Origin of the sequence: Arthrobacter sp. N1 (assembly GCF_048288285.1) — a bacterium.
Taxonomy (GTDB): Bacteria; Actinomycetota; Actinomycetes; order Actinomycetales; family Micrococcaceae; genus Arthrobacter_D.
Genome location: NZ_CP102608.1, coordinates 2105976 through 2220776 on the forward strand (window position 1 = coordinate 2105976; position 114801 = coordinate 2220776).

99 protein-coding genes and 4 tRNA genes (2 of these 103 running past the window's edge) are annotated in these 114801 nt (G+C 71.0%); 35 read left to right on the plus strand and 68 right to left on the minus strand.

Features of this window, described 5'->3' with window-relative positions; translation table 11 throughout:
• From NVV32_RS09600 to NVV32_RS09645, 10 genes are all read right to left on the minus strand, one after another.
• Window positions 1–1809: the 5' portion of a glycosyltransferase family protein gene (locus NVV32_RS09600; RefSeq protein ID WP_422390001.1), read on the minus strand. Its footprint begins 114 nt before the window's first position; only the first 1809 of its 1923 coding nucleotides appear in the window; the start codon lies at window positions 1807–1809; the stop codon falls past the left edge of the window.
• The gene (locus NVV32_RS09605; RefSeq protein ID WP_422390002.1) at window positions 1806–2696 is read right to left on the minus strand and encodes an ABC transporter ATP-binding protein; all 891 of its coding nucleotides are present in this window, start codon (window positions 2694–2696) and stop codon (window positions 1806–1808) included. The genes NVV32_RS09600 and NVV32_RS09605 overlap by 4 nt, the downstream gene beginning before the upstream one ends.
• Entirely contained in the window at window positions 2683–3579 is an 897-nt protein-coding gene (locus NVV32_RS09610; protein WP_422390003.1) for an ABC transporter permease, read from the minus strand. Before NVV32_RS09610 ends, NVV32_RS09605 begins: the two co-directional genes overlap by 14 nt.
• Window positions 3579–5321: a glycosyltransferase family 4 protein gene (locus NVV32_RS09615; protein ID WP_422392030.1), complete on the minus strand. Its 1743-nt coding sequence runs from the start codon at window positions 5319–5321 to the stop codon at window positions 3579–3581. Before NVV32_RS09615 ends, NVV32_RS09610 begins: the two co-directional genes overlap by 1 nt.
• A 2-nt stretch (window positions 5322–5323) precedes the next feature.
• A complete protein-coding gene (locus tag NVV32_RS09620) occupies window positions 5324–6451 on the minus strand; it encodes a glycosyltransferase family 4 protein (RefSeq protein ID WP_422390004.1) in 1128 nt (375 codons plus the stop codon).
• 146 nt (window positions 6452–6597) lie between these two features.
• Entirely contained in the window at window positions 6598–7380 is a 783-nt protein-coding gene (locus tag NVV32_RS09625; RefSeq protein ID WP_422390005.1) for a hypothetical protein, read from the minus strand.
• Entirely contained in the window at window positions 7377–8423 is a 1047-nt protein-coding gene (locus tag NVV32_RS09630; protein ID WP_422390006.1) for an LCP family protein, read from the minus strand. The genes NVV32_RS09625 and NVV32_RS09630 overlap by 4 nt, the downstream gene beginning before the upstream one ends.
• 93 nt (window positions 8424–8516) lie before the next feature.
• On the minus strand, window positions 8517–9935 hold the full coding sequence (locus tag NVV32_RS09635) for a sugar nucleotide-binding protein (protein WP_422390007.1): 1419 nt from the start codon (window positions 9933–9935) through the stop codon (window positions 8517–8519).
• Window positions 9936–9938: 3 nt separating this feature from the next.
• A complete protein-coding gene (gene rfbB, locus NVV32_RS09640; RefSeq protein WP_422390008.1) occupies window positions 9939–10937 on the minus strand; it encodes a dTDP-glucose 4,6-dehydratase in 999 nt (332 codons plus the stop codon).
• Between the two features lie 61 nt (window positions 10938–10998).
• The gene (locus tag NVV32_RS09645) at window positions 10999–11778 is read right to left on the minus strand and encodes a hypothetical protein (protein ID WP_422390009.1); all 780 of its coding nucleotides are present in this window, start codon (window positions 11776–11778) and stop codon (window positions 10999–11001) included.
• A 248-nt stretch (window positions 11779–12026) separates the two neighbouring features.
• Between NVV32_RS09645 and NVV32_RS09650 the strand changes: the two genes are divergently transcribed.
• Together NVV32_RS09650 and NVV32_RS09655 are read left to right on the plus strand one after the other, a co-directional pair.
• Window positions 12027–12515, plus strand: coding sequence for a DUF3515 family protein (locus NVV32_RS09650; protein WP_422390010.1), 489 nt, complete (start codon window positions 12027–12029; stop codon window positions 12513–12515).
• 42 nt (window positions 12516–12557) lie between these two features.
• A complete protein-coding gene (locus NVV32_RS09655; RefSeq protein WP_422390011.1) occupies window positions 12558–13415 on the plus strand; it encodes an SMP-30/gluconolactonase/LRE family protein in 858 nt (285 codons plus the stop codon).
• Window positions 13416–13569: 154 nt separating this feature from the next.
• On the opposite strand, the gene NVV32_RS09660 is transcribed toward NVV32_RS09655, so the two are convergent.
• The gene (locus NVV32_RS09660) at window positions 13570–14409 is read right to left on the minus strand and encodes an SDR family oxidoreductase (RefSeq protein WP_422390012.1); all 840 of its coding nucleotides are present in this window, start codon (window positions 14407–14409) and stop codon (window positions 13570–13572) included.
• A gap of 236 nt (window positions 14410–14645) precedes the next feature.
• Between NVV32_RS09660 and NVV32_RS09665 the strand changes: the two genes are divergently transcribed.
• On the plus strand, window positions 14646–15236 hold the full coding sequence (locus tag NVV32_RS09665) for a hypothetical protein (protein ID WP_422390013.1): 591 nt from the start codon (window positions 14646–14648) through the stop codon (window positions 15234–15236).
• Here NVV32_RS09665 and NVV32_RS09670 read toward each other — a convergent pair.
• Window positions 15233–15679 (minus strand): SRPBCC family protein, encoded by a 447-nt coding sequence (locus tag NVV32_RS09670; protein WP_055770602.1) that lies wholly within the window; start codon window positions 15677–15679, stop codon window positions 15233–15235. The genes NVV32_RS09665 and NVV32_RS09670 overlap by 4 nt on opposite strands.
• 74 nt (window positions 15680–15753) lie before the next feature.
• On the opposite strand from NVV32_RS09670, the gene NVV32_RS09675 reads away from it, so the two are divergent.
• Window positions 15754–15984: a DUF3072 domain-containing protein gene (locus NVV32_RS09675; RefSeq protein ID WP_157365852.1), complete on the plus strand. Its 231-nt coding sequence runs from the start codon at window positions 15754–15756 to the stop codon at window positions 15982–15984.
• A 96-nt stretch (window positions 15985–16080) separates the two neighbouring features.
• Here the strand turns inward: NVV32_RS09675 and ribA are convergent, their stop codons facing one another.
• Window positions 16081–17490: a GTP cyclohydrolase II gene (gene ribA, locus NVV32_RS09680; protein WP_422390014.1), complete on the minus strand. Its 1410-nt coding sequence runs from the start codon at window positions 17488–17490 to the stop codon at window positions 16081–16083.
• A 72-nt stretch (window positions 17491–17562) separates the two neighbouring features.
• On the minus strand, window positions 17563–18483 hold the full coding sequence (locus NVV32_RS09685) for a LysR substrate-binding domain-containing protein (protein ID WP_422390015.1): 921 nt from the start codon (window positions 18481–18483) through the stop codon (window positions 17563–17565).
• A gap of 165 nt (window positions 18484–18648) precedes the next feature.
• On the opposite strand from NVV32_RS09685, the gene NVV32_RS09690 reads away from it, so the two are divergent.
• Together NVV32_RS09690 and NVV32_RS09695 are read left to right on the plus strand one after the other, a co-directional pair.
• Window positions 18649–22209, plus strand: a complete 3561-nt coding sequence (locus NVV32_RS09690; protein WP_422390016.1) for a bifunctional proline dehydrogenase/L-glutamate gamma-semialdehyde dehydrogenase — start codon at window positions 18649–18651, stop codon at window positions 22207–22209.
• A 70-nt stretch (window positions 22210–22279) separates the two neighbouring features.
• A complete protein-coding gene (locus NVV32_RS09695) occupies window positions 22280–23395 on the plus strand; it encodes a YeiH family protein (RefSeq protein ID WP_422390017.1) in 1116 nt (371 codons plus the stop codon).
• Window positions 23396–23440: 45 nt separating this feature from the next.
• Here the strand turns inward: NVV32_RS09695 and NVV32_RS09700 are convergent, their stop codons facing one another.
• From NVV32_RS09700 to leuC, 6 genes are all read right to left on the minus strand, one after another.
• Window positions 23441–24577 (minus strand): D-alanine--D-alanine ligase family protein, encoded by a 1137-nt coding sequence (locus NVV32_RS09700; RefSeq protein ID WP_422390018.1) that lies wholly within the window; start codon window positions 24575–24577, stop codon window positions 23441–23443.
• Window positions 24574–25581: an NAD(P)H-dependent glycerol-3-phosphate dehydrogenase gene (locus NVV32_RS09705; protein ID WP_235498918.1), complete on the minus strand. Its 1008-nt coding sequence runs from the start codon at window positions 25579–25581 to the stop codon at window positions 24574–24576. Before NVV32_RS09705 ends, NVV32_RS09700 begins: the two co-directional genes overlap by 4 nt.
• Window positions 25582–25655: 74 nt before the next feature.
• Window positions 25656–26450: a lysophospholipid acyltransferase family protein gene (locus NVV32_RS09710; protein ID WP_422390019.1), complete on the minus strand. Its 795-nt coding sequence runs from the start codon at window positions 26448–26450 to the stop codon at window positions 25656–25658.
• Window positions 26451–26463: 13 nt separating this feature from the next.
• Window positions 26464–27813 (minus strand): UDP-N-acetylglucosamine 1-carboxyvinyltransferase, encoded by a 1350-nt coding sequence (gene murA, locus NVV32_RS09715; protein WP_055770578.1) that lies wholly within the window; start codon window positions 27811–27813, stop codon window positions 26464–26466.
• A gap of 256 nt (window positions 27814–28069) precedes the next feature.
• Complete coding sequence (gene leuD / locus NVV32_RS09720) at window positions 28070–28669, minus strand: 3-isopropylmalate dehydratase small subunit (RefSeq protein ID WP_422390020.1); 600 nt, start codon at window positions 28667–28669, stop codon at window positions 28070–28072.
• 10 nt (window positions 28670–28679) lie between these two features.
• A complete protein-coding gene (gene leuC, locus NVV32_RS09725; RefSeq protein ID WP_422390021.1) occupies window positions 28680–30152 on the minus strand; it encodes a 3-isopropylmalate dehydratase large subunit in 1473 nt (490 codons plus the stop codon).
• Between the two features lie 158 nt (window positions 30153–30310).
• Here leuC and NVV32_RS09730 point away from each other — a divergent pair, with 158 nt between their 5' ends.
• From NVV32_RS09730 to NVV32_RS09740, 3 genes are all read left to right on the plus strand, one after another.
• Complete coding sequence (locus tag NVV32_RS09730; protein WP_422390022.1) at window positions 30311–31030, plus strand: IclR family transcriptional regulator; 720 nt, start codon at window positions 30311–30313, stop codon at window positions 31028–31030.
• A 1-nt stretch (window position 31031) separates the two neighbouring features.
• On the plus strand, window positions 31032–31724 hold the full coding sequence (locus tag NVV32_RS09735) for a DUF1697 domain-containing protein (protein ID WP_422390023.1): 693 nt from the start codon (window positions 31032–31034) through the stop codon (window positions 31722–31724).
• 142 nt (window positions 31725–31866) lie between these two features.
• Window positions 31867–32508, plus strand: coding sequence for an MBL fold metallo-hydrolase (locus NVV32_RS09740; protein WP_422390024.1), 642 nt, complete (start codon window positions 31867–31869; stop codon window positions 32506–32508).
• Between the two features lie 202 nt (window positions 32509–32710).
• Here NVV32_RS09740 and NVV32_RS09745 read toward each other — a convergent pair whose 3' ends face one another.
• The 8 genes from NVV32_RS09745 to NVV32_RS09780 all read right to left on the minus strand — a co-directional run bounded on the left by NVV32_RS09745 (window position 32711) and on the right by NVV32_RS09780 (window position 40367).
• A complete protein-coding gene (locus tag NVV32_RS09745) occupies window positions 32711–34618 on the minus strand; it encodes a GTPase (protein ID WP_422390025.1) in 1908 nt (635 codons plus the stop codon).
• A complete protein-coding gene (locus NVV32_RS09750) occupies window positions 34615–36411 on the minus strand; it encodes a dynamin family protein (RefSeq protein ID WP_422390026.1) in 1797 nt (598 codons plus the stop codon). The genes NVV32_RS09745 and NVV32_RS09750 overlap by 4 nt, the downstream gene beginning before the upstream one ends.
• A 162-nt stretch (window positions 36412–36573) precedes the next feature.
• A tRNA-Glu gene (locus NVV32_RS09755) sits at window positions 36574–36646 on the minus strand.
• Window positions 36647–36713: 67 nt separating this feature from the next.
• Window positions 36714–36785 (minus strand) — tRNA-Gln (locus tag NVV32_RS09760).
• Between the two features lie 69 nt (window positions 36786–36854).
• Complete coding sequence (locus tag NVV32_RS09765; protein ID WP_422390027.1) at window positions 36855–37628, minus strand: HAD family hydrolase; 774 nt, start codon at window positions 37626–37628, stop codon at window positions 36855–36857.
• Window positions 37625–39139, minus strand: coding sequence for a glutamate--tRNA ligase (gltX, locus tag NVV32_RS09770; RefSeq protein ID WP_422390028.1), 1515 nt, complete (start codon window positions 39137–39139; stop codon window positions 37625–37627). Before gltX ends, NVV32_RS09765 begins: the two co-directional genes overlap by 4 nt.
• Window positions 39140–39213: 74 nt before the next feature.
• Complete coding sequence (locus tag NVV32_RS09775) at window positions 39214–39987, minus strand: fumarylacetoacetate hydrolase family protein (protein ID WP_422390029.1); 774 nt, start codon at window positions 39985–39987, stop codon at window positions 39214–39216.
• A 239-nt stretch (window positions 39988–40226) separates the two neighbouring features.
• Window positions 40227–40367, minus strand: coding sequence for a hypothetical protein (locus NVV32_RS09780; protein ID WP_157365851.1), 141 nt, complete (start codon window positions 40365–40367; stop codon window positions 40227–40229).
• Window positions 40368–40606: 239 nt separating this feature from the next.
• Between NVV32_RS09780 and NVV32_RS09785 the strand changes: the two genes are divergently transcribed.
• Both NVV32_RS09785 and NVV32_RS09790 read left to right on the plus strand, forming a co-directional pair.
• Window positions 40607–41614, plus strand: coding sequence for a hypothetical protein (locus NVV32_RS09785; RefSeq protein WP_055770547.1), 1008 nt, complete (start codon window positions 40607–40609; stop codon window positions 41612–41614).
• Window positions 41615–42143: 529 nt separating this feature from the next.
• Window positions 42144–43718, plus strand: a complete 1575-nt coding sequence (locus NVV32_RS09790) for a putative bifunctional diguanylate cyclase/phosphodiesterase (RefSeq protein ID WP_422390030.1) — start codon at window positions 42144–42146, stop codon at window positions 43716–43718.
• Between the two features lie 57 nt (window positions 43719–43775).
• Here the strand turns inward: NVV32_RS09790 and NVV32_RS09795 are convergent, their stop codons facing one another.
• Both NVV32_RS09795 and NVV32_RS09800 read right to left on the minus strand, forming a co-directional pair.
• Window positions 43776–44882, minus strand: a complete 1107-nt coding sequence (locus NVV32_RS09795; RefSeq protein ID WP_422390031.1) for a branched-chain amino acid aminotransferase — start codon at window positions 44880–44882, stop codon at window positions 43776–43778.
• A gap of 95 nt (window positions 44883–44977) precedes the next feature.
• On the minus strand, window positions 44978–46030 hold the full coding sequence (locus NVV32_RS09800) for a 3-isopropylmalate dehydrogenase (protein ID WP_055770538.1): 1053 nt from the start codon (window positions 46028–46030) through the stop codon (window positions 44978–44980).
• Between the two features lie 110 nt (window positions 46031–46140).
• Between NVV32_RS09800 and NVV32_RS09805 the strand changes: the two genes are divergently transcribed.
• From NVV32_RS09805 to NVV32_RS09820, 4 genes are all read left to right on the plus strand, one after another.
• Window positions 46141–47346 carry a sensor histidine kinase gene (locus tag NVV32_RS09805; protein WP_055770536.1) on the plus strand — a complete coding sequence of 402 codons (1206 nt, stop codon included), beginning with the start codon at window positions 46141–46143 and terminating at the stop codon, window positions 47344–47346.
• Between the two features lie 35 nt (window positions 47347–47381).
• On the plus strand, window positions 47382–48128 hold the full coding sequence (locus tag NVV32_RS09810) for a response regulator (protein WP_200914807.1): 747 nt from the start codon (window positions 47382–47384) through the stop codon (window positions 48126–48128).
• Window positions 48129–48304: 176 nt separating this feature from the next.
• Window positions 48305–50191 (plus strand): ATP-binding protein, encoded by a 1887-nt coding sequence (locus NVV32_RS09815; RefSeq protein ID WP_422390032.1) that lies wholly within the window; start codon window positions 48305–48307, stop codon window positions 50189–50191.
• A 31-nt stretch (window positions 50192–50222) separates the two neighbouring features.
• Window positions 50223–50759, plus strand: a complete 537-nt coding sequence (locus NVV32_RS09820) for a hypothetical protein (RefSeq protein WP_055770531.1) — start codon at window positions 50223–50225, stop codon at window positions 50757–50759.
• 20 nt (window positions 50760–50779) lie between these two features.
• Here NVV32_RS09820 and metG read toward each other — a convergent pair whose 3' ends face one another.
• From metG to ilvD, 7 genes are all read right to left on the minus strand, one after another.
• Window positions 50780–52354, minus strand: coding sequence for a methionine--tRNA ligase (gene metG / locus NVV32_RS09825; RefSeq protein WP_055770528.1), 1575 nt, complete (start codon window positions 52352–52354; stop codon window positions 50780–50782).
• 46 nt (window positions 52355–52400) lie between these two features.
• Window positions 52401–53330: an acetamidase/formamidase family protein gene (locus NVV32_RS09830; RefSeq protein ID WP_055770525.1), complete on the minus strand. Its 930-nt coding sequence runs from the start codon at window positions 53328–53330 to the stop codon at window positions 52401–52403.
• 59 nt (window positions 53331–53389) lie between these two features.
• Window positions 53390–54982: a phosphoglycerate dehydrogenase gene (gene serA / locus NVV32_RS09835; protein ID WP_414826623.1), complete on the minus strand. Its 1593-nt coding sequence runs from the start codon at window positions 54980–54982 to the stop codon at window positions 53390–53392.
• Between the two features lie 108 nt (window positions 54983–55090).
• Entirely contained in the window at window positions 55091–56116 is a 1026-nt protein-coding gene (gene ilvC / locus NVV32_RS09840) for a ketol-acid reductoisomerase (protein ID WP_055770519.1), read from the minus strand.
• Between the two features lie 69 nt (window positions 56117–56185).
• Complete coding sequence (gene ilvN, locus NVV32_RS09845) at window positions 56186–56698, minus strand: acetolactate synthase small subunit (protein WP_055770516.1); 513 nt, start codon at window positions 56696–56698, stop codon at window positions 56186–56188.
• 2 nt (window positions 56699–56700) lie between these two features.
• A complete protein-coding gene (locus NVV32_RS09850) occupies window positions 56701–58581 on the minus strand; it encodes an acetolactate synthase large subunit (RefSeq protein WP_055770513.1) in 1881 nt (626 codons plus the stop codon).
• A gap of 346 nt (window positions 58582–58927) precedes the next feature.
• Entirely contained in the window at window positions 58928–60655 is a 1728-nt protein-coding gene (ilvD, locus tag NVV32_RS09855) for a dihydroxy-acid dehydratase (protein ID WP_055770510.1), read from the minus strand.
• A 236-nt stretch (window positions 60656–60891) separates the two neighbouring features.
• Here ilvD and NVV32_RS09860 point away from each other — a divergent pair, with 236 nt between their 5' ends.
• A complete protein-coding gene (locus NVV32_RS09860; RefSeq protein WP_422390033.1) occupies window positions 60892–61386 on the plus strand; it encodes a hypothetical protein in 495 nt (164 codons plus the stop codon).
• A gap of 37 nt (window positions 61387–61423) precedes the next feature.
• Here the strand turns inward: NVV32_RS09860 and NVV32_RS09865 are convergent, their stop codons facing one another.
• Window positions 61424–62413: a 2-hydroxyacid dehydrogenase gene (locus tag NVV32_RS09865; protein WP_422390034.1), complete on the minus strand. Its 990-nt coding sequence runs from the start codon at window positions 62411–62413 to the stop codon at window positions 61424–61426.
• Between the two features lie 294 nt (window positions 62414–62707).
• On the opposite strand from NVV32_RS09865, the gene NVV32_RS09870 reads away from it, so the two are divergent.
• The 5 genes from NVV32_RS09870 to NVV32_RS09890 all read left to right on the plus strand — a co-directional run bounded on the left by NVV32_RS09870 (window position 62708) and on the right by NVV32_RS09890 (window position 65586).
• The gene (locus NVV32_RS09870) at window positions 62708–63619 is read left to right on the plus strand and encodes a PQQ-dependent sugar dehydrogenase (RefSeq protein WP_422390035.1); all 912 of its coding nucleotides are present in this window, start codon (window positions 62708–62710) and stop codon (window positions 63617–63619) included.
• 93 nt (window positions 63620–63712) lie between these two features.
• Window positions 63713–63785, plus strand: a tRNA-Lys gene (locus tag NVV32_RS09875).
• A gap of 200 nt (window positions 63786–63985) precedes the next feature.
• The gene (locus NVV32_RS09880; RefSeq protein ID WP_055770503.1) at window positions 63986–64228 is read left to right on the plus strand and encodes a hypothetical protein; all 243 of its coding nucleotides are present in this window, start codon (window positions 63986–63988) and stop codon (window positions 64226–64228) included.
• An 86-nt stretch (window positions 64229–64314) separates the two neighbouring features.
• Complete coding sequence (locus NVV32_RS09885; RefSeq protein ID WP_082471442.1) at window positions 64315–65037, plus strand: hypothetical protein; 723 nt, start codon at window positions 64315–64317, stop codon at window positions 65035–65037.
• A 90-nt stretch (window positions 65038–65127) separates the two neighbouring features.
• Window positions 65128–65586 (plus strand): VOC family protein, encoded by a 459-nt coding sequence (locus NVV32_RS09890; RefSeq protein ID WP_055770500.1) that lies wholly within the window; start codon window positions 65128–65130, stop codon window positions 65584–65586.
• A 69-nt stretch (window positions 65587–65655) separates the two neighbouring features.
• On the opposite strand, the gene NVV32_RS09895 is transcribed toward NVV32_RS09890, so the two are convergent.
• From NVV32_RS09895 to NVV32_RS09915, 5 genes are all read right to left on the minus strand, one after another.
• Window positions 65656–66669: a cation diffusion facilitator family transporter gene (locus tag NVV32_RS09895; protein ID WP_422390036.1), complete on the minus strand. Its 1014-nt coding sequence runs from the start codon at window positions 66667–66669 to the stop codon at window positions 65656–65658.
• A 67-nt stretch (window positions 66670–66736) separates the two neighbouring features.
• Window positions 66737–66925, minus strand: coding sequence for a DUF2795 domain-containing protein (locus NVV32_RS09900; protein WP_422390037.1), 189 nt, complete (start codon window positions 66923–66925; stop codon window positions 66737–66739).
• 58 nt (window positions 66926–66983) lie between these two features.
• Window positions 66984–67847 carry a glycosyltransferase family 2 protein gene (locus tag NVV32_RS09905; RefSeq protein WP_055770490.1) on the minus strand — a complete coding sequence of 288 codons (864 nt, stop codon included), beginning with the start codon at window positions 67845–67847 and terminating at the stop codon, window positions 66984–66986.
• Window positions 67844–69379, minus strand: a complete 1536-nt coding sequence (locus NVV32_RS09910; RefSeq protein ID WP_422390038.1) for a PfkB family carbohydrate kinase — start codon at window positions 69377–69379, stop codon at window positions 67844–67846. The genes NVV32_RS09905 and NVV32_RS09910 overlap by 4 nt, the downstream gene beginning before the upstream one ends.
• Complete coding sequence (locus tag NVV32_RS09915; protein WP_422390039.1) at window positions 69379–70791, minus strand: aldehyde dehydrogenase family protein; 1413 nt, start codon at window positions 70789–70791, stop codon at window positions 69379–69381. Before NVV32_RS09915 ends, NVV32_RS09910 begins: the two co-directional genes overlap by 1 nt.
• Window positions 70792–71166: 375 nt before the next feature.
• On the opposite strand from NVV32_RS09915, the gene NVV32_RS09920 reads away from it, so the two are divergent.
• Entirely contained in the window at window positions 71167–72372 is a 1206-nt protein-coding gene (locus NVV32_RS09920; RefSeq protein ID WP_055770482.1) for a glycosyltransferase family 9 protein, read from the plus strand.
• Here NVV32_RS09920 and NVV32_RS09925 read toward each other — a convergent pair.
• From NVV32_RS09925 to NVV32_RS09960, 8 genes are all read right to left on the minus strand, one after another.
• On the minus strand, window positions 72338–73075 hold the full coding sequence (locus tag NVV32_RS09925; protein ID WP_235498806.1) for an SDR family oxidoreductase: 738 nt from the start codon (window positions 73073–73075) through the stop codon (window positions 72338–72340). The two genes, NVV32_RS09920 and NVV32_RS09925, sit on opposite strands and share 35 nt — an antisense overlap.
• 63 nt (window positions 73076–73138) lie before the next feature.
• On the minus strand, window positions 73139–74506 hold the full coding sequence (locus NVV32_RS09930; protein ID WP_055770479.1) for a PfkB family carbohydrate kinase: 1368 nt from the start codon (window positions 74504–74506) through the stop codon (window positions 73139–73141).
• Window positions 74503–75072, minus strand: a complete 570-nt coding sequence (locus NVV32_RS09935; protein ID WP_055770859.1) for a D-sedoheptulose-7-phosphate isomerase — start codon at window positions 75070–75072, stop codon at window positions 74503–74505. Before NVV32_RS09935 ends, NVV32_RS09930 begins: the two co-directional genes overlap by 4 nt.
• A gap of 140 nt (window positions 75073–75212) precedes the next feature.
• Window positions 75213–76505 carry a glycosyltransferase gene (locus tag NVV32_RS09940; protein WP_055770476.1) on the minus strand — a complete coding sequence of 431 codons (1293 nt, stop codon included), beginning with the start codon at window positions 76503–76505 and terminating at the stop codon, window positions 75213–75215.
• The gene (locus NVV32_RS09945; RefSeq protein ID WP_422390040.1) at window positions 76502–77503 is read right to left on the minus strand and encodes a glycosyltransferase; all 1002 of its coding nucleotides are present in this window, start codon (window positions 77501–77503) and stop codon (window positions 76502–76504) included. The genes NVV32_RS09940 and NVV32_RS09945 overlap by 4 nt, the downstream gene beginning before the upstream one ends.
• Window positions 77500–78600, minus strand: coding sequence for a glycosyltransferase family 9 protein (locus NVV32_RS09950; RefSeq protein ID WP_422390041.1), 1101 nt, complete (start codon window positions 78598–78600; stop codon window positions 77500–77502). The genes NVV32_RS09945 and NVV32_RS09950 overlap by 4 nt, the downstream gene beginning before the upstream one ends.
• Entirely contained in the window at window positions 78597–79145 is a 549-nt protein-coding gene (locus NVV32_RS09955) for a D-glycero-alpha-D-manno-heptose-1,7-bisphosphate 7-phosphatase (protein ID WP_422390042.1), read from the minus strand. The genes NVV32_RS09950 and NVV32_RS09955 overlap by 4 nt, the downstream gene beginning before the upstream one ends.
• Window positions 79146–79151: 6 nt before the next feature.
• Window positions 79152–79328, minus strand: coding sequence for a hypothetical protein (locus NVV32_RS09960; RefSeq protein ID WP_422390043.1), 177 nt, complete (start codon window positions 79326–79328; stop codon window positions 79152–79154).
• On the opposite strand from NVV32_RS09960, the gene NVV32_RS09965 reads away from it, so the two are divergent.
• Window positions 79327–80343, plus strand: coding sequence for a glycosyltransferase family 9 protein (locus NVV32_RS09965; RefSeq protein ID WP_082471441.1), 1017 nt, complete (start codon window positions 79327–79329; stop codon window positions 80341–80343). The genes NVV32_RS09960 and NVV32_RS09965 overlap by 2 nt on opposite strands.
• Window positions 80344–80411: 68 nt before the next feature.
• Here NVV32_RS09965 and NVV32_RS09970 read toward each other — a convergent pair whose 3' ends face one another.
• Together NVV32_RS09970 and NVV32_RS09975 are read right to left on the minus strand one after the other, a co-directional pair.
• Window positions 80412–81242, minus strand: coding sequence for a sigma-70 family RNA polymerase sigma factor (locus tag NVV32_RS09970; RefSeq protein WP_422390044.1), 831 nt, complete (start codon window positions 81240–81242; stop codon window positions 80412–80414).
• A gap of 234 nt (window positions 81243–81476) precedes the next feature.
• Entirely contained in the window at window positions 81477–81980 is a 504-nt protein-coding gene (locus tag NVV32_RS09975; protein ID WP_082471440.1) for a MarR family winged helix-turn-helix transcriptional regulator, read from the minus strand.
• A 164-nt stretch (window positions 81981–82144) separates the two neighbouring features.
• Here NVV32_RS09975 and bcp point away from each other — a divergent pair, with 164 nt between their 5' ends.
• From bcp to NVV32_RS10010, 7 genes are all read left to right on the plus strand, one after another.
• On the plus strand, window positions 82145–82618 hold the full coding sequence (gene bcp / locus NVV32_RS09980) for a thioredoxin-dependent thiol peroxidase (RefSeq protein ID WP_055770462.1): 474 nt from the start codon (window positions 82145–82147) through the stop codon (window positions 82616–82618).
• 83 nt (window positions 82619–82701) lie between these two features.
• Window positions 82702–82783: transfer RNA gene (locus NVV32_RS09985), tRNA-Leu, on the plus strand.
• A 426-nt stretch (window positions 82784–83209) separates the two neighbouring features.
• On the plus strand, window positions 83210–83929 hold the full coding sequence (locus NVV32_RS09990) for a fasciclin domain-containing protein (protein ID WP_422390045.1): 720 nt from the start codon (window positions 83210–83212) through the stop codon (window positions 83927–83929).
• Between the two features lie 239 nt (window positions 83930–84168).
• Window positions 84169–85899, plus strand: coding sequence for an ABC transporter substrate-binding protein (locus tag NVV32_RS09995; protein ID WP_235499018.1), 1731 nt, complete (start codon window positions 84169–84171; stop codon window positions 85897–85899).
• Between the two features lie 128 nt (window positions 85900–86027).
• On the plus strand, window positions 86028–87512 hold the full coding sequence (locus NVV32_RS10000) for a malate:quinone oxidoreductase (RefSeq protein ID WP_422392031.1): 1485 nt from the start codon (window positions 86028–86030) through the stop codon (window positions 87510–87512).
• Between the two features lie 52 nt (window positions 87513–87564).
• Window positions 87565–91068 carry an efflux RND transporter permease subunit gene (locus tag NVV32_RS10005; RefSeq protein WP_055772866.1) on the plus strand — a complete coding sequence of 1168 codons (3504 nt, stop codon included), beginning with the start codon at window positions 87565–87567 and terminating at the stop codon, window positions 91066–91068.
• Between the two features lie 86 nt (window positions 91069–91154).
• Complete coding sequence (locus NVV32_RS10010) at window positions 91155–91655, plus strand: MarR family winged helix-turn-helix transcriptional regulator (protein WP_235499019.1); 501 nt, start codon at window positions 91155–91157, stop codon at window positions 91653–91655.
• A gap of 59 nt (window positions 91656–91714) precedes the next feature.
• On the opposite strand, the gene NVV32_RS10015 is transcribed toward NVV32_RS10010, so the two are convergent.
• Window positions 91715–92518 (minus strand): transglutaminase-like domain-containing protein, encoded by an 804-nt coding sequence (locus NVV32_RS10015; protein WP_055772869.1) that lies wholly within the window; start codon window positions 92516–92518, stop codon window positions 91715–91717.
• Window positions 92519–92635: 117 nt separating this feature from the next.
• Between NVV32_RS10015 and NVV32_RS10020 the strand changes: the two genes are divergently transcribed.
• Entirely contained in the window at window positions 92636–93556 is a 921-nt protein-coding gene (locus NVV32_RS10020) for an oxidoreductase (protein WP_422390046.1), read from the plus strand.
• Window positions 93557–93578: 22 nt separating this feature from the next.
• Here the strand turns inward: NVV32_RS10020 and NVV32_RS10025 are convergent, their stop codons facing one another.
• From NVV32_RS10025 to NVV32_RS10050, 6 genes are all read right to left on the minus strand, one after another.
• Window positions 93579–94358 carry a hypothetical protein gene (locus tag NVV32_RS10025; protein ID WP_422390047.1) on the minus strand — a complete coding sequence of 260 codons (780 nt, stop codon included), beginning with the start codon at window positions 94356–94358 and terminating at the stop codon, window positions 93579–93581.
• Between the two features lie 36 nt (window positions 94359–94394).
• Window positions 94395–95567: a cysteine desulfurase family protein gene (locus tag NVV32_RS10030; RefSeq protein ID WP_422390048.1), complete on the minus strand. Its 1173-nt coding sequence runs from the start codon at window positions 95565–95567 to the stop codon at window positions 94395–94397.
• Complete coding sequence (gene nadC / locus NVV32_RS10035) at window positions 95564–96481, minus strand: carboxylating nicotinate-nucleotide diphosphorylase (RefSeq protein ID WP_422392032.1); 918 nt, start codon at window positions 96479–96481, stop codon at window positions 95564–95566. The genes NVV32_RS10030 and nadC overlap by 4 nt, the downstream gene beginning before the upstream one ends.
• Before the next feature lie 151 nt (window positions 96482–96632).
• Complete coding sequence (locus NVV32_RS10040; protein WP_422390049.1) at window positions 96633–98477, minus strand: L-aspartate oxidase; 1845 nt, start codon at window positions 98475–98477, stop codon at window positions 96633–96635.
• Complete coding sequence (gene nadA, locus NVV32_RS10045) at window positions 98474–99757, minus strand: quinolinate synthase NadA (RefSeq protein ID WP_055772884.1); 1284 nt, start codon at window positions 99755–99757, stop codon at window positions 98474–98476. The genes NVV32_RS10040 and nadA overlap by 4 nt, the downstream gene beginning before the upstream one ends.
• A gap of 121 nt (window positions 99758–99878) precedes the next feature.
• The gene (locus NVV32_RS10050; protein ID WP_082471613.1) at window positions 99879–100688 is read right to left on the minus strand and encodes an NUDIX hydrolase; all 810 of its coding nucleotides are present in this window, start codon (window positions 100686–100688) and stop codon (window positions 99879–99881) included.
• Between the two features lie 227 nt (window positions 100689–100915).
• On the opposite strand from NVV32_RS10050, the gene NVV32_RS10055 reads away from it, so the two are divergent.
• Both NVV32_RS10055 and NVV32_RS10060 read left to right on the plus strand, forming a co-directional pair.
• Complete coding sequence (locus NVV32_RS10055) at window positions 100916–101713, plus strand: alpha/beta fold hydrolase (RefSeq protein WP_422390050.1); 798 nt, start codon at window positions 100916–100918, stop codon at window positions 101711–101713.
• 141 nt (window positions 101714–101854) lie between these two features.
• Complete coding sequence (locus tag NVV32_RS10060; RefSeq protein ID WP_422390051.1) at window positions 101855–102889, plus strand: serine/threonine-protein kinase; 1035 nt, start codon at window positions 101855–101857, stop codon at window positions 102887–102889.
• 177 nt (window positions 102890–103066) lie between these two features.
• Here NVV32_RS10060 and NVV32_RS10065 read toward each other — a convergent pair whose 3' ends face one another.
• The 5 genes from NVV32_RS10065 to NVV32_RS10085 all read right to left on the minus strand — a co-directional run bounded on the left by NVV32_RS10065 (window position 103067) and on the right by NVV32_RS10085 (window position 110169).
• Window positions 103067–103228 carry a hypothetical protein gene (locus NVV32_RS10065; RefSeq protein ID WP_200914847.1) on the minus strand — a complete coding sequence of 54 codons (162 nt, stop codon included), beginning with the start codon at window positions 103226–103228 and terminating at the stop codon, window positions 103067–103069.
• Between the two features lie 105 nt (window positions 103229–103333).
• A complete protein-coding gene (locus NVV32_RS10070; protein WP_422390052.1) occupies window positions 103334–104749 on the minus strand; it encodes an MFS transporter in 1416 nt (471 codons plus the stop codon).
• 53 nt (window positions 104750–104802) lie between these two features.
• Complete coding sequence (locus NVV32_RS10075; RefSeq protein WP_055772896.1) at window positions 104803–107877, minus strand: AAA family ATPase; 3075 nt, start codon at window positions 107875–107877, stop codon at window positions 104803–104805.
• Window positions 107878–107886: 9 nt separating this feature from the next.
• Window positions 107887–109050: an exonuclease SbcCD subunit D gene (locus NVV32_RS10080; RefSeq protein WP_422390053.1), complete on the minus strand. Its 1164-nt coding sequence runs from the start codon at window positions 109048–109050 to the stop codon at window positions 107887–107889.
• Between the two features lie 66 nt (window positions 109051–109116).
• The gene (locus tag NVV32_RS10085) at window positions 109117–110169 is read right to left on the minus strand and encodes an aquaporin (protein WP_422390054.1); all 1053 of its coding nucleotides are present in this window, start codon (window positions 110167–110169) and stop codon (window positions 109117–109119) included.
• A 151-nt stretch (window positions 110170–110320) separates the two neighbouring features.
• On the opposite strand from NVV32_RS10085, the gene NVV32_RS10090 reads away from it, so the two are divergent.
• Window positions 110321–111541 (plus strand): ADP-ribosylglycohydrolase family protein, encoded by a 1221-nt coding sequence (locus NVV32_RS10090; protein ID WP_422390055.1) that lies wholly within the window; start codon window positions 110321–110323, stop codon window positions 111539–111541.
• Window positions 111542–111686: 145 nt separating this feature from the next.
• Window positions 111687–112601 (plus strand): SDR family NAD(P)-dependent oxidoreductase, encoded by a 915-nt coding sequence (locus NVV32_RS10095; RefSeq protein WP_422390056.1) that lies wholly within the window; start codon window positions 111687–111689, stop codon window positions 112599–112601.
• A 42-nt stretch (window positions 112602–112643) separates the two neighbouring features.
• On the opposite strand, the gene NVV32_RS10100 is transcribed toward NVV32_RS10095, so the two are convergent.
• The 3 genes from NVV32_RS10100 to NVV32_RS10110 all read right to left on the minus strand — a co-directional run.
• Window positions 112644–113636: an exonuclease domain-containing protein gene (locus tag NVV32_RS10100; RefSeq protein WP_055773185.1), complete on the minus strand. Its 993-nt coding sequence runs from the start codon at window positions 113634–113636 to the stop codon at window positions 112644–112646.
• 258 nt (window positions 113637–113894) lie between these two features.
• Window positions 113895–114584 carry a GNAT family N-acetyltransferase gene (locus NVV32_RS10105; protein WP_055772913.1) on the minus strand — a complete coding sequence of 230 codons (690 nt, stop codon included), beginning with the start codon at window positions 114582–114584 and terminating at the stop codon, window positions 113895–113897.
• Window positions 114581–114801 carry the final stretch of a DedA family protein gene (locus tag NVV32_RS10110; protein ID WP_235499023.1) on the minus strand. 466 nt of this gene lie beyond the right edge of the window, so only the last 221 of its 687 coding nucleotides appear in the window; the start codon falls outside the window, past its right edge; its stop codon occupies window positions 114581–114583. Before NVV32_RS10110 ends, NVV32_RS10105 begins: the two co-directional genes overlap by 4 nt.

The following is a 114801-nucleotide window of genomic DNA, read 5'->3' on the forward strand; positions in this document are numbered from 1 at the left end:
GTTGAACCGGTCTGCGGAGTAGATGGTCCCGCCGCTCGTCGACACCTTCCGCAGGAACTCCGTGTCCTCGCCGCTCCTGAGGTCGGGGAACCGCTCGGCCCTGAGGAACTCGGCACGCGCGACGATGGTGGGGCCCATGACGAAGTCGGTGAAGCGGTGCTCCCGTTCCCCCGATCTCAGGATCACCGCGTCCGACGAGGTGAGATGCATGTAGTGGGCCTGCTTGCCCACCACGTCCGCACCGGAGTACTCGAGCGCGAACAGCTGGTCGCTCAGGTACTGCGGCCCGTAGTGGTCGTCGTCGTCCATCTTGGCGAGCACCTGACCGTCCGCAGCGTCGGCGCAGCGGTTGAGGCAGGCACCGAGAGTGGTGCCCGGCACCTCGGACAGGAACACGACGTCGTGGATCCCGTGGGCGAGGGCGGTGGCGCGGACCTCCCGCTCCAGGAGCGGTATCCCGTGGGCGAGGAGCACGAGCTGCGCCTGGACGCCCGCTTGTCCGCCGAGGGTGCGGCAGATGTGATCCAGTTGCCCCGCGCGGATGGTGGGGACGAGGGCCGAGACCGTGGGGCGGGTGACGGGGTCCCGGTGGTCAGGCAGCACGGCCTCGACGACGCGTTCGGCCCTGTGCGCGTAGGTATGCCCGGCCCAGATCCGACGCTGCGCGCGATGGGCGGTGCGGTCGTTGAACTCGGGATTGCGCACGAGGGCGCGGACGAGGTGGGCCGTCTCGGCGCGCGTCGCCGCGACCGGGACTTCGTCCACGGTGAAGAATTCCGGGATGGCCGCGCTCGGGGCGGAGACTACCGGTGTCCCGCTGGCCGAGATCTCGAAGATGCGCCGTGCGCACATACTGGGTGAGTCGACGACGGAATTGGCGTTCAGGAACACCTTGAAGGCCTTGTAGGCGGTCAGCATCTGGTCGTACCGGAGGCTTCCGACGACGCGGGCGTCCAGTGGCGCGGGAAACTGGTACTCGGGATCGCCGCCGAGCATGCGGGAGAAGATCTCGAGCCCGAACCTCATCCCGGTACTGGCGTCCATCGCGCCGCCGAGGAGCATCTGGAGCTGCTCCCGACGCTCGGGGTACTTGTGGGCGAAGTACATGCCGGCGAAGGCGACGTCCCTCGAATGCCGGCCGTGCGGAGGGCGGACGGGATTGTGGAGGGCGGGCTGGGCAGCGAAGGGAAGCACTGCGACACGGTCGTGCCCCAGATCCTCCCGGTAGGACGGCAGGCGGCCCTCGTCGGAGGTGAACACCCAGTCTGCGAGCCCTGCCGCCTGGAGGAAGTCCCGGTAGTGGGGCGGATCCTCCTTGTTCCAGAACGCTGTAGGCACGCCATGCCCCGTGCACCAGCCCATGAGGTCACGGAACTCGGGTGAGGGACCCTCCGGTCCGCCGACCTTCCCTCGCCACAGACGGTTGTTCCCGGACCAGGCGGACTCGACGAAGACGAAATCGAGACGCTCCCCCTCGCACTGCTCCAGCCAGCGGCGGGGATCGAGCGGGATGATGGTCCACTCGAAGGCGAAGGCGGCAGAGGAGAACTCGTCGAGGATGACACCCACACGCAGCTCACTCCGGCGGGCCGTCCGCGCCACGGAAGAGGTGGGAGCGAAGGTCAGGTGCCTGCGGCGGCCATGGCCGAGCCACGCTCCCTCGGCTCCCCGCACGCCCCCCGGGACGAGATGACGCTGCTGGGCGCGCTCCCTGCGGCTCCAGGCTTGTAGCTGCCGGACACCACCGCGGCGCAGGTGCCAGAATCCGCGCCTCAGGCGCACCAGCGAACCCGTAGCACCGCTGATCATGCCTTCCTGCGTCCCGGTGCCTGGGCCTCGATCTCGGTGACGACCAGCGTGCTGCGTGCTTCCTCGCGAAGCGCGGCGGCGCTGTCGAGATTGCCCTTGGTGAGATGGCGCGTGTAGTCCAGGTACGCCGCAGTGACCGCCGCCGGGTCCCCGTCCATCAGGAGGTCACCCTCGTCCAGCCAGAGCGCTCGCGTGCACATCTCCCTGATGGTGCCCAGGCTGTGGCTGACCAGGAAGACGGAGCCGGCGCTCGCCCGGAGCTCGTTCATCCGCTCCTTGCTGCGTTCCCGGAACTGGGCATCGCCCGTGTTGAGCGCCTCGTCGATGAGGAGGATCTCGGGATCGACACTGGCGGCGATCGCGAAGCGGAGCCGGGACGACATCCCGGACGAGTAGGACCGCATGGGGAGGTGGATCGCCTTACCCAGCCCGGACAGGTCGACGATCGATGCGAACTTCTCGTCGATCTCCGGCCGGGTCATGCCCATGGCGAGGCATCCCAGGATGATGTTGTGGTCGCCGGACAGTTCAGGGACCAGCGCGGCATTGACGCCCAGCATCACGGGGACGCTGGAGGCGTAGACCGCTCCGGCGGTCGGATTGCTCTGACCGCTGATGAGCCGCATGAGGGTGCTCTTCCCCGATCCGTTCCGCCCCACGATCCCGATCGCCTCGCCGTGTTCCGCCACGAGGGACAACGGGTTCAGTGCGTCCACGGGAACGAGCGGAGGGCGACCGAGCAACCTGCGGACCAGCCCGCCGACTCCGGCGGGCACCTCCGCCCTCCGCGCGTCGGTCGAAGGGACGTGGTATCGCATGCTGACCCCGCTGACGACCACCGTGGGCAGGACTCCCCCGCCGCCGTCGTCCTGCCTATTCGCGGACATACGATTCCTCGGCCTTCCAGAAGAACACCATGCCGAGGATCAGCGAGCCGAACGCCCAGGCGGAGAGGACACCCCAGGAGCCCCAGGACGGCAGCGTCGCATAGAGCACGCAGTCCCGCACGATATCGAGCACGTTGAAGAGGGGATTGAGCTGGACGATGGTCAACAGCACCTCGTGGTCGATGAATCGCTCGTACGAGAAGAACACGGCGGAGGCGTACATCCAGACCCGTAGCGCGAAGCTCAGGAGATGGGTGATGTCGTTGATGCGCGAGATCATCCGGGCGAGGATCAGCCCGACGCCGAGGTTGAAGACCGCCTGGAGGAAGAGGGCCGGGAGGATCAGGAACCAGCGCCAGGTGATGTCCTCCACCGGCGGGAAGATCAGGATGAGGATCAGCATGGTGATGAGCACCGGCACGGAGGCCAGGATCTCCCGCACGTTCACCGAGATGGGAAGCGTGGCGCGAGGGAAGTTGAACGCCTGGATGACCGCCTTGTTCGCCTGGACCGAGCGTGCTCCGTTGGTGATGGCCCGAGCACTGATCTGGAAGAGGAACACTCCGATGACGAGGTAGCCGATGAAGTTCGAGATACCGCGGCTGGTGTTCAGCAGCAGGCCGAAGATGAGGTAGAACGTGAGCCCGTTGAGGACCGGGTTGAGGATCATCCAGGCGCTGCCCAGTCGATCCCTCCGGTTGCCGCTGCTGACCCGCGCTCGCGCATCGTAGACGATGAAGGCGCGATGGTCCCAGATCTGCTTCAGGTAGTCGAGGAATCCGGGCCGCGCACCGATCCGGAGCAATCCGCGCGTGGAGACGGGGATCACCCTGACTCCGGCCGACTCCCGGGTTTCCTGCTCCTCCTGGCCGTCGTCAGCCATCAGGAGGTGGCTTCCAGGAGCCGGTAGGCATCGGAGAGCTCGGCGGCATTGTGCGACCAGACGCGGGTCGCCAGTGCCTGCGCCCGGCCGTGAGTGCCGAGGCCGGAACGCTCCGACGGGTCGTCCAGGAGACGCGCGATGGCTTTCGCGAGCGCGTCGGGGCTCTCGGGCTCGACCAGGAGACCGGTGACGCCGTCCGTGACGATCTCCCGCAGCGCCGGCAGGTCGCTGGCGACGACGGCGCGGCCGCAGGCCATGGCCTCCACCGGTTTGAGCGGCGTGACGGCGCTCGTCACGTCGAGGTCCCTGCGCGGCACCACGAAGATGTCGAGGGCCTGGTGGTAGGACCGTGCCTGGTTCCGGGGGACCCGGCCGGTGAACGTCACGCGCGAGGCGATGCCCAGTTCGAGGGCCAGCGACGTGAGGGAGGCAGCTGCGGCACCGTCGCCCACGATCAGGCAGTGCAGGTCCGGTCGGACCGGGGCCAGGAGGGCGACGGCTCGGAGGAGGGTGTCCAGACCCTCGTAGTCGACGAGGCTGCTGACCGTGCCGACGAAGACACCGGTCCCGGGCAGCCCCAGGGAACGGCGAGCTTCCGCCGGCGGGAGGGGATCGTCGAGATACTCGTCGCCGACCGCGTTCGGGCTCAGCAGGATCTTGTCCTCCGGGACTCCGTTGCGCACAATTCCCTGTCTCATAGCCTCACCTAACGTCACCACGAGGCTGGCATTGCGCATCACCTGTGCTTCACGATCAGTGAAGAGCCTATAGCGTTCGCTCGCCTTCACGTATGCCGGGCGGGTCGAGGCCCAGGTGTCCGCGAGTTGACCGCGGGCCTCGTACACCCACGGGATGCCCAGGGCGCGCCCCACCTGCTCCACGACGATCCCGTTCGTGAAGGGCGTCGTCGCATGCAGGACGGAGGGCTCGAGGTCCAGAGCGAGTCGGAGCAACTCGTCGGCCTGCTGCTGCAGGCGCTCATCGAATCCCCGGGGCATGGGGACCGGAAGCAGTCGATGGTAGGTGACGCCGTCGATCACATCGACGTCAGCCGCGAAGAGCTTCCCCACCTGGACGGGGTAGCCGATCCTCGTCGCGGCGTGGACCGTCCACCCGGCCTCCGCCTGGGCCTTGAGGAGCGAATGGGTGCGCTGCGCGTAGCCGCTTCCCGTGTGCGGCAGCGAGTTGGTCAGCAGGTGCAGGACGGTTCTCCCCCGTGGCGCGTAGCCCGAGACCCCGGGGACGGACGGCGTCCAGCCCTCGTAGATCCGCACCTCCCCGGCAAGCCGCTCTGCGTGGTGATGCCGGCCCGCCTCGCGAAGCACCCCGACCGCGCCGGTCATGTCGCCGTCGTACCACCGACGGCGTGCCCGCTGCCCCGCCGTCCCGGCTCCGGAACCGGCCCGGGCCAGCAAGGCGTCGGCCTCGTCGAGCATGCCCGCCGCCAGGGCGACGTCGGCCAACCGGCGTGCGGAGCGCGCGCTGATCCCGGCGTCCAGGGCGCTGCGGAGGATCGATTCGACGCCGGACGCTCGCCCGAGCAGATGGGCCGCGAGCGCCCGGACCACCGGGAGGCGGCTCCCCCGGTCCCCCGCCGACGATCCGATGGTGCCTGCCAGTCGACGGACGAGACCGGGCGGCAGCCTGCGGCTCACCTGGATGGCGAGGATGACCGGATCGTCCTTCACATGGGTGCGGGCCGTGGCCCCGGCGAGCCGGAGGTTGCCGAGCAGGCGGAGCATCCTCACCGGCGCGGTCGTCCCGCTACCTCGGTGATGAGGTCGATGTAGGTGCGGCCCAGCGCGTGCACATTGGCATTGTTCCGGACCCAGGTCCGTCCCTGCTCGCCGATCCTCAGCAGGTGCCGGTTGTCCGCCAGGGTGTTCCAGAGCTCAGCGACCGCCGTCGCCTCCGAGGGCACGATGTGCCCTGCCTCGGCTTCCTCCAGGATGCTGCGGGCCTCTCCGCGGACGATGCCCGTGACATGTCGTCCCACCGAGAGCACCTCATAGGTCTTCGACGGGATGGTGGTGTCGAACGACTTCCAGTCGTCCCGCAGCGTCACGATGCAGGTGTCGGCACGCTCGTAGTAGTCCATGATCTCCGGTCCGTGGACCGGGGGGTGGAATTCGACGGGCGCGTCGAGCCGTCGGGCGAGAGCCATGAGCTCGTTCCGCTCCACCCCATGTCCCACGAGCGTCAGTCTCATCTTCGGTCCGACGAGCGCAGCGGCGCGGATCGGCACGTCGAGGCGCTGGCTCTCGCCGTGGTTGCCCAGGTAGAGGACCTCGAGGCGGTCCTGCCGACCGGCCGGGGGCGACATGTCCCGGATGGAGGCCATGTCGATACCGTTGGTGACCGTCGCGACGTTCTTCAGTCCCCTCTCGCGCAGTGTGTGGGCGAAACCATAGGTCACCGTCACCACGAGATCCGCGCGGTCCTGGATCGCGATGATGATCCGCTCCGCGAGGCTCTTCGCGTTCCCCTGGACGATGCGCGCATCGCGGGCGATGTCCGGCCAGGCATCGCGCATGTCGACCACCAGTGGCCTCCTCAGCATGCGCGAGACCACGAATCCCGCGCCGAGGATGGGCAGGCTCGGCACGGTCACGACGACGACATCCGGGCGGGGGGCGAAGGCCGAGGCAGGGATGCTCATGGCGGCGGAGAACAGGTGGTTGATCAGGCGTCCGCTGCGCGTGGTCCGGTGCCACAGGAACGGGACACGGCGGATCTGTTCGCCGGATGCACCGCGGTCCGTCCGGAACACGCGGCCCGCCTGATGACTGGTCAGGGTCCTGCGGCCGTAGGGCGCGTGCGCCACCGGGGTCACCACGTCGACGTCCCAGCCCTCTGCCCTGAAGGATCGCACGAGCTGCGTCCATCTGCGCTGGGGCGGGCTGTGCTCAGGGGAATAGGAGTGCGTGAGGAGCATGACGCGCAACGGGACCACCCCCCAGCGGAGCTTGCGACCTGATCATTCCGCCCATCGTAGCGTCAAGCTGCATGGACGCGTCATTAGACGGTCCGGCCCGTGCGCAGCCGCCGGTAGTACAGCACCCCGAGCCCGAGGAGCAGGACGATGACGAGCACCCGCGTCGCCGGATGCGTGCCGATCGATCGGCTGGACGCCTGGTCCATGTCTGCCGAGCCGGAGACCGCTTCGTCCATTGCAGGCGCTGTAGGTGTCGCGGACGGACGGGCGGAGGCTGTCGTGGTCGGCCTCTCCGCCGTCGGCTTCGCGGTCGGCTGTGCAGTCGGCTGTGCGGTCGACGTCGTCCTCGGCTCGGTCGACGGCGAGGCGGACGGAGACGGCAACTCCTCCTCCCGCAGGTCCTCGACGAGATCGGTCAGCGGATCCCAGCGGAAGGACGAGTAGGCGAGCGATCCGGGGATCACCAGCAGATTCGTCCCCGGTTCGATGAGGTACCCCGTCGGAGGGTGGACGAGCCACCCGGTCCCGGGGTCGATCAGGAAGCCTGTCCCCGGATCGACGCCCGGAGCGGGGACTTCCGCAGGAGGCTCCGCGGCCGGCGAGGGCTCCGGAGCCGGTGCGGGCGGAACGGGTGCGGGCTCCAGGACCGCGGGCCCCGGGTCGGGGGATGTGGGGGCCGGCTCCGGAGCGGGACTGAGCGACGGAGCAGGTGCCAGGGTCGCAGCAGCCGGCGGCGGCGTCACGACGGGTGTGGGGCCCGGTGTCTCCACGGCAACCCCCGGACCGGCGATGACGCCGAGCGTGAGGACGGCACCCGCGACGGCGGCAGGAGCGGTCAGCCGCACGGATCTGCGCTTCCCGCTCACGATCCACCGTTCGGCGCCGACGACACGTAGTCGCGCAGGGTGTCGGTCTGCAAAGCCTCGGCGATCCGGGCGATGGCGGCTTCATCCTTGACGACGATCGACTGTCCGTCCGCCGAGGTCCCGGTACCCGACGTGGGAAGGGTGAAGAAGTCGATGTCACCGGAGCGGACCCCGCGCAGCGAGACGGCCAGCGATCCCAGGGTGGCTGAGTCGAAACCGGAGTCCACCGCCACGAAGGGGGACGTCCGATCGACCACGCCGTAGACCTTCCAAGGATCGGTGAGGGTGTCCGCGGTCAGCAGCTTGCCCATCACGGCCTTGACGAACAGCTGCTGGTTCTTAACCCGCTGGTAGTCGCCGTCGCTGAACGCATAGCGTTCGCGCACGAACTTGAGCGCCGATTCCCCCTGCAGGGTGATCGGTCCGGCACCGAAGGACTCCCCCTTACTGCCCCGCGACTGGAACGCGACCGGGTTGTCCACCTGCACGCCGCCGAGTGCGTCCGTCAGGCCCTTGAACCCCTCGAAGTCGATGCTCGCCACGTGGTCGATGCGCGTGCCGAACAGGCCTTCGACGGTCTGCACCACGAGCGGGACGCCGCCGAGCGCCATGGCCGCGTTGACCTTGGCCTCGCCATGTCCCGGGATGTCCGTCCACGTGTCACGCATGATCGACATGACCTGGATGTCCTGGCGGTCCGCAGGGACGTGCATCAGCATCATGGTGTCCGCGCGACTGTCCACAGGATCAGTGGAGGCGGTATCGCCCAGCTCTTCCGGCGTCGCCCGGGAATCGGTGCCGAGCAGGAGGATGTTGACCGCCCCTTCGGCCTCGGGCGCCACCGCGGGGCGCGATTCCTCTGCAGGGAAGGCTGTCTCGATCGTCTCGGAGCCGGCATCGAAGGACCGCGCGAGCGAGAACAGGTAGCCGCCGGCCACGAGGGCGGCGACGACGACGAGCGCACCGAAGACCAGCAGGGTGGTGCGCACGGGATGGCGCTGGCGCCTCCGTGTCACGCGCGCGTCGGTATCGTTCAGTGCCATCGGGGTCCCCCGTCGAGGAGCTGTGGTCGGGTCGGATTCGGACCAATGATACGGGGCCCACCCGGGAGGGCCGCCCAGGCGAACCGGGAACCCCTAGGGGACGAGCGCTCGGACGTAGGCGGCGAGGCGGTCTGCCGCCAGCGCCGGCGTGAAGCCCGCCGCCTTGAGCTTCGCCAGGTCGAGTGTGCTCTGCAGCGGGCGCGGGGCCGCCTCCTTGCCCGCGAAGTACTCCTCCGTGCTGACGCCCGTGACGTCCTCCCGCTCCCGGCCGGAGAGGGCGAACACCTCCGCAGCGATCTCCGCCCAGCTCTGTGCGTCGCCGTCGTTCGTGACGTTGTAGGTGCCGTACGGTGCGCCGGTGCCGACAAGGTGCAGGATGGCCCCGGCGATGTCCTCGGTGAACGTGAGGCGGCCGATCTGGTCGTCCACCACGCTCGGCGAGATGCCGCGGCCCGCGAGGCTCGCCATGGTGCGCACGAAGTTCCCGCCCTCACCGATGACCCAGCTGGTGCGCACGATGTAGTGGCGCGGCACGGTCGCGACGATCGCGTCACCTGCGGCCTTGGTCTGCCCGTAGACACCGAGGGGACTGAAGGCCTCGTCCTCGTCATGCAGTTCCCGCGATCCGTCGAAGACGTAATCGCTGGAGACCTGCACGAGGGTGATGCGGTGCGCGGTGGCCACACGCGCCAGGGCCGCGACGCCCGAGACGTTGACCGCCCAGGCCGCCGCGCGGCCCTCCGGGGTCTCCGCGGTATCGACGGCGGTGTAGGCCGCCGCATTGATGATGGTCTCGTAGCCCGTCCACGCTCGGGCGTCGTCGAGCCCGCCGCCGAGCAGGTCCAGCTCGGCGCGGCCGGCGAACTCCACCGACGGGTGCCCGGCGAGGGCCGTGCGCAGCGCCCGTCCCAGCTGTCCGTCGGCGCCGACGACGAGCGTGCGGCGCGGCGCGAGCGGTGTGACGTCGGCGAGCCGCGGGTGCTTCCGGTCCTTGTCGGACAGCTCGGCGTCCGCGAGCGGGATGGGCCAGTCGATCGCCGCCGTCTCGTCCGCGAGATTGAGGAACACGTACTGGTCCTGCGCGTCGGCCGACCAGTGGTCGTTGACGAGGTAGGTGTAGGCCGTGCCGTCCTCCAGGGTCTGGAAGGCATTGCCCACGCCGCGGGGGATGAAGATGGCGGTGGAGGGGTCCAGCTCGGCCGTGAAGACCGCACCGAACGAGGGTCCCTCGCGCAGGTCCACCCAGGCACCGAAGACGCGCCCTGTCGCCACCGAGATGAACTTGTCCCAGGGTTCGGCGTGGATGCCGCGGGTCGTGCCGGCGGTTTCGTTGAAGGAGATGTTGTTCTGCACGGGTCCGAAGTCGGCGAGGCCGGCGGCCGTCATCTTGGCCCGCTGCCAGTTCTCCTTGAACCAGCCGCGGTTGTCACCGTGGACCGGGAGGTCGAAGAGCACGACGCCGGGGATGGGCGTCCCGCGCGAGCCGAGGGGCTTCGAGAAGGTGGGGCCCACGGGCTACTGCCCCAGTTCGACGTACTTGGACTCGGTCACGGCCTTCTGCGGCCGCCACCAGGCCTCGTTGTCGCGGTACCAGGCGATGGTGTCGCGCAGGCCCTGCTCGAAGTGGTGGAACTCCGGCGCCCAGCCGAGCTCGGTCCGGAGCTTGGTGGAGTCGATCGCGTACCGCAGGTCATGGCCCGCCCGGTCCACCACGTGGTCGTAGGCATCGGCAGCCTGTCCCATCTCGGTGAGGATGAGTTCGACGACGTCCTTGTTGTTCCGCTCCCCGTCGGCACCGATCAGGTAGGTCTGGCCGATCTCGCCCTTGTCGAGGATGGTCCACACAGCGGAGGAGTGGTCGTTCGCATGAATCCAGTCGCGGACGTTCAGCCCCTCACCGTAGAGCTTGGGCCGGACACCGTCGATGACGTTGGTGATCTGGCGCGGGATGAACTTCTCGACGTGCTGGTAGGGGCCGTAGTTGTTCGAGCAGTTGCTGATGGTCGCCTCGACGCCGAAGGACCGGGCCCACGCCCGCACGAGGAGGTCGGAGCCGGCCTTCGTCGACGAATAGGGACTCGACGGGTTGTAGGGCGTCTCCTCGGTGAACCGTGCGGGATCGTCGAGGTCCAGATCGCCGTAGACCTCGTCGGTGCTGATGTGGTGGAAGCGCGTGCCGTGGCGGCGGGCGGCCTCGAGCAGGGTGTAGGTCCCGATGATGTTGGTGTCCAGGAAGGGCCGCGGGTCGTGCAGGGAGTTGTCGTTGTGCGACTCCGCGGCGTAGTGCACCACGGCGTCGGCGCGCTGTATCAGCGGATCGACGACGGCGGCATCGGCGATGTCACCGACCACGAGTTCGAAGCGGTCGGCGGGCAGTCCCTCGAGGGAGGCGTGGTTGCCCGCGTACGTCATCTTGTCGAGGACCGTGACGGAGACGTCCGTCTGCTCCATCAGGTAGTGCACGAAATTGGACCCTATAAAGCCGGCTCCGCCGGTCACCAGGAGATTCTTCACGTCCTGCACTGTACCCGGGGCGCGCCCCGGCCTCCGCGGGCGCGCCCTCCCGTCGCGTCACTCACGACTGGTGGCGGCCCCTCCTGCGGAGGGCGACGACCACCACGACGGCCACGACGGCGGCGACGAGACCCGCGCCGATCCAGACCGCGGGAGCGAGCGAGGAGGTGCGCTCCTCCTCGACCGCCACCGTGCTGCCGCTGGGCGAAGGGGTCGGCGAGGTGGTCGTCCGCGGCGTTGCGGTGACCGTCGCTTCCGGGGTGGCGGAGGGCAGGGTCGCAGGCGGGACGACGGCAGGAGGCGCGGACGACGGCGGGGCTGCTGTCACGGAGGCGGTGGCCGTCGCACTCGGGGTGGCCGTCGCCGTGGGTTGCGCGGCGGTCGGCGACGGCACGGGCCCCTCGTCCTCGATCGGTACCACCTGGTCGGTTGCGGCGTCGTACCGCTCGTTGGTGTAGATCAGCGTGTCCGCGAAGAGCAGGTACCCGGTGTCGGGTTCGATCAGGTGGCCGGTCCCCGGATGCACGAGGAAGCCTGTCCGGGCGTTGATCGCGAATCCCGTAGCGGGGTCGATCCCCGCCGTGGCGGTGGGATCCGGCACGGGCGGTGCGGGTTCACCGAACGTCGCGTCCGGCTGCGGCTGCTCGAGGACGTTCGGCCGCGGCTGCTCGACGACGTCGGGCTGCTGCTGGGCGACGACCGCAGGACGGGGCGCGACGGCGACGGCCGGCGCGGACGGGACGGCCACCGCGACCGCCGCGGCCACGACGAGGAGTGCACCCGCGGCGGCGACCCGCGAACGGACGGTGGGACGGGGGTCAGGGGGGTAGGGCGCTGTCATTCGTCCTCGGCTCGATCTGCGCCGGGATGCTGGGGAAGCGCACCGGTCACGCGTGGGACCGTCAGCCTGAGCGCTGCGGCTCTCGAATCCTACTGGCGGCCGGCTCGTCGGCGCGGTCGGCCGGGTCCGACGGCGGCCGCGTGTCGCAGCGGGCGGGCCGGGGATCGGATCGGAGGCTGCGGCCGCAAGCCGATGAAGCCCCGACCGCGCGGCGCGGGAAGGCCGGGGGCACGCACTAGGCTGGCTCCATGCGTGCTCTCCCCCGTGCCGTGGCCCTCCTGGCGGCCGCCGCGACCCTGCTGGTCGTACTGCCCGGCTGCACGTCCGTCGTCGACGTCGACCCCGCGGCGGACGCCGCGAATGCCGCCTGCGCGGACGTGATGATCGCCCTGCCGCCGCTGGTCGCCGAGAACGAGCAGCGGGACACGAACAGCCAGGCGACGTCGGCCTGGGGCGATCCGTCCCGGGTGGTGCTGCGCTGCGGCGTCGTCGTCCCCGGGCCGACCACCGATCCCTGCGTGACTGTGAACGACGTCGACTGGGTGGTCCGAGAGGGTGATCCTGCGTGGACCGCGACCACCTACGGGCGGGATCCCGCCGTCGAGGTCCTGTTCGATCCGGAGGAGGTGGCCTCCAGCACGGTCCTCGTGGAGCTGGGCGACGCCGTCTCGCGGGTCGAGCAGACACGGGCCTGCGTGGGCCTGTCCGAGGCCACCCCCGCACCCACCGGCGGCTGACGCCGGACCGACCGCACCAGCCGCGAACCGCCAGGAGGCACAGTGAAAGCCGAACAGATCTCCGATGTCTGCACCTTCCACGGCGAGGGACCCTACTGGGATCCGCGGCGGGGTGAACTGCTCCTCGTCGACATGATGGAGGGCGACGTCCTCGTGCGCCACGAGGACGGCAGCATCGACCGGCACGACGTGCATCCCCGCCTCGCCGGGGTGATCCGCGGCCGCGCTTCGGGCGGCTACGTCATCGGCGTGGAGCGTGGTTTCGTGTTCGCGGACGAGTCGCTCTCCGATCTGGTGCAGGGGCCGGAGGCCTTCGACGACCCCGCCGTCCGCATGAACGACGGCGGCTGCGACACGGCCGGCAGGTTCCTCTGCGGCTCCATGGGCTGGGAGGGTGGCTTCGGCGCCGGCACGCTGTACTCGCTGGACGGCGACCACTCCGTCTCGACGGTGCTCGGCGGGATCACCGTGTCGAACGGCCTGCACTTCTCCCCCGACGGCGCCACCGTCTTCTTCAGCGACACCCCGACGGGCCGCATCGACGCGCTCGGGTACGACGTCGAGGCGGGGAGGTTCACGGACCGCCGCACCTTCGCCGTCGTCGAGCCGGCGCTCGGTATGCCGGACGGCATGGCGATCGACGCGGAGGGCGGTATCTGGACCGCGCTCTACGGTGGCGGCGCCGTGGCGCGCTTCGATGCGTCGGGCAGGTTGTCGGAACACATCCCGCTGCCCGTCACCAACGTGACGGCGTGTGCCTTCGGTGGGGCGGACCTCTCAACCCTGTTCATCACGACCACGCAGGAGAACATCCCGGCCGGGTCGGAGCCACTGGCGGGCGCCCTCTTCGCGGTGACGCCTGGTGTGGCAGGAGCACCGCTGCCGATGTTCCGGGGCTGAGTCCCCGGTCCGGTCCGCCTCCGGAGCGGTGCTGCGTGGGGAGGACAGCCTCCCGCGGACGACCACTGTTATGCGTCCGAGGGAGGCTTGTCCCCCACATGTTCGTGTCCGCTCCGGCCGTGGATGGGTGCGTCCCGGACGGAGCGGACGGACGCTACAGGATGGGTTGTCCGCCCGTCACGGCGATGCGTGCACCGGAGACGTAGCTCGCTTCGTCCGAGGCCAGCAGCACATACACCGGGGCGAGCTCCGCCGGCTGGCCTGCGCGCTGCATCGGGACCTGCTGCCCGAAGCTCTCCACCTGGTCCTCGGGCATGGTCGCCGGGATGAGCGGTGTCCAGATCGGTCCGGGCGCCACCGAATTGGCGCGGATGCCGCGCTCGGCGAGGAGCTGCGCCATGGCGGCCGTCATGTTCGCGATGCCGGCCTTGGTGGCCGAATAGGGCATGAGGGTGGGGACGGGGTTGTCCGAGTTCACTGAACTGGAGCCGATGATCGAGCCTCCCGGGCCCATGTGCGGGAGGACCGCCTTCGTCAGGTGGAAGAACGCGCTGAGGTTGATGGCCAGGGTGCGGTCCCACTCCTCGTCCGGAATCTCCTCGATGCTCTCGTGCGTCATCTGGAAGGCGGCGTTGCTGACGAGGATGTCCACGCGCCCGAACTCCTGCACCGCCGTGTCGATCACGCCCCTGCACGTCGCCGGATCGGCCAGATCGCCGGGGAAGAGGACAGCGGTCCTGCCTGCCTCCTCGACCCAGCGCGCGGTCTCGCGGGCGTCGTCGTCCTCGTCCAGATAGCTGATGAGGACGTCCGCGCCCTCCCTCGCATACGCGATGGCGACCGCGCGACCGATGCCGCTGTCACCGCCGGTGATGACCGCCTTCTTGCCGGCGAGGCGGCCCGAACCGCGGTAGGACTGTTCGCCGTGATCGGGCGCGGGCTCCATCGCATCGGTGGTTCCGGGTGGGTCCTGCTGCTGCACTGGCTGGCTCACTGTTCCTCCTGGTGTCTGCTGGGTTTCTCCCGCGGGCACTTCTCACCATAAGCAGCCTTAGTAGTTGAGGAGAAGCGGATATCAGGTCCGGGAACCCGTTGCGCAGGAGGACCCGCAGCAGCCATGCACCAGCCGGCCGAGTACATCCTGCCGCTGAGGTGGACCGACGGGGGCCCCCGATGAGCTGGCCCGCTACCTGTCCCGGCTGGTGCGGTGGGTCGACGTCACGGTGGTCGATGGATCCCCCGACGCGTCCTTCCGGCGTCACGCCCGGTGGGTACAGTACCGACGCCCTGTTCGAGGACCTCGAACTGGTCCGGACCATCCGTGCTGCCGGCGGGAGGGAGGCCCGGGCGGACGATCTCTTCGTGCGTCGTCTTCCCTGTACTGCCGCAGCACGTCTGCGGCAGCGCGTGCGGCAGGCCTATGACAGCGTGGCGCAGCCGGCGCGCCTTCTGGCGGAACTCGGCGTCCTGCCCGCGCTGGTCCTCATCCGCCCCGACGGATTGCAGCTTGCCGGGCTGGCCTGCGGCGTCGCCGCCCTGGCGGAGCTGGGCCGGCGACGGCGGAGTGGGCGGGAGGTGCATCCACCCGCTGCTGCGCTGTGGGCACCGCTGTGGCTCGCGCAGCGGTCCGTGTGCAGCTGGCTCGCCGTCCTGAGCAGGGCGCGCGGTGGGGTGCGGTACACCAGCGGACGGATGCGGCTGGCAGCGCACTCCGAGCGCCAGGTGCGCAGACGCGTCCCGGCGATCCGCCGGCCGGACGGACCACAGGAGCCCCCACCCGTCGGGCGGTGGATCGCCGACGTGGGCCCGGAACCGCGCTAGCCGGCCAGGCTGTCGAGCTTCCCCTTCATCCCGTTCAACGCCGGATCACGCAGCGCGTCGAACGCCGGCCGAAGGAGGGGCTGTGCGATCTTCAGCATCCCCTTCAGGTCGAATTCCGCGGTGTAGGTGACATCGCTGCCGCCCGGGATGGACGTCGAGGGGACCACGTCCATCGCATCGGAGGCGACGAGAGTCTTATTCTCCCCGCGCAACCGGATGTGCCCGGGCCGCAGCTCGATGATCTCGTACTCGATCGGCCGGCGCTTGCCACGGAACTCGGCCTCGGCATGGTAGCGGTGCCCCACGGCAGCCGGTCCGTCGGACCGCTTCCCGACGACGGGAGTCCCGGGATCCCAGGTGCTCGTGTTCTCGAACTCGGAGAGGAAGGCGAAGGCCCGCTCGGGAGGAAGGACGGTGCTGATGGATCCTCTGACGGTGATCATGGCACCACCCTACAAGGGTGTCGGTGACGGTAAGTAGACTGATGGCTCACGCCCCACGACGAAGAGGAACACACATGGCAGACACACTGGGAAGCCCGACCTCCGAGCCCGACGGCGGTTTCGAGCGCGATCCCTCCGACTGGGTCACCGGCGACGAGCCCATGACCGCGGCTCAGCGCAGCTACCTCGACACCCTCGCCCGCGAGGCCGGCGAGGAGATCCCCGCAGACATCAACAAGGCCGAGGCGTCCGAGCACATCGACAGGCTCCAGGGCAAGAGCAAGAGGCTCGACGAGGGATCCTGATCTCCCGGCACGCCTCGGTACCGATCGGGTCCCACGGTGCAGCGGCTTCCAGCCGCGGCGCCGTGGGATTCGTTCGTCCGGCGTCCGTCACCCTCGTCAGCGCACCGCGGCGAAGTTGAACTCCGTGCAGATGTCCTGTCCGAACACGAAGCGCCGCACGGGGGCGCTGCGGGCCTCGTCGAGGGCATCCGAGCCGCTGAACCGGATGCCCGGCACGCCGTCGCCCACGAGGACGGGCGCGGTGGTGAGGTAGAGCCTGTCGAGCAGCCCGGCGTCGAGGAAACGGGACACCGTCTTCCCGCCCCCCTCGATCAGCACCTTCCGCAGCCCCCGCGCCTGCAGGATGTCGAGGACGCGCCGGGGAGCGAAATCGTCCTCCGCGAGCCGGACCACCTCGACGGACGCGGGCAGGCCCGTCGGGACCACCGCTCCGAATCCCGTGATCCACAGGGTCGGGACGCCGTCGTCGGCGAGGACGCGTGCCTGCACACCGACCTTCGCGCCGGCGTCGAGCACCACGCGCACGGGGCTCGTGCCGGAGACGTCCTCGACAGCGAGCGAGCAGTCCTCCGCGAGGACGGTCGACGCCCCGACCACGACGGCGTCCACGAGAGCCCGCAGGCGCTGCAGGTGGCCGTGATCGCCCCGGTCCTCGTGCAGCCCGGCGTCACCCGTCCGCGAGGCGATGAACCCGTCGAGGCTCTGCCGCAGCTGCCCGATGACGAGCTGCCCGGTGGCACCGGCCACGTAGCCGTAGCGGTGGGCCAGCTCCTCGGCCTCACCGGGCGGCGGTGCAGCGGGCACGATGCCGTCCAGCAGCAGGTCCCAGGCGTCGGCGACCGGCGCGGCGTCATGGCGCATCCGGGCCCGCTTCGTCGCCAGGTAGCGTGCGTTCTCCGAGCGCTCGGACACCACGAGCCCCCGCCGCTCGACGACACGGATCCCCAGGTCCGCCAGGGCCTCCTCCTTGGCGGGATTCCCGGAGAGGAGGCGCACGGCCCTGATCCCGAGGTCCTGCAGGATCTCGGCGGCCTGGTCGTACCGGCGCGCGTCGACCGGCAGACCGAGCGCGGTGTTCGCATCCACGGTGTCGATCCCCTGGTCCTGGAGTGCGTACGCCTTGAGCTTCGCGAGCAGGCCGATCCCGCGACCCTCGTGTCCACGGACGTACACCACGGCGCCACGACCCTCGCGGGCGATCTCCGCGAGCGCAGCGTCGAGCTGCTCCCCGCAGTCGCAGCGCCATGATCCGAGGGCATCCCCGGTCAGGCACTCGCTGTGGACCCGCACGAGCGGCGGCGCCGCGGACATGTCGGTCGCGTCGTCGTCGATCCCCTGCGCGAGCACCACGTGCTCCGTCCCGCCGCCGTCGCGGTACCCGACCAGCCGGAAGGTCCCGTGCCGCGTGGGCAGCACGGTCTCCGCGACCCGCTCCACGCTGGCGGAAACGGACGGGGACCCGGACGGGAACGCGGACGGGAAGGAGCGGACGGGCTGGGCGGGCATGCAACAACCTTAGGAGCGGTGCGGAACAGGGCGAAAACGTGCGTCATGCTTTGAACGGGATCGGCGGACGGTTTATTGCTCCTGCGCGGGCCGCCGCGCGCCGGCCGCGGCTCGTCCGAGGACGTCGCGGAGGGCGAGCACGGCGGGTCTGCGCGCGCCGGCCCGGCGTGCCGAGGTGAAGATGGATCGCCGCGGGTCCTCGTCGAGGTCGAGGAGCCGGACGGGGACGCTCCGCCCGGTCCACACGAGATCCGGCATGAGCGCGACGGCGTTGCCGGACTCGATGAGCCGGATCTGGGCCTGGAGATCGGCGGTCTCGTAGCGCACGTCCGGTTCGAACCCGGCACGGCGGCATGCCTGCTCCGCCCAGTGGCGGGACGCGGCACCCCTCGGTTCCATCACCCAGGCCGCGTCCGCGGCATCCGCCACCGTGGTGATGGCCGTGACGGCGCGTTCCCCTGCCCGCGGGACGGCGAGGCGGATCGCGTCCTGGGTGAGCGGTACGTGGTCCAGTTCCGCATGGCGCGGGGCGGCGTGCCCGGGGTACTGCTCGGCGATGACGAGATCGAAGTCGCGGGCGAAGGTCTCGTACAGCGCCCTCTCCGGTTCGCGCTGCACCATCTCCACCCGGACCTCGGGGTAGTCCCGGTTCATGGCCGTCAGGGCGTCGGGCATCAGCGCGAGCGCCGCGGACTGGAACACGGCGACCCGCACGGTCCCCGAGACCGTGGTCAGCGACGCCGCGAGGTCGGCCTCGGCCCGCTCCAGGGTTTCGAGCAGTTCCGCCGTGTGCGCGACGAGCACCTCGGCCTGCGGCGTCAGGACCACGCGCCGTCCGGTCTTCCGCAGGAGTTCGACGCCCACTTCCTTCTCCAGCAGGGCCAGTTGCTGCGACACGGAGGACGGGCTGTAGCTGAGGGCCGCGGCGACGTCGGCGAGCGTGCCGCGGATCTTGAGCTCCCTGAGCAGGCGCAGTCTCCGCAGGTCCAGCACCGTGCCTCCAGGGGTCGTTCCCGCGGTCCCGGTTCTTCGGTTCCGCTGACGAATACCCTTCGGTATTCATCGCTTTTCCCCATCCTACGGCCGGTCGATACTGGGACGTGAAGTAGCTGCTTCATCCTGTGCCCGGCGTGAGCCGACCGACCGAGAGCCGTTGCCATGACAACCCAGATCCCGCCCCTCGAGGGCTTCGCCGCCACAGCGGCCACCCCCGACCCGTCCGTCGACACCCACCCGGTGAACGACGGCGGCCCCACCCGCTTCCTCGCCGTGCCCGGCGGGACCACCGAGATCTCGGCGACGCTGCCCGAGGAATCCGTCGCGCTCGTGCGGCGCTGGCTCACCGAGGCGTCGAAGGTGCCCGTGGACGCCTCCGCACAGCAACTGGCAGGCGTCCTGAAGGATCCGAACGGACTGGCCTTCACGGTCGGCTTCGTGGACGGCGTCATCCGTCCGGAGGACCTCTCGGTCGCGGCGCGCAACCTCGGCGCCATCGCGCCCATGGTGCCCGGCTTCCTCCCCTGGTACATGCGCGCCGCCGTGAAGATCGGCGCCGGCGTCGCCCCCGTCCTCCCCCAGGTGGTCATCCCGATCGCGCGGCGCGTGCTGCGCGAGATGGTGGGACACCTCATCATCGACGCCTCGGAGGCGAAGCTCGGCCGCTCGATCGCGAAGATCCGGCGCGAGGGAGTCCGCCTGAACGTCAACCTCCTCGGTGAGGCCGTGCTGGGCGACCGTGAGGCCGAGCGCCGCCTCGAGGGGACCGTCCGCCTGCTCGAGCGCCCGGATGTCGACTACGTGTCCATCAAGGTGTCCTCCACCGTGGCTCCGCACCCCGCGTGGGCGTTCGAGGAGGCCGTGGAGCACGTGGCCGAGAAGCTGACGCCCCTCTACACCCTGGCCGCACGGTCCGGGTCGAGGAAGTTCATCAACCTCGACATGGAGGAGTACAAAGACCTCGACCTGACGATCGCGGTCTTCACCAAGATCCTGGACCGTCCCGAGTTCCTCGACCTGGAAGCCGGGATCGTGCTGCAGGCCTACCTGCCGGATTCGCTCGCAGCGATGATCCGCCTCCAGGAGTGGTCCGCCGCCCGGCGGGCGCGCGGTGGAGCGGGCATCAAGGTGCGCGTCGTCAAGGGCGCGAACCTGCCCATGGAGACCGTGGAAGCCTCGCTGCACGACTGGCCGCTCGCCACCTGGGGCTCCAAGCAGCAGTCCGACACCCACTACAAGCGCGTCCTCAACTACGCACTGCAGCCCGGCCGGGTGGAGAACGTCCGGATCGGCGTGGCCGGCCACAACCTCTTCGACCTCGCCTTCGCCTGGCTCCTCGCCGGCGACCGGGGCGTGCGGCACGGGATCGAGTTCGAGATGCTCCTCGGCATGGCCCAGGGGCAGGCCGAGGCGGTCAAGCGCGATGTGGGCTCCCTCCTGCTCTACACACCCGTGGTGCACCCGAGCGAGTTCGACGTCGCCATCGCCTACCTGATCCGCCGTCTGGAGGAGGGCGCGAGCCAGGACAACTTCATGTCCGCCGTCTTCGAGCTCACCGAGAACGAGGCCCTGTTCGAGCGCGAGAAGAACCGGTTCCTCGCCTCGCTGGGCGATCTCGACGACACCGTTCCGGCGCCGAACCGCCGGCAGGATCGCACCCGTCCCGAGCCTGCCCACCCGGGCACCGGCTTCGTGAACACCCCGGACACCGATCCCTCGCTCCCCGCAAACCGCGCCTGGGGCCGGGCCATCCTGGATCGCGTCCCCACCTCGCAGCTCGGGAACGACCTCGTGGCAGCGACGACGCTCACCCGCGCCGAGGACCTCGAGGACGCCGTCGCCGGTGCCGTCGCGGCGTCGGGTGAATGGGGCTCCCTGACCGGTGCCGAGCGGGCCGTGATCCTGCACCGGGCCGGCGACGCCCTCGAGGCCCGGCGTGCCGAGCTCATGGAGGTCATGGCCGCCGAGACCGGCAAGACGCTGGACCAGGCCGACCCGGAGATCTCCGAGGCCGTCGACTTCGCCCACTACTACGCGGAGCGTGCCCGCGACCTCGACGACGTCGACGGTGCCGCCTTCTCCCCGGTACGGCTCACCGTCGTCACCCCGCCGTGGAACTTCCCCGTCGCGATCCCGGCCGGCTCCACCCTCGCCGCCCTCGCCGCCGGCTCGGCGGTCATCATCAAGCCCGCCTCCCAGGCCCGCCGCTCCGGTTCGGTCATGGTGGACGCCCTCTGGGCGGCCGGTGTGCCGCGCGAGGTCCTGCGCCTCGTGCAGCTCGAGGAGAACGAGCTCGGCCGCCGGCTCATCGCCGACCCGCGCGTGGACCGGGTGATCCTCACCGGTGGATACGAGACCGCGGAACTCTTCCGCTCCTTCCGGACGGACCTTCCGCTGCTCGCCGAGACCTCGGGCAAGAACGCGGTGATCGTGACGCCAAGTGCCGACCTCGACCTCGCGGCGAAGGACGTGGCGCAGTCGGCCTTCGGGCACGCAGGGCAGAAGTGCTCGGCGGCGTCGCTCGTGATCCTCGTGGGAAGCGCCGCCACATCGCACCGCTTCCGCAATCAGCTGCTGGACGCCGTCGCCTCCCTCACCGTGGGCTACCCCGAGGACCCCACCACGCAGATGGGGCCCGTCATCGAACCGGCCGCGGGCAAGCTCCTCGACGGGTTGACGACCCTCGGCGAGGGTGAGTCCTGGCTGATCGAACCGCAGAAGCTCGATGCCGGCGGTCGGCTCTGGAGCCCCGGCGTCCGTGACGGCGTGAAGCGCGGGTCCACCTACCACCTCACGGAGTACTTCGGGCCGATCCTCGGCATCATGACGGCCGCCACCCTCGAGGAGGCCATCGCGCTGCAGAACGACATCGACTACGGCCTCACCTCGGGCATCCACTCCCTCGACAGCAAGGAGATCGCCATCTGGCTGGCCGGTGTCCAGGCCGGGAACCTGTACGTCAACCGCGGGATCACCGGCGCGATCGTGCAGCGGCAGCCGTTCGGCGGGTGGAAGAAGTCGGCGGTCGGCGCAGGGACGAAGGCCGGAGGCCCCAACTACCTCGCGGGTCTCGGCTCCTGGTCGGCCAGGGAGTCCACCGCCGACGCCGCGCCGCTGGCCGGCGCCGCTCCCCTGCTCACGGCGGCCCGGTCCGCGGGACTGCCGGAGGCGGACCTCGCCCGGCTGGCGCGCTCGGCGGCGTCGGACGCCGAGGCGTGGACCGGCGAGTTCGGTGCCGTGCGGGACGTCTCCGCGCTCTCGGCCGAGCGCAACCTCTTCCGGTACGTCGCCCACCCGGTCACCGTCCGGCTCGCGGAAGGTGCGCCGGTCTCCGATCTCGTCCGCGTGCTGCTGGCCGCCCGCGCCGCCGGCGCCCCGGTCTCCGTCTCGAGCGCCGTCGAGCTGCCTGCGGCGCTCCGCCCCGTCGTCGCCGCGCAGGCCGAGAGCCTCACGACGGAGGACGATGCCGCGTGGCTCGCCACTGCGTCGACCTCGGCGGTACGCCGCGTCCGACTCATCGGAGCCGGCGCGTCCGAGCTTGCCGCCGCGACGGGCGGACGCCCGGACCTCGCGGTCTACGCACAGCCGGTGACGGAGTCGGGGCGCGTGGAACTCCTGCCGTTCCTGCAGGAACAGGCGATCAGCATCACCGCTCACCGCTTCGGTACGCCGAACGCGCTGACGGAGGGAATCATCCCGTCCCACCGGGAGCGGTCGGTGTAGCCCACCGCCTCTGGCAGAATCGGTCCGACACTACTCGAGCCCGTCCAGGGCGGCCGGAAGGATCTGCCCCGTGGGAGATGCCAGCAGCACCCCACCCCGGGATCCACAGCGTCGGGCGTGGGTCCCGGGTCTCCTCGTCATGGCGGGCGGCGTTGCCATCACGCTGTTCCTCGCATCCCTCCAGACGCTCCTCGGGGCCCTCGTCCTCGCGCTGCTCCTCGGGATGCTCCTCGGGAACTCCGGGCTGTACACGGCCTCCCTGCGCCCGGGGATCGGCGGAGGGACCAAGCGGCTCCTGCGCGCGGGCGTGGTGCTGCTCGGACTCCAGCTGGCCCTGCCGGACATCCTCGCGCTCGGGCCGCAGGTCATCCTGCTGATCGTCGCGTGCGTCGTCCTCAGCTTCTACGGAACCCTCTGGCTGGGGCGGCGCTTCGGACTGAGCCGCTCCGCATCCCTGCTCATGGCGGCCGGCTTCTCGATCTGCGGAGCGTCGGCCGTCGCCGGGATGCAGGGCATCGTCGAGGCGGACGACGACGAGGTGGCCTCCGCCGTCGCGATGGTCACCCTCTACGGCTCCCTCATGATCATCGTCCTGCCCCTGGCGAACGCCGCGATCGGCCTCGATGCGACCCGCTTCGGGGTCTGGTCCGGGCTGGCCGTCCACGAGGTCGCGCAGGTCGTCGCGGTGGCGAGCACGGCGGGCACCGTGGCGCTGGCGTCGGCCACGGTGGTGAAGCTCGGTCGCGTCCTCATGCTCGCCCCGGTGGCCGCCATCGCCAGCATCGGTGAGCGACGTCACTCCTCCGCAGGCCTGCACGCCGCCACGACCGAGGCCGGCACCGTGTGGCCGAACGCCTCGACGCCCGGTCGGACGACCGGCGGGCGGATGGTGGCGGGTTCCTCGGACACGGGCGCGGCCCGTCGCTCCACACCCGTGGTTCCGCTCTTCGTCGTCGGTTTCCTCACGATGGTGGTCCTGCGATCGCTCGGGGTCCTCCCGCAGCCCGCCCTGGACATCGGCCGGACCGTCACGACCATCCTGCTCGCTGCGGGCATGTTCGGCCTGGGGGCGGGCATCGACCTGCGGAGACTGCTGCGCACCGGCGGGCGCTTCGCCGCCGTGGGTGCCGCGGCGACCACCCTGCTGGCGGGGCTGTCACTCCTGGGCGTCGTCGTCCTCACCTGAGGACCGACCCTTCACCGCGACGTCGGCGCAGCGTGCACCGCGACGTCAGCGCAGCCCGGTGCTCCGCTCCAGCGCCAGCCCGATCAGTTCGTCGATGAGCTCGGTGTAGCCGAGACCCGATTTCGCCCACATCTGCGGATACATGCTGATCGGCGTGAAGCCCGGCATGGTGTTGATCTCGTTGATGACCAGCCGACCGTCCGGCGTGTAGAAGAAGTCGACGCGTGAGAGCCCCTCGCCGCCGATCGCGTCGAACGCCTCCCCGGCGAGGACCCGGACGCGATCGATGACGTCGCCCGGGAGATCAGCCGGACAGGACAGTTCCGCGGCTGCACCGTCCACGTACTTGGCCTCGAAGTCGTACCACGCGTGATCGCCCGGCTGCATCGCGATCTCACCGGGCAGGGACGTCCGGGGGCCGTCGAGGCCCCGGCCCTGCAGCACGGCGACCTCGATCTCGCGGCCCTCGATACCGGCCTCGATCACCACCTTGGGATCGAAGGCCCGCGCCTTCTCGATCGCGGCGCGGAGCCCGCCGGCGTCCTCGACCCGGCTGATGCCCATCGAGGAGCCCGCACGCGCCGGCTTGACGAACAGGGGGAAGCCGAGGGCGGCGGCCCGCTCGCAGGAGTCGTCGGGGGCGGTGCGCCACTGCCGGTCCGAGACCACGGCATAGGGACCCACCTCGAGGCCCGCGGCGGCGAACACCACCTTCATGAAGTGCTTGTCCATGCCGACCGCGGAGGCCAGCACCCCGGCGCCGACGTACCGCATGTCCGCCATCTCGAGCAGGCCCTGCAGGGTGCCGTCCTCGCCGAACGGGCCGTGGAGCAGGGGCAGCACCACGTCCACCCCGCCGAGGCTCTCGGGCACGGACCCGGGCGCGGCCACGAGGAGTTCCTGTCCCGCACCACCGTCGGCGGTACCCATCACCACGGCCTGCGCGGTCGCTGTCACCTCGGGCAGGACATCGGAACGAAGCGACCAGGCCGCAGGATCGGCCGAGACGAGCGACCACTGGCCGCTCTTCGCGATGCCCACGGGGATGACGTCGTAGCGGGAGCGGTCGATCGCCTCGAGGACACCCGCCGCGGTCACGCAGCTGACGGCGTGCTCGCTCGACCGGCCGCCGAACAGGACGAGGACGCGGGGCTTGGACGGGGCTGGAGTCTCGGTGGTCACGGTGCGTGATCGCCTTCCGGCTTGAGGTTGCGGGCCAGCAGCCGCGGCCCGAGGTCGTTGACGGAGAGGCGTCCCTGCAGCACGGCCACCACGCTCGCCGTGATGGGCATGTCGACACCGAGCTTCGTCGCGGAGTCGAGGACGGCATGCGCCGACTTGATGCCCTCCGCGGTCTGGTTCATGCGCACCGTCACCTGGTCGAGGGTCAGGCCCTGGCCGAGCAGGTGCCCGGCGGTGTGGTTGCGCGAGAGGGCGGAGGAGCACGTGGCGATGAGGTCGCCCATGCCCGCCAGTCCAGCCATGGTCTCGGGGCGCCCGCCCAGGGCGACGGCGAGGCGCGTGGTCTCGGCGAGGCCGCGCGTGATGACGGAGGCCTTGGTGTTGTCACCCATGCGGCGGCCCTCGCAGATGCCGACCGCCAGCGCGATCACGTTCTTGACGATGCCACCGATCTCCACCCCGATCACGTCCGTTGAGGTGTACGGGCGGAAGTAGGAGGCCGTGCACGCGGCGGCGATCCAGGTCGCCGTGTCGTGGTCGGGGCACGCGACGACCGACGCCGTCGGCTCCTCCCGGGCGATCTCCATGGCCAGGTTCGGCCCGGACAGCACGGCGATCCGTTCGGCCGGCAGCGCGAGCTCCTCGGCGATCACCTCGCTCATGCGCGCGTCCGTGCCGACCTCGAGGCCCTTCATGAGGGATACGACGACGGCGTGGGACGGGATGAGGGGCCGCCAGGCGGGCAGCTGGGCGCGCAGCGTCTGCGCGGGGACGGCGAGGACCACGAGGTCGCTGTCCACGAGGACGGCGTCGATCTCCGCCGAGGCGGAGACGTTGCCCGGGAGCCGGGTGTCCCCGAGGTACCGCGAGTTGCGGTGGTGCACGGAGATCTCCTCCGCCACCTCCGGGCGTCTGGACCACAGCACGACGTCGGTGTCCGGAGCCGCATCGGCCAGCACCTTCGCGAAGGTGGTCCCCCAGCTCCCGGAGCCGAGGACGGCGATCTTCCGGGGGGCACCGTCGGGGCGTACCGCGACGGCGTGGTGGGCAGTGCCGGGCGCGCCGGTCTCCGAATCGCTCACGATGCAGCTCCCGACTCTTCGGCGGACGGCGGATCCCCGGCGTTCCCGCCCGTCGCACCGATATCACGGCCGGTCGACGTCTGCTGCTTCGCGGCCGGATCCCAGCGCTCCGTGGGCGCCAGTTCACCGCGCAGCTCGGCGAGCAGCTCCGTGATCGCATCGAGGATGCGCTCCGTCGCGGCGTCGAGGGTGGTGCGGGTCAGCGGGGCACCTCGGAACTCGCTGAGGTCCACGGGTTCACCGACCAGGACGCGGGCACGCTTGCGTGGGACCAGGTGGAAGCGCCTGGCGTAGCGGGGGAAGACCTCGTGGGCCCCCCACTGGGCGATCGGCACGACGGGCGCCCCGGTCTGCAGGGCGAGCCGCGCCGCACCCGTCCGCCCCTTCATCGGCCACAGGGCGGGGTCCCGGGTCAGCGTGCCCTCGGGGTAGATGATGATGCCGCCGTTGTCCGCGAGCACCTCGCGCGCGGCCTCCAGCGATCGGTTGGCCCCGGCGGAGCTGCGCTCCACCGGCACCTGGCGGATGACGCGCAGGATGGACCCGATCACGGGCACGGAGAAGAGCGACGCCTTCGCCATGAAGTGCGGCATGACACCCTGGTTGTACAGGAAGTGGCCCACCACGATCGGATCGATCTCGGTCACGTGGTTCGGGCAGACGATCATGCCGGTCCCCCGGGGGAGCCGCTCCTGGCCCCGCCACTCCTTGGCCATCATGGCGTTCATCACCGGCCTCACCCAGGAGGCGAGGAAGGTGAACATGGCGCGCGAACCCCGTGGTTCCCCCATGTGCCCGAACCGCCTAGGAGACTGCCACGGCGTCAGCCGGGGCATCCTCCGTGATGTCGAAGTCGGCGCCGAGGCCCTCGAGCTTGTCCTGGAAGCGCTCGTACCCGCGGTTGATCAGCTCGATCCCGGTGACCCGGGAGACGCCGTCGGCCGCGAGCGCGGCGATGAGGTGGCTGAAGCCGCCGCGCAGGTCGGGGATGTCGATGTCGGCCCCGCGGAGCTGCGTGGGTCCGGAGATGACGGCGGAGTGGAGGAAGTTGCGCTGCCCGAACCGGCACGGCACGCTGCCGAGGCATTCGCGGTGCACCTGGATGTTCGCGCCCATCCGGATGAGGGCCTCCGTGAAGCCGAAGCGGTTCTCGTACACGGTCTCGTGCACGATCGACACTCCCGCCGCCTGGGTCAGCGCGACGACGAGGGGCTGCTGCCAGTCGGTCATGAAGCCGGGGTGCACGTCGGTCTCGAGGACCAGCGGCGAGAGCGGACCGCCCGGGTGGTAGAAGCGGATGCCGTCGTCGTCGACGTCGAACGCGCCGCCGATCTTCCGGTAGGTGTTGAGGAAGGCCGTGAGGTCAAGCTGACGGGCGCCCTCGACATAGATGTCGCCCTGTGTCACGAGGGCGGCGGACGCCCAGGACGCGGTCTCGTTGCGGTCCGAGATGGCCTTGTGGTTGTAGCCGGTGAGCTCCTTGACGCCCTCGATGCGGATCACGCGGTCCGTCTGCACCGTGATGATCGCGCCCATCTTCTGCAGGACGGCGATGAGGTCCATGATCTCGGGCTCGACGGCGGCACCGGAGAGCTCGGTGATGCCGTCGGCGCGGATCGCGGTGAGGAGCACCTGCTCCGTCGCGCCGACGCTGGGGTACGGGAGCGTCAGCTTCGCGCCGTGGAGGCCCTTGGGAGCGGAGATGGAGATGCCACCGGGACGCTTGTCCACGACGGCACCGAAGTTGCGGAGCACCTCGAGGTGGTAGTCGATGGGGCGGTCACCGATCTTGCAGCCGCCGAGATCGGGGATGAACGCCTCACCGATGCTGTGCATCAGTGGACCGCAGAAGAGGATGGGGATGCGCGAGTCGCCGGCGTGGGCGTCGATGTCCTTGGAGCGGGCCATCTTCGCGTCGCTGGGGTCCATGGTGAGGTCCCCGGTCACGGGATCCTTGGTCACCTTCACGCCGTGCAGCTGCAGGAGGCTGGTGACGACGTCGACGTCCTTGATCTCCGGCACGTTCCGGAGGACCGACGGCGTGTTGCCGAGGAGAGAGGCGACCATGGCCTTCGGGACGAGGTTCTTCGCACCGCGAACGGATACCTTGCCCCTCAACGGAATGCCGCCGCGAATGGTCAGAACGCTACCCATGGATACCTAGTTTCTTCATACGTTGAACCCCCGCGGACTCGAAAATGCCCGTTACAAGCATAGGAGCACCACGGAGCAGACAGAAATACAAGGGTACTTGGTGCACTCCCTGTTCGGTGAGAGCAACCGGTGAGGGTGCGTCGTCATTCCTGTCCGCCGGTCGGAGGCCCGTGACGTGCCCGACACCCCGGGCCGACAGTCCGAGCCGGCGCAGCGACCCACGCCGCAGCCGCTGCCGCCGGGCGGGACGCGCCGCTCAGGAGCGCGCGGGCAGCGTCAGGGGCTTGTGGGCGGGGCGCCGGGCCTCGAAGGACGTGATGTGTTCCTCCTGCCGCAGGGTGAGCCCGATGTCGTCGAGGCCCTCGAGGAGCCGCCAGCGCGTGTAGTCGTCGAGCTGGAAGGGTGCGCTGACCGCGCCGCACTGGACGGTGCGGGCCTGGAGGTCCACGGTCACCGTGGTGCCCGGTTCGTTCTCCAGCACCTTCCAGATGAGTTCGATGTCGTCCTGGGCGACCTGCGCCGCGACGAGCCCCTGCTTGCCCGAGTTGCCCCGGAAGATGTCCGCGAACCGGGAGGAGAGCACGGCACGGAACCCGTAGTCCTTCAGCGCCCAGACGGCGTGCTCGCGGGAGGACCCGGTGCCGAAGTCCGGGCCGGCGGCGAGCACCGAGCCGCGCGTGTACGGCTCGCGGTTCAGGATGAACTCCCTGTCCTTGCGCCACTCGGCGAAGAGCGCATCCTCGAATCCGGTGCGGGTGATCCGCTTGAGGTAGACCGCGGGGATGATCTGGTCGGTGTCGATGTTGCTCTGGCGCAGCGGTACGCCGATCCCGGTGTGCGTGGTGATCTTCTCCATGGAACGGCTCCTAGGCAGCAGGGACGGAGGACGGGGTCGTGACGTGGACACCGGTGCCGCCGGGTAGCGGGCCGAGGTCCGACGGCGAACTCAGGGTGCCTCGGACGGCCGTCGCAGCGGCGACGACGGGCGAGACGAGGTGCGTGCGCCCACCCTTGCCCTGGCGTCCTTCGAAGTTGCGGTTCGAGGTCGAGGCGCAGCGCTCCCCCGGGGCGAGCTGGTCGGGGTTCATCCCCAGGCACATCGAGCACCCGGCGAAGCGCCATTCTGCGCCGAAGTCCTTGAAGACGCGGTCCAGCCCCTCGGCCTCCGCCTGCAGGCGGACGCGGGCCGAACCCGGCACCACCATCATCCGGATCGCAGGATCCTTCTCGCGTCCCCTTATGATGTCAGCGGCGATCCGGAGATCCTCGATCCGGCTGTTGGTGCAGGAGCCGAGGAAGACGGTGTCCACGCGGATGTCCTTCATGGCCGTTCCGGGCTCCAGGGCCATGTACTCCAGGGCCCTGCTGCAGGCGGCCCTGTCGTTCTCGTCGGCGAAGTCCTCCGGTGCCGGGACGGACTGCGAGAGCGAGACGCCCTGGCCCGGGTTGGTGCCCCACGTGACGAAGGGCTCGAGATCGTTCGCGTCGAGGAACACCTCGGCGTCGAAGACGGCGTCGTCGTCCGTGCGCAGTTCTCGCCAGTCGGCGACGGCGGCGTCCCAGTCCGCGCCCTGCGGTGCGTGCGGCCGCCCCTTCAGGTAGTCGAAGGTGGTTTCGTCCGGCGCCACCATCCCGGCACGGGCTCCCGCCTCGATGGACATGTTGCAGATGGTCATGCGCGCTTCCATGGACAGCGACCGGATGGCGGAGCCGCGGTACTCGAGCACGTAGCCCTGGCCGCCGCCCGTGCCGATCTTCGCGATGACCGCGAGAATGATGTCCTTCGAGGTGACACCCGGCTTCAGCGTCCCCTCGACCGTGATGCCCATCGTCCGGAACGGCTTCAGGGACAGCGTCTGGGTGGCCATGACGTGCTCCACCTCCGAGGTGCCGATGCCCATGGCGAGGGCACCGAAGGCCCCGTGCGTGGAGGTGTGCGAATCACCGCAGACGACGGTGAGGCCCGGCTGGGTCAGGCCGAGCTGCGGACCCACCACATGGACGATGCCCTGCTCGGCGTCGCCCAGCGAGTGCAGGCGGACGCCGAACTCGCGGCAGTTGGCCCGCAGGGTGTCGATCTGGGTGCGGCTCGTGAGATCGGCGATCGGCTTGTCGATGTCGATCGTCGGCGTGTTGTGGTCCTCGGTGGCGATCGTCAGGTCTGGACGTCGCAGCGGTCGCCCGGCGAGGCGGAGGCCCTCGAAGGCCTGCGGGGAGGTCACCTCGTGCACGAGGTGCAGGTCGATGTAGAGGAGGTCGGGCTGGGCCTCGGCGCCGACCACGTCACCCTTGCGGACCACGTGCGCGTCCCAGACCTTCTCTGCCAGTGTCTTGCCCATGACGGTCGTCCTCACTCTGTTCCTCGATGTCTCCCCGGGCTGTTCCCCGAACGTGTTGGTCGCAAGGGGGCCCCGGTGCCACCCACTCAACCAGCGCCGGCGGGTCAGGGCCAGCCGGACGGCTTGCGTCTCAGATAATGAGACGGCAATATCATCCTATGGACAATTCTAGCGGCGTCGGCGTCATCGACAAGGCCGCGCTCGTACTCGACGCCCTCGAAGCCGGACCCACGACGCTCGCCCAGCTGGTGTCTTCGACGGGCCTCGCACGGCCGACGGTCCACCGTCTCGCGCTGGCCCTCACCCACCACCGGCTCGTGGGCCGTGACATGCAGGGCCGCTTCGTCCTCGGCAGCAGGCTCGTCGAGCTGGCGTCGGCAGCCGGTGAGGACCGCCTGATCGCCGCCGCGGGGCCGGTGCTGCTGAGTCTCCGCGACGCGACCGGGGAGAGCGCGCAGCTCTTCCGGCGGCAGGGCGACTGGCGCGTCTGCGTCGCCTCCGCCGAGCGGCCGGTGGGCCTGCGGGACACCATCCCCGTCGGCACACAGCTGTCCATGCGCGCCGGGTCGGCGGCCCAGTGCCTCTTGGCCTGGGAGGACCACGACCGCCTCCTGAAGGGCCTGCAGAACGCCCGCTTCACGCCGACGGTCCTGGCCGGGGTCCGACGCCGGGGCTGGGCACAGAGCCTCGGCGAGCGGGAGGCCGGAGTCGCCTCGGTGTCCGCGCCGGTCAGAGGACCATCCGGCCGGGTCATCGCCGCCGTCTCGATCTCGGGACCCATGGAACGGCTGACGCGGCAGCCCGGCCGGATCCATGCGGAAGTCGTCTCCGATGCCGCCCGGCAACTCACCCTGGCCGTGGGCAAGGCCGCCGACTGACATGGCCGCCGAGACACCAGCGGACTCCCCGCGGCAGGACACGGCCCCTCGTCTGCCGGCCCCCGGCCTCGGGAGCGACGGCACGGCGCCGGCTTCCGGGACGGACCTCCCGGGTGGGACGGCGCCGTCCCACCGTTACGCCGTCTTCCTGCGGGGCGTCAATGTCGGCGGGATCACCCTGCGGATGGCGGATCTGCGGGAACTCCTCGCCGGGTTGCCGCTCCGGGACGTGGCGACGGTCCTCGCGAGCGGCAATGCCACCTGTACCTCGGATCTCGACCCGCAGGCGTTGAGGACGGCAGTCCAGGACGCCCTGCGCCGCCGCTTCGCGTACGAGGCGTGGGTCGTCGTCGTCGAGCACGGCGATCTGGTGACCCTGGCGGCATCCGTGCCGGTGGGGGCCGCCGACCCCGGAGGCGATCGGACGGCTCGTGCCGCGACTCCCGATCAGCACACGTACGTGACCTTCTTCACCGACCCTGCCGAGCGCGACGCACTCCTCGCGGAGGCACGCGATCTCGCCGACCTCCCCGTCCTCCTCGAGGGCGCTCCCGCGGTTACCTGGTGCTCGCCGAAGGGCAGCTCCACCGACGTCCCCCTCGCCAGGATCCTGGCGCGGTCCCGCTACGCCGCCGTCTCGACCACCCGCAACATCAACACCGTGCACAGGGTCCTCCGGCTGCTCGACGCGTGACGGGACGCCCGGACGCACCGGGTTGACGAGGAGCGGCACAATGGGACCTGTCGCCGGAGGGCCGAGCGGCGTCCGGATGTACGAGCCGGCGCGCGGATCCCTCCGCCCGCGCCGACCCCGGAGAACCAGCAGAAGGACAGACATGCGCCTCATCGCCCAGGATTGCTACCGCCTCGAACACCAGAAGGGGTCGCACGGTTTCGTCGTCGCAGGCGCGGGACGCGCTGCCGTCATCGACCCGGGGATGACGTCAGGGTTCGACGGCGTCCTCGCGGAGCTGCGCGCCAACGAGGAGATGACGGGCCGCATCACCGATATCGTCCTGACCCACTACGACGTCGACCACGCACAGGTGGCCGCCAAGCTCCAGGCGGCCCTCGGAGCGACCGTGTGGATCGGTGCGGCGGACGCCGACGTGCTCCGCGGACGGCTGGCGCCGAAGACCCTGTTCCGGAAGCTCCTGCAGAGGATCGCCCGCGTGACACTCCCGGAGGGTGCCCGGGAGCTCGACGGCTCCGGCGAGATCTTCTCGGGCCTGGAGTACCTGCCGGCGCCGGGTCACACACCCGGCCACTACGCCTACCAATGGCGTGGGGTCCTGTTCACCGGCGATGCGGCACTGGTCGGAGCGGACGGCACGCTCCGCGACTTCTACGCCCCGCTGATCAACGACCGGGCGGTCGCCGCCCGCACCGTGCAGCTCCTCGCCGAACGGATCCGCACGGGGTCGGTCGAGTGGGTCTGCTCCGGCCACAGCCCGATCGCCCGCACCGCGTCCTCCTGATACCGGGGGCGCGCTGGTCCTCGGCGCGCGTCCCGACCGGCCGGTTCCACTGGTCGTCCTCACCGGCCGACCCCACCGGCCGACCCCACCGGCCGACCCCACCGGCCGACCCCACCGGCCGACCCCACCGGCCGACCCCACCCCTCTCCCCACCCGCTGTCCCCAGCGCCGGTTCTCAGCGCCGGTTCTCAGCGGCCGGTTCTCAGCGGCCGGACAAGGCGGCCCGCACGGCGGAACCGAAGGCGTTGCACCGCTGCACCTCCCCGGCGACGGGGAGCAGCACCACGTCGTCGGCCACGCGTGAACAGGCTGCGAGGAGTCGCCGGCGCACGCGGGAGGCGCGCCGGGCTGCACCCCAGCGCGCCAGGAGTGCGGCCAGGACCGCGAGCAGGAGTCCCGCGGCGAGTCCCCCGAGGATGAGCAGGGTGGGGACGGGGAAGCCCTCGACGCGCGGGACGTCGATGGCGGGCAGCTGGAGGAACCCCAGGACGGCGAGCACCCCGAGCCAGGCCAGGCCGGCGACGAGGGCCGCGAAGGCCACCCACTGGAGGACCCCGAAGACGCTCCACCAGGCTCGCGGGCCGCTCTCCAGGTCCGTGCCGGTGACGGCAGAATCGAGGTCGTCGGTGACGTGGTCCGCGGTGCCGCGGGCCGCATCGCGGATGGACGTACGCCACGGCTCGACGGCGTCCCCCGCCGCTGCATCCCCGAAGACCCGCAGTGCGTGGTCGACGCGCGCGCGCTGTGCCGGCTGCGCGAACGGCAGCGAGGACGTCCGCAGCTCGGGTGCGAGGTCGCGGGACCGGAGGTTCAGGCGGCGCAGCGGATCGGGGCGTAGCCCGGCGATCCAGCGGGTCACGGGCCAGCCGGCAGTGGCGTGGGCGTCACGGCGATAGGAGCTGCGCACGGCGTCCACCACGACCTGCACGCCGGCTGCCGTTCCGAGTTCGTCGCCCAGTGCCTCCCGCGCTGCCTCCGACGGCGGCCGGATCGGCTGATCGGGGGCGAAGGGCACGAGCTCGGCGGCGGATCGGGCGGCATCGGCGGCTATCCTGCGTGTCGCTGCGGCGCGGGTCTCCGCGAGCGCACCGATCTGGTCCGCCAGGACATCGATGCCGAGCCCTGTCCTGGCCGAGACCGGCACCACCACGACATTCCGCAGCCCCTCGCCGGCGAGGATGGCCGAGAGGGACGCGGTGACGGCCCCGACGTCCTCCGGGTCGAGGCGGTCCACCTGGTTGAGCGCCACCAGGGTCACCGCCTCATGGGTGGCGAGGTCGCGGAGGAAGTCGTGGTGCAAGGCGGCGTCCGCGTACTTCTGCGGATCCACGACCCACAGCAGGACGTCCACCTGCCCGGTCAGGCGGGCCACGACTCCTCGGTGCGCGAGGGCGGTGGAGTCGAAGTCCGGCAGATCGAGCAGGATCAGCCCCGGAATGCTGTCCGACGGCTCGGCAGGTGGCGCCGGTGGCGCCGTGCGGACGGTCGACGGCGCAGCCGGACGGCGCCGCAGCCGGCGCAGGAAGCCCCTGCGGGGGGCACCATCCGCGCCGCCGGAATCCCGTCGTGCCGCCTTCGTCCCGATCGCGCGCGCGCCACTGTCCGCGCCACCGGTCGCACGGGTACCTGCATCGGAGGAGGGCTGATCGCGGTCGCCGTGGTTGCGGACAGCAGCGCCGGCCCCGACGTCGTCGTGCCCGTCGTCGATCGCGGCCCCCGGGACCAGCGGCGTCCCCTCGGGTAGTTCCACCCGCTGCCGCACATCGAGCCAGTCGAGCAGTTCGTCGCTCCCGTGCCGCCCCCAGACGAGGGCCAGGGGTTCCGACGTCGTCGGGCGACGGGCGGCCACGCGGGCCGCAGCCGTGCCGCTCAGCGCGTTCACCAGGGAGGACTTCCCGCTGCCGGTCGGACCGAACACCCCGACGACGGTGTGGTCGGCGGACAGCGAGCGGCGCACGCCGGCCCGGTCCAGGGCGACGGAGAGCCGCTGGAGGTGGTCCTCCGGCAATCGGTCCAGACCGAGCTCGTACGCGTCCTGCAGGTGGTCCAGGACGACGGTGAGCGTCGTGGCGAGCGGCGCCTCCACCGCGGTATTTCCGTGCCGGCTCACGCCTCACCCTCCGCCGACGGGTGCTGCCCTGCGGGCAACGCCGTGCGCAGCCTGCGCGTGAGCACCCGGAGGGATTCCGCCGGGGTCTGGTGCGTCAGGGGCGCCAGCGACGCCTCGAAGGGAGCGCGCTCCTCGCGGAACAGTCCCTCGACACGGGCGGCGAGGTTCGTGCGCGCCGTCGCCGTGAGGCGCCGGACGGCGTCGTCGCCGAAGACGGCCTCGAGCAGCTTCTGTCCGGCGATGGCCGAGGCGCCCGCGATCCCGAGCTCACCGCCGGTCAATCCACCGGTCGAGGCGAAGACCACCACCATGAGGGCGACGGCGATCCCGTTGACGCCGAAGGAGAGCATCCTCGCCGTGAAGCGCTTGTCCGCGCCCTCCGCCTGGACCAGGCGGAGGAGGTCCTGCTGCCAGGCGCGGATCTCGCGCGCCACCTGCACGCCGACGTCGTCCGCACGCCACGGAGGGACATCCCGCAGCAGTGTGGCACCGGCCTGGTCCGAGCGCCACCGCCGTCGCGTGGCCTCGTCCGCCCGGGCCGCCTGCTCCGTGATGACGGTCTGCAGACCGCTGCCGATCGCCTCGGCGACCGTCGAGGCGGGCGCGGGCCTGCCGGTGAAGAAGGCCGTCACACGGTCCCGTGCGCGGCCGATCCTCGTCTCCAGGCCACGCATGAACTCACCGGTCCCGACGAAGTCCTGCCAGCGGGCCAGGACCTCCCCGCGGAGCAGCCTGCCGTCCTCGGTCGCAGCGAGGACGTCGGCGAGCGCATCGCGGTACGCGGCATCCAGCGACGCCCGGAGGGAGTCCCCCACCGCCTGTTCCTGCAGGACCGCGTCCGCGATGGCATCCATCCGTCCGGCGAGGGCGCGCATGGCTCCCCCGACGGTCCTTCGGGCGATGTCGCGGCGGCCCTCCGCGTCGGCGGCCAGGGCCTGCAGCCAGCGGGAGATCGGCTCCACCGTCTCCGGCGGGAGCATCCGTGTCGCGTCGAGCCGCACCTCGGGCACGACGAAGATGGGGGCATGACCGAGGTTCTCTGCCGCGAGCAGGGTGAGGAGGTCACCGCGGATCTCCTCCTCCACACCGCTCGGTACGCGGTCGAGCACGACGGCCACGAGCACGTCCCTCCGTCCCGCCTCCGCCAGCAGCTTCCACGGCACGGCATCCGCATAGCGGTTCGCCGTCGTGACGAAGATCCACAGGTCCGCTGCGGCGAGCAGCTGCCCCGCGAGCCGGCGGTTCTCATCGGCGATGGAATCGACGTCGGGGGCGTCGAGCAGCGCGAGTCCTGCGGGGAGGCCGGGCATGGGCCGCAGGAGCAGGGTGTCCGCCCCCGTGGCCCGGTGGAGCTGTGCGCGGCCCGGATCGATGGCCGGGCTTCCTTCCTGCAGGCCGTCGTCGGCGGCCAGGCGTACCCGGCTCAGGGTCGGCAGGATCCGTGCGTCGTCGAACCACGCGCCGTCGTCGGGATGGTGGAGGAGCAGTGGCTGCCGCGTGGTCGGCCGGACGGCGCCCGTGACGGAGACCGGTCGGCCCACGAGCGCGTTCACCAGCGTGGATTTCCCCGCACCGGTCGATCCCCCCACCACGGCGACCAGGGGTGCATCGAGGCTGGCGAGCCGAGGCAGGATGTAGTCGTTCAGCTGGGCACGAGCGGCGGCGGCGGAGGATCGCGCCCCGACCGAGGTCGGCAGGTCCAGGGGGAAGGTGAGCTCCTCCAGTGCTCCACGGACCTCCCGGAGGAGGGCTGGGAGCCCGCGGGCGTCGCCGGAGGGAGAGGGTGCGCTCATGGACCCATCATGCCAGCCGCGCCCAGGGCCGGCTGGAGCAGGGCGCCCGGCCATCGGACATCCGCCCGCTGTCTCCCCCGGCGCGCGGTTGTGGTTAAAGCAGAACGTCCCGGGCATCGTGATGATGTCCGGGACGTTCCGTGATGTCCGTGAGGACTGCTGTGACCCCAGCGGGATTCGAACCCGCGTTACCGCCGTGAGAGGGCAGCGTACTAGGCCGCTATACGATGGGGCCAGTACTTTTCCATCTTACTCGAACTTCTGACTGCTTGTGCCATCCTGCCCGCGAGGGCCGGAGTGCGCTGGGGTACCAGGACTCGAACCTAGAATGTTGGTACCAGAAACCAGTGTGTTGCCAATTACACCATACCCCAATGGCACTTCTCGAAGCCCTGAACCTGCCGGGTTTCGCTCGCGTAACCGCTCCGCGCCGAGATATAACTCTACCGGACGGAGGGCAGGAACTGCAAAACGGACGCCAGCCCGCTGATCCACGGCACGGGGAGTTCGGGTCCGTCGGGCGCATCGGGGACTCCCGTACCGGTCCCCGATCGGTCCAGCCAGATCCCGCGCAGCCCGGCGTGCTGAGCGCCGACGGCGTCGATGAGCCGGTTGTCGCCCACGTACAGCGTCCGTGCGGGATCCGTGCCCAGCAGGCGCGCGCCTTCGAGGTAGATCGCCGGATCCGGCTTCGCGACGCCGACCGTGTCGATGCCGACGAGGACCCGGATCCGTTCGAGCCCCGCGCGGTCCAGCTTCGCCCGCTGGTAGCCGTGCACGTTGTTGCTCACGGCACCGTAGGGGATGACCCTGGCGTCCAGGGCGTCGAGGAGGGGCGCCACGTCGTCGTACGGCCTGAAGTGCAGCGGGAGCGTCTGCTCGTACGCCCGCACCCACGCGTCGGCCATCCGCCCGAGGAAGGGCTCGGGCGTGAACCCGGCCCGGGCATGGCGCACGCGGTGCACGCGCTGCTCCTCGAACGTCAGCTCGCCGGCCAGGAAGCGGTCGTAGTGGCGCTGCGGGTCCGTGGTGTACAGGGCCTTGTAGCGGACCCAGTCGTCGTCGCCGAGGTGGTCGAGCGCCGGATCGGGGATGGCCTGCAGGGTCTGCCCCATGGCCCGCTCGAGATCGACCAGCGTGTCGTCGATGTCGAAGAGGACGCCGTGCACCGGCGCAGGCCCAGGGCCCTGCCCGCCGCGGGGAGCGGACGTCGTCACGCCTGCTGGACCGTCGCCTGCAGGGCGCGCACGCGGGCTATCGAGGACTCGCGTCCGAGGATCACCATCGATTCGAACAGCGGCGGCGAGATCCTGCGCCCCGAGATCGCGGTGCGCACCGGACCGAACGCGACCCTCGGCTTCAGCCCGAGGGAGTCGACGAGGGCGGTCCGCAACGCTGCCTGCAGTGGCTCCGCCTGCCACTCGGCGCACCCCTCGAGCGCCTCCAGCGTCGCGCCGAGCACCTCGCCCAGGTTCTCCGGCAGCCCCTTCCGCGCATCGTCGGCGATGTCGATCGCGTCGTCGGCCTTGAAGAGGAAGGCGAGCATCTCGGGTGCCTCACCGAGCAGCGTGATGCGTTCCTGGATCAGTGGCGCGGCGGCCGCGATGATCCTCAGCTCCTGAGCCGTCGGTTCGGCACCGATGACGCCGGCCGCTGCCAGATACGGCAGGAGGCGGCTCCGGAACTCGGCGGGATCGAGCAGGCGGACGTGCGTCCCGTTGATGGCCTCGGCCTTCTTCAGGTCGAAGCGGGCCGGGTTGGCGAGGACGTCGCGTACGTCGAACTTCTCGACGAGCTGCTCCACGGAGAAGATGTCCTCGTCGGCGGACAGGCTCCAGCCGAGCAGCGAGAGGTAGTTGAGCAGCCCTTCGCGGATGAAGCCGCGCTCTCGGTGCAGGAACAGGTTCGACTCGGGATCGCGCTTGGAGAGCTTCTTGTTGCCCTGGCCCATGACATAGGGAAGATGTCCGAACAGCGGCATGTACTGCGCCACCCCGACGTCGATCAGGGCACGGTACAGGGCGACCTGGCGTGGGGTCGAGGAGAGCAGGTCCTCGCCGCGCAGGACATGGGTGATGCCCATGAGGGCGTCATCCACGGGATTGACCAGCGTGTAGAGGGGCGCGCCGTTGGCGCGGACGACGGCGAAGTCCGGGACGCTGCCGGCACGGAAGGTGATCTCCCCGCGCACGAGGTCGGTGAAGGTGATGTCCTCGTCCGGCATGCGGAGCCTGAGGACAGCAGGACGGCCGGCCGCACGGAATCCGTCCTTCTGCTCCTCGGTGAGGTCGCGGTCGTGGTTGTCGTACCCGAGCTTCACGTCTCGGCCGGCGGCGCGGTGGCGCGCCTCGACCTCCTCCGGGGTGGAGAAGGATTCGTAGAGATGCCCTGCTGCGGTCAGCCGCTCGATGACGTCGCGGTAGAGCTCGCCGCGCTGCGACTGGCGGTAGGGTCCGTTCGGACCGCCGACCTCGACGCCCTCGTCCCAGTCGATGCCGAGCCAGGTCATCGCCTCCAGCAGCTGCTGGTAGCTCTCCTCGCTGTCGCGCGCAGCGTCGGTGTCCTCGATGCGGAAGACGAGCGTGCCGCCCGTGTGCCGCGCGTAGGCCCAGTTGAAGAGGGCCGTCCGGATGAGACCCACGTGGGGCGTCCCCGTCGGCGACGGGCAGAATCGGACCCTGACGGGCGTGGCATCGGTGACGGTGGGGAGGTCTGCGGCAGTAGTCATGATGGTCCCAGTCTAGGCGGGACCTCCCGTCGCGGATGCGTCGTCGGGCCGGTTGGGCGCGACGACGCGGCCCGTCAGCGGCGCGCCGGGTTGGACAGCCGGCCGATGCCCTCGATGTCGACGTCGAACCTCTGGCCGTCCGTGATCATGCCGACGCCGGCGGGGGTTCCGGTGAGGATGATGTCACCGGGCAGGAGGGTGAAGGCCTGGGAGACGTAGGCCACGAGCTCGCGTGCCCCCCAGATCATGTCGCTCGTGGAACCGTCCTGGCGGAGGTCGCCGTCGAGGGTGCCGCGCACGGTGAGGTTCTCGGGATCGAGCTCCGTCTCGATCCAGGGACCGATGGGGCACGAGGTGTCGAAGCCCTTGGCCCGGGCCCACTGGTGGTCCGTCTTCTGCACGTCGCGCGCCGTCAGGTCGTTCGCGCAGGTGTAGCCGAAGACGACGTCGTCGACGCGTTCGAGCGGGACGTCCTTGCAGATCCGGCCGATGACGACCGCGAGCTCGGCCTCGTAGGAGATCTGGTCCGAGAACGACGGCAGCATGATGGGATCGCCGGGGCCGATCACGGAGGTGTTCGGCTTGAGGAACATCAGCGGCGCGGCCGGTGTCTCGCTCCCCATCTCCTGGATGTGGTCGGCGTAGTTCCGTCCGATGCCCACGACCTTGCTCCGCGGGATCACCGGTGCCAGCAGCCGGACGTCCTCGAGCGCATGGCGGGCACCCGTGAGCTGGACGCCGCTGTAGAAGGGGTCGCCCTGGATGACGGCGACCTCCTCGTTGCCGGCGGAACCGTCCACCACACCGAACATGGGATCGTCGTCGACGACAAAACGTGCAATTCGCATGCCGCCAGCCTAGCCTGAGCCATCGCCACGGGCCGTGCGGCGGGTACCGCCGAGCGTGCTCCACGGTTCATCCACGATGTGTGCGCCCGGTCGACGACACCCTGCGCGCGTCGTCGACCGGGCGTTAAAAGGCGATACCGCGGGCACTCCCTCCCCACAAGAGGGTGCCCGCGGTATCAGGTCTACTCTGCAGACTCGCTCCGCTGTCCGATGAGGATCAGGGGAAAGAGCGAGTGTGCTCAGTAGGGCCAGTAGTTGACGCGATCGGTCGACGAGACGGGGGCAACGGCACCCGACTTGGCGGGGGCGGCCGTGGCGACCGCCGCGGTGCCGGAGACGAGGAACACGGAGAGCATGAGGGCGGAAACGAGGCGCTTCATAGTGGACATCCTTCGGGGGATAACAGTGGTTGAAGCAGGTGCCTGCGGTACCACAGCCTGCTATGAAAACATCGTAAGCCACTCCAGTCACTTTGGTAACAGTTCTTGCGTCAAAACTGCCCTTTTCCTTGGTTTCGATGATTTGGCGACGAAAAGGAACCAATATGGTGGTCACAGGTGGAAGAAATCGACGGCGGGGGTCAATCGTGGCGTTGCAGGACGGCCGGAGTGAACAGCTCATGATCGAACTCCAGGCGCGGGAGGCCTGGAACCAGCGCGATTATGCAACCGCCCAAAGTCTCGCAGGCCATGCAGCGGCCCTTGCACGGACGATCGGCGACGAGACGAGTTGGTGGAATGCCACATTCCTCATCGCCGAGGCCTTGAGGAAACAGGGCCTGATGCAGGATTCCACCGAGATCGCCGAGGGCCTCGAGAGCCATCCCCTGACGGTCGGGTCCCAGGCCCTGAGCGCCAAGGTCGCCACCCTGAAATCCTTCGCCCTGCAGGGCAGCGGCAACCTCGGATCAGCGGTCGAGGCAGCAACCCGCGCGGTCGAGCTCGCGCGGGCGGCGCCCGACGGCCGCGCCATCGAGATCGAGGCCCAGAACGCGCTCATCGCCGCCCTCGCCGACAGTGACAAGCTGGAGGAGGCATGGCAGGAGTGCCAGCGCCTGGCCGACCTGCTGTCCGCAGAGCCGAGCAGTCAGACGACCGGGCTGGGGTACTGGGCGATCGGGAACGTCGCCTTCCTCCAGCGCCACATCAGCGAGGCCGTGTCCTACCACCAGCTCGCTGCCCGGGACCTCTCCCCCAGCAATGATCTGGCCCTGTGGGCACGCTTCAACCTCGGGTCCGCACAGTTCAGGATGGATGCGGGCCTGACCGGACCCGAGACGCTCGAGTGCATCGAACGGGCCGAGATGGCGGGGTCGATCGTCGGCGGCACCGAACGTGACCGGCTCGAGTTGAGCCTGAGTCGTGCCCAGTGGCTCGTCCTGACCGGGCAATCAGACCTGGCGATCGACCGGCTGACGGCGATCGTCGATCACAAGGATCTTCTGGCCTTCCACATCGCCGCCCAGGCCCATCTCCTCATGGGGCAGGCCTTCCTGGCCACCGGCGCGAGAGCCGAAGCGATCGGGAACCTCGAAGTCAGCGAGGGGCTGTTCCTGCAGTCCGGTGCCGCAGACCGCGCGGCGACCGCCCGCGGTCTGCTCCAGGGCATGGACGCCGCCCTGGGCTGAGCGGAGCGGACGCTCCCACCGTGCCCGCGGACGTCAAGGACCGATCGCGGGCGTCCTCGGTGGCTCATCCTGCGGGCCGTGCCGTACAGTTCTTCTCAGGCCCTGGTCGGGCTGGGCGTTTTCCCCCATTACTCCCACCCCGGCCGGGGCTCCTGCGTGTGCGGACGTGGCTGTCGGACGGCGGACCGGAAGCACCGTCCCCCGGCAGGGACGCGCCCCCTCGCTGCCGATACCCGGGCCTACCGGAGATGTCCCTCCCCGGTGCTAGGGTTTCTCCGTCGGCCGTCCTCTCCGGGGCGCCGATGCCGGTCGCCGACCACCGCTCCGGGCGGTGCGGCGCCGCAGCGTGATTCCACGCGGATCCGTGATCCGTTCGACGGCGACAACTTCGGGGGTAGGGCGCCATGCCACAGGCTTCATCGCTCCGCACCCGAGCCCCACGGACCGCCGGGACGACCGCGAATCCGCCGTCAGGGCGCCGTCGTCCGGCCGAGCCGTTCCCGGCCCCTCGGAATGTACGCTGGTCCCGATGAACGCCGACCACAAGGACCCCCGGCTCGCCATGCTGGTCGAGAGCATCGTCCGGCTCTCGCGGGGCGAACTCAGCAGCCGTATCGAACCCTCGCACGCACGTGACGAGGTCGACGCCGTCATCACCGGCGTGAATCTCCTCGCCGAGGAGCTCGAGCAGGTGTACGAGCAGTTCGAGAAGCGCGTGGAGAGCCGCACCGCGATGCTGCGCCAGGCACATCTCGACATGATGAAGATGGCCATGTCGGACGCCCTGACGGGTCTGGCCAACCGGGTGGCCCTCATGGACGCCATCGAGGAAGCGCTCGGCCAGGCGGCGAACGGCGCGCCCCCTCCGGCCCTCCTCCTGCTGGACCTCGACAGCTTCAAGAACGTCAATGACCGCTTCGGCCACGACGCGGGCGACCGCGTGCTCCAGGAGGTCGCCACGCGGCTCAACGGCGTGGTGCGCGAGAGCGACCTGGTGGCCAGGCTCGGTGGCGACGAGTTCGCCGTCCTGCTGCCCGCGGCCACCATGGACATCGCCATGCAGGTGGCCCGCAGGGCGCTCGCAGTGCTCGGGGAGCAGATCCGGCTCGACTCCCTCTACGTCCACTCCCGCGCCAGCATCGGGGTGCGGCTCGGGACGGCCGGCCAGACCGCCGAGGAACTCCTCCTGGACGCCGATACCGCCATGTACGCCGCGAAGCGGGAGGGCAGGAGCATCATCAAGGTGTTCGAGCCCGTCATGCTCTACTCCCGGCAGCTGCGCAGCCAGATGGCGACGGAGCTGCGCGGGGCGATCAGCGCCGACGAGCTCGTGCTCCACTACCAGCCCGTCGTCGAACTCGCGACGAACCGCATCCTCGGCGTCGAGGTCCTCGTGCGCTGGCAGCATCCGCTGCGCGGGCTTATCCCGCCCGACACGTTCATCCCCCTCGCCGAGGAGATCGGGGTCATCCACGATCTCGACCGCTGGGTCATGTCGGCGTCCCTGCGGCAGCTCGCCCGGTGGCGCGAGGACTTCGACCTCGACCCGGACTTCCAGCTGCGGGTCAACCTGTCCGCCGTCGAACTCAAGCAGCTGGACCTCGTGGATCACATCCGCACCCTGCTCCGCGAACTGCAACTGCCGGCGCGCAACCTGGTCGTCGAGATCACCGAGACGGCGATCGTCACGCGCGGTGAGGTGGAGATGTACTCGCTGCTGAGCCTCCAGCAGCTCGGCGTCGGCATCGAGATCGACGATTTCGGCACGGGCTACTCGTCCATCAGCTACCTGCGTGAGTTACCGGTCAGCATGGTCAAGGTGGATCGCTCCCTGCTCGTCGAACTGAACACCAGGGCGGGTCAGCTGGATTTCGTCGCCGCGATCCTGCAGCTCATCCGTGCGGCCGGGCTCGAGGCCGTGTTCGAGGGCATCGAGACGCGGGAACAGGCGGACCAGCTGCGGGCCATGGGCTGCGCCAGCGGCCAGGGCTACTACTTCAGCCGACCCCTCCCCGCGGACGAGGCCGGGACGCTGCTCGCCTCGACCCACTACCTCCGCCTCGGCGAAGGCGTCGAGGGCGCGGGGAGCACGCCCGCGCGCTGACGCAGCGGGCCCGCGTCCGCCCCTCCCTGACAGAGGGGCGGACGCACCGAACGGGCCTCAGACCAGGCGGGTCAGCCAGCCGTGGGTGTCCTCGACGGCGCCGGTCTGGATGCCGAGGAGCTGGCTCCGGATGGCCATGGTCACCTCGCCCGCCTGTGCGTTCTCGGCCCCGATGAACTCGTCGCCGTCGCGCAGGCGACCGATCGGCGTGATGACCGCGGCCGTGCCGCACGCGAAGACCTCCGTGATCTCGCCGCTCTCCACACCCGTACGCCACTCGTCCAGCGTGATGGTCCGCTCGGTGACCTCGGCCCCGCGGTCGCGGCCGAGCTGGATCACCGAGGACCGGGTGACGCCCTCGAGGATGGTGCCGGAGAGTGCCGGGGTCACCATGGAGCCGTCCCGGTAGACGAAGAAGACATTCATACCGCCCAGTTCCTCGACGGCGTTGTCGTTGAACTGGTCGAGGAAGAGCACCTGCTTGCAGCCGTGGGCCTCGGCCTCGAGCTGCGCCGCGAGCGAGGAGGCGTAGTTTCCACCCGCCTTCGCCGCACCCGTGCCGCCGCGGCCTGCCCGCGCATAGTTGCGGGAGACCCAGATGTCCACGGGCTTCACCTCGCCGCCGAAGTAGTTGCCGGCCGGGGACGCGATGACCCGGTAGGAGACCTCGCGGGCGGGCCGCACGCCGAGGAACGCCTCGGTGGCGATCATGAAGGGACGCAGGTAGAGGCTCTCGCCGTCGCCGGAGGGGATCCACTCCTGGTCGGCACCGACGAGCTGGCGCAGCGACTCCAGGAAGAGCTCCTCGGGGAGCTGCGGCAGGGCCAGGCGGACGGCGGACCGGTTGAGCCGTGCGGCGTTGGCGTCCGCACGGAAGGTCCAGATGGAGCCGTCCGCGTGGCGGTAGGCCTTCATGCCCTCGAAGATCTCCTGGCCGTAGTGCAGCACGGCCGCGGCGGGATCCAGGGCGATCGGACCGTACGGCTCGAGCCGCGCGTCGTGCCAGCCGCCCGCACCGGACCCGTCGGTGCGGAAGTCGACGATCGCCGTGTGGTCGGTGAAGAAGTTCCCGAAGCCGGGATCGGCCAGGATCGCCGCCCGCTCCTCCGCGGGGACACGCTGCGTGGACAGGTGCTGGGCGAACTGGGTATCGGTGGCTGTCATGGTTCCTCCGCGCTCACGCGGGCTGCTCGCGGCAGGGCCGCCGTCGCCCGTCGGTGGTCAGTGCTCCGGCACTGGGTTAATGATGTCTAACCACCTTAGGACACGGCAGCGGCAATGGCATCGCCGACGGCGGCCGTGCTGCGGGCGCCGGTGCGGGCGGCGATGTCCGCCTCGACGGCCGCCTCGACCGTTGCCGCGAGTGCATCCAGGCCGAGATGCCGGAGCAGCAGGGCGGCCGAGAGGATCGCCGCCGTGGGATCGGCGACCTGGCGCCCGGCGATGTCGGGCGCCGACCCGTGGACCGGCTCGAACATCGAGGGCGCGGTCCGGTCCATGTTCAGGTTCGCGGAGGCCGCCAGCCCGATACCCCCGGACACCGCGGCGGCGAGGTCCGTGACGATGTCGCCGAACAGGTTGTCCGTGACGATCACGTCGAAGCGCGCGGGATCGGTGACGAGGAAGATCATCGCCGCGTCCACGTGGAGGTAGTCGTGGGTCACCTCGGGGAACTCCGCGGCCACGGCCTCGACGGTGCGCTTCCACAGGTGGCCCGCGTAGACGAGCACGTTGTGCTTGTGGACGAGGGTGAGCTTCCTGCGGCGGACGGACGCGCGGGCGAAGGCGTCCCGTACCACCCGCTCGACCCCGTGGGCGGTGTTGAGCGACACCTCGGTGGCGACCTCCTGCGGCGTCCCGCCCCGCAGTGTCCCCCCGTTGCCGGTGTAGGGACCCTCGGTACCCTCACGGACGACGACGAAATCGATGGTCCCGGGATCGGCCAGCGGACTCGGCACACCCGGGTACAGGCGGGAGGGCCGGAGATTGACGAAGTGGTCGAGCGAGAAGCGGAGCTTCAGCAGGAACTCGCGCTCGATGAGTCCCGAGGGGATACGGGTGTCACCGGGAGCCGCCCCGACCGCGCCGAAGAGGATGGCGTCGTGCGTCCGGAGCCGCTCGAGCGTGCTGTCGGGGAGGGTCTCCCCCGTCGCGAGCCAGTGCTCCGCGCCGAGCGAGTACTCGGTGAGTGCGAGATCGACGTCGTCACCCGTCACGGCGCGCAGCACCTTCACGGCCTCGGCGGTCACTTCGGGTCCGATCCCGTCGCCGGGGATCACGGCGAGGTCGATACGGCGCGGGGCATCAGTCATGGCTCCAGCGTAGGAAGGCACCGGGGAGCGTCACAATCCGTCCGCAGGATGAGACGGCTCCACCCGTGGTCGGATGTGCGGCAGGGGACGCCCACCTAGAGTTGGTCACCATGGACATCCACCTGAGGCTCGCGCGTTGGGTTCGCTTGCACCCGGGGAGGATCGATGCGGGCCTGGCCCTGGCCATCTTCGTGGGCCTGGTGCTCCCCTTCGCGGCCGGGGGCGTCGAGGGATACGGCGGGATCGTCGTCGTGTCCGCAGCCCTGGTGGTCCCGCTGGCCTGGCGCCGCGCGTTCGTGGTTCCCTCGGCGGCGGTCGTCGCCGGTGTCTCCGTGCTCCAGCTCCTCACGGGGACCGAGCCCGTGCCGGCACAGTTCGTCATCCTGATCACGCTCTACACGCTCGCGGCCCACGGCCCGCGGTGGTCGAGCCTCGCCGGGCTGGGCGTCGCGGTCGCCGGGTGCGCCGTCGGACTCGTACGGTTCGGGGATCTCCTCGGAGTGAGCGGCGGGAGTTCGGTGCTCACCACCGTCCCCCTGTTCCTCATCCTGCTGTTCTTCGTCGAGTCGCTCGTGCTCCTGGCATGGACGAGCGGCGACCTCGCACGGTCACGCCGCCTCACCTTCCAGGCGCTCGAGGACAGGACGCGGAGGCTGGAGGTGGAGCGCCAGCAGGAGCGCGATCTCGCCGCGGCGGACGAACGGACGCACATCGCCCGCGAGATGCACGACATCGTGGCGCATTCGCTGTCCGTGATCATCACGCAGGCCGACGGTGCCCGCTACGCGAGCGCGCACGCACCGGAACTCGCGGTGCAGACGCTCGGCACCATCGCCGACACGGGCCGCGGCTCCCTCCGGGAGATGAGGCGCCTGCTCGGAGTGCTGCGGGGCGACGAGAGCGCCTCCACCCGTCCCCTGCCCACCCTGAACGACATCGATGCGCTCATCCAGTCGGTCCGCCGCGCGGGCGTCCGCGTCTCCTGCCGCCGGATCGGCACGCCCCGCCGGGAACTCCCCCTGGGCGCCGAGCTGACGGCCTACCGCGTGGTGCAGGAGGCCCTGACGAATGTGCTGAAGCATGCCGGGGCGGACACCAGCACGGAGGTCGCGCTCGAGTACGGGCCGAGGGGCCTGACCGTCACCGTCGACGACGACGGACGCGGTGCCGCACCGGACCCCGGTACGGCAGGAGCGGGTCAGGGCATCACCGGGATGACGGAGCGCGTGCGCCTCTACGACGGGACGGTCGTGGCCGCTCCGCGCATCGGAGGCGGCTACCGCGTCGAGGCCTTCATCCCCTACACACAGGCATAGATCGTCCTTCACCCCTGGACCCGAGGAGTACCGGCATGGACAGCACGGACCGCAGGCACGCACCGGCGGACGCGGAGGCTCCCGCGCCGATCCGCATCGTGATCGTCGACGACCAGCACCTGGTCCGCAGCGGTTTCGCGATGCTCATCAACTCGCAGCCGGACCTGACCGTGGTCAGCGAGGCCGCCAACGGCGAGGAGGCCGTGCGCGCGCTCGCGGCCACGAGGGCCGACGTCGTCATGATGGACGTCCGGATGCCCGGCATGGACGGCATCGAGGCGACGCGCCGCATCCTTACGGCACATGCCGGGATGACGCCGGACGGACACGGTCGGGATGCCGGGCCGCGCATCGTCGTGCTGACGACCTTCGACCTCGACGAGTACGCGCTGTCCGCGATCCACGCCGGAGCCAGCGGGTTCCTCCTGAAGGACGCGCCGCCCGAGGAGCTCCTCGAAGCCATCCGCACCGTGCACCGCGGCGACGCCGTGATCGCGCCCTCGACCACCCGGCGCCTGCTCGACCACGTGGCACCGCTGTTGCGCCAGCCCTCCCCCGAACAATCCGCCCACGCCGCCGCCGTGGCACGCCTCACCTCGCGCGAGCGCGAGGTCTTCGAGCTGATCGCCCAGGGACTCTCGAATCCGGAGATCGCGGCCCGGCTGTTCCTCTCCGAGGCGACCGTCAAGACCCATGTGGGGCACATCCTCGCGAAGCTCGAGGCACGCGACCGCGTGCAGGCCGTCGTCATGGCCTACGAGACGGGCATCGTCCGTCCCTGACGGCGCACCCTGGTGCCGCCGCACGCGCGTGACGGAGGCGCGTTCTGCTGCGGCGGCGGCGCGATCCACTCCTCGTGCTGCGCCGGTCCCCTTCAGCGGGTCGACCGGCCGATCTCCCGGCACCCCCGTGCGCCGCCTATATTGGGGGGATTGCAGCGGACGCCGGAAAGGACATCGTGGCGCAGGACGAAGCACAGGGGAATCGCGACGCCGCCCTGGCCGTCGTCGCGTCGTCGTCCGCGGAGGACTGCGACCGGTTGCGCGGGGTGCTCGACGCGGGCGGCCTCCGCGCCAGGACGGTGACCACGGCCGCATCCCTCCTCGACGACGTCCTCACGCACCGCCCGGACCTCCTGCTGGTCGATCTCGACATCGCACTCGACTACGCGGACGCCCTGTCCGACGTCGTCGACCGGCATCCCCAGCTCGCCGGGCTCCCGGTGATCCTGCTGCTGCCCGACGGCGGCGTGGCCCAGCTCCCGGACGGCCTCGCCCCCTATGTCTCCGACGTCGTCTTCCGGCCCGTGGCCGCCGAGGAGGTCCTGCACCGGTCGCGGTCGGCCATGGCGCGCCGCCGCCGCCACCAGGCGCAGCGCGCCTCGTCCGCGCGTCTTCGGGAGGACATGCGCAGGATCTCGGCGCGCATCCGGTCGACCAATGACCCCGTCGCCATGGTGGACCAGTTCCTGCCCCACCTCGGCCGGTCGCTCGGCGCGGACCGCGTGACGCTCCAGATGTTCGACGACGACCGCGTGGCCGCACGGAGCAGCACGTGGAACCGGGGCCCCGGCACGGGGAGTCCAGCAAGCACGCAGAGCACCGCGAGCACCGGGAGCACCGGGAGCACCGGGAGCACCGGGAGCACCGACGACACGGACGGTGCGCACGGTGCGCACGGTGCGCCCGCCACGCACGACGGGCACGACGGGCACGCCGGGGCGGGCAGGGCGGCCGACGTCGCCGGCCCCCGGCGGTCCGACCAGGAGTCCGCCTTCGCCCTCGCCCTGGGTCTGTGGGAGGACACGGCGGCCGCGTCGTTCAGTGCCGGTCCTGCGGCGACACCCCGCCCCGGGGACATCCCGGCGCCCGACTGGCTGCTGCGGGGTTCGCGCGAGCACACCGCACCGGGACTTCCCGCCGCCTGGACGGCCGACCGGACGCTCCACGGTGTCGTCGCAGCCCTCGGCGAGGGTGACACCCCGTTCGGCCTGCTCTGGGTGGTCCGGGCGGAGACCCCGCTCGTGTGGACCGGCGTCGAGGCCGCCCTCACCCAGCACGTCCTCGGCAACCTGGCACACGGGCTTATCCAGGCGCAGCTCATCAGCCGCCAGCAGGAGGCCGTCCGGAAGCTCCGCGCCCTCAACCAGGCGAAGAGCGATTTCGTGGGCACCGTCAACCACGAGCTCCGGACGCCGCTCGCCTCGATCGCCGGCTACCTGGAGATGATCATCGACGGTGTCGGAGGGGAGTTGCCGACCGAGGCCCAGACGATGCTGCAGGCCGTCGAACGGAACACCACCCGCCTGAGCCATCTCATCGAGAACATCTCGGCGCTCAACGCGCGCGAGGCGGACGCGTCGGAGCACGGTCCGGTCGACATCGTGCACCTGGTCTCGGAACTGACGAGCCGTCTCGTGCTGGAGGCGGCGAACGGCGGCGTCACGCTGGAATGCGTCCTTCCCGAGACCTCGGTGACGGTACCCGGGAACCGCGACCAGCTGTCCGAAGCGCTCACGGTCGTGCTGTCCAACGCCCTGAAGTTCACACAGGAAGAGGGCAGCGTCATCGTGCGCCTGCTCGACGAGCGGGATCACGGGCGCGCCGTCGTGACCGTCCAGGACACGGGGATCGGCATCCCCGCCCACGATCTCCCGCGCCTCTTCGACTCGTTCCACCGGGCATCGAACGCCACCCAGGCCCTCCCGGGGGCGGGAGTGGGACTCAGCCTCGCGAAGAGGACGCTCGAGGACCACCACGGGAGTATCACGATCGAGTCCCAGCTCGGCGTCGGCACGTCGGTCGTCGTCACGCTACCCCTCCTGAGCCACGCTGCCGTAGGCTGATGAGCCGGAATACAGCCCGGAAGGAACGCTCATGACCGCCGCAGCGAACCGCTCACCGGTCCGCCAGCTGGACCTGGAGACCCTCCTGCCCTATCTCGACCTCCACCTGGTCGGCGCCACCAACGGGGTCAGACTCTTCGGCGCGGCGGAGACGGCCTGGGCCGGCTCCCCGCACGCCGAGGACTTCGCGCGGCTGCGGCGGGAGATCAGCGAGGAACGCGCGTTCCTGAAGCGGCTGATCAAGGGGCTCGGTCACCGTCCGGGCGCGGTCAAGATGACGCTCGCCCGGATGCTCTCGGCGATCGCCCGCATGGATCCCCTGAATCCGGCGCGTCGGAAGGACACCGCCGGCGCGCAGCTCGAACTCGAAGCCCTGCAGTCGCTGCTCAAGGGCAAGGAAGCCCTGTGGTCGACCCTCCTGGCGGTCTGCCCCGACTCCGAGGGCCGTCCGGGCGGGCCCGTCGTCGACCGGCCGGTCCTGCACCAGCTGCTGGACTCGTCCAGGCGTCAGCAGGAGACCGTGGCAGGCATCATGACCGCCACGGCGCCGGACCGCTTCCTCCGCTGAACCGAGCGTGCGGGGCCGTCCTACTCCCCCGCGGGCTCCTCGTACTTCGGGAAGACGGGCGAGGGCGCCGGCAGGGCGGTGCCGGGCTGGATCCGCTGGTGGAGGGCCGCGAAGAGGCGGAGGTCGTCGTCCGCCGCGGTCCCCTGCCCGAGCGCCGTGAGGATCTCCCCCGCGCTCGTGGGCATGACGGGCTGCGCGAGGATCGCGACGACCCGCAGCACCTCCAGGGTCACGTGCAGCACCGTGTTCATGCGCTCCGGGTCGGTCTTCCGGAGCACCCAGGGCTGCTGGTCCGCGAAGTAGGCGTTCGTGTCGCCGAGGACGGTCCAGATCCCCTCGAGGGCCCTGGAGAACTCCTGTCGGTCGTAGGCGGCGCGGCTCGCGTCGAGCAGGGCGTGCGCCTGGTCGAGGATCGCCGTGTCGGCCGCGGCGTACTCCCCCGGTTCCGGCACGGCTCCGCCGCAGTTCTTGGCCACCATGGAGAGCGAGCGCTGGGCCAGGTTGCCGAAGTTGTTCGCCAGGTCGGAGTTCATGCGGCCGACCACGGCCTCGTGGCTGTACGAGCCGTCCGCCCCGAACGGCACCTCGCGCAGCAGGAAGAAGCGCACCTGGTCCAGGCCGTACTGCTCCACCCAGTCCGCGGGAGCCACGGTGTTGCCGAGCGACTTCGACATCTTCACGCCGCGGTTGTGCAGGAAGCCGTGGATCATCACACGCCTGGGCAGCTCGAGGCCCGCGGACATGAGGAAGGCCGGCCAGTAGATCGCGTGGAAACGCGAGATGTCCTTCCCGATCACGTGCACGTCGGCGGGCCAGAATCGCGTGAAGGCCTCCGACCCGGTGTCGGGAAAACCAACACCGGTCAGGTAGTTGGTGAGGGCATCGACCCAGACGTACATGACATGGCGGTCATTCCCCGGGACGGGCACACCCCAGTCGAAGGTGGTGCGGCTGATGGACAGGTCCTCGAGCCCCCGGCGCACGAACGAGATGACCTCGTTGAAGCGGGATTGGGGAGCGCCGAAGTCCGGCTGTGACGCGTAGTGGTCCAGGAGCTTCTGCTGGTAGGCGGAGAGGCGGAAGAAGTAGCTCTCTTCCTCGGTCCAGGTGACCTCGGTGTCGGTCTGGGTCGCGTACCTGACGCCGTCGTCACGCACCTCGGTCTCGTCCTCGCCCCAGTACGCCTCGTCGCGCACCGAGTACCAGCCCGCGTAGGTGTCGAGGTAGATGTCCCCGTTGGCCTCCATGCGCTTCCAGATCTCGGTCGCGGCGGCGTAGTGGTCCTCGTCGGTGGTACGGATGAAGCGGTCGTAGGACGTCCCGACGACGTCGTTCATCGCCTGGAAGGCCAGCGCGTTGCGGGTGGCCAGGTCACGCACGGGGATGCCCTCGCGGTCGGCCGCCTGCTGCATCTTCAGGCCGTGCTCGTCCGTCCCCGTCAGGTACATGACGTCGTACCCGTCGAGCCGCTTGAAGCGCGCCATCGCGTCGACGGCGATCGTCTCGTAGGCGTGTCCGATGTGCGGGACGCCGTTCGGATAGGAGATGGCGGTGGTGATGTAGAACGGGGGCTTTGCGCCGGCTGCGGGAGTCACCCTACGAAATTACCCCGCCCGGTGCGCATTTACCCAAGCGCGGGCGTCACGGCGTACGGACGGCGTCCATCCCCAGCACCGCGTGCACGCCCCACGTCCGGTTCGCGATCTGCGTGACACGGAGGTCGACGACGGAACTCGCCAGGGCGAGGGCGGTCTTCCGTTCCAGTCCGTACAATCGCTGCAGCCACGTCAGCATGGCACCGAGGGCTTCCGCCGTCGCCCGGTTCAGATCGGCGTCGAAGCCGAAGGTGATGCGGGAGGTCGGGGTGATCGCGTGGATGCCCGCCACCGGAGCGTCACGGAGGACGTCCACCGTGAGCGTCGTCGTCATGCCGCACTCGATCGCGGTGCCGCCCACCTCGCCGTCGCCCTGCGCAGCGTGGCCGTCGCCCACGTGCAGGAGCGCCCCGGGAACCGTCACGGGCAGGAAGAGCGTCGCTCCTGCCGTGAGTTCGCGGCAGTCGATGTTCCCGCCCCCGGCGGCACGCGGCGGCGTGGTGGAGTGCTCGCCGTGCTCCGCGGGCGGCAGGCCCACGACGCCGAGGAAGGGCGCCAGCTGCACCGACTGGCCGTACTGGTTGGTCCCCGTCCCGGCGTCGCGGTCCAGGTCCCACAGGAGCCAGGCGGGGTCGGTACCCGCCAGGCCGAGGCTCTGGGCGAAGGCATCGTCCCGCCGGCCTGCCGCCGTCCAGCCCCAGTCGGCCGTCTCCAACCGCTCGAACCGGAGCGCCAGCACGTCGCCGGGCTCCGTACCTGCGACCTCGATGGGACCGGTGAGCGCGTGCCCCCGGCGATCCGGGAAGCGGTAGGGCGTCACCGCCCCCGGCGTCTCCTGCCGTTCGAGGTGTCCCCAGGCGTCGAGGGAACTGACGACCACCCGGTCCCCCGGAGCCATCCGCAGCACGGGCGGGGTGTCCCGGGAGAGGACCTGGGTCGCGGTCGATTCCTCGGCGGGCAGGTGGTGCGTGGTCATCGGCGTCCTTCGCTCGGGTGTCGCGCCCGTCCGGGCTGGTGATGGCGGCTCCTCGCGGGTCAGTCCTGCAGGTCGACCTCCCGCGCGACCGTGGCGCCGATCTCCGCGCGGATCGCGTCGAGGACGTCCTGCGGGACCGAGCTGTCCACCGTGAGGAGGGACAGGGCCTGGCCGCCCTCCTTGTTGCGTGCCACCTGCATGCCGGCGATGTTGATGCCACGCTCGCCGAGGAGGCGTCCGAGCGTGCCGATCACGCCCGGCCGGTCGGTGTAGAGCAGGACCAGGAGGTGGTCGCTGATGGGGATCTCGAGTTCGTAGCCGTTGACGCCCACCAGCTTCTCGACCTGCTTGGGTCCGGTGAGGGTTCCCGCGACGGAGATCTGCGAGCCGTCCGAGAGCGCCCCGCGCAGGCGGAGCACGTTCCGGTACTCCTCGGACTCCGGAGTGGTGATGAGCCGCGAGGTGATGCCGCGCTGCTCCGCGAGGACAGGGGCGTTCACGTAGGAGACCTGTTCCGAGACGACGTCGGTGAACACGCCCTTCAGCGCGGCCAGCTCGAGCGCCTTCACGTCCAGCGACGCGATCTCGCCGGCCACCTCGATGTCGATCTGCGTGAGGGAGTCGTGCGTGAGCGCGGTGAAGATGCGCCCCAGCTTCTCCATCAGCGGGATTCCGGGGCGGACCGCGGGGTCGATGACGCCGCCGGCCACGTTGACGGCATCGGGGACGAGCTCGCCGGCGAGGGCCAGCCGGACGGACTTGGCGACCGAGATGCCGGCCTTCTCCTGGGCCTCGTCGGTCGAGGCGCCGAGGTGCGGGGTCACCACGACGCTGTCGTGGGCGAAGAAGGGCAGGTCGGTGCTGGGTTCCTGGACGAAGACGTCGACCCCGGCGCCGGCGATCTGGCCCTGCTCGAGGGCCGTGTGCAGCGCGGCCTCGTCGACGAGCCCGCCGCGCGCGACGTTCACCACGTAGGCGGTGTCCTTCATGAGGGCGAACGCCTCGGCGCCGAGCATGCCCACCGTCTCCGGGGTCTTCGGCATGTGGATGGTGACGAAGTCCGCTTCGCGGAGCAGCTCGTCGAGGGTCACGAGCCGGACGTTGAGCTGCGCCGCGCGCGCCGAGGTCACGTAGGGGTCGTAGGCGAGGATCTGCGTGCCGAAGCCCTGGAGGCGTGCCGCGACCAGGGCGCCGATACGGCCGAGGCCGATGATGCCGATGTTCTTCTCGTAGAGCTCCGAGCCGGAGTACTTCGAGCGCTTCCACTCCCCGGCCTTCAGGGCTGCGCTCGCCTGGGGGATGTTCCTGGCGAGGCTGAGGATGTGCCCGACCGTCAGTTCCGCGGCGGAGATGATGTTGGAGGTCGGAGCGTTGACGACCATCACGCCGGCCTGCGTCGCGGCCTTGATGTCGACGTTGTCCAGGCCCACTCCCGCACGCGCGATCACCTTGAGCCTCGGTGCCGCGGCGATGGCCTCCGCGTCCAGCTGCGTCGCCGAACGCACCAGCACGGCGTCGACGTCCGCCAGTGCGGCCAGGAGCAGGCCGCGGTCGGCGCCGTCCGTGGTGCGGATCTCGAAGTCGGGACCGAGCGCCTCGACGGTGGCGGGTGAGAGTTCCTCGGCGAGGAGGACGACTGGCTTGCTGGTCACGGTGTTCCTTCGGGTGGCAGGTGGATCGGGCGGGCCGGACATGGGTCCGGCAGGGCACCTGCTCGTCACTGAGCGTCGAGCACGTGCCCTGCCGGGGAGGGGGGTGCGCTAGCGCGCGACGGAACCCTCGGTGTAGTCGTCGTTCGTCTTGATCCACGAGAAGAGCTTGCGGAGCTCGCGGCCCGTGCTCTCGATCGGGTGGTCCTCGCCCTTCTTCCGGAGTTCCGTGAATTCCGGCGCTCCGGCGTCCTGGTCGTCGATGAAGCGCTGCGCGAAGGCCCCGTTCTGGATGTCGGCGAGGACGGCCTTCATGTTCTCCTTGACCTCCGGCGTGATGACGCGCGGGCCGGAGACGTAGTCCCCGTACTCGGCGGTGTCGGACACGCTCCAGCGCTGCTTCGCGATCCCGCCCTCGACCATGAGGTCGACGATCAGCTTGAGCTCGTGGAGCACCTCGAAGTAGGCGACCTCGGGCTTGTAGCCGGCCTCGGTGAGGGTTTCGAAGCCGTACTGGATCAGCTGGGAGGCGCCGCCGCAGAGCACGGCCTGCTCGCCGAACAGGTCGGTCTCGGTCTCCTCGGTGAAGGTGGTCTCGATGACGCCCGCCCGGGTGCCGCCGATCGCCTTCGCGTAGGACAGGGCGAGGTCGCGGGCCTTGCCCGAGGCGTCCTGCTCGACGGCGATCAGGTCCGGCACGCCGCGGCCGGCCTCGAACTCGCGGCGCACGATGTGCCCCGGGCCCTTGGGCGCCACGAGGGCGACGTCGACGTCGGCCGGCGGCTGGATGTAGCCGTAGCGGATGTTGAAGCCGTGCCCGAAGAACAGGGCGTCACCGGCCTGCAGGTTCGGCGCGATGTCGTCCTTGTACACGTGCCGCTGCACCTGGTCCGGGGTCAGGACCATGATGAGGTCCGCCTCCGCGGTGGCGTCTGCGACGGAGAGGACGCGCAGTCCCTCGGCCTCTGCCTTGGCGCGCGACGCCGAGCCCTCCTTCAGTCCGACGCGCACGTCGACGCCGGAGTCACGGAGGCTGAGGGCGTGGGCGTGGCCCTGGCTGCCGTAGCCGATGACGGCCACGGTGCGGCCCTGGATGATCGAAAGGTCTGCATCGTCGTCATAGAACAGCTCGGTCACGGGTGGTTCTCCTTGATAGGGGTGGAGTGGTACAGGAAGGGGGGCGCCTCCGGCGTGCCGGAGGCGCGGTCAGGCGCTGCGCAGGGCTCGGTCGCTCATCGACTTGGCGCCGCGGCCGATCGCGAGCGTGCCGGACTGCACGATCTCGCGGATGCCGAACGGCTCGAGCACGGACAGGAGCGCCGAGAGCTTCTCCGGTGTGCCGGTCGCCTCGATGATGAGCGAGTCCGTCGCCACGTCGACGACGGATGCACGGAAGAGATCCGCGGCCTGCGTCACCTGCAGTCGGGTCGCGGCGTCGGCCCTGACCTTGATCAGGATGTGGTCGCGCTGGACCGACAGCTCGGTGGTCAGTTCCACGATCTTGATCACGTTGATGAGCTTGTTGAGCTGCTTCGTGACCTGCTCGAGGAGGTCTCCCTCGGCTTCGACGACGACCGTGATGCGGGACATCCCCGCGACCTCGGTCGGTCCCACCGCGAGCGAGTTGATGTTGAAGGCGCGCCGGGCGAAGAGGCTGGCGACGCGGGTCAGGACGCCGGGGACGTCCTCGACGAGGACGGAGAGTGTGTGCCGTGCCATGGTCAGTCCTCCTGCTCCCAGGTCGGGGTCATGTTGCGGGCGATCTGGATGAGGTCGTTGCTGACGCCGGACGGGACCATGGGCCAGACCATCGAGTCTCGGCTGACCACGAAGTCGATCACGACGGGGCGGTCGTTGATCGCCAGGGCCTGCTCGATCGTGGCGTCGATGTCCTCGTCGCGCTCGCAGCGCAGGCCCACGCAGCCGTAGGCGTCGGCGAGCTTCACGAAGTCGGGCACGCGCACGGTGTCGTGGCCCGTGTTGAGATCGGTGTTGGAGTAGCGGCCCTCGTAGAAGAGCGTCTGCCACTGCCGCACCATCCCGAGCGAGGAGTTGTTGATGACGGCGACCTTGATGGGGATGTTGTTGATGACGCAGGTCGCGAGTTCCTGGTTGGTCATCTGGAAGCAGCCGTCGCCGTCGATCGCCCAGACCACCCGGTCCGGGTTGCCGACCTTCGCGCCCATCGCCGCGGGCACGGAGTAGCCCATGGTGCCGAGCCCACCCGAGTTCAGCCAGGCGTGCGGGCGCTCGTACTGGATGAACTGCGCCGCCCACATCTGGTGCTGGCCGACACCCGAGACGAAGACGCCCTCGGGACCGGTCAGCTCGCCGATCCGCTTGATGACCTGCTGGGGCGCCGAGAGGCCGTCCTCCGGCTGGCTGAAGCCCACGGGGTAGGTGTCGCGCAGGTGGTTGATCGTCTTCCACCAGGCGGAGATGTCCGGGCGTTCCTGCGTCGCGAAGCTCTCCCGCACGGCGGCGGTGAGTTCGGGGATGATCTCCTTCACGGACCCGACGATCGGCACGTCCGCTGCACGGTTCTTCGAGATCTCCGCGGGATCGATGTCCGCGTGGATGACCTTGGCGTTCGGGGCGAAGCTCGAGAGCACGCCCGTCACGCGATCGTCGAAGCGGGCGCCGAGCGTGATGAGCAGGTCCGCCTGCTGCAGGGCGGTCACCGCGGAGACGGAGCCGTGCATCCCCGGCATGCCCACGTGCTGCTCGTGGGAGTCGGGGAAGACGCCGCGGGCCATGAGGGTGGTGACGACGGGGGCGCCCACGAGTTCGGCGAGTTCCTTCAGTTCCAACGAGGCGTGGCCCTTGACCACGCCACCGCCCACGTAGAAGACGGGGCGCTGGGATCCGCTGATGAGGCGGGCCGCCTCGCGGACCTGCTTGGCGTGTCCGCGCAGCACGGGCCGGTATCCGGGGATGTCCACCCGGGGCGGCCAGGAGAAGGTCATCGTGGCCTGCTGGGCGTCCTTGGCGATGTCCACCAGCACGGGCCCGGGGCGGCCCGTCGTCGCGATGTGGAAGGCCTCGGCCAGGACGCGCGGAATGTCCTGCGCATCGGTGACGAGGTAGGAGTGCTTGGTGATCGGCATGGTGATGCCGACGATGTCCGCCTCCTGGAAGGCGTCCGAGCCGATGAAGGCGCTCGAGACCTGCCCGGTGATGGCCACCATGGGCACGGAGTCCATGTGGGCATCGGCGATGGCGGTCACGAGGTTCGTGGCGCCCGGGCCGGACGTCACGATGCAGACGCCGGGACGACCGGTGACCATGGCGTAGCCCTGCGCGGCGTGGCCGGCACCCTGCTCGTGGCGCACCAGGACGTGGCGGAGCTTGGTCGACGCCATGAGGGGATCGTAGGTCGGGAGGATGGCTCCGCCGGGAAGGCCGAAGACGTCGTCGACGCCGAGTTCCTCGAGGGACCGCACGATCGCGGCCGACCCGAGCATGCGGGTGGGCGCGACGACGGCATTGGGTCCGCGGACGGCGCTCGCCTGGACGACGGGCACGGTCTCGCGCGCAGGTGCTGCGGGAGGTGCTGGCCTTGCTGCCAACAGCGCGGGGCTGATGGGCGATCCCTTGGACATCTCAGACTTCCTTCGGAACGTTCGCTGCACTGCTGCAGCTGTGACTGCGGATGGACATCCGCGGGCTTCTTCGTCGACAGGTCGTGTCAACAAAAAAACCCCTCAGCCTGGTCGGGCTCTGCGAGGGGTTGCGCGTGACTGCAGTCGTCGGGTGGACGGGCTTCAGGCCACGCGCTGTGTAAGGACGACGACTACGGGTTCGAGCTGCATACCTGTAGTTTCCACGCCCCCTCGAAAGGGTGTCAACCGCACCCCCTGCTGTCTCACATGATGGACACCATGTCCAGTTAGTGGACATTAACCAGGGGTGCCGGCCACGCGGTTCCCCGCGTGGCCGGCCGGTCGCTCAGCCGCAGTAGGCGCCCGTCGACGCCGAGTGCACGAGCTTCGCGTACTTGCCCAGCACGCCCTTGGTGTAGCGGGCGGGCAGCGGCGCCCAGCCCACCTTCCGCTCCTCGAGCTCGGCCTCGTCGACCAGCAGGTCGAAGCTCTTGGCGGCGATGTCGACGCGGATGCGGTCACCGTCCTGCACGAAGGCGATGGGACCGCCGTCGACCGCTTCCGGGGCGACGTGCCCGATGCACAGGCCCGTGGTGCCCCCCGAGAAGCGGCCGTCCGTCAGCAGGAGCACGTCCTTGCCGAGTCCGGCCCCCTTGATGGCCCCGGTGATCGCGAGCATCTCACGCATGCCCGGCCCGCCCTTCGGCCCCTCGTAGCGGATCACCACGACATCGCCCGCGTGGATGGCTCCTGCGTCCAGGGCGTCCAGGGCCCCCTGCTCACGCTCGAAGACGCGGGCAGTGCCCTCGAAGACGTCGGCGTCGAACCCGGCGCTCTTGACCACGGCACCCTCGGGCGCCAGGGACCCGTGGAGAATGGTGATCCCGCCGGTCCTGTGCATCGGGTTGTCGAGAGCGCGCAGGATCTTGCCGTCGAGGTCCGGCGGGTTGATGTCCGCGAGGTTCTCCGCGAGCGTCTTGCCGGTGACGGTGAGGCAGTCGCCGTGCAGCAGGCCGGCGTCGAGCAGAGCCTTCATGATGACTGGCACGCCGCCCACCTTGTCGACGTCGAACATCACGTAGCGGCCGAAGGGCTTGAGATCGCCCAGGTGCGGGATCGTGTCACCGATGCGGCTGAAGTCGTCGAGCGTGAGGTCCACCTCTGCTTCACGGGCGATGGCCAGCAGGTGCAGGACGGCGTTCGTCGAACCGCCGAAGGCCATGGTGACCGCGATGGCGTTCTCGAAGGCCTTCTTGGTCATGATGTCGCGCGCCGTGATGCCGAGGCGCAGGAGGTTCACGACGGCCTCGCCGGACTTCTGGGCGAACGCGTCGCGCCGCCGGTCGACGGAGGGAGGAGCGGCGGATCCGGGCAGGGACATCCCGAGGGCCTCGCCGATGCAGGCCATGGTGTTGGCGGTGTACATCCCGCCACAGGCACCCTCGCCGGGACAGACGGCGCGCTCGATGCTGTCGAGGTCCTTGAGGCTCATGGTGCCGGCCGCACAGGCGCCGACGGCCTCGAAGGCGTCGATCAGGGTGACCTCCTTCTCGGTCCCGTCCTCGAGCTTCGCGAAGCCCGGCATGATGGTGCCCGCGTACAGGAAGACGGAGGCGAGATCGAGGCGGGCCGCCGCCATGAGCATGCCCGGCAGGGACTTGTCGCAACCGGCCAGGAGGACGGACCCGTCGATGCGCTCTGCCTGCATGACGGTCTCGACCGAGTCGGCGATCACCTCGCGCGAGACGAGGGAGAAGTGCATGCCCTCGTGGCCCATCGAGATGCCGTCGGAGACCGAGATGGTGCCGAACTGCATCGGGAACCCGCCCGCGTCCCGGACACCCTCCTTCGCGCCCTCCGCCAGGCGGTTGAGGGACAGGTTGCAGGGTGTGATCTCGTTCCACGAACTCGCGACGCCGACCTGGGGCTTGGCGAAGTCGTCGTCGCCCATGCCCACCGCACGGAGCATTCCGCGGGAGGGGGCCGCATGGATGCCGTCCGTGACGACGCGGCTCCGGGGTTTGATGTCTGGCGTTGTCTGCGGTGTTGTCTCCGGCGTTGTGTCCACGGTCATGGTGGAAGTCTAGGCCGGTGTTGCAGGCACGTTTCGCCATGTGACCCTCCTGTTACAGCCCGTCGTGGCCTGCGCGGAAGGCATCTCCCGGCCCCGGCGGGCCCCTCGTGCAGGCCCTCGACGCTCCGGTACAGTGTGGTCTTCGCGGGCGAACCGACCCGCCTGCGGGCCGGGTGCTCCGCTCAGGGTCCCGCCGTCGGGACCGGTCCGACAGCCTCCTACCGCAACGGCGTGATATGACTCCCGAAGAGCCCCACGAGACCGCCCTCCCGTTCGACGGGGGCCAGGGTCTGAAGAACGCCCTGCGCCGTGTCTTCGACGGCCAGATCCCGAACTACGGTGACTACAACCTCGTGTTCGCGGCCCCCCGCACCGCTGCGGGGAGCCGGCGGTCGACGAGGGTACCGGCCACGCAGCCCCCCGCGCCGTCCGCCTTCGTGGTCGGCTACCGCTGGAAGCCGATGGAACTCATGATCGCCCCCGTGGATCTGGCGGCCATCACCGGTGCGGGCGTCCCCGTCGAGGTGAACATGACGAACCTCGCGCACGCCCTTCAGTGGGACGACGACGACAGCTTCGAGGTGGGCACCAGCACGGGCCGGATCTTCCGGTTCGACGTCGCTGCGGAACCCGTGCTCGACATCGGGCCGGGCACGCCCCTGCTCCTCGACCAGGAGGACGACTGCCTCGACTTCACGGCGTTCATGGACGCCTTCATCGCCATGGCCTGACTCCCGGGAATCGGGGCCGGACCGGCTCCGGTGGCCGTCAGGCCCAGGGGCCCCGGGCCACCAGGTTCTCCGGAGCCCGGCCCTCGCCGAGGAGCGCGACCTGGCGCTCGAGCAGGGCGAGGATCCGGGGCGGGAAAGCCTCGGTGTTGCCACCGACGTGCGGCGTGATGATGACGCCCGGCGCACGCCACAGCGGGTGGTCCGCCGGCAGCGGTTCGGGGTCGACGACGTCGAGGGCGGCCCTCAGGCGGCCCGTCAGGACCTCGGCCGTGAGGGCGTCGGTGTCCACGACGGCGCCGCGCGCCACGTTGACCACCAGCGCGCCGTCGGGCAGTGCGGCGAGGACCTCGCGCCCGATCAGTCCGCGCGTCGCGTCGCTCAGGGGCGTGATGACGACCACCACGTCGTGGTCCGGAGCGAGCGCGGCCAGCTCGTCGCCGCCGTGCACATGGCCGATCCCGTCCTCGCGAGCCGTGCTGCCGACCCTCGTCACGGTGGCCTCGAAGGTCACGAGGCGGCGCCGGATCTCCTCGCCGATCCCGCCGACGCCGACGAGCAGCACCCGCCGGTCGGCGAGGCCCGGGTGGCGCGCGGGCGACCACCGGCCGTCGGCCTGCTGCCGCACGGCGTCGTCGATCCCCCGGAGCGACGCGAGGGCCAGCCCGACGGCGAGTTCGGCGGTGGCCGCGGCATGCACGCCCGACGCCGTGGCGATCGCCACCCCGCCTCCCACGAGGTCGGCCACGCCGTCGTACCCCGTGGACTGCGTCTGGACGAGGACGAGGTTCGGCGCGGCATCGAGCGCGCCGTCGAGATGAGCGCGGCCCGTGTACGGGAGGACCACGGCCTGGATCCCGGCGGGATCGGCGCCGACGGGCGCGCCGATGAAGTCCCAGAGCACCACCTCGACGTTCGGCGAGATGTCCGCGAGGGCATCGCGCAGATCGGCGGTCGGTACGCTCAGCGTGCTGACGACGGGGATGCGTGCGGAGGGCGACGACGAGGCGGATGCGGCCGAGGGGGTCATGGCGCCAGCCTAGCGCCGGCCGGCCCGGGCGCCCGGTCGTGGACGGCGACACCGGCGGTGTGGACACCTCACCGGCACGGACCTAGGGTCGGACCATGCCAGCCACCGCACGCCGGCGGGACGCCCGCATCTGCGCCCGGGCCTTCCTTGCGGCCTGTGCGGCGCTGGTCCTGGCCGGTCGCTCGGCGGACTCCGGCGGGCCCCGGCCGCTCTTCGCCGGGCGCCCGGCCTCCCCGCCTCCCCCGCCGGCCTTCCCTCGCTCTCCTACGAGGGCGACGCGCGACGGGTCTCGGCGTGCCGTGGTCCGTCGTCGCCCTCGACGACGGCTCGCTGCTCGTCTCCGACCGGGAGACCGGGGAGATCCGACGGATCAGCGGTACCACGGACGAGGTGATCGGCAGCATCCCGGAAGCCGCCGCGGCCGGCGGCGAGGGTGGGCTGCTCGGGCTCGCGGTCGACCCGGCGGGTGCTCCTGACGCCGTCTTCGCCTACTACACGGCCGAGGCCGACAACCGGGTGGTCAGCCTGCCGTACAGCGGCGGTGCTCTCGGTGAGCCCGCACCGATCCTGACCGGGATCCCGAAGGGGGACATCCACAACGGCGGGAGGATCGCCGTCGGCCCGGACGGCGCCCTCTGGGTCGGCACCGGCGACGCCGGTCGACGTCAGGACGCCCAGGACCCCGGAAGCCTCGCCGGGAAGATCCTCCGCATCGAACGCGACGGTGCGGTCCCGCCCGACAACCCGACGCCCGGCTCCCCCGTCTACAGTCTCGGCCACCGCAACGTGCAGGGTCTGGCCTGGGACACCGACGGTGCCCTGTGGGCCACCGAGTTCGGCCCGGAGGTCGACGACGAACTCAACCTGATCCGGGCGGGCGGAAACTACGGCTGGCCCGAGGTGACCGGTGCGCCGGGGGACGCCCGCTTCGTCGACGCCCAGGTGGTGTGGCCGTCGACGGCGTCGTCGTCGCCCAGCGGCATGGCGATCGTCGACGACGTCGCCTACATCGGCGGGCTGCGTGGACAGCGCCTGTGGCAGGTGCCCCTGCGGGGAGGAACCGCGGGTGAGCCGGTCAGCCACCTGGACGGTGATCACGGGCGGCTCCGGGACGTGGCGGCGGCAGCGGACGGGTCACTGCTCGTCGCGACCAACGAGACGGGCGGAGCGCGCCTGCTGCGGGTGGCCGTCGCGCAGGCGGACTGAGCGCCCCGGTTTCATGTTTGGGCAGAAGTGCTGGTAGAGTTTCATGCTGTTGCGGTTGACCCGACCGAGTGAAATCGGACGGTGAAGCGCCTCGCACCTCTAGCTCAATTGGCAGAGCAATTGACTCTTAATCAATGGGTTTCGGGTTCAAGTCCCGAGGGGTGCACCTCGTTACCCCGTCGTCCAGGTCTCGCCGCCTGCACGGCGGGGTTTCGTTATGTCCGGGCCCTTCCGTCCCCCGCCCGCATGCCGCTGCAGCGGTCAAGAGCCGTCGCGCGGCCCGCCCGCCGTTGCCTGCGCGACCCCCGCCGCAGCACCATGGCAGGAGCGCCCCAGGCGCAGGTCCCGTACGCCGGAAGGACGACCATGGCCCGTGAAGCCGCGGATGACGCGCCCACCTTCGACTACCACCCCTGGCCTCGTCCCATCCCGCCGGAGTTCCTCCCCTTCACGCGGACGGCCGTCCTCCTCGTCCTGGTCACACTCCTGCTCCTGACGGTCCTCCCGTCGCTCTCGATCCTCCACCTCCTCGTGAGCACCCTGATCCTCGTGTCGGTCTTCCGCCGCACGCGCAGGTCCCGGCGGCCGCGCGAGGACACGACCGTCTGAGCTGCGGACACCACGGCCGGTACCAGCCCTGACCGCGACCGCGCCGGAGACGGCGGCGGCGAGGAGTCCGGGCCTACCATGGAGCCGTGAACGAAATCCTGTCCTTCGCCGGGAACTACTGGTGGCTGGTCTTCCCCCTCTCGGGTGTCTTCGCCGTCTGGGGCAGGTCCTGGTCCGAGGCCGGCGAACGGCGCCACCAGCGCAGGATGGAGCTGTACCGGCTGAAGAACCCGGCCATGCCACCCGCCCCGGCGGCACCACCGGAGCTCGCCGGTACGCCATCGGCTCAGGCACTCTCGGGCCGGGCACGGGACGTCCTGCACATCGGGCGCATGCACGACGACGTGGACCGGCGCTGGCTCTCCTACGAGCTGGACGCGGCGAAGCTGATCGACTACCCGACCATGACGGACGTCAGGGAGCCCCTCACGGTCGCCTTCCTCCGTGCCAAGCGTGAGGCGGACGCACTGCGGCCCCAGGACCCGTCCGACGTCCTGCCCGACGAGCTCACCGCGTACCGCTCGGCCGTCACGTCCTACGACGTCGCATTCCAGGTCGCCGAGACCGAGGCGCGCCGCGTGCGGGCCAGTGGATTCACCGCGGACGAGCGCGCGCGCCTCGAGACGGCCAGGAAGCTCGTCACCGTCGCGGTGGACGACGCCGCGACGGCCGCCGAACGCCAGACGGCATACCGGCGGGCGCGCCGGGAGCTCGACGGGCTGATCGTGCTGCCGGACGCCACCATCACCTCGCTCGAGAAGAGTGTGGCCGGCGCGATCGGTCCACGTCCGGAGCCGTCGCCCTCCTGAGCGTGTCCGCACCCCTTCCCTGGCGCGGTGTGCTCGGCCATAATCGCTCCCACAGGCAGCGTCGGAGGGCGCGGACGACGGGAGAGCACCATGGCAGCAACGATCAACACCTATCTCAGCTTCAGGGACACCGCCGCCGAGGCGATGGACTTCTACCGGTCGGTGTTCGGCGGTGACCTGCAGCGCAGCACGTTCGCCGAGTACCAGGTGAGCGAGGACCCGGCCGAGCAGGACAAGGTCATGCACTCGATGCTCACCACCCCGTCGGGTCAGGTGCTCATGGCTGCGGACACGCCGAACAGCATGGAGTACCGCGCCCCCGCCGGCCACTCGCTGTCCCTGAGCGGGGATGACGAGGCGGAGCTCCGGGGCTACTGGGCGGCCCTGGCGGGCAGCGGTACGGAGGTGATGCCGCTCGCCGCCTCGCCGTGGGGCGACAGCTTCGGCATGTGCGTCGACCGCTTCGGGGTCTCCTGGATGGTGAACATCGCGGGTCCGGGCGGCGGTGAGTCCGCCCCGACCGTGGAGGACGCCGAGGTGGGCGGCTAGCCGGTCCGGCCGGGCAGCCGGGGCGGAGCCGGGAAGAGGGACCGGGCAGCGGGACGGCGCGGACGCGGCTCAGGGGCCGTGCGCCGCGAACGTCAGGGCCGGCTCGTCCGGCGTCGAGAGGGTCAGCACGGCCTCCTCGATGCGCTCGTGGTCCTCGATGTCGCGTTCGACGGCGCGCAGGGCCACTGCCACCTCGTGTTCCGCCCGATCGCCGACCAGATCCACCGCTGCCACCAGGTAGAGCCGGTCGGGCCCCACGTACTCGAGGTGCAGGTACGTGACGCGCTCGATGCTCCGATGCGCACCCAGGCGCCCGGCGACCGATGCGCGCAGCTCCGGCGACACGGCCTGGCCGACGAGGAAGCGGCGGTTCCGGTCGATGAGGATGACGGCGATCACCCCGAGCAGCACACCGACGAGGATGGATCCGACGGCGTCCGGGACCGGGTAGCCGGTGAGCTGGTGCAGGAGGATGCCCGCGAACGCGATGACGAGCCCGATCAGCGCGGCGGAGTCCTCCGCGAAGACGGCCCGGAGCGTGGGGTTGGAGGTGGTCGAGACGCTCCTCAGCGTGGACGTGCCGGTGCTCCGCCCGGCCGTGCGTGCCTGGCGGAACGCCTGGGCGAACGAGATCCCCTCCAGCACGAACGCCACGGCGAGGACGGCGTAGGCGATCCCGTAGTCGCCGGCGGGCTCGGGCTCCAGGAGCTGCTGGATGCCGTGCGTGATGGACACGACGGCGCCTGCGGTGAAGAGCCCGAAGGCGGCGAACATCGACCACACGTAGGCTTCGCGGCCGTAGCCGAGGGGATGCGCGGCGTCCCTGCGACGTCTCGACTTCCGCTCGGCGACCAGCAGGAACACCTGGTTGCCCGTATCGGCCCACGAATGGGCGGACTCCGCGGTCATCGACGCGGAACCGGTGATCATCGCTGCGACGGTCTTCGCGACCGCGACGAGCAGGTTCGCGATGAACGCGATGATGACCGTCACGGGTCGCTCCCCGCCGGACGCGCCCCCGTCCTTCTCCTCCGCGGTCGGCCTGCCCGTCGACCTGGCCGTCGTCCCACTGTCCTGCTTCATGTCGTCCCCTCCGGACGCCGGGCGCCGGCGGCGGCACCCTGGTCGGGCACCGCCGCCGGTGCTGTCCTCAGGCCGACGCTTCCTTGTTCACATCCGTCGGCGAGTCGAACTCGCGGTCCGGCAGGTTCTTCAGTGTGTCGAGGACCGACGCGTCCGCGCCCTTGTCCTCGGCGTGCTTCACGAGGTCGTCCCTGGAGGCGGGGTAGTCCACGCCGCCCAGTGCCTTCTGGATGTCGATCGGGCTCGGATCTGCCATGTGGTGCTCCTTCGTGTCGGTTCGATGCTCTGCAGGTGCGTCCCGGATGGGGGCACCGTCACTGGCCCAGGATCACGTGGGCAGCGTCTGTGTCACGGTCTGTCACCGTGGTGGGTGCCTCGAGGTGCACCGCGCCGGACGGGATGATGCCCGCGCCGCCGTAGCGCTCCATCACGCGCCACTGCGCGGCGACGTCCTCGCCGGCATGTCCGGAAGGGAGCCGGTCCCAGAAGTCGAACCCGCCGCATTCCACGAGGGCGTCGCGATCGAACAGGACGCACCCGCCCACCCAGGCCACGCGGTAGAGGCGCCATTCACCGGGCGGGATCGCGAGCTCGACGGCGGCGTGCGCCAGGTTGGCGGCGTTGTGCAGCGGCCACCGGGCGAAGCCCTCCGTGCCGCGGCGGATGCGCTCGGGCAGGACCTCGTTGTCCGGCCACAGCCGGAGCTCGCTGCGCTCGTGCGGCCGCCGGTCGCCGAGGTAGGACAGGCCCTGCACTGCGGATCCCACGAACCCGCACCCGGCGCCGCGGAGCGCCCTGCTCATCCGGTCCAGGGAGCCCGGCTCGAGCCAGACGTCGTTGTCGAGGAAGAGCACGAACGGCGCCGTCGCGAGACCGAGGAGGTAGTTCCTGTGCTCGGCCAGGCCCCGGCGCGGCAGGTGCCGCTCCAGCCGGACCGGGTGCCCCTGCGCCTCGAGCACCCGTAGCATGGCCCGGACCGCCGGCTGCACGAAGGACGCGGCGTCACCCTCCGTCTGGTCGCTCACGGTCACGCGGAAGGGCACGCCCTCCTGGGCAGCGAGCCCCGAGAGGGTGACCGCCAGTTCCGCCGGACGCCCGAAGGAGGGGATCAGCACGTCGACGGCGGGCTCCTCGCCAAGGACCTCGAGCGCCCACTCCCCCGACCAGCGCGGCGTCACGGCGCGTCACCCGCGAGGGGCGCCGAGCGGATCCGCCGGACGACGGCCGCGGTGGAGCGCTCCGGCACGTAGTCGAGGATGCTGACCCGCCCGCCGCACGCCTCGACGGCCGGGGTCTCCTCCAGCATCTGGGCCGTGTAGTCGCCGCCCTTCGCGTAGACGTCGGGGCGCACGAGCTCGATCAGCGGCACCAGGGTGTCCGTGTCGAAGACGGTGACGTAGTCCACGCAGCTCAGCGAGGCGATGATCCCTGCGCGGTCGGCGATGGGATTGATCGGACGGTCGGGGCCCTTCAGCCGCCGCACACCGGCGTCGTCGTTGAGGGCCACCACGAGGACGTCACCGAGCTGCTTGGCCTGGTTGAGGTAGCGCGTGTGGCCGCGGTGCAGCACGTCGAAGCACCCGTTCGTGAGCACGATCCGCCGGCCGGCCGCGCGGTCCTCCTCGAGCCGCCGCAGCAGGTCGACGGTGGGGAGGGCCGTGTCCGCGAACTGCTGCAGGTGGCTCGTGAGGTCCGACGTCGTGCAGACGGAGGTGCCGGGCCGGTGTACCACGACATCCGCGGCGGCCTGGGCGAGGTCGAGGCTCGTGGTCAGCGGCAGTCCCGCTGCGCGGGCCACGGTGAGGCCGGCCACGAAGGTGTCCCCGGCGCCTGAGGCCTGCTTCTCGGTCACGGGCTGGGCCCACGTGCGGTGTGCCTCCCCGTCCGGGGTCAGCAGGACGGTCCCGTCCCGGTCGAGCGTCACGACGACGGCTGCGGCGGCGGTCGCGGCCAGCAGCTCGCTCCGCCGCGCCGCCACCACCGAGGCGCGGTCGGAGCGCGGATCGAGTCGCATACCGAGGACCTGAGCCGCCTCGCCCGCATTCGGTGTCACGATGTGCGGCTGCACCCCGGCCCAGGCGGCCGTGTCATGGGCGTCCACGACGACGAGGGTGTCCGGGTGCAGGCCTGCCGCGGGCCGGAGCGCCGCGCGGACCTCGTCTCCGAGGGCTCCCGATCCGTAGTCGCACACGATCACGGCGTCGGCGCCGGCCACGGCGTCCGGGACGCGGGCAGCGAGGGCCGTGATCGCGGCGGCGGGCAGGCCGTCATGGGTGTCGTCGAGGCGGAGCATGACCTGGTCGCCGCCGAGGATGCGGTACTTCGTCGTGGTGCCCACCCGGGAGTCCTGGACGAGGTCGGTGGTGTCCACGCCCGCCCCGTCCAGTATCCGGCGGAGCCGGCGGCCGGCGTCGTCGTCGCCGATCAGGCCGCACATCCGCACCCGCGCGCCGAGGGCCGCGAGGTTCATCGCCGTGTTCGCCGCTCCGCCCGCGGCGTAGTCACGGCGCGTGATGTCGACGACGGGTGCGGGCGCCTCGCGGCAGAACCGCTCGATCGTGCCGCTCCACCAGCCGTCGAGCATCGCGTCCCCCACCACCGTGATCCGCGGTGCCCGGTCGGCGATGGCGGCCGGGAGCCAGGCCGCGAGGCCCCGCACGTCCGACAGTTCGCCGTCCGGGACCCCCGCGGGCCCGCCCGTGCCGGCCATCAGGCGTCCCCCTGCGGTGGTGAGCTGATGTGGACCACCTTGACGAGAGCGAACTCGTCGAGCAGCTCCGGGCCGTAGCCGAATCCGGCGCCGCTGATGCCGCGCGGCTGGGCGGCCCCGCCGGGCGCACCACCGAACACGGCGTTGACCTTGACGGTTCCGACGGCGAGCGCCGCGATGGCCTGCTGGGCGTGGGCGATGCTCCCGGTCAGCACCGAGGCGGCGAGCCCGTACGGTCCGGACGCGGCGAGGCGGAGGCCGTCGTGGAAGCTGTCCACCACGGTGACGGGAGCCACGGGCCCGAAGGTCTCCTCCGTCATCACGGTCATCGATCCCGTGCAGTCCGCCAGGACCGTCGCCGGGTAGTGGGCGCCGGGTCCGTCCGGCACCGAGCCCCCGGCCAGGCAGCGCGCCCCGAGCTGGAGGGCCTCACCGACCTGCGCCTCCACGGCGTCGCGCATGCGTTCGTCGACCAGTGGCGGGAAGCCGCTGCTGCCGGTCCAGGCCTGCGCCTCCTCGGTCAGCGCGGCGAGGAAGGGCTCGGCGATGTCGCGGTGGACGTAGATCCGCTCCACCGAGGTGCAGATCTGGCCGGCGTTGGCGAAGGCGCCGAGCGCCGCCTGGCCTGCGGCCCACACCGGATCGACGTCGGCGTCGACGAGGAGGGGATCGTTGCCGCCGTTCTCGCGGATCACGTGCGCACGGGTGAGGGAGGCCGCGCGGGCGATCCGCCCGCCCGTGGCGCTCGAGCCCACATGCGCGACGACGTCGACGTCGGTCTCGATGGTGAGCAGCCGGCCCACGTCGCCGTCCCCGGTCAGGGTGGTGAGCACGCCGTCGGGGAAGGCCGGCTGCAGGAGCCGCCCGAGCATCTCGCCCACGTGCGGGCAGCGCTCGCTCGGCTTGTGGATGACCGTGTTGCCGGTGACGAGGGCTGCGCCGATGAGGCCCGCTGCGACCGCCACGGGATCGTTCCAGGGGGTGAGGAGCACGGCGATCCCGCGGGGCTCGGCGACGGTGTAGTCGCTGGCGGTGGCCGCGCCGCGGAGACTCAGTCCCCGGTGCACGGGACCGAGTTCCGCGTACTGCTCGAAGGTGGAGATGCCGGCCTCGATCCCGCCGAGCGCGTCGGCAGGGGGCTTGCCCGTCTCCCGCGTATTGAGGGCCGCGAGTTCCTCGGCACCGGCGCGCAGTGCTGCTGCTGCCCGACGTAGGGCGGCTCCGCGATCGGCCGGGCTCGTGGCGGCCCATTCGGGCTGGACGGCGCGGGCGAGGGACACGGCGCGGCCGATCTGCTCGCGGGTGGTGCAGGGCAGGGAGCCCACCTCCGACCCGTCCAGGGGGCTCGTGATCGTGATGGACGCGTCGTCCTGCGCATCAAGCAGGGTGGGTGCCTGGGACTGGATGGACATTGCGCTCCTTGGCGTTCGGCGTGCTGCTGGTCTGCTGCGGCTGTTCCGCCCTGATCGCCGATGGGATCCGGGCACGACGGCCGCCGCTGCTGGTTCCATACCCCGCTCCCGCTGCTTCACACAGCACAGGGGCCGATTTCTACGCCGCTCCCGCGTGACCATCAGCACGCTTAGCATATGGTTGCGGCAGCAGGTGCGATCGATGGATCGGGTCCGTGAAAGGCATGGACAGCACCCCTGCTGCTGTGTACAGCTGGAGGCAGGCACATCCGTCGCCCGACCGGGTCAGGACCACGACGCATGACCACGGTGCACGGTGCACGGTGCACGGTGCCGACGACACGACACGACACGACACGAACGGGGAACACACGCATGGGGCAGGGACAGACGACGGCGGACTTCGGCGGCAGGCAGGACACGGCACGGGCCGTGGGCCCGGTGCTCCCGCCCTTCGAGGACGTCCGGCGCATCGCCGTCCTGCGCGGCGGCGGGCTGGGTGACCTCATGTTCGCGCTGCCGGCCATCGCCGCCCTGAAGTCCCGCTACCCCGACGCGGAGATCACCCTGCTGGGCATGCCCGGTCATGCCGCCCTGCTCGGGGGCAGGCCGGGACCGGTGTCGCGGATCGTCGAGCTGCCCTTCTCCCCCGGCGTCCGGCCCGGCGGCGCGGTGGACGGCGGGGTGGACGGCGGGGTGGACGGCGGGGTGGACGGCATGGCGGACACGGCCGCCGTCGACGGTTTCTTCGACGAGCTGTCCGGCTCCTTCGACCTCGCGGTGCAGCTGCACGGCGGCGGACGCAACTCCAATCCGTTCGTGCTGCGTCTCGGCGCCCGCCACACCATCGGTACGCGCACGCCCGACGCCGCCGCACTCGAACGCACCATCCCCTACGTCTACTACCAGCACGAGGTCTTCCGGGCTCTCGAGGTCGTGGGACTGGCCGGTGCCGTGCCGGTGGATCTCGAGCCGCGTGTGCAGGTCACGGCGGCCGAGGCGGACCACGCCCGGCGGCTCACGGGCGACGGCGCCGTGATCGCCCTGCATCCGGGTGCGACGGATCCGCGGAGGCGGTGGCCGTCGTCGTCCTTCGCGGAGGTGGCCGTGCGCGCGGCCGCGGACGGCTGCGAGGTGGTGGTGGTCGGTGACGCGGGCGACGCCGGCACGGCGGAGGAGATCGTAGGGCTCGCCCGCGCGGCGGCGCCCGCCGCGAACGTGCGGTCCCTTGCGGGGCAGCTCACACTGGGCGAGCTCACGGGTGTCCTCGACCGGAGCGCGGTGATGGTGGGCAACGACAGCGGCCCGCGGCACCTCGCACAGGCGGTGGGCACCCCGACCGTCGGCGTGTACTGGATCGGCAACGTGATCAACGCGGGCGCGATCGGCCGCACGCTCCACCGCGTCCACTTCTCCTGGGTGTCGCAGTGCCCCGTGTGCGGGGTGGACGTCACGCAGGTGGGCTGGACGGCGGAGCGCTGCGAGCACGATGACTCGTTCGTCGCGACCGTCCAGCCCGATGCCGTCTACGCGGACGTGGCCGAACTCAGGGCCACGAGCCTTCTTCTGCGTGGGCGATGACCATCTCGCGGATCTCGCAGCTCCTGGGCTGCGAAAGCGCGAACAGGATGGCCTCGGCCACGCGCTCGGGGTCGTTGAGCCGTGAGTCGTCCTGCGGCTTGTACTGCTCGTCGCGGTCGTCGAAGAAGCGGGTCTTCATGCCGCCCGGGATGATCGTCGTGACGCCGATCTGCCCTGCTGTCTCCGCGGCGAGCGCCTGCGAGAAGCCCATGACCCCGAACTTCGAGGCGCAGTAGGCCGTCGCATCCCCCACGGCCTTGATGCCGAGGGTCGAGGCGATGGTGACCACGCGCCCGTGCGTCTGCTTGAGGTACGGCAGGGCGGCTCGCGCCGTCGACGCCGTCCCCATCAGATTGACGCCGATCACCTTCTCCCACTCCTCGGCGGGCACCGTGTCGAGCGCGCCGCAGCGGTCGATCCCGGCTGCGGTCACGACGGCGTCGAGCCCGTCCATCGTCTCCGCCGCCTCGCGCACGGCCTTCTCGACCGCCTCGCGGTCGGCGACGTCCACCTCGAAGGCCTTCACGCCGGTGACGCGGCTGATGTCGCGGTCCAGCACCACCGGGGTGCCTCCCGCGGCCAGGACGCCCTGCACGATGGCCGCGCCCAGACCGGAGCCTCCCCCGGTGACCAGGACGCGGCCGGGGTTGACGCCGGTGCCGCTCGTGGTCCGGCTGCTGGTCTCGCTCATGTTCTCGCTCATGCTGTTCCTTTCGTCGCGTGCACGCGGCCCATCGGATCGGATCGCGTGCGGATGTGCAGCTCGTCAGCCCACGCGTGCGAGCGCGGCTGCAAGTTTCGTGGTGGAGCGGGCCGGGATGTAGGGGACGGTGACCGTCCGTCCACCCCAGCTGCTCACGAGGGCGGCCTCCGGGAGGTCCTCGGCCGCGTAGTCGCCGCCCTTGACCCAGATGTCGGGCTGCAGGCGGGAGATGGCGTTCTCCGGCGTCGATTCGCCGAACACGAGCACGGCATCGACGCATTCGAGGGCGGACAGCAGTTCGGCGCGGTCCTCCTGTTTGATGATGGGCCGGTGCTCGCCTTTCAGTCCGCGGACCGACTCGTCGGAGTTCAGGCACACGATCAGGCAGTCGCCGAGCCGGCGGGCAGCCGCGAGCGTCCGGGCGTGGCCGGCGTGGAGGAGGTCGAAGCATCCGCCGGTCGCGACCACCGTGCCCCCCGCATCCCGCGTGCGCTGTGCGACGGTCAGGGCGTCCAGACCGTCCACGGGCAGCTGCCGGGGCGCGTCCTCCCGTGGCCCTCCCATCGCACCGACACCGCCGGCGGCGAGGAAGTGCGCGGCAGCTTCTGCCGCCTGCTGGGCAGCGGAGTCGGTCGTCATCCCCGCGGCGAGGCCGAGGGCGAGCGCCGACGCGAAACGGTCGCCGGCACCGCACGGATCGGTGGCGGTGACGCGCGGCGCGGGGACAACCTGGGGCAGGAGCCCCGACGCCGCGACGAGGGCACCGTGCTCGCCCATCGTCACGATGACGGCGCGGCTCCCCCAGTCCGCGAGCAGGGCTTCGGCGGCCGATGCCGCCCCCGTGGTGCCGGTACCCGCCACGCCGGCGAAGCGCAGTGCCTCCCCGAGGTTCGGCGTGACCGCGGCGACGCCCGGGACCGGACGGGCACCTGCGGGATGCGGATCCCACACCACCGGCGTGGAGGCCGTCAGGGCCTCCAGGCGGCCGCGGAGCTCCTCGTCGGCGAGCAGCCCGCGGCCGTAGTCGGCCGCGATGATGGCATCCGCGTCCGCCAGGGCCGCGAGCATGTCGGCGGTGCACCCGGGGACGGGCGGCGTGGCGCAGCCCTCGTCGAAGCGCACCACCGGCTGGCCCGAGGCCCGCACGCGGGTCTTCACCGGCGTGGGCGCCCCCGAGGGACCGGCGATCACGGTGATGCCCTCAAGCTCCGCGCGCAGCAGGCCGGCGGCGGCATCATCCCCGAGGACCGTCACCAGGACGGCCTCGTGGCCGTCGTCCTGCAGCATGCGCGCCACGAGCCCGGCACCACCGGCGCGGCGCCGGACCGCGTCGACGTCGACGACCGGCACCGGAGCGTCGGGTGACAGGCGGCCCGCTCCGCCGGACAGGTCCGTGTCGAGCAGCACGTCGCCGACCACCACGATCCTCATCGCTGCTCCTCCTGGCGACGGCGGCGGACCTCCGCGTCGAAGGCGCGGCAGATGGCGTGCAGCGCGATCAGATGGCCCTCCTGCGCGTTGGCGGACTGCGCCTCGACGGCGATGAAGTCGTCCACGCACTCGGTCAGCGGGTTGGGCCCCGCTCCCGTGAGCGCCCACGTGGTGATGCCCGCCTCGCGGGCTGCGGTGACGGCGCCGAGGAGGTTCGGGCTCTTGCCGCTGGTGCTGAGCAGCACCAGGATGTCGCCGCGACGGCCGTGGGCGCGCACCTGGCGTGCGAACAGCTGGTCGAAGCCGTAGTCGTTGGCGATCGCGGTGACCGCGGAGCTCTCGGCGTGCAGGGAGATGGCCGAGAAGGGCTCACGTTCCCCGTCGAACCGGCCCACCAGCTCCGCGGTGAGGTGCTGGGCCTCGGCGGCGGAGCCACCGTTGCCGGCGGCGAGGAGCCGCTGGCCCGCGATGAGCCGGGTCGCCATCTCGATGCCCCACCCGGCGAGGGTCCCCGCGTTCTGCGCGAGGGACTCGACCGCCGGGCTGACGGCGCGGAGGTGCTCCATGACGATCCGGCGCGCGTCCTGCTGGACGGCGTCCTGCGGACGACGCTCCTGGTCCCGGTGCGCCGGGGCGAGGGCTACCCCCTCCCGGGCCGGGGCGGCCGGTGCCGCACGAACGGTGGAGATGTCGGAAAGGTGCGTGGTCACAGTGCCCTGCCTCCTGTGCTCTCGAGTCGACGCGCGGCGCTCCGCCGCGCTGTTGCCGGTGCTGCGGGGACTGCCGCCCCGAGCGCCAGCTGGTAGGCCTTCTCCGTGTCGGCCGCGATGCGGCTCCAGGAGTAGCGTGCCCGGACGCGCCGGTGGCCGTTGTCCCCGAGTTCCCGCGCCCAGGTGGGATCGGCCAGCACCTCGGCGACGGCGACAGCGATCGCCGCTGGATCCTGGGGCGGGACATGCAGGCCGGTCTTGCCATCCACCACGGTGTCCACGAGCCCGCCGACGGCGGCCGCGACGACAGGGACCCCGCACGCCATGGCCTCGAGGGGGACGATCCCGAACGGCTCGTACCACGGGGCGCAGACGACGGCGTCGGCGCTGCGGAGGAGGGCGGGCATCTCGGCGCGGGAGACCTGGCCGCGGAGCACCACGCGGTCGGCGACGCCGAGCTCCGTGGCGAGCGCGACGAGCCGCTGCGCCTCCGGATCGTCCTCGAGGACGGACGTGTTGCCGCCCCCGCCGACGATCAGGAGTTCGACGTCGTCGCGTCCGGTGTCGGCGAGTTCACGGAGCGCCCGGATCACGAGGTCCATGCCCTTCCGCGGCACGAGGCGGCCCACGCTGACGATCCGGTGCGGCCGCTCCCGCTCCTCCACCGGTCCGTGGGGACCGAAGAGGTCGAGATCCACGCCGCAGGGCGCGATCGAGACGCGGTTCGCGGGCACGCCCATGGCCTTGAGCTCGAACACCTCGTCCGAGCAGGTGGCCACCACGCGGTCGGCGCTGCGCCCCACCATGGCCTCGAGCATGAGCCGCTCGGACGGGCTGGTGTCCTCGACGCCCTGGTGCCGCCGCTTGACGGTGCCGAGGGCGTGGAAGGTCTGGAGGACCTGGACGTCCCGGCCCACGCTGCGCGATTGGCGGGCGGCATCGAGCGCGGCGAGCCCGGACATCCAGAAGTGGCCGTGGACGATGTCCGCCGGCTCCTGTCCCCAGTCCCGGACGATCCCGTCGGCGAGTTCGCCCATGAAGGGCAGCAGCATGTCCTTGGGGACGTGGCGGGCGGGACCGGCGTCGATGTGGACGACCTCCAGCCGCGCGTCGGTCCGGACCCGGTCCGGGAGGGCGGGGTCGTCGCGGCGCGTGTACACGGTGACATCGTGACCGCGCCGGGCGAGTGCCAGGGACAGCTCGGCGACGTGGACGTTCTGTCCGCCGGCATCGACGCCCCCCAGTGCCGCGAGTGGACTTGCATGCTCAGACACCATCGATATCCTCACTGCGCTCTCCTTTCTGTAACCGCCAGGACGCGGTGCCGGGTGGGCTCCTGTCCCAGGACGTCGTCCCAATCGGCCAGGAACCGGGCGAGCCCGTAGCGTTCCAGAGCCGCGTCCCGTGCCACGAGTCCGCGTGCGCGGGCCTCGTCGGGGTCGTCGATGAGTTCGGCTGCCACGCGGACGAGGTCGTCGACGCGCGTGGAGACGGCCCCGGCCCCCGGCGGCACCGCGCGTGCCGCCTCCGTCGTCGCCAGGGCCAGGACCGGGAGGCCCACGTGCATGGCCTCGAGGAGCGAGAGACCGAGCGAGGTCCAGCGCAGGGGGTGCACGTAGGCCCTGGAGCGCCCGAGCCGCGCGTGCAGCTCGGCCGTCGGCAGGTCGCCGCCGATCCGCAGTTCGCCGGGCCCGAGGTCGAGGGAGTCGCCGAGCCCGTCGGTGCCCATGCCGAACACCTCGAGCGGTGCGATGCCCGCGAAACGGGGCAGCAGGTCGGTACCGGTGATGCGTCCGCGCCGGACCGGCTCGTTGATCACCGCGGCGAGCTGCTGCAGCTCCCCCGTGTAGAGGTAGCCCGGGTCCACGATGCCGTGCTCGATCACCGTGGTGGGCGCTCCCCCGTTGTCCCAGAAGATCTCGTTGAAGTGCGTCACGTGGATGATCGGGATCTCGTCCTGCCCGGCGAGGGGGTGGACGGTGCCCACGATGTCGCGGCGGGGCGTGTTGTGCTCGAGGAAGACGGCGGGAAGGTCGCGTCCCGGTGTCCTGCCGAGGAAGCGCTCGCACTCGGCGATCTCCTCGGGACGCTGCAGGACGACGACGTCGATGCCGGCGTCCGCGAGATCGGCGGGAGCCACCTCGATCACGGAGGACGGCCAGTCGCGGCCTGCCCGGCCGAGCCCCCAGGGACCGCCGTCGGGCGTCGTGGGCAGCACGTAGGTGTGCTCGCCCCGCACGAAGGCGTCGGTCCATCCGCCGTGGACATGCCATACCAGGATCCTCATCGGTTTCCCCTCGTTTTGCGGCCGTCGGTGCGGCCGATGCTGCGGCGCGAGCCGAGTGACGATATTCCGGACCCGAGACGCAGGACAGCGTCCACCACGTCCTCCGGCGAGACGTCGGACAGGCACGGGTGTCCCTGGACGGGGCAGATGCGGGCGCGGCTGAGCGCGCAGGCCGCGTCCTGGTCGCCCAGCAGTTCCACCGGCACCCGGTAGGGCGCCCACCGGACCGCCGGGACCACGGGTGAGAACAGGCAGACGACGGGCGTGCCCACTGCTGCTGCCAGGTGGGCCGGGCCGGTGTTCCCCGTGATCACTACGGTCGCTCCGGCGAGGACCGCACCGAGGACCGGCAGGTCGGTCCGGCCGCCGAGGTCCAGGGCCTCCGGTCCTGCGACCGTCGAGGTGAGCTCTGTCTCGTCGGGGCCGCCGGTGACGACCACCCGGAAACCGGCGGCCGTCAGGAGTTCGACGGCGGCCGCGTGGTGCAGCGGCGGCCAGGCCCGGGCGGGCACGGACGCGCCGGGATGGACGACCACGTACGGCCCCCGCCCGACGAGCTCGGCGGCGTCGGCGAGGTGGGTGACCCGGAGGCGGCCGTCGTCGCCCGGGGGCAGTGCGTACCCCGCCGCCTCGGCGATGCCGAGCGCACGCTCGGCCTCCGGCTGGTCCTCCGGGAAGTCCTCGCCCGGCTTCAGCCGTACATCGAGCAGGGAGCCGGCGTAGTCGACGGATGCACCGGCGATCCTCCGAACCCCTGCGAGGCGAAGCAGCAGGGCGAGCGGCAGCGGCGACTGGTGGAACGAGGTGAGGATCACGGCCTCGTCCACGTCCGCCGCCACCACGGCGTCGTGCAGGTCCTGCACGAGCTCCGGCGTGGGCTCGGGTGCGGGATCGATGATCCACGGCGCACGCCAGACGACGACGTCGACGACACCCGGCAGCAGGCGTGCCGCCGCCGCCCCCTGCGGTCCGCAGAGCATGACGACGTCGTTGGGCGAGTCCCCGTGGTCACCGGCAGCGATGGCCCGGACGGCGGGGCCGGCGAGCAGCACGTCCCCGGCGCTGTCCAGGCGTGCCACCAGCACCGTGCGCCTCATGTGGTGCCCGCCCAGAGGAGGTCCACGGCTCCGGCGAGCGTCCCGGCCACCGCGGGGGCGTCACGGACCTCGTCCTGCAGCGTGATGTCCGTCGGCACCAGGACCCCGCGGGCTCCCGCAGCGGCTGCCGCACCCATGTCCGCCCCGATGTCACCGATCAGGGCCACCTCGCCGGGCTCGAGCCCGAGGCGCGCGGTCGCCGAGAGCACCATGCCGGGCTCGGGCTTGCGGCAGGCACAGCCGTCCCCGCTGCCGTGTGGACAGACCTCCCAGACGTCGAATGGTCCGAGCAGTTCCTCGACGCGGGCGTTGACGGCGTCGACCTGCCCGCGTGTGACGAGGCCTCGGGCTATGCCCGACTGGTTCGTGACGACGCCGACGGGGATGCCGCGCGAGCGCAGGCCGTCGAGGACCTCCTTGGCGCCGGCCATGGGCCGGACCAGGGACGGATCACCGTTGTAGGGGACGTCCACGACGATCGTCCCGTCGCGGTCGAACAGGACGGCGCTGGGGGCGGTCCGTGGTCGCTCGGCCGAAGTATGCATACAGGCTTAGTTCCCGGGAAGCAGCAGGACTAAACACTTCTCGCCGAACTTCTTCTCCTCCTCCTGCTTCTCCTTCCGTCTGCCGCTGCTCCACCGGGTGGTACCTCCGCCGCTGCCCGTGGGGCTGCGGCGGCGACGGGTCCGGCCGGGCCTGTCCGCTTCCTCTGGCAGGATGATCCGCATGACTTCCGAGGGCTCCAGCACCGCCGGCGCGCAGCAGCCGATCCCCCACGTACGTCCAGGGGCTGCGTCCCCTTCGACGCCGGCGCCGGACGGCCGGCCGGAGATCCTCGCGCTGCGTGCGCTGAAGCTGGGCGACCTCCTGGTCGCCGTGCCCGCCCTCAAGGGCCTCCGGCGGGCCTTCCCCGAGCACCGCATCCTCTACGCGGCCCAGGAGTGGCTCCGGCCCGTCGTCGGACTGACGGATGCGATCGACGACCTCCTGCCCACCCACGGGCTGGACGATCCGCTGCCCATCGAGTACGGGCGGATCGACCTCGCGGTCAACCTGCACGGCAACGGCGAGGAGAGCCGCGCGCGCCTGGAGGAGATCGGTGCGCAGCGCCGCATGGGTCACCGCTCACCCGGCTGGGAGGGTCCGGAGTGGGAGGACGGCGTGCTGGAGCGGGAGCGGTGGGCGCGCCTCGTCAGCTGGCACGGCGTACCCGCCGACCCCCTGGACTGCAGGCTGCGCGTGCCCGACGGCGACAGCCCCGCGCCCGACGCCGTGGTCGTCCACGTGGGTGCGGCGTACGGAAGCCGCCTGTGGCCCGTCGAACGGTTCGCGGCGGTGGCCCGCGCCCTGGCGGCGTCGGGCCACCGGGTGGTCTTCACCGGCAGCGGGAAGGAGCGGCCCCGGGCACTCGCCGTGGCCGACGCCGCGGGACTGCCCGAGGACACGGTCGCGGCCGGGAACCTCCCCCTCGACAGGTTCGCCCGCCTCGTCGCGGGCGCATCCCTCGTCATCTCGGCGGACACCGGTGCCGCGCATCTCGCCTCGGCGTACGCGAGGCCTTCCGTGGTGCTCTTCGGGCCGGCGCCGGCCTCGGAGTGGGGACCACCCCCCGGTCCGCACACGGTCCTGACCGACGAGTCGCTGCGCGTCGGGGAGACGTTCTCGCCCACACCCGACCCCGCTCTGATGGCGGTGACCGCCGACCAGGTCCTGGCGGCGGCAGCGGCGCACGGCATCTCCTAGCCGGACGGCCCGGGATCCGGGCGGCCGCCCGGGGAGTCGGTTGCAGACCGGCGGACGATGCTGCGGACTCAGGCGATATTCGTCCGCACACCGCGCGCGTGCTCGGGGGCAGGTGCACCCAGCAGGCGCTTCTGCAGCTTCACGAGGATACGGGCGAGCATCCGGGAGACCTGCATCTGCGACATCCCCAGTTCGTCGCCGATGACCTGCTGCGTCTGCTCCATGAAATAGCGCCGGTAGAGCATCTCCTTCTCGCTGCCGTCGAGCTCGTTGACGGCTCCACGCAGGGAGATCATGTCATCGCTGCGGTCCATGCCGTTGGAGTCGGTGGCGAGCGTGTCAGCCCAGCTCCGGCCCTCGAACGGAGCGTCGAGGGAATCGGGGCGGAGGCTGGAGTGGGAGGCCTGCGCCTCGAGGACCTTGTGCTCCGGCCAGCCGAGCTCGACCCCGAGTTCGCGTGCCGTCGCCTCGCGGCCCAGCCGCTGCGCCATGGCGGGCGCCGTCCGCGCGATCTCCGTGCGGAGGTCCTGGACCTCCCGCGGAGGCCGGATGACCCAGCAGGAATCACGGAGGTAGCGCTTGATCTCACCCGCGATCGTGGGGATGGCGAAGGAGGCGAACGGGACGCCGCGCCCCGGATTGAAGCGCTGCACGGCCTTGATCAGGCCGAGGTAGGCGACCTGCCGGATATCGGAGGCCTCGGGGCCCGTCACCGCGAAGGAGCGGGCCACGGATTCCGCGAGATCCATGTGCCGCAGCGCGATGTCGTCCTGCAGAGCCGCTTTGAGGGGTTGTTCCGTGGCGCTGCAGCCGCCCGGCCGGACGCCGACGTCGCGCGTCCCTGCGGGCGGGCGCAGGGGGCCTCCATCGGTCGGCCTGGACGTGGCGGTACTCTGCATGCTGATCTCCGTCGGGCGGTGGACACGTACGTCCCCAACAAAACATCAGCCTGCTTAGTACGCAACCACCTTCTCCTCCTCGATCCTTTTCCTCGGAGGTCTTTCCTTGCCTGCTTCTGTCAGGTATACCGTCGGCGTCGCAACGCGGGCTCCTGGCGCACGAAAAACCCCCTGCCGGACCGGCAGGGGGTGGGTGAGCAGGGGGTGCGGAGCTCTCAGCCGCTCAGGCGCAGGTCAGCTGTGGACCGTAGCGGCCGGATCGGTGGCGTCCGGTGTCCCGATGGATGCGCCTGCGGGAGCGGCCGTGGCCGCCCAGTTCCACCGCGGAGCGCCCAGCTCCCGGATGACGACCTGCAGGTGGGCCCTCAGCTCGTCCGAGACCAGCCCGCCCCCCGCCACGAGGGTGCGTTCGATGTCGTCCGCGGCATCCAGGACCTGCCTGCCTGCGGGAGAGATGGAGACGAGGTGCGATCGGCGGTCGAGATCGTTCCGGACACGGGTGACGTGTCCCCGCGACTCGAGCCTGGACAGGGTCTTCCCCATGGTCTGCGCCTGCACCCGGACGATCTGCGCCAGGCTCGCCTGCGTCATGGCCCCCTGATCGGCCAGGACACCGAGCGCGATCACACCCGCGTGCGTCACCCCGATGTCCACGAGACGCTCGTTCCATGCGTGCTCGACGAGACGCGCCGCCGTCGTCAGCAGTCGACCGGTGGGCCATTGCTCCAGATCGGGCATAGAACAGTGCACTTCCTCTCGCTTGCGCAACCGGCAGCCGCCGTCGGCGTCGGATCTTCCACCTATGATAGCTAGGCTGGCTAGTGAACCATCGCCGGCCGGCCGAACAGGGCCTGCTCCCGCAGGGATCCGCCCGGCCACCCGACCGATCCTCAGGAGTATGCATGTCGCAACGACTCGCCACCGGTGATAGTGCCCCCGACTTCACGCTCAGCGACGCCGCGGGCACCAGCGTCACGCTGTCCTCCCTGCGGGGGCGGAAGGTCGTCGTCTACTTCTACCCCGCGGCGGCGACCCCGGGCTGTACCACCGAAGCGTGCGACTTCCGCGACAACCTCGCCTCCCTCGACGCAGCCGGCTACTCCGTCCTCGGCATCTCACCGGACCCCGTCGGCAAGCTCGCCTCCTTCGTCGAGAAGGAAGCCCTGACGTTCCCCCTCCTCTCCGACGAGGACCACGGCGTCGCCGAGGCCTACGGCGCCTGGGGCGAGAAGAAGAACTACGGCAAGACCTACGAGGGCCTCATCCGGTCCACCGTCGTCGTCGACGAGGCCGGCGACGTCGCGCTGGCCCAGTACAACGTGCGCGCCACGGGTCACGTCGCGAAGCTGCGTCGTGACCTCGGCATCGACCAGTAGCACCCGCCGCCGCCGCCGGTCCGCGTCCGGATCCGGCCCGGTAGAGTAGGGCGACGACGAAGCCCCCGCGCGGGGACGTCGGCGCGCGAGTGGCGGAATTGGCAGACGCGCTGGATTTAGGTTCCAGTGTCTTCGGACGTAGGGGTTCAAGTCCCCTCTTGCGCACGGTGAAGGCCCCTGACGGAGGACTCCGTCGGGGGCCTTCGTGGTCTACGCCGGCCTCTTTTCCGCACGGTCGTGACCGCGGGGTGAAGCGCGCTGGAGACCGCACGCCGGTGACACTCCGGCGGCCGCCGCCCCCAGTCCCATCCGTACCTCCTGCACCACCCCGTCATCCCGCCCAGGGCGGCCGCCGCGACCCTGTCCGGACCACGGTCGGGCGTGCGCCCCACGCGTGCTGCGACATCGCCGCAGGTCACGGGCAGGTAACAACCAGCGGGCGGATCAGGCCCGCCGAGATTTTCTTTGGTGATCCCACCCATCCACCCTCCGAGGGCGCCCGAAGTACCTCCGAGACATCGACACGATGTGTTTCACCCAATACCCCAGACCGCAGGCACCCGCCGGGTCATATCTATGGAGGAAATTCTCATGGGAATCACCAAGCGCAGGAACCTCTCGATCCTCGGGATCGCAGCAGTCTCGATGTTCGGTCTCGCAGCCTGTGGCGGCGGCGACGACGCAGCGTCGGAGTCCGCTCCGAGCAGCGAGGCCACCATGGCCAGCGAAGCCCCCATGGAGAGCGAGTCGCCGTCGGCAGAGGCCAGCATGGCCCCCTCCGCCTCGGCCGACGCCATGATGGACCCCGCCGCGAACCTCGTCGGCCCCGGCTGCGCCGGCTACGCCGAGCAGGTCCCCTCCGGCGACGGCTCCGTCGAAGGCATGTCCCTGCTCCCCGTCGCCAACGCCGCAGGCGCCAACCCCATCCTCACCCAGCTCACCGCAGCCGTCTCCGGCGGCATCAACCCCGACGTCAACCTCGTCGACACCCTTAACGGCGACGAATTCACCGTCTTCGCACCCGTCGACGACGCCTTCGCAGCCCTCCCCGCCGAGACCGTCGAAGGCCTCAAGACCGACACCGAGGGCCTCACCAGCATCCTCACCTACCACGTCGTCCCCGGCAAGATCCAGCCCACCGAGCTCGAAGGCACCACCCAGACCACCGTCCAGGGCGCCGACCTCGAGATCACCGGATCCGGCCAGGAACTGAAGGTCAACGACGCCAACGTCATCTGCGGCGGCGTCCAGACCGCCAACGCCGTCGTCTACCTCATCGACGCCGTCCTCACGCCCCCCGCCGCCGGCTAAGGACGCGCACTGCCTCCCTGGTGCAAACCTCTAACGTGTTCCAGGGACAACGGACGGACCTCCTCACTTCCGGTGAGGGGGTCCGTTCTTCACTGCGGCGGGGCAGCCCGACGGGAAGCGGCGGAATCCGGCCTCCCCGTTCCCCTGCACGGCGCGGACAGGAGCATCACCTAGACTGAGGGCTCCCGACCGCCGCGTCCCCAGGACCGGGTCACCCCTGCCTTCCGGAGAGCCTGCTCGTGAACAACGCCGCCGCGTGCCCCCGCCAGCCGCGGGCCAGCCGCGCACCGGTGATCCGCATCCTGCGCGGCGCCGTCGTCGTCGCCTCCGTCGCGTCGCTCGTGGCCTGCACGTCCGGCGAGGTCGTACCGCCCGAGCCCGTTCCCGCCACGAGCGCTGCGGCCGTCGATGCCTCCACCTTCACCTTCGGGAGCGCCGCCGATCCTCGGACCCTCGATCCGGCCCTCGCCAACGACACCGAGTCCTACCGCGTCACCCGGCAGATCCTCCAGGGCCTCGTGGGCATCGATCCCCTCACGTCCGAACCGACGGAGCTGCTGGCGGAGTCGTGGGAGGAGCAGGACAGCGGGCGCTCCTACGAGTTCACGCTCCGGGACGACGTCGTCTTCCATGACGGCCGCCCCCTGGACGCCGCAGCTGTCTGTGCCAACTTCGACCGCTGGTACACCCTCCCCGCCTCGGCCCGGACCGGTGCCGGGCGGCTGCCCTTCGAGCACGTGTTCAAGGGCTACTCGGACCAGCCCGAGATCAGCCTCTACAAGGGCTGCACCGCGACGACGCCGTCGACCGTGGATCTGCAGCTCACCAGCCGGATCACGGGACTGATCGCCGCTCTGGCCGCCCCGGCCTTCGCCATCTCCTCACCGGCCGCGCTCGACGCAGGGTCCGCCGACGACCTGACGGAGCCCGTCGACGGCTCGCTGATCTCCCGGTACGGACGCGCACCCGTGGGCACCGGGCCCTTCCGGTTCGTCTCCTGGGAGCCGGGCGAGGTGGACCTGGTGTCCTTCGAGGACTACTGGGGCGAGCGTGGCGAGGTGGACCGCGTCCTCTTCACCACCATCTCCAACCCCGACTCCCGTGCCCGCGCCCTGACCGCCGGCCGGATCGACGGCTACGACTTCGTGTCCGTGGACAGCGCCGTCGACCTCGCCCGCAACGGTCAGCAGTTCCTCCAGCGCGACCCCTACTCGGTGCTGTACCTCGGCCTCAACCAGGGCTTCCCGGGTGTCGACGACGTCCTGTTCCGGCAGGCCGTGGCCCACGCGATCGACAAGGACGCCCTCATCGACGGCCGGTTCCTCAGCGGCACCAAGTCGGCGCGGCAGTTCGTCCCGGAGAAGCTCGGGGTGAGCGGGGAGGGGGTCGAGGACTACGGCTACGACGTCGACCTCGCCAAGGACCTCCTCGACCGGTCGGGCTACGACGGCCGCCCCCTGCCCTTCTACTACCCGCGCAACGTCTCCAGGGCGTACCTCCCCTCCCCCGAGAAGGCCTACGCGGAGCTGAGCCGCCAGCTGACCGAGGCCGGCTTCACCATCAAGCCCGTGCCGATCGACTGGAGCGAGGGCTACATCGAAGCGGTGCAGCAAACGGGTGACCGGGCGTTCCATCTCCTGGGGTGGAGCGGCAGCTACGAGGACCCGGACAACTTCGTGGGTGCCCTGTTCGGCTCCTACACCGAGGAGTTCGGGTACGAGGACCCCCAGCTGTTCAGCAAGATCAACCGCGCCCGCGGTCTGCCCGAGGGCGAGGACAGGTCCGAGGCGTACGCGGACATCAGCGCCCAGATCTCCACCCGCATCCCGGCCGTCCCGCTCGCCTTCCCGATCTCCGCTCTCGCCATGAGTCCCCGCGTGAGCAGCTACCCCGTCAGCCCGGTGATGAACGAGGTGTTCAACCGGATCGACCTCGCCGATGTCGAGCCCCGGCCCGAGCCGTCGGAGTGACAGCGCGCGGCGTCGCCGCGGCTGCTGCGGGTACCCCTGCCGGGGCCCCGCCGGATTTAGATAAGGTCACTGCCAGACGCTAGGCTTTCCCTGCTACGACCTCGCGACTGGAGACCACGTTGACCACCATGAATCAGGGCACGCCCGCCAAGACCACAGACGTCGTCCTGATCGGTGGCGGCATCATGAGCGCCACGCTCGGCGCGTTCCTCCGCCAGCTCCAGCCCGACTGGGACGTCTCGCTCTTCGAGAGGCTCGACGTCGCCGGACTGGAGAGTTCCGACCCGTGGAACAACGCCGGCACAGGCCACTCCGCGCTGTGCGAGCTCAACTACTCGCCGGCCGGTAAGGACGGGTCGGTGGACCCGGCGAAGGCCATCGCCATCAACGAGCAGTTCCAGACGTCCCGCCAGTTCTGGTCCCACATGGTCACCGAGGGGCACATCGGAGATCCCCGCAGCTTCGTCAATGCGGTCCCCCACATGAGTTTCGTCTGGGGCCAGGCCAACGCCGAGTACCTCCGGAAGCGGTACGAGGCCCTGAGCCCGCAGCCCCTGTTCGACACCATGGAGTTCAGCGAGGACCACGCGACCATTGCGGGCTGGACCCCGCTCATCATGAAGGGCCGCAATCCTTCCCAGCCGGTCGCAGCCTCCCGTGTCGCCGGAGGCACGGACGTCGATTTCGGCTCCCTGACCCGTCAGCTCAACGCCTACCTCGAGGGCACGGGTGTGGGGCTCCACTACGGCTTCGACGTGCTCGACGTCGCGCGGGCATCCGACGGCCGGTGGGACGTGAAGGTCAAGAACCGGGCGACGGGCGAGGCGACCACCGTCACCTCCAAATTCGTGTTCATCGGTGCGGGTGGCGGGTCCCTCCACCTCCTGCAGCGGACCGGCATCCCCGAGGGGCGCGGATTCGCCGGATTCCCCGTGTCCGGCCAGTTCCTGCGCTGCACCGACCCGACGCTGGTGGACCAGCACAACGCGAAGGTGTACGGCCAGGCGTCCGTCGGGGCCCCGCCCATGTCGGTCCCCCATCTCGACACGCGGTATGTCAAGGGCGAGCGCTCCCTGCTCTTCGGTCCCTACGCCGGGTTCTCCACCAAGTTCCTCAAGCGGGGTTCCTATCTCGACCTCCCGACGTCCATCCGTCCGTCGAACCTCGTGCCCATGCTGGCCGTGGCCAAGGACAACATGTCGCTCACGAAGTACCTCGTGACCGAGGTCCTCAAGAACCGTGACGCGAAGAACGAGGCGCTCAACGACTTCCTCCCGTCGGCCGACGGCGGCGACTGGGAACTCATCTCCGCCGGACAGCGTGTACAGGTCATCAAGAAGGCTCCGAAGAAGGGCGGCGTGCTGCAGTTCGGCACCGAGGTCATCACCTCCTCTGACGGCTCCATCGGTGCACTGCTCGGGGCCTCGCCCGGAGCCTCCACCGCCGCGCCGATCATGGTGGAACTCCTCAAGCGGTGCTTCCCGGTCAAGATGTCCGACTGGGAGCCGAAGCTCAAGGAGATGCTGCCGGGCTACGGCGTCAAACTGAACGAGAATCCGTCGCTCGCCGCCGAGATCCAGACGCTCACCGACAGGGCCCTCAAGCTCGTCTAACCACGGCGGAGCCAGCCAGCCGGGCGGCCGTCAGCACCCGAAGGCAGGTTCCGTGTTCCGTCTCGCCCATCTCTCCCTCGGCAACCGTGCGCTCATCGCGCTCATCACCATCCTCGCGTCCGTCTTCGGCGTCATCACCCTCGGCTCGCTCCGGCAGGAGCTCATCCCGTCGCTCGAGTTCCCGCAGATCACCGTCCTCTCGACGGTCCCCGGCGCCTCGCCGGAGTACCTCGACCAGCAGGTGAGCGAGCCGCTCGAAGCGGCGCTGAGTGGTGTCGAGGGCCTGGAATCGTCGGCGAGCACGTCCCGCTCCGGGGTCTCCACCGTCAGCCTCGTCTTCGTCTACGGGACGGACCTCGATCGGGCGAGGGCCCAGGTGGACCGCGCCATCTCCACCGTGCGTCCCCTGCTCCCCGAGGACGTGGAGCCACAGGCGCTGGCCGGGAGCATCAGCGACCTGCCCATCGTGTTCATGGCCGTCTCGTCCGACCAGTCCCTGAGCGAACTCAACGGCGACCTCGAGCGGCTCACGGTTCCTCGGCTGCAGAAGATCGACGGCGTCCGCACGGCGGACATCTCGGGGGGGACCAGCCAGCACGTCGCCCTCCTCCCCCGTGACGGTGCCCTCGAGGCGGCGGGCCTGACCGTCGGCGACCTCGCCGCCACGCTCGAGGACAACGGCGCCCTGTTCCCGGTCGGCACCCTCGACGAGGATCAGCGCTCGCTGACCATCCAGGCCGGCAGCCAGATCGGTTCGCTCGAGGACCTGAGGGCGTTGCCCGTCCTGCCCGCGGGCTCGTCGGAGCCCGCCGCCTCCTCCGGTCCGACCGGTTCGTCGGCTGCGCCGGGTGGCTCCGGCCTTCCCGGGGGCTCGGAGCAACCCGCTGCCCCGGGCGGGCCGGACACCGGAACGGACGCACCATCCGGCGCCCCGGCGCAGCAACCGGCCGCGCCATCGACGCCGGCCGCCGCCCCGGGTCCCGCGGTGACGATCGGCGAGGTGGCCGACGTCGACCTCGCCGATGACGCGGCCACGTCCGTCACCCGCACCAACGGGGTGGAGACGCTCGCCCTCACCGTGACGAAGGTGCCGGACGGCGACACCGTGGAGATCTCGCACCAGATCGTCGCGCTGGTCCCCGAGCTGGAAGCGGAACTCGGCAACGCGGCCGACATCACGGTGGTCTTCGACCAGGCGCCCTTCATCGAACGCAGCATCGACGATCTCACGACCGAGGGCCTCCTGGGCCTCGGTTTCGCGGTGCTGATCATCCTCGTGTTCCTGCTGTCCGTGCGCTCCACGCTGGTGACGGCCATCTCCATCCCCCTGTCGCTGCTCGTGACCTTCATCGGGCTGTACGCAGCCGGATACTCGCTGAACCTGCTCACGCTCGGGGCGCTCACCATCGCCATCGGTCGGGTGGTCGACGACTCGATCGTCGTCATCGAGAACATCAAGCGGCATCTCGGCTACGGCGAGGAGAAGCGCGACGCCATCCTGACCGCCGTCCGCGAGGTCGCCGGGGCGATCACCGCCTCGACCCTCACCACGGTCGCGGTCTTCGCCCCGATCGGCTTCGTCGGCGGCCTCGCCGGCGAGCTCTTCCGGCCCTTCGCCGTCACCACGGGGATCGCGCTCCTCGCATCGCTCGCCGTGTCCCTGACGATCATCCCCGTCCTGGCCTACTGGTTCCTGCCGAGGAGGACGGCGTCGTCCGGTACGGCACGCAGCACGACGGCCGGACCGGAGGAGCCGGTATCGTCGGTCGCCGCGCCTGCGGCATCAACCGCCGACGACCGAACGACCACCCCGACCGGGACCCTGCCTGCGCTGAGCCCCGCGGACGGTGCGGTCCGCACCAGCGCCCCTGATCCGGACCGCCGTGGCGCCCGCCATGTCGCCGTCAACGAGGCCGACACCGTCGATCCGGTCGACAGGGTCGACAGGGTCGAGACGGTCGCTACGACTCCGCAGCGCGACCGTCCGTCCCTCCTGCAGCGGGCCTACCTGCCCATCCTGACGGGGACCCAGCGTCACCCGGTCATCACCCTCGTCAGCGGGCTGATCGTCCTCGGGGCGACCGCGGCGATGGTCCCGTTCCTCCCCACCAACCTCCTGGGCGGCTCGGGCCAGAACAGCTTCTCCATCACGCAGACGCTCGCTCCCGGCTCCAGTCTCGCCACCACCACCGAGGCAGCCGGCCGCACCGAGGAAGCCCTCGCCGACACCGCCGGGATCAGGGATGTACAGCTCACGGTCGGGAATGCCGAAGGCTCCTTCGCGGCACAGTTCTCCGGCGGTGCATCGGTGGCGACCTTCACCGTCATCACGGACGAGGACGCCGATCAGGAAGCCCTGCAGGAAGCGGTGCGCGAGGAACTCGAGGGCCTGCAGGACGCCGGGAGCTTCTCGCTCTCCAGCCAGCAGGGCGGTTTCGGGACGTCGAGCACCATCGACATCGACATCACGGCTCCGGTCAGCGAGGACCTCGAGGCGGCCAACACCGCCGTGCTGGACGGCATGCAGGGGCTCGACGGCGCCGGCGAGGTGAGCAGCAACCTGTCTGCAACGCAGCCCCAGGTCCAGGTGGACGTCGACCGGGCCGCCGCCGTCGAAGCAGGCCTGACGGAGGGCCAGATCGCCGGTCTCCTCGGCGGCAGCATCAGTCCCGTCCCGGCCGGGACCGTCCGCTTCGGTGCGGACGACTTCCCGGTGCTGATCGGGGAGGGGACCGCGATCACCAGCCTCGAGCAGCTGCGGACGCTCCAGGTCCCGACCGCGCAGGGCGCCGTCCCGTTGACGGACGTCGCGTCCGTCGAGGAGGTGCAGGTGCCGCTGTCGGTCACCAGTTCCAACGGGGAGCGCACCGCCCGTATCTCCATCACACCGTCGGACGACGACCTCGGGACCCTCTCCGGGACGGTGTCCGAGCGCCTCGCGGGTATCGAGCTGCCGTCCGGCGCCTCGGCGACGGTGGGTGGAGCGTCCACCCAGCAGGTCGAGTCCTTCGACCAGCTGTTCCTTGCACTGTGGGCCGCCGTCGCGATCGTCTACGTGATCATGGTGGCCACCTTCAAGAGCCTGGTCCAGCCCCTGATCCTGCTCGTGTCGATCCCCTTCGCCGCGACCGGGGCGATCGCCCTGCTGCTGATCACCCGGATCCCCCTGGGGCTCCCGTCCCTGATCGGCATGCTCATGCTCGTCGGCATCGTGGTGACCAACGCGATCGTCCTGATCGACCTCATCAACCAGTACCGGCTCCCGCGCAACGGCTCCCCCGGGCTCCGCGTCGCCGACGCGATCCGCGAGGGAGCCCGCCAGCGGCTCCGCCCCATCCTGATGACGGCCCTCGCCACCATCTTCGCGCTGACACCGATGGCGCTCGGCCTCACCGGGCAGGGCGGTTTCATCTCGCAGCCACTCGCCGTCGTCGTCATCGGTGGGCTGGTCTCCTCCACGGCGCTGACGCTGGTGCTCGTGCCCGTCCTCTACCGACTCGTCGAGGGGCGGCGCGAGGAGCGCGCCCTCCGGCGAGCCGCGAGCGTTCCCGCCTGACCGGGAGACCGGATGCCGGACGGCGCCTATACTAGATGCATATGTATCTAGTTGCCGTCGGAACGGCGCAGGATGGGGAGCGGGCGATGACGGAACGGGTGGAGATGCCGACGGGTGGCGAGAGCGGGCCGGCGCCGGTGACCTCGGGCGCTTCGGTCCGGCAGTCGTCGGAGACCTGGGAGTCGCTGTTCCGGGCCCAGGTCGGCGTCATGCGTAGGATCCGCCAGGATCCGGTGTTCAGGGAACTGCCCATCGGTGAGTACGACGTCCTGTTCAACCTGAGCCGCTGCCCCACCGGCTGGACGCGCCTCAACGAGCTGAACCAGCACCTGCTCATCAGCCAACCGAGCCTGAGCCGCATGGTCGACCGCCTGGAGGCGAGGAAGCTGCTGCAGAAGCGACCTGCCGTGGCTGATCATCGAGGCGTCGAACTGGCCCTGACGGATGAGGGCCGTGCACTGCAGCGCCAGATCGGCTCCACACACGTGCACCGCATCCAGGAGGTCCTCGCGCCGATGCTCAGCCCGGCGGAGATGGACCAGCTGAAGGCGCTGACGGACCGCATCAACGCGCACCTCGACGACTGACCTGCCCGTGAGCGGACCGGGCTGCTGATCAGCCACCCGGCCGGCCTCCGCCGCAGGGCTCACCGAACGGTAAGGCGTTCGCCGCTCCGCTCGACGGGCAGTTCGTCGACGGTCGCGGTGACCTGGAGCCGGGAGAGCTGGAGCGAGCCTCCGACGGTCGAGAGGAACGCGGTGTCCGTGGCGTCCCGTCCCGTCGCGATGCGCAGCATCGACGCCCGCGGCGCCAGGCCCGTCGCGTCGAGCAGGAGCCACGAGCCGCCCACCCAGGCCTCGACGACGGCGTGGAAGTCCATGGGCGTCAGGCCCGGCGCGTAGACGGACGCCAGCCGTGCGGGAATGTCACGCGCCCGCAGGAGGGCGATCACGAGGTGCGCGTAGTCCCTGCAGACCCCGCGCCGCGCGAGGAGCGTGTCCACGGCGCCGTCCGTGAAGCGGGAGGATCCCGGGACGTAGGCCAACTCGGCGCCGACCCAGTCCCGCACTGCCTGGACCAGGTCCACTCCCCCGACATCCGGGAACTGGGCGTAGGCGGTCGGCAGGATGACATCCGATGCGCAGTACCGGCTGGGCCGCACGTACCGCACGAGGTCGATGTCGTCATGCGGTGCGGGCTCTGCCCGGCCCGTGACGACCGCGCGGTACCGCACGTCGAGCGAGGACGCCCGAGGCGTCGTGAGGAGGTGGAGGCGCGTGCCGTCGCGCTCCTGGTACTCGCGCACCTCGGCCGGTTCGCTGTCGACCAGCACCGTCAGCTCCTCCTCCACGGACGCGTACGCGGCAGGAGCAGCGACGGCGAGGGACAGCACCACCTGGGTCCCCGCGATCGTCGTGGCGCCCAGGTCGGCCGAGACAGTACGCTGCATGGTTCGTTGCTCCCGGTAGGCGATTCGTTCGGCTCCAACTCTATGCTGGGACGGAGGGGCACCGGTCGACACCGGACGCCCGACCGGACGGCAGACACGCCGCAGGAGAGGAACATCATGAGCGACTTCACCGCCGATGCCATCGGTGACCTGACGGGCCGGCGCGCGGTCATCACCGGAGCGAACAGCGGGCTCGGCCTGCAGACCGCCGTCGGCCTCGCGCGGAAGGGAGCGCACGTGGTGCTCGCCTGCCGGAGCGAGCAGCGTGGACGTGAGGCCGAGCAGAAGGTCCGTGCACTCACCGGCAGCGAGCGCGTCGAGATGCGCGTGCTCGATCTCGCCGACCTCGCCTCGGTGCGTGCGTTCGCCGCCGGGACCGACGGTCCGGTCGATCTGCTCGTGAACAACGCGGGCGTGATGGCGACGCCGAAGTCGACCACGGCGGACGGCTTCGAACTGCAGTTCGGCACGAACCACCTGGGACACTTCGCGTTGACCGGGTTGCTCCTGCAGAACCTGCACGCGTCAGTGTCACCACGCGTCGTCACCCTCTCGAGCCTCGCCCACAAGCGCGGACGGATCGACTTCGGTGACCTGCAGTCGGAACACCGGTACCGGCGGTGGGGCGCCTACGGACAGAGCAAGATCGCCAACCTCTATTTCATGGTCGAACTCGACCGGAGGGCACGTGCTGCCGGCTGGGACCTCGCCTCCGTGGCCGCGCACCCGGGGCTCGCCGACACCAACCTGACCGCCGGGATGCGGAACCCGGCCGTCCTCGACCTGCTCGCCGGTGCCTTCCGGTTCATGAGCCAGTCCGACGCCGCGGGCGCCCTTCCCACGCTGTATGCCGCGACCGCTCCCGAGGTGAAGGGCGGCGACTACTACGGTCCCTCCGGTCCCGGCGAGACCAGGGGTGCTCCCCGGCTCGTCGCACCCGTACCGCGGGTCCTCGACCGTGACATCGCCGTGCGCCTGTGGAATCGCAGCGTAGAACTCACCGGGGTGGACTACGGAGCGTTGCGCGCCGTCGGCTGATCGAGCCGGGAGGGCCATGAGCTCACGCGGCCGGGGGCTCCGCGACCTTGACCGACAGGATCATCTCGCGGATGGTCGCGAATCCGGGTTCGGCGTAGTACTCCTCGGCCTCGCCGATGGTGCCGAAGGAGACGGTCTGCGGGCCCGTGTTCGCCGGGGCCTTGGGAGCGAGCACCTCGAGGTCGCCGAAGCTGAAGCGTCCAAGGGCCTCGTTGCCCTGGACGGTGTTGGCCAGCGAGCAGGCGAGACCGTCCGCGCCGCCGACCTCGTCGGTCACGCCGTAGGCCCCGAAGAAACGGAAACCGGTGATCAGCCGGACGACGAACCGCGGTTCGATGGCGGTCGACGCGGCCGGCTGGTCCGTCAGCGCGAGTGGCTCGCTGCCGATCACGGCGTAGGGCGTACGCTCCGCGTCGGGGCAGGGCGCCTCGGGGGTGATGATGCCGGAGTGGAACTCCGCCGCGATGGTCCCCTCGGGGGTCCTGACGGCGTAGTGCAGGGAGTCGGCGGCATAGGTGCCCGGCGTGGGATCCAGCGGCTGGACCACCCAGTCCTGCGGCAGTTCGAAACTCACGAGCCTCGACGGATCGGTGAAGACCTTCCATCCCGCGCGCGCCTCCCGGAGCGGAGCCACCGTCGGTTCCCCCGGTGCATCCGGCGTAGCAGCGGACGACGACGGAGCGGGGCCGGTGTCGCCCTCCCCGGTGGCGGTGCAGCCGGTGAGCAGGGCGCCCAGCAGCGCCGCGGCAGCGACGGCGCGCGTCCTCCGCCGCACGGTGTCACCGATGGTTGCTTCGGTCATGGCGTCCCTCCCAGGGCGTCTGTTCGTGCCGTCAGTCTAGGCGGGGGCGAGATCCGGAGCCGGCCGTGCCGCGCCGAGGGCCAGGACGGCGTGGACCGACGCCACGACCGCCGTGGCTGCTTCCTCGAGGTCCGAGCGGGCCGTGCCCTGCACCCAGGACAGGCGCACGGCGCTGAGAGCCGTCCCTGCGTCGAGCCCGAGCGCCAGCAGGACGGTCGACGGGTCGGACGAGCCCGCGGCACACGCTGATCCGCTCGAGCAGACGACTCCCCGGCGCTCGATCTCCAGCAGGACGGCCTCTCCGCTCACCCCCGGGAAGCAGAAGGAGGCGAGGTTGGGCAATCGCATCCCGGGGTCGCCCGTGAGGATCGCGCCCGGGACACCGGCCAGGATCCGGGCGATGAAGGCGTCGCGCGCAGCGGATGACGCGTCGCCCGCGCCGGGCAGGGCCAGCTGCGCGAGTTCCAGTGCTCTCGCGAGCCCGACGGCGCCGGCCACGTTCTCCGTCCCGGAGCGCCGACCACGTTCCTGCCCGCCCCCGTGCAGCACGGGCTCGCAGCGTGTGCCCGCCCGGAGGTAGAGCAGCCCTACCCCCTTCGGGGTGCCGAGCTTGTGGCCCGAGAGGCTCATGGCCGTGACGCCGAGGCGGCCGACGTCCACCGGGAGCCAGCCGGCGGCCTGCACGGCGTCCGTGTGGAAGGGGATGTTCCTGTTCCTGCAGACCTCCGCGAGCGCGACGACGTCCTGCACCGTGCCCATCTCGTTGTTCGCGTACATCACGGTGCAGAGCGTCGTGTCCGCCTGGAGTGCCGCCTCGAGATCCGCGGCGGCCACGAGACCGGTCGCGGACACCGGGAGCTCGGTGATGCGGAAGCCGTGCGCGTCCTGCAGGTAGCGGAGCACCTCCGCCACGGCCGCGTGCTCGATCGCGCTCGTGACGATGTGGCGGCCGCGCGGGGAGGCGAGCGCGATGCCCTTCAGGGCCAGGTTGTTCGCCTCGGTGCCGCCCGAGGTGATGACGATCTCCGACGGCCTGCAGCCGAGCACCGCGGCGAGCCGGGCGCGGGCGGAGGAGAAGGCTGCCGCGGCAGCCTCCCCGTACGTGTGGTGGCTCGAGGGGTTGCCGAAGGTCGTCGTCAGCAGCGGCCACATCTCCTCGAGGACCTCCCGGCGAGCCGGCGCCGTCGCCGCTGCATCGAGGTAGATCATGACGTGACCCCCGCCTGCCGGTCGTCCCCGGCACGGCCGGTACCGCCGGCAGGCGCAGGTGCACCGTCGGCGGTACCGCCGTCCACCGTGAAATCCAGACCGAGGTCCAGCGCACGGACGCTGTGCGTCAGGGCGCCGGCGGAGATGATGTCGACGCCCGTGGCGGCGATCGCCGCCACGGTGTCCAGGCGCACGTTCCCACTCGCCTCGACGAGCGCCCGGCCGGCGACGAGCCGGACACCGGCCGCCAGGTCGGCGAGGCCGAAGTTGTCGAGCATGATGGAGTCCACCTCTGCCGCGAGCACCGGCTCGATCTGGTCGAGCCGGTCCACCTCCACCTCGAGGTGCACCGTGTGGGGCAGCCGCGCACGGGCTGCGAGCAGGGCCGCGGTCAGGGCCTCGGGTCCCTGTGCCGCGAGCAGGGCGAGGTGGTTGTCCTTCACCATCACCGCCTCCGAGAGGCTGGACCGATGGTTGGATCCGCCGCCGCAGCGCACGGCCCACCGCTCCAGGAGCCGCAGCCCCGGCGTCGTCTTCCGGGTGTCGACGATGCGGGCGCCCGTCCCCGCCGCCGCCTCCACGAAGGCGCGCGTCATGGTCGCGATGCCACTGAGACGTTGAGCGATGTTGAGCGCGGTCCGTTCGGCGGTGAGGATGCCGGCGGCCGGCCCGGACAGGCGGGCGACGACGTCACCGGCCTCGAAGCGTGCACCGTCCGCCACCATGAAGGTCACGGTGATCCGCGGATCGGTGAGCCGCATCGCGGCCTCGATGGCGGACGTCCCGCAGAGGATGCCCGGTTCGCGTGCCGCAATCGCAGCCGTCGCCCGGGCGTCCGGATCGATGAGCGCCTGGACGGTGAGGTCGCCCGACGGCGCGTCCTCGGCAAGCGCGGCGGCGACGATCGCGTCGATGTGCCGCTGGGGCGGCGGGAAGGGTCGGTGCCCCGGCGCCCTCGCCGCCGTGCCGGTGGTCGACGCGACGCCCGCCTCTTCCGGGGCCCATTCCGGCGCGGGGGCGCGTCGGGGGTCCGGGGTGGGGTCGTGGAGGGGAACGTGGTGGTGCTCATCGGATGGCTCCTTCGATGGCTCGAACGTAGGATCGGCTCGGTACCGGCGGCTCATCCTCCGCGTGGTGCTCCACGTCGCGTGAGTGCTGGTCGGGGTCCTGGTCGGCCCCGTCCACGCGGTAGTGGGCGCCGCAGGATGCCGGCCTCCGGGAGGCTGCGTGGACGAGCAGGCGGGCGCAGAGCAGCAGGTTCTCGGTCTCGGGATCCTCGGGCGCGTGATAGCCGGCGAGGTGCTTGCGGGCGAGTTCCAGTCCGGCACCGGTGCGCAGGACACCGGCGTGGTCGGACATGACCTCCTGGAGTTCGCGACGGGTGACGGGATGGGTGGCGGAGCGCCCGGCGTCGGCGTCGAAGGGTTCTGCGTCGGCGTCGAAGGGTTCCGCGTCGACGCGAGGAGCGGCGCCGCCGCCGCCGTCGACGATCGCCTCGGCGCAGCGCGTCGCGAACACCACTGCCTCGAGGAGGCTGTTCGACGCGAGGCGGTTGGCCCCGTGCACACCCGTGCGCGCCACCTCGCCGACGGCGAAGAGGCCGGGGACCGAGGTCCGCCCCTCGGTGTCGGTGCGGACGCCGCCCATCCAGTAGTGCGCGGCGGGCACCACGGGGACGGGCTCGGAGGACCAGTCGAACCCGTGCCGCAGCGTGAGTGCCGTGAGGCCGGGGAAGCGGCGCGACAGGAAAGCCTGGCCCAGCGCCGTCGCATCGAGGTACACGTGCTCCGCCGAACCGGTGCCGACAGGAGCGGTCATCCGTCCCGGACGTCCTCTGCCGGAACGCCGCGCGAGGTGCCGGGCGATGCTCCGGGAGACGACGTCGCGGGGTGCGAGGTCGCCGTCGGGGTGGTAGTCGTGCATGAAGGCCCTGCCGTCGGCGTCGATGAGCCGTGCCCCCTCACCGCGCACCGCCTCGGAGATCAGCGGATTGCCCGGGACGTCGAGCGAGGTCGGGTGGAACTGGAAGAACTCGAGGTCGGTGACGGCCGCGCCGGCCCGCCACGCGAGGGCCAGACCGTCGCCGGTCGCGATGGACGGGTTCGTGGTGTGGACGAAGAGCTGGCCGGCTCCGCCCGTGGCGAGCACGACGGCGTCGGCCGGTAGGTCGCGTGACCGGCCGGCGACGACGGTGGTGACGCCTGCTGCGCGCCGCAGGGCCTCTCCTGAGCCGGTCAGCAGCACACGGGTGACCGCCGCGCCCTCCAGCACGACGATGCCCGGGTCCCGGCCGACCGCCGCGGACAGCGCCCCGACGATCCCGGCGCCGGTCGAGTCCCCGCCGAGGTGGAGGATGCGCGCGGCGGAGTGGGCGGCCTCCCGACCACGGGCGAGATCAGGCGTCGTCGTCGCCGACCGCCCTGTCTCCCCGAGATCGCGGTCCGGCTCTGCCGCGCCCCCTGGTCCGGCCCCGGCACCGGCACTGTCCGCCGCGACGGTGTCGAAGACGACGCCTGCCCGCTGCAGGGACCGGACGGCGTCGGCCCCACCGTGGCACAGCACCGAGACCGCGTGCGGATCGGCCAACCCCGCGCCGGCGATCAGGGTGTCGGCGATGTGCGCCTCCACCGAATCGGCATGCGGGGATCCGCCCTCACCGCCGTCGCGCGCCCCCTGCGGGGCCGGTGCGACCCTGACGGACGGGACGACGGCGGCGATCCCACCCTGCGCGTACCGTGTGTTGCTCTCGGTGAGGGTCCCCTTGGACACCAGGACGACAGCACCCGAGGGGTCGAGCCGGCGGAGCTCGAGGGCCGTCTGCATCCCGGCGATCCCCGACCCGACCACGATGACCCTCGATCCGCCGCGAGGCGTCGCAGCCGCGGCGGGCGCTGCGGTGCCGCGGTTCATGGCCGGACCGCGAGCATCCGGTTGAGCGCCACCCGCGCTGGAGCGGCCACGCTCTCCGGCACCGTGATGGGGTTGAGCACACGGCCCTCGACGAGTCCCTCGAGAACCCAGGCCAGGTAGCCCGGGTGGATCCGGTACATCGTCGAGCACGGGCAGATCACGGGGTCGAGGCAGAAGATGGTGTGCTGCGGGTACTGGGCCGCCAGCCGGTTCACCATGTTGATCTCGGTGCCGATCGCGAAGGTGGTGCCCGGCGCGGCGGCGTCGATGGCCTTCCTGATGTAGTCGGTGGACCCCGCCTCGTCGGCGGCGTCGACGACCGGCATCGGGCACTCGGGGTGCACGATCACCCGCACCCCGGGGAACTCCGCCCGGGCCTTCTCGATCTGCCCGACCGTGAAGCGCTTGTGCACGGAGCAGAACCCGTGCCACAGGATCACGCGTGAGTCCTGCAGGACCTGCTCGTCGGTCCCGCCCCACGGCTTGCGCGGGTTCCACAGGGGCATCTGCTCGAGCGGCACCCCCATCGCCTTGGCCGTGTTGCGGCCCAGGTGCTGATCCGGGAAGAACAGCACGCGCTGCCCCCGCTCGAAAGCCCATTCGAGCACGGCGGCGGCGTTCGACGACGTGCACACGATCCCCCCGTGGTCCCCGCAGAAACCCTTGAGGGCGGCGGAGGAGTTCATGTACGTGACCGGGATGACGGGGACTCGACCGTCCGCGTCGGGCTCGGTCCCGAAGAGTTCCGTGAGCTGGTCCCAGCACTCGGTCACGGAGTCGATGTCGGCCATGTCCGCCATCGAGCAGCCGGCGGCGAGGTTCGGGAGGATCACGGACTGCCCGGCGGTCGAGAGCATGTCCGCGGTCTCGGCCATGAAGTGGACGCCGCAGAAGACGATCGCCTCGGCCTCGGGGCGTTCCGTGGCTGCACGCGCGAGCTGGTAGCTGTCGCCCACGAAGTCGGCGTACTGCACCACCTCGTCGCGCTGGTAGAAGTGCCCGAGGATGACCACGGACTCCCCCAGCGTCGCCTTCGCCGCGCGGATGCGCCGGTCGAGGTCCTCCGCCGACGCCGTCCTGTAGTCCTCGGGAAGCTCTCCCTGCCGGGGCGTCGCAGGCGGTGCGGGGTCGGCCATGGACGCCCCGGGACCGTACTGCGGCATGGGCAGGGCATCGATGGTCCAGGGATCACGCACGAGGTCCGGGGAGCAGGTCGACGCTGGGACGGCTCCGTCCGCTGCGTCCCTCGAGATCAGTTCGATGGCGGTTGACACGGACATGGGGTGCTCCCTGTGGTGGGGCCTTCCGCCGACGGGCGGAAGGCAGGGTGAGTGGGATGACGTGGGGTTCGACGGATCTGGGGAGTGCCGGCCGGGACCGGCACTGGAGCCGATGACGGGCTCAGGAGGAACCGGGGCCCGCCACGACGGACGGCGGCCGGGACGCCGTGCCGTCCGCCGTCGCATGGTCGGCGTCGAGGGAGCGGGCTCGGCCCGGATGCTCCCGCCCGCCCGCCGGTGCGGGCGGAGGCAGTACGTGCGGCCCCGTGTACCGATAGAGCCGCGGCGGCCGGTTCCGCCCGCCCTGCAGGACCTCCTCCGTCGGCGCGATGTCCTTCGCGGACCGGAACTGGCGTCGGAAATTGGCGGGGTCGAGTTCCCGTCCGAGCACCGCCTCGTACACGCCGCGGAGCTGCGCGAGCGTGAACCGCTCGCCGAGGAAGTGGTAGGCCACCGAGCCGTATTCGATCTTCCCGCGCAGGCGGCCGAGTGCGTAGGCCACGATCTCGTCGTGGTCGAAGGCGAGCCCCTCGACGTCGTCGGCGCGGAACCAGTGAACGTTCCGGGACGCCCTGGTGAGATCGGCCTGGTCCGGTCGGACGAGCGCCCAGTAGACGATCGACACCAGTCGCTGTGTCGCCGCCCGGTCCAGCCCGCCGAAGGCGTAGAGCTGTTCGAGGTAGGTGGGCTCGAGGTCGGTCGTGTCCCGCAGGTTCCGGGCTGCCGCGTCCTGCAGCGACTCCGTACCGCCGAGTGGACCGCCGGGAAGTGCCCACTTGCCGAGATGCGGCTGACGGATGCGGCGTACCAGGGGCAACCAGATCTCGGGTCGCTGCGACTCGCCCCCGGGCCGGAGCGCGAAGATCACCGTCGAGATCGCGACCGACGGCGCCTGGGACTGCCGTTCCGACACGTTCGCCGAGCTGTGCATGGGCTTCCTTCGCAGGGCTCTGATGGAACAGAAGTTAAAGTCATAATGACTATAACTTATCCAGCCGTGACGGTGGGACTGTCGCGGATGCCGCTTCTGTCGGGGCGGCGCGTCCGGTTGCCCCGGCAGGGAGAAGTGTCTAAAGTCACAGTCGTCGGCCTTTCGGGGCCGCACGGTGGGGATGTGTTCAAGGGCGCACATGTCTCTGCCGCCCTTACGATGAACTGATGGACCACCACTCAGTACACGCCGTCGAAGGTATCGACCCACGCCTGTCCATCACCCGCAGCGATGCCCCGGATCCCCTGCCGCTGCCGCCCGTCGTCCTGCTGCACGGTTTCGGGTCGTCGTCGCACCGGAACTGGGTGGACACGGGATGGGTGCGTGTCCTGAACGACGCCGGCCGCTCGGCCATCATGATCGACCTCCCCGCGCACGGCGACAGTGCCGCTCCCGCGAATGCGGGGGCGTACGCCCCGAGCCGCATGCGCGCGGACATCCTGCAGGCACTCTTCGACGAACGCGTCCTCCCGCTCGAGGCGGACTCGGCGACGTCGGGCGTCGACGTGATCGGCTACTCCCTCGGCTCCCGCCTGGCCTGGGAACTCGGCGCCACGCAGCCCGAGATGATCCGCCGCATGGTCCTCGGCGGACCGGGTACGGCCGATCCGCTCGCCGACTTCGATCTGGCCGGGGCGGAACGGTCCCTGGCCGGCGGCCCTCCCTCCGAGGACCCGACGACGGCGGACCTCCTCCGCATGGCTCAAGCCGTGCCGCACCATGATCTCCCGTCCCTCCTCGCGATGGTGTCGGCCATCAAGACCGAGCCCTTCACCCCGGACTCGGCCGTCCCGAAGATGCCCCTGCTCCTGGTGGCCGGGGACCAGGACGACTATGCCGCAGGCATCGCCGACCTCGAACGATGGGCGCCCGACGCCCGGACGGTGCGCATCGCCGGCAGGAACCACGCGAGTACCATCACGGCCCGGCAGTTCAAGGACGCTGCGGTCGATTTCCTCTCCTGAGGTCCCCGGTGACGGTTCGGTAAAGGCGCGTTGTCCCCGGGTCCGGCGCGTTGCCCCGCCGCTATACTGTGAACCGGTCAGCAGCCTTACTGTGAGGTGACGCGCCGACCGGTCACCACAACCTGTCGCGGGAGGACACCCATGGATGTGCTCCTCGCCGACCGCTACCAGACCACCCATCTCCTCGGAGTCGGCGGGGCGGCCTCCGTCTACCGGGCGGTGGACAGGAACCTCGGCCGGGATGTGGCCGTCAAGATCTTCAACCCGACGACGTCGGACGACGACAGCTACCGCCGCCAGCACACCGAGACCATGCTGCTCTCGACGCTGAACCATCCCGGACTCGTGACCCTGCACGACGCCGGCATCCACGAGGACGAGGACGGCCGGACGACGGGCTTCCTCGTCATGGAGCTGGTCGACGGCGAGGACCTGCGACATCTGCTCAGGCGGGGCCCGATCCCCGCCGTCGATGTCGCGCAGCTGGGCGCCGACCTGGCCGACGCCCTGGCGTACATCCACTCGGAGGGCGTCGTGCACCGGGATGTGAAGCCGGCGAACATCCTCATGTTCCACAGCGGCGACAACAGTACGCGCCTGTACCCCAAGCTGACGGACTTCGGTATCGCGCGCATGGTCGAGGCGACCATGGCGACGGCCGTGGGCGCCACGATCGGCACGGCGAACTACCTCAGTCCCGAGCAGGCCAAGGGTGACGCGCTGGACGAGCGCAGCGACATCTACTCCCTCGGGCTCGTGCTGCTCGAGTGCCTCACCGGGCAGAAGGCGTTCCCGGGGCCCGTGGTGGAGGCCGCACTGGCCCGGCTTCTCCGGCACCCCGACGTGCCTGCAGCCCTCGGCCCCGAGTGGGGCGATCTGCTGCGCGGTATGACGGCGCGGGATCCGGGGCTCCGACCGTACGCCCATGACGTCGCCCTGCAGCTGCGCGGGTTCGCCGACGATCATGTCGCGCCGGCGGCGGAGGTGCAGCGGCCGGGCACCCTCGCCGGGGGAACACGCGCTCGCGTCCTGCAGGACGACGTGCCGTCGTGCGACAGCGGATCGCCTGACGTCGCCACGGGTGGGGTCATCACGGGTGGCGTCATCACCGGGGGCATCATCACCGGCAACATCAGGATTCCCGAACCGCCCGGTCGGGCACCCAGCATCCGCTGAGCACGACGAATCCTCAGCCATGACGAACACCCCGCCGAATGCTCGGCGGGGTGTTCGTCATGGATGGTCGGGAACCGCTCTCGGCGCCTCCACGGGGTGGCTGCGGTCCGGGCCGGGTCTCGCCGGCCGACGTCCCGGCGTCAGGCCCGGAGCAGGTTCCTTGCCGTCACGGCGGGGTCAGGCTCCGTCGCCCTCGTCCTCCTCGGGCTCGAAGTGGCTGGCCTCCTCCATGGCGCCCGCCGCCACGCCGTCCTCGCCCGAGGGGATGGTGCCCTCCGGGCCCGCGCCGTCGGTGTCGGCCTGATCGTGATCCTGGTGCTCGGTACCGTCGGTACTCATGCGTCCTCCTGCATCTCGGGTGTCCTTCGATCCTAGGGGTGGCGGGAGCCGATGGACAGCCGACTGATGATGTGAACGGTTGGACCGCGGTGATGAACGCTGCTGTCAGGCGGCCCGGACGCGGCGGAGAGTGATGGCCGAGGCGACGCCGAGCAGCAGCAGGACGGCAGCGGCGAGCGCCGGGACGAGCGCCGCGCCGGCAGCTCCGCCTGCTTCGGCGAGAGTGCCGGCCAGCGCTGACCCGATGGCCGTCCCCGCCACGATGCCGCTCGCCAGGAAGGTCATGACGGTACCGAGGCGGTGCGCCGGAGCCACGGCCGATCCGATCGAGAAGATGGTCACCATGGTCGGCCCGACGAAAAGGCCGAGGACCAGGAGGACCAGCACCATCGCGCCGACCGAGCTAGGCACGACGAGCGCGGCTGCGGCTGCGGTCATGGCGAGGGCGGAGGCGGTCCAACGGGCGGTGTGGCGGAATCGTCGCGACCAGTAGGCCACGGACAGGGCGGCAGCGGCTGAACTCAGCCCCATGACCGCGTACAGCAGACCGGACGATTCTGCAGCCCCGAACTCGCCGGTGAACGCCGTGAGGAACGTCTGGGTGGAGCCGAAGAAGGTCCCCATGGCGATCATGCCCGCGACGGGGATCAGCACGAACCACGCGCCCGCAGGCGCAGGATCGGTCTCCTCCGGCGCGTCCGACCCGTGCGACCGAACGGGGTCCTGACCCACGGTGACCGTGCCCGAGGATGGTCCGGCCTCTCTCCCCTGCTGCCCGTCGACCTTCCGGGGCGCGTCCCTCCGGGTATCGCTGAAGGCTACGGTCCGGTGCACGGCGAAGGCGCTGACCAGGGTGAGCGTCAGAACCGCAGCAAGAGCGAGCGGCAGCCAGGGTGCGAGGAGGGACGCGAGCAGCCCCACGAGTGCAGGCCCGAGGACGAAGGTCAGTTCGTCGGCCGTTCCCTCGTAGGACAGCGCGGTGTCCAGCGCCGAGCGGGGACCGCGCCGGGTCATCGCCATCCACCGGACGCGCGCGAGCGGACCGATCTGCGGGCAGGTGAAGCCCATCGCGAAGGAGGAGAGGAGCACGAGGGCGAGTCCCGAGCCGGCGAAGCCGGAACGGGTCATCGTCACCACGAGCAGGCCGATGATGGCCAGCGTGTTCAGCATCGCCGAGGCGAGCAGGACGATCCTCTGCCCACGACGGTCGGCGAGGTACCCCAGGAGGGGCGCACCCGTCGCGGATCCGAGTCCCACGGCACCGGCCGCGAAGCCGCCGGCGGCGTAGGAGCCGCTAGCCGTGGTGACGAGCGTCAGTGCGCCGACCGTGAGCATGGCGAGCGGGAGGCGGGCGAACAGGCCGATGACGAGGAAGGACGGGCCCGCGAGCTGCGGGAGGACACCGAAGCGGCCGAGCCTGGACCGGCGGCCTGGTGCGGCCTCGGGTGGCGTGCTCGGGGGCGGCGGAGGGGTCGGCGATACCGGGGTGGGGTTCTTGTACATCTGCTTTCCGGGGTGCATGGAACGCGCATCGTCCCCCCTCCCGATGCGCCCGACCCGGTAACGCCTCGATTTTACACGCTGACGGGCTGCTCCACGAAGCGGAGACTCGAGCCCTGCCGACCCTTCACCACCTGCAGCTGGGCGCTCACGCGCTGCTTCAACTCGGGCACGTGGCTGACGAGCCCGACGACGCGGCCGCCACTGCGGAGCCCTTCCAGGGCGTCCATCACCTGCTCGAGGGCCTGGTCGTCGAGCGAGCCGAACCCCTCGTCGACGAACAGTGTCTCGATGTCGAGTCCTCCGGCTTCCTGCTGCACCACGTCGGCGAGGCCCAGCGCGAGAGCGAGGGACGCCATGAAGGACTCTCCGCCCGAGAGGGTCGAGGTGTCCCGCCGGTTCCCCGTCCAGCCGTCGATGACGTTCAGCCCAAGTCCCGAGCGCTTGTTCCCGGCCGTCGCGTCGCTGTGGACGAGCTGGTAGCGGCCGTCCGACATCTCGAGCAACCGTTCGGTGGCCGCTGCCGCGACCTGCTCGAGGCGCGACGCGAGCACGTAGGTGGCGAGCGACATCTTGTACAGATTGTCCCCGCCCCCTCGGGCTGTCTCGGCGATCGAGGAGGTGAGCTGCGCCCGCTCGCGCAGCGGGGCGATCCGCTCCTCGATCCGGGCCAGCTGGAGCGCGTACGCCTCGAGCTGCGTGACGGAGTGGCCGAGGACTTCGGCCGTGATACCCGCCCGGTGGGCCCGGGTCCGGAGTTCCACCGCGGCAGAGTGGGCCGCCCGTTCGTCGTCCTCGGTGGGGGCGGCAAGTCCGTCCGCCTCGTCCCGGAGGCCCTGCGTGATCTCGTCGTCCTCCCACGCGGCGTCGAGCCGGTGGCCCTGCACCTCGTGGTCCGCAACCGACGTGCGGGTGCGGGCAAGCAGCGCATCCGGCATCAGTGCCGTCCGCGCCTCCTCCGCGTCGTCGAACGGCGTACCGGACAGCGCGCCGAGGAGCCGCGCCCGGCTGGCCTCGAGCATGGCGCCGGCACGGTCGCAGCCTTCGGTGGCGCGACGGACCGCGTCGAGGTCGCGTGCGGCGCTCTCCACCTCCGCGGTCCGGACCGCGAGTGACGCCGCCCCGGCCCGGAGTTCGTCGATCCGGCGCGAGAGGAGGCGGTCCTGATCCGCCAGCGAGCCCTGTCGGGCCTCGGCATCGCTGCGTTCGGCACGCGCCACGTCCTGGCGGACCCGGAGCCGCTCCTCCTCCTCCGCCGCGAGCGCCACGCGCTCCTCGACCGATACGCCTTCGGCCTGCGCCGCCTCCGCCTCCTGCAGTCTGACGCGCGCGTCGAGGACGGCGGCCTCGACGTCGTCCGCACTCCGATCGCCTCCCCGCGCGGCGAGGTCCGCGATCTCGAGCCGGACGGCATCCCGCACCCCCCTCGCTTCCTGCAGCGCAGCCTCGGCCTCCGCCTGCCGGCGGCGGGCTTCCTGCTCCTGCCCGAGGGTGACCCGGTCACCGCCGGGTGACGCGACGGGCGCGGGATGCTCCGGGCTCCCGCAGACCGGGCACGGCTCGCCGTCCTCCAGGCGCTCCGCGAGCTCCTCTGCCGACTGTTCGAGCCGCAGGCGCAGCAGGTCGAGCCACCGCTCCTTGAGGTCGAGGAAGGACTCCGACGCGCGCAGGTATGCACTGTCGGCCCGCCTGCCCTGCTCCTCCGCCGCCCCGAACTGCTCGACCACCCGTCCCACAGTCTCCACCGCGACCTGTTCCGCGCGGAGGTGCGCGAGGCCGTCAGCGGCCCGACGCAACGGTCCCAGGCGTTCGAGGTCCTCCGCCCGGCGACGCCGGAGGGCATCGAGCTCCCTGTCGACGGCGTCCATCGTCGCGTCGAGGGCGGCCAGGTCCTTCTGCACGCCGACGAGGTCGCGACGCACGTCCTGGCGTCGCCGCTCGTCCGGCAGCGCCGCTTTCAGGACGGCGGACGCGGCCGACGCCACGTCGAACGCCGCCGACACCCGGGCGCGGTCCTTCTCGGACCCGGCCCCGCTGAGCACCACGTCGGCGTCCAGGTAGTCGGCCACCACGGCATTGGCTCGGGCTCGTTCGATCGACGCGTCCTGTTCCAGGCGGGCCCGGTCCGCTGCGGACGCGGCATCATCGGCGAGGTCGAGGACGCTGCCGAGCGCGCGGGCCTCGTCGTGGCGTCGCACTGCGTCGACGGACCGGGCGATCGCCTCGGCCTTCCCCTCGTGCTCCGTCCGCTGGGCACGGAGCCGCGCGAGTGCCGCCGAGCGGCTCCGCCGCCGGGATACGGCCGCTAGGGCACCGTCGGCCAGCGCGCTGCCCTCCGCCAGCTCCGTGCTCTCGGCCGAGGCCTCCTCCCACCGCGCCCGCACGGCCTCGGTCAGTCCATGGGTCCCCGTGGCGGGGTCCGGAGCAGGGGGCGACGCCCCGGCGGACACCGTCACGGTCCCCTCGACCCCGACGCCGTGCCGCTGGGCCTCGTCCACGGCCCGGAGGTAGACGTGCCGCTGGTTCGCCTGTTCCTCCTCGAGCGCCCGGGTGGAGCGGTGGCTCTCCTCGAGGAACAACCGTTCGAGGTCCTCGAACCGCGTGGTCGAGAACAGGCGCTGCAGGAGCTCCCGTCGGGGCTTCGCGTCCGCGCGGAGGAACGCCGCGAATTCCCCCTGGGGCAGCATCACCACCTTCGTGAACTGCTCCTTGTCCATGCCGAGGAGCTGCTGCAGCTCGAGCCCCGCCTCGTCGTTCCGCGCGGACTTCTGGACCCAGTCGCCATCGACGCGCTCACTGAGCAGCGTCCTCGCCTGCTCGGTCGTGGTGCCGCTCCCACGGCGTGCGGGCCGCTCCCAGGACGGTGACCGCACCACCCGGAAGCGCCGGTCGCCGACCGAGAACTCGAGGCACACCTCGGGCGCCACCGACTCCGCGGCATGATCGCTCCGGAGCCGCTTGGCTGCCTGCCTGGCGCCGGGTACGGACCCGTACAGCGCGAAGCACACCGCGTCCAGGACGCTGGACTTGCCGGCGCCGGTCGGTCCGTTGAGCAGGAACAGGCCCTGGTCCGACAGGGCGTCGAAATCGACGTGCTGACGGTCGGCGAACGGCCCGAAGGCCTGGATCTCGAGGAGATGGAGCCTCATGGCACTCCCCTACTTCTCGTACGCGCCGCTGAGGGCGGCGTCCACGGTGGTGCGGACCAGGGCGCGCTCCTCGGCCGACACCGACCGGCCCCGGACATGGTCGAGGAAACCGCAGCAGACCTCGGCGTCGTCCCTGGCCTCGGCGATCCGCTGGCTGTAGGTGCGGTGGTCCGTCCTCTCGCCGCCCTCGGGCTCGAAGGCCAGGACGAGTGTGTCCGGGAAGCGTGTGCGCAGGCGCTCCATGGCGCGGGCGGGCCGCTCGGCATCGGTGAGCGTCACGTGACAGTAGGCCGCTTCGGCCCACTCGAGTCCATCTCGGCCCAGCAGGTCGTCGAGGGTTCCGCGCAGCACCGCCAGGTCGCGGGGTGCCGGCCACTGGACCGCGCGGACCTCGCCGACGCCGTCCTGTGTCACGTCGATCAGCCACGCGCCCTTCGCCTGATGCGCTTCCGAGAAGGAGTAGGCGAGCGGTGAGCCCGAATAGCGGACCGTCTCCGAGAGCTTCTGCCGGCCATGCAGGTGCCCGAGTGCGGCGTAGCCGAACCCGTCGAACAGCGCCAGGGGCACCGAGCCGAGGCCGCCGATGGCGAGGTCCCTCTCGCTGTCGGATCCCGTACCCCCTGCGGCGAAGGTGTGCGCCATGACGATGGAGACGATGCGCCGACCCTCCGACCGCTCGGCGATGTCCGTGCGGATGCGGCCCAGGGCCGCCGTGGTGACAGCCGTGTGGGTGCTGGACCCTGCTCCGAGGGCGTCGGCGACGACGCGCGGTTCGAGATACGGGACGCCGTAGACGGCGAGGTCGGTGTCCTCCCCGAGCTGCCGCAGCACCGGGACGGCGACGTCGTCGAGCCGCGTGCGGAGGTGCACGCCGCCGCGTGCCAGGATGCGGCCGCCGAAGCCGAGGCGGGTCGCCGAATCGTGGTTGCCGCTGCTCACCACCACCTCCGCGCCCGCGACCGTCAGTCGATCCAGGGCGTCGTCGAAGAGCGCGACGACGTCGACGGCGGGCAGCGCCCGGTCGTACACGTCTCCGGCGACGAGGACCATCTCCACGCCTTCCTCGCGCACCGTCTTCTCGAGGTTGTCGATGAAGATCCGCTGCACGTCGAGGGTCCCGGTGCCATGGAACGAACGCCCGAGATGCCAGTCCGAGGTGTGGAGGATCTTCATGATTTTCACGCTACCGCTGGTCGCCGACATTCACCGGACCGTGCGCGGCGGGCCGCCCCGAACCGCTCAGCGCGTCGGCCCGGAGGAGCGGGGCGAGGCAGTGTCCGGGCCCTCGTCCGAGGCGTCGAAGAAGGTTGCGGCGTCGTTCCGGCCGGAGTGGATGTCCTGTGCGGGGGCCGCGGCGACATCGGCCGTCCTGGCAGTCTCGGCCGTCCCGGCGGTGCCAGCGGTATCAGCGGTATCAGCGGTATCAGCGGTATCAGCGGTATCAGCGGCACCCTCCGATTCGGGGGCCCCGCCCGCGGTGATCGATGGCGAGCCCCAGGCATCGGTGCTCCGGATGACGAGCCCGGCGATCACTCCGCCGATGACCGGCGCCGCCCAGAACAGCCAGAGCTGTTCGAGCGCCCATGGGTCCGCGAAGAGCGCCGACGCCGTGGCACGGACGGGATTCAGGGCACCGTTGGTCACGGGCAGGAGGAACGAGAGCAACCCGGCGACGGTGAGTCCGACAGCGAACGGAGCGAGGTCGCGACGTGCGCGGCGGGAGCCCGCGCCGAGGAAGACGGCGACGAGCAGCGCCGTGGCGACGACCTCCAGCAGGAAGGCGCTCGTCAGCGGGAACTGCGCCGGCGAGTGCTCCCCGAAACCGTTGGACGCCGAGCTGAAGAAGGTCCGGATGCCGGTGAGCTGTGCGTTCGCGCCGAGGGCGAGCCACACCAGGCCCGAGGCCGCGACGGCGCCGATCACCTGCGCGAGGACGTAGGGGGCGACCGATCCCCAGCGCAGGCGTCCGGCGATCGCGGAGCCGACGGTGATCGCAGGGTTGAAGTGCCCGCCGGACACATGGCCGAAGGCGATCATGGCCGCGACGACCGCGAAGCCGAACACGAGCGACGGCTGGATGGAGGTCTCTGTCGCCAGCATGGTAGCCCCGAGGCCTGCGAGGATCACGAAGAACGAGCCGACACCCTCGGCCACGGACCGGGCGAGGAGGCCGGGCGTCCGGAGCTCGCCGTCGTGCCACGAGCCACCCTCGGAGCCGTTCCCCCTGCCCTGCACGGTGTTGTGGGCGGAGGCGCGCGACTCCGGGTCGGGCGCGATGCTGTGCTGCGTCATGGGGTCGTCATCCTTTGGTCGGACGTGCTGGGAGACCACCCGGGAGGAGCACCGGGCCGCCGACGAGCTTTCCATCCTAGTCTGGGCGGGCGCTGGGAGCAGGTCCGCCTGCCGGGTGCCGGGCCCTCGCCGGTCTCCCTAGACTGATCAGGTGACCACAGATGACGCCGCTCCAGCCACCCCGACCGATCTCCCGCCGGAGGTGGCGGGCGCTGGAGGCCCGGCCGCCACGTACGAGGACCGCGTCCTCGGGTGCCTGCTGGGCATCATGGCCGGTGACGCCTACGGCGTGCTCGGAGCGGTGGGGGACGACCCGACCGGGGCGCTGGGCGACCCGGCTGATCTCGCGGTCTCCGACGCCACGCAGCTGACCCTGTACACGGTGGACGGTCTCGTGGACGCGCTCGAGTGGGCGAACAACGGCGTCGCAGCGGACGAGACGGCATGCCTCTGGCTCGCGTACCTGCGCTGGCTCACCCGCCAGGGCGAACACCTGCCCGCCAACGCGCCCGCGCCGCCCGGCCGGTGGATCGACGCGCAGGAGGATCTCCTTCCCGTCCACGAGCCCGACGGCGACACGGTGCGTGCCCTGCTCACGGGCGAGATGGGCACGCGGTCACGGCCGGTCAACCCGCAGGCGGAAGGAGCTGGAGCGCTGATGCGTTCGGCGCCGTTCGGCCTCGTCCCGCGCATCCCCGAGAGCATGGTGAAACGGCTGACGGTGGATGCCGCGGCGCTCACGCACGGGTCCGCCGCAGCCCGCGGCACGGCGGCCCTCTTCAGCGGGATCATCCGGGCGCTCGCCATCGACGGGCGCTCCCTGCCCGAGGCAGTCCGTCTCGTCCGGGGTGAAGAGCAGGATCTCGCGCGGGGAGCGGCGCACGACGCCCACGCGACCGGAGTGGCGAGCGGTTCGACGGCCCCGGTCCCTCCGGCCGGCGAGGCCGACCGGCCCGGCGCTCAGCGCGGGGACGCGGGAGACGCGGGAGGCGCGGGAATCTCCGGGGACGCGGGAGACGGCAGGGTCGCCGCCGGTGCCGTGGCAGCCACCACGGCGGACGCGACGACGACGGGGAGCCGCGCGGAGGGAACGACGGCGGCCGGCACGTTCGAGGCGGCGCTCCAGGCCGTCCTCGAAGGGGCGGACGAGGCGGCATCCCCGCGCGACCAGCTCGCGGCTGCGCTGGCGCATGCGGCGGCGGCGGGACGGCCCGACGCCTCCTCGACGATCGCCGCGTCCCTCGCGGGTGGGATGATCGGCGCACTCCACGGGACGGCCGCCCTGCCCGCCGGCTATCTCGATGCTCCGGGCGTGCCCGCTGTCGTCCGCGGCATGGCCCGGGCACTGCTCTCCGCGACCACGGGCTCCTGAACCGCAGGGGCCCACACCGGACGATCCGCGGCACGGCCCGGTCACTGCTCTCCGCGACCACGGGCTCCTGAACCGCCGGGGTCCTCACCGGACGATCCGCGGCATGGCCCGGGCCGGCAGCGGGCGGACCGCCTAGGCTGGCCCCATGTGGAACCCCATCGCCCTCCCCTCCCTCACGGGCCGCCGCATCCTCGTCACGGGCGGCAATGCCGGGCTCGGGTACTTCGCCTGCGAGCAGCTCGCCGGCGCCGGGGCGAGCGTGGTCATGGCGTCGCGCGACGAGACGAAGGCCCGCGCCGCGATCCGGGCCATCCGGACCCGGCACACCGGTGCCGATGTGTCCTTCCAGCAGCTCGACCTCGCCGACCTCGCGTCGGTGCGGTCTGCCGCCGGCGCCCTGGCCGCGGGGCCGCCCCTGGCGGGCCTGCTCGCGAACGCAGGGGTGGTCGGCTCGCCGGAGCGGCGGACGACGGCGGACGGCTTCGAGCTGCAGTTCGGTACCAACCACCTCGGGCACTACGCCCTCGTCGCACTGCTTCTACCCGAGCTGTCGGCCGCCGGGACGAGGATCGTGCACCTCGGGAGCATCAGCCACCGCTGGGCGCGCCTGACGCCGTCGACCCTGGACCCCTCCACCTACCGGAACGCGAGCGCCTATGCCACCTCGAAGCTCGCGGTGACGGCCTTCGGGTTCGAGCTGGCGCGCCGTCTCGACCTCACCCGCAGCGCGGCCACCAGCGTCGTGGCACACCCCGGCTTCGCGCTCGGCATGTTCACGCCGGACCGGCCGGGCATCGCCGCGCACCGCGACGCCCCCGCCTGGCGGGGCGCCGTGATGCGGCGGGTGGCCCAGGGCAAGGACGACGGCGCCTGGCCGCTCGTGCGGGCGACGGTGGACCGCTCCATCCCCAACGGTGCCTACTGCGGGCCGGACGGCTGGTTCCAGCTGAAAGGCGCTCCCGCGATCGTCCCGGTCCGGCGGCACGCACGGGAGAGCAATGCCGCGTCCCGACTGATCGACCTGTCCGCCGACCTGACGGGGATCGAGCTGCGCTTCTGACGGCTGTCGGGCTCCCGCACTCCCGCGGTAGGACGCTGCCGGCTACTGGCTCTCCACCGGCCAGCGACCGCCCGTCATCTGGAGGAATTCCGCCTCGGAGAGCACCTCGATCGCTTGCCCCCGCTCGTGCAGTTCGAGGACCCGCCGCGCCTTGCCCGTGACCCGGCCGTTCCTCAGGTCCGACGCGACGAACCCGTCACCGACCACGAGGACCGTGGTGCGCCGGGTGACCGCACTCGCGGGCTGCGCACCGAGCCGCGCTGCCCGTTCCTTCGCCTGCGGCCGGGAGATGCCGAGGCTGCCCGTGAAGACGACCGTCTGTCCGTACAGCGGATGACGTGGATCGGCCTGGGCATTGGCGTGCGGGTTCTCGCCCTCCTCGGGCCACCCCGACCATCCGGTGGCCGAGGTACTGCGCCCGAGGGCGGTGCGGGTCGCCTTGGACAGTTCGTCGACACCCGGCGCGTACGGTTCGGCGCGCGACAGGGCGAGGCTGTGGGATCCGAGGACGTCCTCGACCGTGTGGGCGTCGTACCGCCGGGCGATGTCGATCATGATCCCGGCGCAGGCCCGAGCGTCCTCCACGGCGTCGTGATGGTTCACGAGGGGCACGCCCGCCGCTTCGGCGACGAAGGGAAGGGAGTAGGACGGGAGCGAGTAGCTCTTCCGGGAGAGCACCACCGTGCACGCGTAGTCCCAGGCGGGACCTGCGAGCGCGGAGACCTCGAGCGCGGACCGGATCACGCCGAGGTCGAACGCCGCATTGTGCGCGACGATCACGTCCGAACCGATGAAGCCACCGATCTCGGGGAACAGGTCGCCGAAGCGCGGGGCGTCCGCGACCATGCCGGACGTGATCCCGTGGATCGCGATGTTGCGGGAGTCGAAGTGGTCGTGGCCCTGCGGCGGGCGCATGAGCCAGGAGGCTTCCTCGACGATCCGGCCGTCGCGGACCTTCGTCAGTCCGACGGCGCACGGGGAACCGCGGAAGCCATTCGCCGTCTCGAAGTCGATGGCCGTGAACGCGATTCCCACGTCCTCCACTGTACTGCCGCCCACCCCCAGGACCGTTCATCCGCCATTCACCGGGGGCTCTGCGCGTCCCTCCCGGAGTGACCGCCGCAGGGGACGCCCGCCGACATCCCGGCGGCGGTCGCCCTCGGCATCGACCCGCTGCGCTGCGAGCCGTCCTTAGAGCTCGAGGTCCGATCTCCGATCGGCTGCCGGGCGCGGAACGAGACGGGACGCCACGGGCCGGAACCGACAGCACGACGTCGTACCTGCCACCTCGGGTCAGCGCGGTGGTTCCGGGCAGAGCAGGGCGAGGGCGGCGGCTGCACCCTGCACCTCCGCGGTCCAGACCGGACGCACGAAGTCCTCCCGCGCGAGCAGCAGCCTCTGCAGACACTGGGCCTGACCCGCGCGGCCTTCCACCAGGGCGGTGCCATTGTCCCGGTAGCCGAGGCGGCGGGACACGCCGAGGGAGGCGGCGTTCCAGTCGGCGGCCTCCGACGTGGCCGTCGTCGCTCCCAGGTGATCGAACGCGAACTGCAGCATGCCGGCACGCATCTCCGTGCCGAGACCCTCGCCCTGGGCGGTGCGGGTCAGCCACGATCCCGACTCCACCTGACCGAGGAGCGGGAAGGACCGGGCGGCCAGGTCCTGCACACCGATGACGCGCCCCTCGCGCAGCACTGCGAAGTTGATGGTCCAGCTCGCCACGGACACGCCGGCGCGCAGCCGCCACTGGTGCCTGGCCGTCTCCGGGATGAGCACATCGCGTGGGGCGTCGGTCCAGGGGACACCGAACGGCATCTCGCCGGGGTCGTGGATCCCCGCGAGCACGGCATCGACCAGTTCCGGCAGGTGCTCGTCGCGCACCGGGGTGAGGACGAGGCGCGGAGTCCGGATGACCAGTCCGAACAGCGGCCAGACCGCGACGAGCGGGTCGACTGCCCGCTCCGTGCCACCGGCGACCGTCACACGCGCTTCGCCCGGTGCTTGCGCACCTTGGAGACGACGAACCAGATCGCGAACAGCACGACGGCGACGATCACGATCTTCTGGAACGTGTTCGCGTACTGCTCGACGATGTGCCAGTTCTCGCCCAGGTAGAAGCCGGCGAGGACGAAGATCGAGTTCCAGATGAGGCTGCCGGCGGTCGTGAGCAGCAGGAACATGGGGACCGGCATCCGTTCGA

Excerpts from the sequence above, each read along its gene's own strand:
- NVV32_RS09605 (WP_422390002.1), bottom strand. The coding sequence starts at position 2,696 with ATGTCCGCGAATAGGCAGGACGACGGCGGCGGGGGAGTCCTGCCCACG.
- NVV32_RS09610 (WP_422390003.1), bottom strand. The coding sequence starts at position 3,579 with ATGGCTGACGACGGCCAGGAGGAGCAGGAAACCCGGGAGTCGGCCGGA.
- NVV32_RS09615 (WP_422392030.1), bottom strand. The coding sequence starts at position 5,321 with ATGCTCCGCCTGCTCGGCAACCTCCGGCTCGCCGGGGCCACGGCCCGC.
- NVV32_RS09630 (WP_422390006.1), bottom strand. The coding sequence starts at position 8,423 with ATGGCACTGAACGATACCGACGCGCGCGTGACACGGAGGCGCCAGCGC.
- NVV32_RS09645 (WP_422390009.1), bottom strand. The coding sequence starts at position 11,778 with ATGACAGCGCCCTACCCCCCTGACCCCCGTCCCACCGTCCGTTCGCGG.
- NVV32_RS09650 (WP_422390010.1), top strand. The coding sequence starts at position 12,027 with ATGCGTGCTCTCCCCCGTGCCGTGGCCCTCCTGGCGGCCGCCGCGACC.
- NVV32_RS09665 (WP_422390013.1), top strand. The coding sequence starts at position 14,646 with ATGGATCCCCCGACGCGTCCTTCCGGCGTCACGCCCGGTGGGTACAGT.
- NVV32_RS09670 (WP_055770602.1), bottom strand. The coding sequence starts at position 15,679 with ATGATCACCGTCAGAGGATCCATCAGCACCGTCCTTCCTCCCGAGCGG.
- NVV32_RS09675 (WP_157365852.1), top strand. The coding sequence starts at position 15,754 with ATGGCAGACACACTGGGAAGCCCGACCTCCGAGCCCGACGGCGGTTTC.
- ribA (WP_422390014.1), bottom strand. The coding sequence starts at position 17,490 with ATGCCCGCCCAGCCCGTCCGCTCCTTCCCGTCCGCGTTCCCGTCCGGG.
- NVV32_RS09690 (WP_422390016.1), top strand. The coding sequence starts at position 18,649 with ATGACAACCCAGATCCCGCCCCTCGAGGGCTTCGCCGCCACAGCGGCC.
- NVV32_RS09710 (WP_422390019.1), bottom strand. The coding sequence starts at position 26,450 with ATGGGGGAACCACGGGGTTCGCGCGCCATGTTCACCTTCCTCGCCTCC.
- murA (WP_055770578.1), bottom strand. The coding sequence starts at position 27,813 with ATGGGTAGCGTTCTGACCATTCGCGGCGGCATTCCGTTGAGGGGCAAG.
- leuD (WP_422390020.1), bottom strand. The coding sequence starts at position 28,669 with ATGGAGAAGATCACCACGCACACCGGGATCGGCGTACCGCTGCGCCAG.
- leuC (WP_422390021.1), bottom strand. The coding sequence starts at position 30,152 with ATGGGCAAGACACTGGCAGAGAAGGTCTGGGACGCGCACGTGGTCCGC.
- NVV32_RS09730 (WP_422390022.1), top strand. The coding sequence starts at position 30,311 with ATGGACAATTCTAGCGGCGTCGGCGTCATCGACAAGGCCGCGCTCGTA.
- NVV32_RS09735 (WP_422390023.1), top strand. The coding sequence starts at position 31,032 with ATGGCCGCCGAGACACCAGCGGACTCCCCGCGGCAGGACACGGCCCCT.
- NVV32_RS09740 (WP_422390024.1), top strand. The coding sequence starts at position 31,867 with ATGCGCCTCATCGCCCAGGATTGCTACCGCCTCGAACACCAGAAGGGG.
- NVV32_RS09750 (WP_422390026.1), bottom strand. The coding sequence starts at position 36,411 with ATGAGCGCACCCTCTCCCTCCGGCGACGCCCGCGGGCTCCCAGCCCTC.
- gltX (WP_422390028.1), bottom strand. The coding sequence starts at position 39,139 with ATGACTACTGCCGCAGACCTCCCCACCGTCACCGATGCCACGCCCGTC.
- NVV32_RS09775 (WP_422390029.1), bottom strand. The coding sequence starts at position 39,987 with ATGCGAATTGCACGTTTTGTCGTCGACGACGATCCCATGTTCGGTGTG.
- NVV32_RS09780 (WP_157365851.1), bottom strand. The coding sequence starts at position 40,367 with ATGAAGCGCCTCGTTTCCGCCCTCATGCTCTCCGTGTTCCTCGTCTCC.
- NVV32_RS09785 (WP_055770547.1), top strand. The coding sequence starts at position 40,607 with ATGATCGAACTCCAGGCGCGGGAGGCCTGGAACCAGCGCGATTATGCA.
- NVV32_RS09790 (WP_422390030.1), top strand. The coding sequence starts at position 42,144 with ATGAACGCCGACCACAAGGACCCCCGGCTCGCCATGCTGGTCGAGAGC.
- NVV32_RS09795 (WP_422390031.1), bottom strand. The coding sequence starts at position 44,882 with ATGACAGCCACCGATACCCAGTTCGCCCAGCACCTGTCCACGCAGCGT.
- NVV32_RS09800 (WP_055770538.1), bottom strand. The coding sequence starts at position 46,030 with ATGACTGATGCCCCGCGCCGTATCGACCTCGCCGTGATCCCCGGCGAC.
- NVV32_RS09805 (WP_055770536.1), top strand. The coding sequence starts at position 46,141 with ATGGACATCCACCTGAGGCTCGCGCGTTGGGTTCGCTTGCACCCGGGG.
- NVV32_RS09810 (WP_200914807.1), top strand. The coding sequence starts at position 47,382 with ATGGACAGCACGGACCGCAGGCACGCACCGGCGGACGCGGAGGCTCCC.
- NVV32_RS09820 (WP_055770531.1), top strand. The coding sequence starts at position 50,223 with ATGACCGCCGCAGCGAACCGCTCACCGGTCCGCCAGCTGGACCTGGAG.
- NVV32_RS09830 (WP_055770525.1), bottom strand. The coding sequence starts at position 53,330 with ATGACCACGCACCACCTGCCCGCCGAGGAATCGACCGCGACCCAGGTC.
- ilvN (WP_055770516.1), bottom strand. The coding sequence starts at position 56,698 with ATGGCACGGCACACACTCTCCGTCCTCGTCGAGGACGTCCCCGGCGTC.
- NVV32_RS09850 (WP_055770513.1), bottom strand. The coding sequence starts at position 58,581 with ATGTCCAAGGGATCGCCCATCAGCCCCGCGCTGTTGGCAGCAAGGCCA.
- ilvD (WP_055770510.1), bottom strand. The coding sequence starts at position 60,655 with ATGACCGTGGACACAACGCCGGAGACAACACCGCAGACAACGCCAGAC.
- NVV32_RS09860 (WP_422390033.1), top strand. The coding sequence starts at position 60,892 with ATGACTCCCGAAGAGCCCCACGAGACCGCCCTCCCGTTCGACGGGGGC.
- NVV32_RS09865 (WP_422390034.1), bottom strand. The coding sequence starts at position 62,413 with ATGACCCCCTCGGCCGCATCCGCCTCGTCGTCGCCCTCCGCACGCATC.
- NVV32_RS09880 (WP_055770503.1), top strand. The coding sequence starts at position 63,986 with ATGGCCCGTGAAGCCGCGGATGACGCGCCCACCTTCGACTACCACCCC.
- NVV32_RS09890 (WP_055770500.1), top strand. The coding sequence starts at position 65,128 with ATGGCAGCAACGATCAACACCTATCTCAGCTTCAGGGACACCGCCGCC.
- NVV32_RS09895 (WP_422390036.1), bottom strand. The coding sequence starts at position 66,669 with ATGAAGCAGGACAGTGGGACGACGGCCAGGTCGACGGGCAGGCCGACC.
- NVV32_RS09900 (WP_422390037.1), bottom strand. The coding sequence starts at position 66,925 with ATGGCAGATCCGAGCCCGATCGACATCCAGAAGGCACTGGGCGGCGTG.
- NVV32_RS09910 (WP_422390038.1), bottom strand. The coding sequence starts at position 69,379 with ATGGCCGGCACGGGCGGGCCCGCGGGGGTCCCGGACGGCGAACTGTCG.
- NVV32_RS09915 (WP_422390039.1), bottom strand. The coding sequence starts at position 70,791 with ATGTCCATCCAGTCCCAGGCACCCACCCTGCTTGATGCGCAGGACGAC.
- NVV32_RS09920 (WP_055770482.1), top strand. The coding sequence starts at position 71,167 with ATGGGGCAGGGACAGACGACGGCGGACTTCGGCGGCAGGCAGGACACG.
- NVV32_RS09925 (WP_235498806.1), bottom strand. The coding sequence starts at position 73,075 with ATGAGCGAGAACATGAGCGAGACCAGCAGCCGGACCACGAGCGGCACC.
- NVV32_RS09930 (WP_055770479.1), bottom strand. The coding sequence starts at position 74,506 with ATGAGGATCGTGGTGGTCGGCGACGTGCTGCTCGACACGGACCTGTCC.
- NVV32_RS09935 (WP_055770859.1), bottom strand. The coding sequence starts at position 75,072 with ATGGAGCACCTCCGCGCCGTCAGCCCGGCGGTCGAGTCCCTCGCGCAG.
- NVV32_RS09945 (WP_422390040.1), bottom strand. The coding sequence starts at position 77,503 with ATGAGGATCCTGGTATGGCATGTCCACGGCGGATGGACCGACGCCTTC.
- NVV32_RS09950 (WP_422390041.1), bottom strand. The coding sequence starts at position 78,600 with ATGAGGCGCACGGTGCTGGTGGCACGCCTGGACAGCGCCGGGGACGTG.
- NVV32_RS09955 (WP_422390042.1), bottom strand. The coding sequence starts at position 79,145 with ATGCATACTTCGGCCGAGCGACCACGGACCGCCCCCAGCGCCGTCCTG.
- NVV32_RS09965 (WP_082471441.1), top strand. The coding sequence starts at position 79,327 with ATGACTTCCGAGGGCTCCAGCACCGCCGGCGCGCAGCAGCCGATCCCC.
- NVV32_RS09960 (WP_422390043.1), bottom strand. The coding sequence starts at position 79,328 with ATGCGGATCATCCTGCCAGAGGAAGCGGACAGGCCCGGCCGGACCCGT.
- NVV32_RS09970 (WP_422390044.1), bottom strand. The coding sequence starts at position 81,242 with ATGCAGAGTACCGCCACGTCCAGGCCGACCGATGGAGGCCCCCTGCGC.
- NVV32_RS09975 (WP_082471440.1), bottom strand. The coding sequence starts at position 81,980 with ATGCCCGATCTGGAGCAATGGCCCACCGGTCGACTGCTGACGACGGCG.
- bcp (WP_055770462.1), top strand. The coding sequence starts at position 82,145 with ATGTCGCAACGACTCGCCACCGGTGATAGTGCCCCCGACTTCACGCTC.
- NVV32_RS09990 (WP_422390045.1), top strand. The coding sequence starts at position 83,210 with ATGGGAATCACCAAGCGCAGGAACCTCTCGATCCTCGGGATCGCAGCA.
- NVV32_RS10000 (WP_422392031.1), top strand. The coding sequence starts at position 86,028 with ATGAATCAGGGCACGCCCGCCAAGACCACAGACGTCGTCCTGATCGGT.
- NVV32_RS10010 (WP_235499019.1), top strand. The coding sequence starts at position 91,155 with ATGACGGAACGGGTGGAGATGCCGACGGGTGGCGAGAGCGGGCCGGCG.
- NVV32_RS10015 (WP_055772869.1), bottom strand. The coding sequence starts at position 92,518 with ATGCAGCGTACTGTCTCGGCCGACCTGGGCGCCACGACGATCGCGGGG.
- NVV32_RS10020 (WP_422390046.1), top strand. The coding sequence starts at position 92,636 with ATGAGCGACTTCACCGCCGATGCCATCGGTGACCTGACGGGCCGGCGC.
- NVV32_RS10025 (WP_422390047.1), bottom strand. The coding sequence starts at position 94,358 with ATGACCGAAGCAACCATCGGTGACACCGTGCGGCGGAGGACGCGCGCC.
- NVV32_RS10030 (WP_422390048.1), bottom strand. The coding sequence starts at position 95,567 with ATGATCTACCTCGATGCAGCGGCGACGGCGCCGGCTCGCCGGGAGGTC.
- NVV32_RS10040 (WP_422390049.1), bottom strand. The coding sequence starts at position 98,477 with ATGAACCGCGGCACCGCAGCGCCCGCCGCGGCTGCGACGCCTCGCGGC.
- nadA (WP_055772884.1), bottom strand. The coding sequence starts at position 99,757 with ATGTCCGTGTCAACCGCCATCGAACTGATCTCGAGGGACGCAGCGGAC.
- NVV32_RS10050 (WP_082471613.1), bottom strand. The coding sequence starts at position 100,688 with ATGCACAGCTCGGCGAACGTGTCGGAACGGCAGTCCCAGGCGCCGTCG.
- NVV32_RS10055 (WP_422390050.1), top strand. The coding sequence starts at position 100,916 with ATGGACCACCACTCAGTACACGCCGTCGAAGGTATCGACCCACGCCTG.
- NVV32_RS10060 (WP_422390051.1), top strand. The coding sequence starts at position 101,855 with ATGGATGTGCTCCTCGCCGACCGCTACCAGACCACCCATCTCCTCGGA.
- NVV32_RS10065 (WP_200914847.1), bottom strand. The coding sequence starts at position 103,228 with ATGAGTACCGACGGTACCGAGCACCAGGATCACGATCAGGCCGACACC.
- NVV32_RS10070 (WP_422390052.1), bottom strand. The coding sequence starts at position 104,749 with ATGCACCCCGGAAAGCAGATGTACAAGAACCCCACCCCGGTATCGCCG.
- NVV32_RS10075 (WP_055772896.1), bottom strand. The coding sequence starts at position 107,877 with ATGAGGCTCCATCTCCTCGAGATCCAGGCCTTCGGGCCGTTCGCCGAC.
- NVV32_RS10080 (WP_422390053.1), bottom strand. The coding sequence starts at position 109,050 with ATGAAGATCCTCCACACCTCGGACTGGCATCTCGGGCGTTCGTTCCAT.
- NVV32_RS10085 (WP_422390054.1), bottom strand. The coding sequence starts at position 110,169 with ATGACGCAGCACAGCATCGCGCCCGACCCGGAGTCGCGCGCCTCCGCC.
- NVV32_RS10095 (WP_422390056.1), top strand. The coding sequence starts at position 111,687 with ATGTGGAACCCCATCGCCCTCCCCTCCCTCACGGGCCGCCGCATCCTC.